Source organism: Nonomuraea sp. NPDC049028, assembly GCF_043197735.1.
Taxonomy (GTDB): domain Bacteria; phylum Actinomycetota; class Actinomycetes; order Streptosporangiales; family Streptosporangiaceae; genus Nonomuraea.
This window is the reverse complement of sequence record NZ_JBICTR010000010.1, coordinates 340,949-454,012: the sequence shown is the minus strand read 5'-3', so window position 1 is coordinate 454,012 and position 113,064 is coordinate 340,949. Positions and strand designations below refer to the sequence as shown.

At 69.3% G+C, this 113,064-nt stretch carries 104 protein-coding genes, 1 tRNA gene and 2 pseudogenes (2 of these 107 only partly in view); 51 read left to right on the top strand and 56 right to left on the bottom strand.

Annotated features, from left to right (window positions below):
- The 5 genes in view from ACGFJ2_RS38665 to ACGFJ2_RS38645 are tightly spaced (at most 47 nt apart) and all read left to right on the top strand, a layout consistent with a single transcriptional unit that may run on beyond the window.
- Positions 1 to 275, top strand: the 3' end of a protein-coding gene (locus tag ACGFJ2_RS38665) for a hypothetical protein (protein WP_357940565.1). It extends 454 nt beyond the left edge of the window; only the last 275 of its 729 coding nucleotides appear in the window; its start codon lies beyond the left edge, outside the window; it ends in the stop codon at positions 273 to 275.
- Entirely contained in the window at positions 272 to 1,462 is a 1,191-nt protein-coding gene (locus ACGFJ2_RS38660; protein ID WP_357940563.1) for an FAD-dependent oxidoreductase, read from the top strand. Before ACGFJ2_RS38665 ends, ACGFJ2_RS38660 begins: the two co-directional genes overlap by 4 nt.
- Before the next feature lies 1 nt (position 1,463).
- The gene (locus tag ACGFJ2_RS38655; protein ID WP_357940561.1) at positions 1,464 to 2,264 is read left to right on the top strand and encodes an aspartate/glutamate racemase family protein; all 801 of its coding nucleotides are present in this window, start codon (positions 1,464 to 1,466) and stop codon (positions 2,262 to 2,264) included.
- A 5-nt stretch (positions 2,265 to 2,269) separates the two neighbouring features.
- Positions 2,270 to 3,247 (top strand): porphobilinogen synthase, encoded by a 978-nt coding sequence (gene hemB, locus ACGFJ2_RS38650; RefSeq protein WP_393477020.1) that lies wholly within the window; start codon positions 2,270 to 2,272, stop codon positions 3,245 to 3,247.
- 47 nt (positions 3,248 to 3,294) lie between these two features.
- On the top strand, positions 3,295 to 6,231 hold the full coding sequence (locus ACGFJ2_RS38645; protein ID WP_393477017.1) for a hypothetical protein: 2,937 nt from the start codon (positions 3,295 to 3,297) through the stop codon (positions 6,229 to 6,231).
- Between the two features lie 43 nt (positions 6,232 to 6,274).
- On the opposite strand, the gene ACGFJ2_RS38640 is transcribed toward ACGFJ2_RS38645, so the two are convergent.
- Positions 6,275 to 8,191, bottom strand: a complete 1,917-nt coding sequence (locus tag ACGFJ2_RS38640) for a Xaa-Pro dipeptidyl-peptidase (RefSeq protein ID WP_393477014.1) — start codon at positions 8,189 to 8,191, stop codon at positions 6,275 to 6,277.
- A gap of 186 nt (positions 8,192 to 8,377) precedes the next feature.
- On the opposite strand from ACGFJ2_RS38640, the gene ACGFJ2_RS38635 reads away from it, so the two are divergent.
- Together ACGFJ2_RS38635 and ACGFJ2_RS38630 are read left to right on the top strand one after the other, a co-directional pair.
- Complete coding sequence (locus ACGFJ2_RS38635) at positions 8,378 to 9,037, top strand: thermonuclease family protein (protein WP_393477011.1); 660 nt, start codon at positions 8,378 to 8,380, stop codon at positions 9,035 to 9,037.
- An 81-nt stretch (positions 9,038 to 9,118) separates the two neighbouring features.
- Entirely contained in the window at positions 9,119 to 9,778 is a 660-nt protein-coding gene (locus tag ACGFJ2_RS38630) for a FadR/GntR family transcriptional regulator (protein WP_393477008.1), read from the top strand.
- 82 nt (positions 9,779 to 9,860) lie between these two features.
- On the opposite strand, the gene ACGFJ2_RS38625 is transcribed toward ACGFJ2_RS38630, so the two are convergent.
- Both ACGFJ2_RS38625 and ACGFJ2_RS38620 read right to left on the bottom strand, forming a co-directional pair.
- A complete protein-coding gene (locus ACGFJ2_RS38625; RefSeq protein ID WP_393477005.1) occupies positions 9,861 to 10,499 on the bottom strand; it encodes a class I SAM-dependent methyltransferase in 639 nt (212 codons plus the stop codon).
- Positions 10,500 to 10,617: 118 nt separating this feature from the next.
- Positions 10,618 to 11,196, bottom strand: coding sequence for a nuclear transport factor 2 family protein (locus ACGFJ2_RS38620; protein ID WP_357940546.1), 579 nt, complete (start codon positions 11,194 to 11,196; stop codon positions 10,618 to 10,620).
- Between the two features lie 194 nt (positions 11,197 to 11,390).
- On the opposite strand from ACGFJ2_RS38620, the gene ACGFJ2_RS38615 reads away from it, so the two are divergent.
- Positions 11,391 to 11,561 (top strand): hypothetical protein, encoded by a 171-nt coding sequence (locus ACGFJ2_RS38615; protein WP_357940544.1) that lies wholly within the window; start codon positions 11,391 to 11,393, stop codon positions 11,559 to 11,561.
- A gap of 18 nt (positions 11,562 to 11,579) precedes the next feature.
- Here the strand turns inward: ACGFJ2_RS38615 and nirD are convergent, their stop codons facing one another.
- From nirD to ACGFJ2_RS38575, 8 genes are all read right to left on the bottom strand, one after another.
- The gene (gene nirD, locus ACGFJ2_RS38610) at positions 11,580 to 11,909 is read right to left on the bottom strand and encodes a nitrite reductase small subunit NirD (RefSeq protein WP_225289070.1); all 330 of its coding nucleotides are present in this window, start codon (positions 11,907 to 11,909) and stop codon (positions 11,580 to 11,582) included.
- On the bottom strand, positions 11,906 to 14,338 hold the full coding sequence (nirB, locus tag ACGFJ2_RS38605; protein ID WP_393477000.1) for a nitrite reductase large subunit NirB: 2,433 nt from the start codon (positions 14,336 to 14,338) through the stop codon (positions 11,906 to 11,908). Before nirB ends, nirD begins: the two co-directional genes overlap by 4 nt.
- Positions 14,335 to 15,729 (bottom strand): FAD-dependent oxidoreductase, encoded by a 1,395-nt coding sequence (locus tag ACGFJ2_RS38600; RefSeq protein ID WP_357940540.1) that lies wholly within the window; start codon positions 15,727 to 15,729, stop codon positions 14,335 to 14,337. The genes nirB and ACGFJ2_RS38600 overlap by 4 nt, the downstream gene beginning before the upstream one ends.
- Positions 15,726 to 17,762 (bottom strand): molybdopterin-dependent oxidoreductase, encoded by a 2,037-nt coding sequence (locus tag ACGFJ2_RS38595; protein ID WP_358174942.1) that lies wholly within the window; start codon positions 17,760 to 17,762, stop codon positions 15,726 to 15,728. Before ACGFJ2_RS38595 ends, ACGFJ2_RS38600 begins: the two co-directional genes overlap by 4 nt.
- Positions 17,755 to 19,065 carry an MFS transporter gene (locus ACGFJ2_RS38590; RefSeq protein ID WP_357940536.1) on the bottom strand — a complete coding sequence of 437 codons (1,311 nt, stop codon included), beginning with the start codon at positions 19,063 to 19,065 and terminating at the stop codon, positions 17,755 to 17,757. The genes ACGFJ2_RS38595 and ACGFJ2_RS38590 overlap by 8 nt, the downstream gene beginning before the upstream one ends.
- A gap of 184 nt (positions 19,066 to 19,249) precedes the next feature.
- Positions 19,250 to 21,343, bottom strand: a complete 2,094-nt coding sequence (gene ligA / locus ACGFJ2_RS38585; RefSeq protein WP_393476996.1) for an NAD-dependent DNA ligase LigA — start codon at positions 21,341 to 21,343, stop codon at positions 19,250 to 19,252.
- A 188-nt stretch (positions 21,344 to 21,531) separates the two neighbouring features.
- Complete coding sequence (locus ACGFJ2_RS38580) at positions 21,532 to 22,827, bottom strand: MFS transporter (protein ID WP_393476993.1); 1,296 nt, start codon at positions 22,825 to 22,827, stop codon at positions 21,532 to 21,534.
- Complete coding sequence (locus tag ACGFJ2_RS38575) at positions 22,824 to 23,384, bottom strand: helix-turn-helix domain-containing protein (protein WP_357940530.1); 561 nt, start codon at positions 23,382 to 23,384, stop codon at positions 22,824 to 22,826. Before ACGFJ2_RS38575 ends, ACGFJ2_RS38580 begins: the two co-directional genes overlap by 4 nt.
- A gap of 231 nt (positions 23,385 to 23,615) precedes the next feature.
- Between ACGFJ2_RS38575 and ACGFJ2_RS38570 the strand changes: the two genes are divergently transcribed.
- From ACGFJ2_RS38570 to ACGFJ2_RS38560, 3 genes are read left to right on the top strand one after another with little or no spacing between them, the layout of a single operon-like run.
- Positions 23,616 to 24,203, top strand: coding sequence for a dihydrofolate reductase family protein (locus ACGFJ2_RS38570; RefSeq protein ID WP_358174937.1), 588 nt, complete (start codon positions 23,616 to 23,618; stop codon positions 24,201 to 24,203).
- The gene (locus ACGFJ2_RS38565) at positions 24,200 to 24,538 is read left to right on the top strand and encodes a YciI family protein (protein ID WP_357940526.1); all 339 of its coding nucleotides are present in this window, start codon (positions 24,200 to 24,202) and stop codon (positions 24,536 to 24,538) included. Before ACGFJ2_RS38570 ends, ACGFJ2_RS38565 begins: the two co-directional genes overlap by 4 nt.
- Positions 24,535 to 26,037, top strand: coding sequence for a sigma-70 family RNA polymerase sigma factor (locus ACGFJ2_RS38560; RefSeq protein ID WP_393476988.1), 1,503 nt, complete (start codon positions 24,535 to 24,537; stop codon positions 26,035 to 26,037). Before ACGFJ2_RS38565 ends, ACGFJ2_RS38560 begins: the two co-directional genes overlap by 4 nt.
- Before the next feature lie 465 nt (positions 26,038 to 26,502).
- Here ACGFJ2_RS38560 and ACGFJ2_RS38555 read toward each other — a convergent pair whose 3' ends face one another.
- Positions 26,503 to 26,712: a hypothetical protein gene (locus tag ACGFJ2_RS38555; RefSeq protein ID WP_357940479.1), complete on the bottom strand. Its 210-nt coding sequence runs from the start codon at positions 26,710 to 26,712 to the stop codon at positions 26,503 to 26,505.
- 138 nt (positions 26,713 to 26,850) lie between these two features.
- On the opposite strand from ACGFJ2_RS38555, the gene ACGFJ2_RS38550 reads away from it, so the two are divergent.
- Positions 26,851 to 27,147, top strand: coding sequence for a hypothetical protein (locus tag ACGFJ2_RS38550; RefSeq protein ID WP_393476985.1), 297 nt, complete (start codon positions 26,851 to 26,853; stop codon positions 27,145 to 27,147).
- A 150-nt stretch (positions 27,148 to 27,297) separates the two neighbouring features.
- On the opposite strand, the gene ACGFJ2_RS38545 is transcribed toward ACGFJ2_RS38550, so the two are convergent.
- The gene (locus tag ACGFJ2_RS38545; RefSeq protein ID WP_393476982.1) at positions 27,298 to 27,783 is read right to left on the bottom strand and encodes a GNAT family N-acetyltransferase; all 486 of its coding nucleotides are present in this window, start codon (positions 27,781 to 27,783) and stop codon (positions 27,298 to 27,300) included.
- Positions 27,784 to 27,986: 203 nt separating this feature from the next.
- Here ACGFJ2_RS38545 and ACGFJ2_RS38540 point away from each other — a divergent pair, with 203 nt between their 5' ends.
- From ACGFJ2_RS38540 to ACGFJ2_RS38530, 3 genes are all read left to right on the top strand, one after another.
- Positions 27,987 to 30,281, top strand: coding sequence for a glycosyl hydrolase family 28 protein (locus ACGFJ2_RS38540; protein ID WP_393476979.1), 2,295 nt, complete (start codon positions 27,987 to 27,989; stop codon positions 30,279 to 30,281).
- A 180-nt stretch (positions 30,282 to 30,461) separates the two neighbouring features.
- Positions 30,462 to 34,244 carry a S8 family serine peptidase gene (locus ACGFJ2_RS38535; protein WP_393476976.1) on the top strand — a complete coding sequence of 1,261 codons (3,783 nt, stop codon included), beginning with the start codon at positions 30,462 to 30,464 and terminating at the stop codon, positions 34,242 to 34,244.
- A 997-nt stretch (positions 34,245 to 35,241) separates the two neighbouring features.
- Positions 35,242 to 35,667, top strand: a complete 426-nt coding sequence (locus ACGFJ2_RS38530) for a DUF4440 domain-containing protein (RefSeq protein WP_358545121.1) — start codon at positions 35,242 to 35,244, stop codon at positions 35,665 to 35,667.
- Between the two features lie 36 nt (positions 35,668 to 35,703).
- Here ACGFJ2_RS38530 and ACGFJ2_RS38525 read toward each other — a convergent pair whose 3' ends face one another.
- From ACGFJ2_RS38525 to ACGFJ2_RS38510, 4 genes and pseudogenes are all read right to left on the bottom strand, one after another.
- Entirely contained in the window at positions 35,704 to 36,792 is a 1,089-nt protein-coding gene (locus ACGFJ2_RS38525; RefSeq protein WP_393476973.1) for a hypothetical protein, read from the bottom strand.
- On the bottom strand, positions 36,789 to 37,070 hold the full coding sequence (locus ACGFJ2_RS38520) for a sigma-70 family RNA polymerase sigma factor (protein WP_393477152.1): 282 nt from the start codon (positions 37,068 to 37,070) through the stop codon (positions 36,789 to 36,791). Before ACGFJ2_RS38520 ends, ACGFJ2_RS38525 begins: the two co-directional genes overlap by 4 nt.
- A gap of 59 nt (positions 37,071 to 37,129) precedes the next feature.
- Positions 37,130 to 37,210 (bottom strand): annotated as a pseudogene (locus ACGFJ2_RS38515) (SigE family RNA polymerase sigma factor); the annotation flags it as partial.
- A 452-nt stretch (positions 37,211 to 37,662) separates the two neighbouring features.
- Positions 37,663 to 37,836, bottom strand: a complete 174-nt coding sequence (locus ACGFJ2_RS38510) for a hypothetical protein (RefSeq protein WP_357940458.1) — start codon at positions 37,834 to 37,836, stop codon at positions 37,663 to 37,665.
- A gap of 140 nt (positions 37,837 to 37,976) precedes the next feature.
- Here ACGFJ2_RS38510 and ACGFJ2_RS38505 point away from each other — a divergent pair, with 140 nt between their 5' ends.
- On the top strand, positions 37,977 to 38,243 hold the full coding sequence (locus ACGFJ2_RS38505; protein ID WP_357941471.1) for a winged helix-turn-helix domain-containing protein: 267 nt from the start codon (positions 37,977 to 37,979) through the stop codon (positions 38,241 to 38,243).
- Positions 38,244 to 38,414: 171 nt separating this feature from the next.
- On the top strand, positions 38,415 to 38,819 hold the full coding sequence (locus tag ACGFJ2_RS38500; protein ID WP_357940456.1) for a PASTA domain-containing protein: 405 nt from the start codon (positions 38,415 to 38,417) through the stop codon (positions 38,817 to 38,819).
- A gap of 96 nt (positions 38,820 to 38,915) precedes the next feature.
- Here ACGFJ2_RS38500 and ACGFJ2_RS38495 read toward each other — a convergent pair whose 3' ends face one another.
- From ACGFJ2_RS38495 to ACGFJ2_RS38455, 9 genes are all read right to left on the bottom strand, one after another.
- Positions 38,916 to 39,929 carry a M23 family metallopeptidase gene (locus ACGFJ2_RS38495; protein WP_357940454.1) on the bottom strand — a complete coding sequence of 338 codons (1,014 nt, stop codon included), beginning with the start codon at positions 39,927 to 39,929 and terminating at the stop codon, positions 38,916 to 38,918.
- 183 nt (positions 39,930 to 40,112) lie between these two features.
- The gene (locus ACGFJ2_RS38490) at positions 40,113 to 40,700 is read right to left on the bottom strand and encodes a restriction endonuclease (RefSeq protein ID WP_393476969.1); all 588 of its coding nucleotides are present in this window, start codon (positions 40,698 to 40,700) and stop codon (positions 40,113 to 40,115) included.
- Positions 40,701 to 40,840: 140 nt separating this feature from the next.
- Positions 40,841 to 42,442, bottom strand: a complete 1,602-nt coding sequence (locus ACGFJ2_RS38485; protein ID WP_393476966.1) for an FAD-dependent oxidoreductase — start codon at positions 42,440 to 42,442, stop codon at positions 40,841 to 40,843.
- Positions 42,443 to 42,479: 37 nt separating this feature from the next.
- Positions 42,480 to 43,505, bottom strand: a complete 1,026-nt coding sequence (locus ACGFJ2_RS38480) for a LacI family DNA-binding transcriptional regulator (RefSeq protein ID WP_393476963.1) — start codon at positions 43,503 to 43,505, stop codon at positions 42,480 to 42,482.
- Between the two features lie 25 nt (positions 43,506 to 43,530).
- The gene (locus ACGFJ2_RS38475) at positions 43,531 to 44,781 is read right to left on the bottom strand and encodes an enolase C-terminal domain-like protein (protein ID WP_393476960.1); all 1,251 of its coding nucleotides are present in this window, start codon (positions 44,779 to 44,781) and stop codon (positions 43,531 to 43,533) included.
- Between the two features lie 5 nt (positions 44,782 to 44,786).
- Entirely contained in the window at positions 44,787 to 45,632 is an 846-nt protein-coding gene (locus tag ACGFJ2_RS38470; protein ID WP_358174886.1) for an NAD(P)-dependent oxidoreductase, read from the bottom strand.
- Complete coding sequence (locus ACGFJ2_RS38465) at positions 45,629 to 46,468, bottom strand: carbohydrate ABC transporter permease (protein WP_358545101.1); 840 nt, start codon at positions 46,466 to 46,468, stop codon at positions 45,629 to 45,631. The genes ACGFJ2_RS38470 and ACGFJ2_RS38465 overlap by 4 nt, the downstream gene beginning before the upstream one ends.
- 5 nt (positions 46,469 to 46,473) lie before the next feature.
- A complete protein-coding gene (locus ACGFJ2_RS38460; RefSeq protein WP_393476956.1) occupies positions 46,474 to 47,340 on the bottom strand; it encodes a carbohydrate ABC transporter permease in 867 nt (288 codons plus the stop codon).
- Positions 47,337 to 48,731, bottom strand: a complete 1,395-nt coding sequence (locus ACGFJ2_RS38455; protein WP_393476953.1) for an ABC transporter substrate-binding protein — start codon at positions 48,729 to 48,731, stop codon at positions 47,337 to 47,339. Before ACGFJ2_RS38455 ends, ACGFJ2_RS38460 begins: the two co-directional genes overlap by 4 nt.
- 171 nt (positions 48,732 to 48,902) lie before the next feature.
- Between ACGFJ2_RS38455 and ACGFJ2_RS38450 the strand changes: the two genes are divergently transcribed.
- The gene (locus ACGFJ2_RS38450; RefSeq protein ID WP_393476950.1) at positions 48,903 to 51,191 is read left to right on the top strand and encodes a hypothetical protein; all 2,289 of its coding nucleotides are present in this window, start codon (positions 48,903 to 48,905) and stop codon (positions 51,189 to 51,191) included.
- A 55-nt stretch (positions 51,192 to 51,246) separates the two neighbouring features.
- Here the strand turns inward: ACGFJ2_RS38450 and ACGFJ2_RS38445 are convergent, their stop codons facing one another.
- The 6 genes and pseudogenes from ACGFJ2_RS38445 to ACGFJ2_RS38420 all read right to left on the bottom strand — a co-directional run.
- Complete coding sequence (locus tag ACGFJ2_RS38445; RefSeq protein WP_357940434.1) at positions 51,247 to 51,372, bottom strand: hypothetical protein; 126 nt, start codon at positions 51,370 to 51,372, stop codon at positions 51,247 to 51,249.
- Between the two features lie 78 nt (positions 51,373 to 51,450).
- The gene (locus tag ACGFJ2_RS38440) at positions 51,451 to 52,341 is read right to left on the bottom strand and encodes a hypothetical protein (protein ID WP_357940432.1); all 891 of its coding nucleotides are present in this window, start codon (positions 52,339 to 52,341) and stop codon (positions 51,451 to 51,453) included.
- Positions 52,338 to 52,631, bottom strand: coding sequence for a hypothetical protein (locus tag ACGFJ2_RS38435; protein ID WP_393476947.1), 294 nt, complete (start codon positions 52,629 to 52,631; stop codon positions 52,338 to 52,340). Before ACGFJ2_RS38435 ends, ACGFJ2_RS38440 begins: the two co-directional genes overlap by 4 nt.
- Positions 52,628 to 52,909, bottom strand: a complete 282-nt coding sequence (locus ACGFJ2_RS38430; RefSeq protein ID WP_357940428.1) for a hypothetical protein — start codon at positions 52,907 to 52,909, stop codon at positions 52,628 to 52,630. The genes ACGFJ2_RS38435 and ACGFJ2_RS38430 overlap by 4 nt, the downstream gene beginning before the upstream one ends.
- Before the next feature lie 167 nt (positions 52,910 to 53,076).
- Complete coding sequence (locus ACGFJ2_RS38425) at positions 53,077 to 53,241, bottom strand: hypothetical protein (protein WP_393476944.1); 165 nt, start codon at positions 53,239 to 53,241, stop codon at positions 53,077 to 53,079.
- 172 nt (positions 53,242 to 53,413) lie between these two features.
- A pseudogene (locus ACGFJ2_RS38420) lies at positions 53,414 to 53,706 on the bottom strand (transposase); the annotation flags it as partial.
- On the opposite strand from ACGFJ2_RS38420, the gene ACGFJ2_RS38415 reads away from it, so the two are divergent.
- Positions 53,700 to 54,089 (top strand): helix-turn-helix domain-containing protein, encoded by a 390-nt coding sequence (locus tag ACGFJ2_RS38415; protein WP_393476941.1) that lies wholly within the window; start codon positions 53,700 to 53,702, stop codon positions 54,087 to 54,089. The pseudogene ACGFJ2_RS38420 and the gene ACGFJ2_RS38415 overlap by 7 nt on opposite strands.
- Before the next feature lie 186 nt (positions 54,090 to 54,275).
- Here the strand turns inward: ACGFJ2_RS38415 and ACGFJ2_RS38410 are convergent, their stop codons facing one another.
- Both ACGFJ2_RS38410 and ACGFJ2_RS38405 read right to left on the bottom strand, forming a co-directional pair.
- Positions 54,276 to 55,100, bottom strand: coding sequence for an SDR family oxidoreductase (locus tag ACGFJ2_RS38410; RefSeq protein ID WP_393476938.1), 825 nt, complete (start codon positions 55,098 to 55,100; stop codon positions 54,276 to 54,278).
- A gap of 73 nt (positions 55,101 to 55,173) precedes the next feature.
- Complete coding sequence (locus tag ACGFJ2_RS38405) at positions 55,174 to 55,545, bottom strand: DUF5997 family protein (protein WP_393476935.1); 372 nt, start codon at positions 55,543 to 55,545, stop codon at positions 55,174 to 55,176.
- A 55-nt stretch (positions 55,546 to 55,600) separates the two neighbouring features.
- Here ACGFJ2_RS38405 and ACGFJ2_RS38400 point away from each other — a divergent pair, with 55 nt between their 5' ends.
- Positions 55,601 to 56,329: a LysR family substrate-binding domain-containing protein gene (locus ACGFJ2_RS38400; RefSeq protein ID WP_393476932.1), complete on the top strand. Its 729-nt coding sequence runs from the start codon at positions 55,601 to 55,603 to the stop codon at positions 56,327 to 56,329.
- A gap of 205 nt (positions 56,330 to 56,534) precedes the next feature.
- Here ACGFJ2_RS38400 and ACGFJ2_RS38395 read toward each other — a convergent pair whose 3' ends face one another.
- On the bottom strand, positions 56,535 to 57,011 hold the full coding sequence (locus ACGFJ2_RS38395) for an NUDIX domain-containing protein (protein ID WP_393476929.1): 477 nt from the start codon (positions 57,009 to 57,011) through the stop codon (positions 56,535 to 56,537).
- Positions 57,012 to 57,041: 30 nt separating this feature from the next.
- Positions 57,042 to 58,256 (bottom strand): helix-turn-helix domain-containing protein, encoded by a 1,215-nt coding sequence (locus ACGFJ2_RS38390; RefSeq protein ID WP_393476926.1) that lies wholly within the window; start codon positions 58,254 to 58,256, stop codon positions 57,042 to 57,044.
- A gap of 124 nt (positions 58,257 to 58,380) precedes the next feature.
- Here ACGFJ2_RS38390 and ACGFJ2_RS38385 point away from each other — a divergent pair, with 124 nt between their 5' ends.
- Entirely contained in the window at positions 58,381 to 58,728 is a 348-nt protein-coding gene (locus ACGFJ2_RS38385) for a hypothetical protein (RefSeq protein WP_393476923.1), read from the top strand.
- An 831-nt stretch (positions 58,729 to 59,559) separates the two neighbouring features.
- Here the strand turns inward: ACGFJ2_RS38385 and ACGFJ2_RS38380 are convergent.
- Entirely contained in the window at positions 59,560 to 59,853 is a 294-nt protein-coding gene (locus ACGFJ2_RS38380) for a hypothetical protein (RefSeq protein ID WP_393476920.1), read from the bottom strand.
- A 713-nt stretch (positions 59,854 to 60,566) separates the two neighbouring features.
- Between ACGFJ2_RS38380 and ACGFJ2_RS38375 the strand changes: the two genes are divergently transcribed.
- Both ACGFJ2_RS38375 and ACGFJ2_RS38370 read left to right on the top strand, forming a co-directional pair.
- On the top strand, positions 60,567 to 60,947 hold the full coding sequence (locus tag ACGFJ2_RS38375) for a hypothetical protein (protein ID WP_393476917.1): 381 nt from the start codon (positions 60,567 to 60,569) through the stop codon (positions 60,945 to 60,947).
- 309 nt (positions 60,948 to 61,256) lie between these two features.
- Positions 61,257 to 62,186, top strand: coding sequence for a hypothetical protein (locus ACGFJ2_RS38370; protein WP_393476914.1), 930 nt, complete (start codon positions 61,257 to 61,259; stop codon positions 62,184 to 62,186).
- On the opposite strand, the gene ACGFJ2_RS38365 is transcribed toward ACGFJ2_RS38370, so the two are convergent.
- Positions 62,165 to 63,454, bottom strand: a complete 1,290-nt coding sequence (locus tag ACGFJ2_RS38365; RefSeq protein WP_393476911.1) for a hypothetical protein — start codon at positions 63,452 to 63,454, stop codon at positions 62,165 to 62,167. The genes ACGFJ2_RS38370 and ACGFJ2_RS38365 overlap by 22 nt on opposite strands.
- Positions 63,455 to 63,799: 345 nt before the next feature.
- Between ACGFJ2_RS38365 and ACGFJ2_RS38360 the strand changes: the two genes are divergently transcribed.
- Together ACGFJ2_RS38360 and ACGFJ2_RS38355 are read left to right on the top strand one after the other, a co-directional pair.
- Positions 63,800 to 64,084 (top strand): hypothetical protein, encoded by a 285-nt coding sequence (locus tag ACGFJ2_RS38360; RefSeq protein WP_363995439.1) that lies wholly within the window; start codon positions 63,800 to 63,802, stop codon positions 64,082 to 64,084.
- Positions 64,084 to 65,064, top strand: coding sequence for a GntR family transcriptional regulator (locus ACGFJ2_RS38355; RefSeq protein ID WP_393476908.1), 981 nt, complete (start codon positions 64,084 to 64,086; stop codon positions 65,062 to 65,064). The genes ACGFJ2_RS38360 and ACGFJ2_RS38355 overlap by 1 nt, the downstream gene beginning before the upstream one ends.
- A gap of 163 nt (positions 65,065 to 65,227) precedes the next feature.
- Here ACGFJ2_RS38355 and ACGFJ2_RS38350 read toward each other — a convergent pair whose 3' ends face one another.
- Complete coding sequence (locus ACGFJ2_RS38350) at positions 65,228 to 65,551, bottom strand: hypothetical protein (RefSeq protein WP_393476905.1); 324 nt, start codon at positions 65,549 to 65,551, stop codon at positions 65,228 to 65,230.
- 193 nt (positions 65,552 to 65,744) lie between these two features.
- On the opposite strand from ACGFJ2_RS38350, the gene ACGFJ2_RS38345 reads away from it, so the two are divergent.
- From ACGFJ2_RS38345 to ACGFJ2_RS38320, 6 genes are all read left to right on the top strand, one after another.
- Positions 65,745 to 66,164, top strand: coding sequence for a plasmid replication, integration and excision activator (locus ACGFJ2_RS38345; protein WP_393476902.1), 420 nt, complete (start codon positions 65,745 to 65,747; stop codon positions 66,162 to 66,164).
- Positions 66,164 to 66,430: a hypothetical protein gene (locus tag ACGFJ2_RS38340; RefSeq protein ID WP_393476899.1), complete on the top strand. Its 267-nt coding sequence runs from the start codon at positions 66,164 to 66,166 to the stop codon at positions 66,428 to 66,430. The genes ACGFJ2_RS38345 and ACGFJ2_RS38340 overlap by 1 nt, the downstream gene beginning before the upstream one ends.
- Positions 66,427 to 66,741, top strand: a complete 315-nt coding sequence (locus tag ACGFJ2_RS38335) for a hypothetical protein (RefSeq protein ID WP_393476896.1) — start codon at positions 66,427 to 66,429, stop codon at positions 66,739 to 66,741. The genes ACGFJ2_RS38340 and ACGFJ2_RS38335 overlap by 4 nt, the downstream gene beginning before the upstream one ends.
- An 84-nt stretch (positions 66,742 to 66,825) precedes the next feature.
- Entirely contained in the window at positions 66,826 to 68,244 is a 1,419-nt protein-coding gene (locus tag ACGFJ2_RS38330; protein WP_393476893.1) for an FtsK/SpoIIIE domain-containing protein, read from the top strand.
- A 148-nt stretch (positions 68,245 to 68,392) separates the two neighbouring features.
- Positions 68,393 to 70,003: a replication initiator gene (locus ACGFJ2_RS38325; protein WP_393476890.1), complete on the top strand. Its 1,611-nt coding sequence runs from the start codon at positions 68,393 to 68,395 to the stop codon at positions 70,001 to 70,003.
- Positions 70,003 to 71,139 (top strand): tyrosine-type recombinase/integrase, encoded by a 1,137-nt coding sequence (locus ACGFJ2_RS38320; protein ID WP_393476887.1) that lies wholly within the window; start codon positions 70,003 to 70,005, stop codon positions 71,137 to 71,139. Before ACGFJ2_RS38325 ends, ACGFJ2_RS38320 begins: the two co-directional genes overlap by 1 nt.
- Before the next feature lie 80 nt (positions 71,140 to 71,219).
- On the opposite strand, the gene ACGFJ2_RS38315 is transcribed toward ACGFJ2_RS38320, so the two are convergent.
- The 7 genes from ACGFJ2_RS38315 to ACGFJ2_RS38285 all read right to left on the bottom strand — a co-directional run bounded on the left by ACGFJ2_RS38315 (position 71,220) and on the right by ACGFJ2_RS38285 (position 74,357).
- Positions 71,220 to 71,294: transfer RNA gene (locus ACGFJ2_RS38315), tRNA-Val, on the bottom strand.
- A 17-nt stretch (positions 71,295 to 71,311) separates the two neighbouring features.
- Positions 71,312 to 72,253, bottom strand: a complete 942-nt coding sequence (locus ACGFJ2_RS38310) for an ROK family protein (RefSeq protein ID WP_357941469.1) — start codon at positions 72,251 to 72,253, stop codon at positions 71,312 to 71,314.
- A 121-nt stretch (positions 72,254 to 72,374) separates the two neighbouring features.
- Positions 72,375 to 72,701: a hypothetical protein gene (locus ACGFJ2_RS38305; RefSeq protein ID WP_357940388.1), complete on the bottom strand. Its 327-nt coding sequence runs from the start codon at positions 72,699 to 72,701 to the stop codon at positions 72,375 to 72,377.
- A gap of 11 nt (positions 72,702 to 72,712) precedes the next feature.
- Positions 72,713 to 73,174 (bottom strand): peroxiredoxin, encoded by a 462-nt coding sequence (locus ACGFJ2_RS38300; protein WP_357940386.1) that lies wholly within the window; start codon positions 73,172 to 73,174, stop codon positions 72,713 to 72,715.
- 37 nt (positions 73,175 to 73,211) lie between these two features.
- Complete coding sequence (locus ACGFJ2_RS38295; protein WP_357940384.1) at positions 73,212 to 73,640, bottom strand: DUF3052 domain-containing protein; 429 nt, start codon at positions 73,638 to 73,640, stop codon at positions 73,212 to 73,214.
- A 117-nt stretch (positions 73,641 to 73,757) separates the two neighbouring features.
- Complete coding sequence (locus ACGFJ2_RS38290; RefSeq protein WP_357940382.1) at positions 73,758 to 74,165, bottom strand: secondary thiamine-phosphate synthase enzyme YjbQ; 408 nt, start codon at positions 74,163 to 74,165, stop codon at positions 73,758 to 73,760.
- A gap of 9 nt (positions 74,166 to 74,174) precedes the next feature.
- Positions 74,175 to 74,357 carry a DUF1918 domain-containing protein gene (locus tag ACGFJ2_RS38285; protein WP_357940380.1) on the bottom strand — a complete coding sequence of 61 codons (183 nt, stop codon included), beginning with the start codon at positions 74,355 to 74,357 and terminating at the stop codon, positions 74,175 to 74,177.
- 500 nt (positions 74,358 to 74,857) lie between these two features.
- Here ACGFJ2_RS38285 and aceE point away from each other — a divergent pair, with 500 nt between their 5' ends.
- The 3 genes from aceE (at position 74,858) to ACGFJ2_RS38270 (ending at position 80,014) form a co-directional block, all read left to right on the top strand.
- Positions 74,858 to 77,605 carry a pyruvate dehydrogenase (acetyl-transferring), homodimeric type gene (aceE, locus tag ACGFJ2_RS38280; RefSeq protein ID WP_357940378.1) on the top strand — a complete coding sequence of 916 codons (2,748 nt, stop codon included), beginning with the start codon at positions 74,858 to 74,860 and terminating at the stop codon, positions 77,603 to 77,605.
- 147 nt (positions 77,606 to 77,752) lie between these two features.
- On the top strand, positions 77,753 to 79,255 hold the full coding sequence (locus ACGFJ2_RS38275) for an alpha/beta hydrolase (protein WP_393476880.1): 1,503 nt from the start codon (positions 77,753 to 77,755) through the stop codon (positions 79,253 to 79,255).
- Between the two features lie 15 nt (positions 79,256 to 79,270).
- Entirely contained in the window at positions 79,271 to 80,014 is a 744-nt protein-coding gene (locus ACGFJ2_RS38270) for a maleylpyruvate isomerase family mycothiol-dependent enzyme (protein ID WP_357940374.1), read from the top strand.
- A 197-nt stretch (positions 80,015 to 80,211) separates the two neighbouring features.
- Here ACGFJ2_RS38270 and ACGFJ2_RS38265 read toward each other — a convergent pair whose 3' ends face one another.
- The 3 genes from ACGFJ2_RS38265 to ACGFJ2_RS38255 all read right to left on the bottom strand — a co-directional run bounded on the left by ACGFJ2_RS38265 (position 80,212) and on the right by ACGFJ2_RS38255 (position 82,557).
- Positions 80,212 to 80,571, bottom strand: coding sequence for a VOC family protein (locus ACGFJ2_RS38265; protein ID WP_357940372.1), 360 nt, complete (start codon positions 80,569 to 80,571; stop codon positions 80,212 to 80,214).
- Between the two features lie 77 nt (positions 80,572 to 80,648).
- Complete coding sequence (locus tag ACGFJ2_RS38260; protein WP_357940369.1) at positions 80,649 to 81,377, bottom strand: YafY family protein; 729 nt, start codon at positions 81,375 to 81,377, stop codon at positions 80,649 to 80,651.
- Between the two features lie 160 nt (positions 81,378 to 81,537).
- Positions 81,538 to 82,557: a PHP domain-containing protein gene (locus tag ACGFJ2_RS38255; RefSeq protein ID WP_393476875.1), complete on the bottom strand. Its 1,020-nt coding sequence runs from the start codon at positions 82,555 to 82,557 to the stop codon at positions 81,538 to 81,540.
- A 92-nt stretch (positions 82,558 to 82,649) separates the two neighbouring features.
- Here ACGFJ2_RS38255 and ACGFJ2_RS38250 point away from each other — a divergent pair, with 92 nt between their 5' ends.
- From ACGFJ2_RS38250 to ACGFJ2_RS38210, 9 genes are all read left to right on the top strand, one after another.
- Entirely contained in the window at positions 82,650 to 83,063 is a 414-nt protein-coding gene (locus tag ACGFJ2_RS38250; RefSeq protein ID WP_357940365.1) for a hypothetical protein, read from the top strand.
- A 2-nt stretch (positions 83,064 to 83,065) separates the two neighbouring features.
- Positions 83,066 to 84,214, top strand: coding sequence for a glutathionylspermidine synthase family protein (locus ACGFJ2_RS38245; protein ID WP_357940363.1), 1,149 nt, complete (start codon positions 83,066 to 83,068; stop codon positions 84,212 to 84,214).
- Positions 84,211 to 84,642: a DUF350 domain-containing protein gene (locus ACGFJ2_RS38240; RefSeq protein ID WP_225289003.1), complete on the top strand. Its 432-nt coding sequence runs from the start codon at positions 84,211 to 84,213 to the stop codon at positions 84,640 to 84,642. The genes ACGFJ2_RS38245 and ACGFJ2_RS38240 overlap by 4 nt, the downstream gene beginning before the upstream one ends.
- 119 nt (positions 84,643 to 84,761) lie before the next feature.
- Entirely contained in the window at positions 84,762 to 85,886 is a 1,125-nt protein-coding gene (locus tag ACGFJ2_RS38235; RefSeq protein ID WP_357941468.1) for a helix-turn-helix domain-containing protein, read from the top strand.
- Positions 85,887 to 85,989: 103 nt separating this feature from the next.
- Positions 85,990 to 86,886: an ACP S-malonyltransferase gene (locus ACGFJ2_RS38230; protein ID WP_357940361.1), complete on the top strand. Its 897-nt coding sequence runs from the start codon at positions 85,990 to 85,992 to the stop codon at positions 86,884 to 86,886.
- The gene (locus ACGFJ2_RS38225; RefSeq protein ID WP_357940359.1) at positions 86,883 to 87,839 is read left to right on the top strand and encodes a beta-ketoacyl-ACP synthase III; all 957 of its coding nucleotides are present in this window, start codon (positions 86,883 to 86,885) and stop codon (positions 87,837 to 87,839) included. The genes ACGFJ2_RS38230 and ACGFJ2_RS38225 overlap by 4 nt, the downstream gene beginning before the upstream one ends.
- Before the next feature lie 87 nt (positions 87,840 to 87,926).
- Positions 87,927 to 88,166, top strand: coding sequence for an acyl carrier protein (locus tag ACGFJ2_RS38220; RefSeq protein WP_357648573.1), 240 nt, complete (start codon positions 87,927 to 87,929; stop codon positions 88,164 to 88,166).
- A gap of 36 nt (positions 88,167 to 88,202) precedes the next feature.
- Positions 88,203 to 89,435 carry a beta-ketoacyl-ACP synthase II gene (gene fabF / locus ACGFJ2_RS38215; protein WP_357940357.1) on the top strand — a complete coding sequence of 411 codons (1,233 nt, stop codon included), beginning with the start codon at positions 88,203 to 88,205 and terminating at the stop codon, positions 89,433 to 89,435.
- Positions 89,436 to 90,860, top strand: coding sequence for a carboxyl transferase domain-containing protein (locus ACGFJ2_RS38210; RefSeq protein WP_357940355.1), 1,425 nt, complete (start codon positions 89,436 to 89,438; stop codon positions 90,858 to 90,860).
- A gap of 199 nt (positions 90,861 to 91,059) precedes the next feature.
- Here the strand turns inward: ACGFJ2_RS38210 and ACGFJ2_RS38205 are convergent, their stop codons facing one another.
- Positions 91,060 to 91,554, bottom strand: a complete 495-nt coding sequence (locus tag ACGFJ2_RS38205; protein WP_357940353.1) for a DUF3145 domain-containing protein — start codon at positions 91,552 to 91,554, stop codon at positions 91,060 to 91,062.
- Between the two features lie 175 nt (positions 91,555 to 91,729).
- On the opposite strand from ACGFJ2_RS38205, the gene ACGFJ2_RS38200 reads away from it, so the two are divergent.
- From ACGFJ2_RS38200 to ACGFJ2_RS38185, 4 genes are all read left to right on the top strand, one after another.
- Positions 91,730 to 92,743: a S8/S53 family peptidase gene (locus ACGFJ2_RS38200; RefSeq protein ID WP_357940351.1), complete on the top strand. Its 1,014-nt coding sequence runs from the start codon at positions 91,730 to 91,732 to the stop codon at positions 92,741 to 92,743.
- A 74-nt stretch (positions 92,744 to 92,817) separates the two neighbouring features.
- A complete protein-coding gene (locus tag ACGFJ2_RS38195) occupies positions 92,818 to 93,354 on the top strand; it encodes a sigma-70 family RNA polymerase sigma factor (protein ID WP_357940349.1) in 537 nt (178 codons plus the stop codon).
- Entirely contained in the window at positions 93,351 to 93,797 is a 447-nt protein-coding gene (locus ACGFJ2_RS38190; protein WP_225288994.1) for a hypothetical protein, read from the top strand. The genes ACGFJ2_RS38195 and ACGFJ2_RS38190 overlap by 4 nt, the downstream gene beginning before the upstream one ends.
- A 70-nt stretch (positions 93,798 to 93,867) precedes the next feature.
- Positions 93,868 to 96,597 carry a CHAT domain-containing protein gene (locus ACGFJ2_RS38185; RefSeq protein ID WP_393476862.1) on the top strand — a complete coding sequence of 910 codons (2,730 nt, stop codon included), beginning with the start codon at positions 93,868 to 93,870 and terminating at the stop codon, positions 96,595 to 96,597.
- On the opposite strand, the gene ACGFJ2_RS38180 is transcribed toward ACGFJ2_RS38185, so the two are convergent.
- The 3 genes from ACGFJ2_RS38180 to ACGFJ2_RS38170 all read right to left on the bottom strand — a co-directional run bounded on the left by ACGFJ2_RS38180 (position 96,537) and on the right by ACGFJ2_RS38170 (position 99,831).
- Positions 96,537 to 97,349 carry a sulfurtransferase gene (locus ACGFJ2_RS38180; RefSeq protein ID WP_393476859.1) on the bottom strand — a complete coding sequence of 271 codons (813 nt, stop codon included), beginning with the start codon at positions 97,347 to 97,349 and terminating at the stop codon, positions 96,537 to 96,539. The two genes, ACGFJ2_RS38185 and ACGFJ2_RS38180, sit on opposite strands and share 61 nt — an antisense overlap.
- A gap of 31 nt (positions 97,350 to 97,380) precedes the next feature.
- Positions 97,381 to 98,508, bottom strand: a complete 1,128-nt coding sequence (locus ACGFJ2_RS38175; protein ID WP_357940343.1) for an alkaline phosphatase family protein — start codon at positions 98,506 to 98,508, stop codon at positions 97,381 to 97,383.
- A gap of 732 nt (positions 98,509 to 99,240) precedes the next feature.
- Positions 99,241 to 99,831, bottom strand: coding sequence for a DUF5998 family protein (locus ACGFJ2_RS38170; RefSeq protein ID WP_225288990.1), 591 nt, complete (start codon positions 99,829 to 99,831; stop codon positions 99,241 to 99,243).
- Between the two features lie 550 nt (positions 99,832 to 100,381).
- Here ACGFJ2_RS38170 and ACGFJ2_RS38165 point away from each other — a divergent pair.
- Complete coding sequence (locus tag ACGFJ2_RS38165) at positions 100,382 to 102,856, top strand: hypothetical protein (RefSeq protein WP_393476855.1); 2,475 nt, start codon at positions 100,382 to 100,384, stop codon at positions 102,854 to 102,856.
- A 43-nt stretch (positions 102,857 to 102,899) separates the two neighbouring features.
- A complete protein-coding gene (locus tag ACGFJ2_RS38160; protein ID WP_393476852.1) occupies positions 102,900 to 103,868 on the top strand; it encodes a C39 family peptidase in 969 nt (322 codons plus the stop codon).
- Between the two features lie 96 nt (positions 103,869 to 103,964).
- Here ACGFJ2_RS38160 and ACGFJ2_RS38155 read toward each other — a convergent pair whose 3' ends face one another.
- Positions 103,965 to 106,730 (bottom strand): GNAT family N-acetyltransferase, encoded by a 2,766-nt coding sequence (locus tag ACGFJ2_RS38155; RefSeq protein WP_393476849.1) that lies wholly within the window; start codon positions 106,728 to 106,730, stop codon positions 103,965 to 103,967.
- A 169-nt stretch (positions 106,731 to 106,899) separates the two neighbouring features.
- Between ACGFJ2_RS38155 and ACGFJ2_RS38150 the strand changes: the two genes are divergently transcribed.
- Entirely contained in the window at positions 106,900 to 107,790 is an 891-nt protein-coding gene (locus tag ACGFJ2_RS38150; RefSeq protein ID WP_357940335.1) for a sugar kinase, read from the top strand.
- Positions 107,791 to 107,876: 86 nt separating this feature from the next.
- On the top strand, positions 107,877 to 110,654 hold the full coding sequence (locus ACGFJ2_RS38145) for an ABC transporter substrate-binding protein (RefSeq protein WP_393476846.1): 2,778 nt from the start codon (positions 107,877 to 107,879) through the stop codon (positions 110,652 to 110,654).
- On the opposite strand, the gene ACGFJ2_RS38140 is transcribed toward ACGFJ2_RS38145, so the two are convergent.
- Positions 110,647 to 112,734, bottom strand: coding sequence for a RecQ family ATP-dependent DNA helicase (locus ACGFJ2_RS38140; protein WP_393476843.1), 2,088 nt, complete (start codon positions 112,732 to 112,734; stop codon positions 110,647 to 110,649). The two genes, ACGFJ2_RS38145 and ACGFJ2_RS38140, sit on opposite strands and share 8 nt — an antisense overlap.
- Before the next feature lie 262 nt (positions 112,735 to 112,996).
- A protein-coding gene (locus tag ACGFJ2_RS38135) for a TauD/TfdA family dioxygenase (RefSeq protein ID WP_357940329.1) crosses the window boundary here: on the bottom strand, positions 112,997 to 113,064 show its 3' end. The gene runs 748 nt beyond the window's last position; the window shows 68 of its 816 coding nt (coding positions 749–816); its start codon lies off the right edge, out of view; it ends in the stop codon at positions 112,997 to 112,999.

The following is a 113,064-nucleotide window of genomic DNA, read 5'->3' as shown; positions in this document are numbered from 1 at the left end:
GGGCGCAGGGCGGCTTCTCACCGTACGACGTCACGCCGAACGAGCTGGTCGAGCAGGTGGAGCAGGCAGGACTGCCGTCCGACGCGGTGGTGCTGTTCAGCGGCACCGGGATGTCCACGCTGCCCGCGCTGGGCCCCCTGGGCGCCGGAAACGACCGGGTCCTGCTCACCTCGAACCTGTGCAGCGCCTGGTGGGCGCTGGCGCACGCGACCGGGCAGCCGGTCACGCTCAGCCGGGTGCCGCACCGCCCGGTGGCACAGGGCCGGCCGTCATGAACGGCGTCACCGTGGTCGGCGCCGGCCCGGTCGGGCTGACCGCGGCGCTCACCCTGGCCCGCGCCGGAGTGCCGGTGATGGTGCTGGAGCGAGAGCCGGGCCTCAGCCGCCAGTCGCGCGCCTCGACCTTCCACCCGGCCACGCTCGACCTGCTGCAGGAGCTCGGGATCGCCACCGCGCTGATCTCCCGCGGCCGGGTGGTGGAGCGGGTGCAATGGCGTGACCGGGCGGGCCGGGTGCTGGCCGAGATGCTGATGGGCAGCCTCGACGGCCTGACCGAGCACCCGTTCCGGCTGCACGCCGAGCAGTCCACACTCACCGCGCTGCTGCTGGAGGCGCTGTCGGCCTACCCGGAGGCGGACGTGCGCTTCGGCACCCCGGTCGACGGAGTGGCCGAGGGCGGCACGGGCGTCCGGCTGCGCATCGGCCGTACGTGGGCGCGGGCCCGCTACGTGGTCGCGGCGGACGGCGCGCACAGCACCGTGCGCAGCTCGCTCGGCCTGCCGTTCCCCCGCTCGGAGTATCCGACGCAGGCGCTGCGGATCTTCACCGACTCACCGCTCGACGCGCTGCTGCCCGGCCTGGCGCCGCTGACCTACATCCGCGACTCCCGGCAGTCGTGCAGCCTGCTGGCGCTGCCCGATCACTGGCGGATCATCATCAGGATCCCGCACGACACCCGCGACCCGCTCAATCCCCAGAACGTGGCCAAACTGCTGTTCCGTGCCCTGCCCACCGAGCAGGCGCCGATCCGGGTGATCGGGGCCGACCGCTACAGCCTGGCCCGCGGCGTGCTGGGCGACTACCGGTGCGGGCGGGTGCTGTTCGCCGGGGACGCCGCCCACCTGACCTCCACCGCCGGCGGCCTGAACATGAACGCCGGCATCCACGACGCCGTCGAGATCGGCCAGGTGCTCGCGGCCGTGCTCGGCGGATTCACCGCACCCGCCGCGCTGGACGCGTGGGCCTGGCGGCGGCGCACCGTACTGGTCAACCGGGTGATCCCGCGCAGTGAGGCGCGGGTGGCCGGCGTACAGGACCGGGACAACACCAAGCTGGCGGCGGCCATGGCGGGACTGCGCGCCATCGCCGGCGATCCGGAGTCCACCCGCGCCTACCTGGCGCAAGCCTCGATGCTCGACACCGTTCCATCTGGCCCGACCCCCCATCACGTGAGGCACGGCTGACATGCGCATCTGGTTCCAGAAACACACCGTCGAGGGTCGTTCCGCGCTGCTGGACAAGCTCTACGCCGAGCACTTATCCAAGATCACCGAACCCGGCACCGAGGTGGAGATCCACACGCTGCCGGCCGACACGTACGGCACCGACCTGCCCGAGCACCTGGTCGGATACGGGCAGCTGGGACTGCTGTTCGGCAACTACTTCGCGCAGACGGCCGTGGCGGCCGAACGCGACGGGTGCGCGGCCTGGATCAGCGGCGCGGGGCAGGACCCCGGGCTGGCCGCCGCCCGCTCGCGCGTGTCGATCCCCGTGGTCGGCTACGGCGACGCGGTCTGGCAGGCGGCGCGCATGGAACGCCACCGGCTGGGCCTGATCGGCTTCATCCCGCATCTGGCCGAGCCCATCACCGACAACATCCGGGCGGCGGGCGCCGACCTGGCCTCCTATCAGGTGGTGGAGGACGGCACCACCCTCGTCCAGCGGGCCCTGGCCGAGGACTTCGGGCCGCTGCTGGCCGCCTACACGAAGGCCGCCAAACGGGCGGCGGACGCGGGGGCGCAGTGGCTGGTCCCCGCCGAAGGCATCCCGAACGAGATCCTCGTCCACCTCGGCGTGCACGAACTGCACGGCCTGCCGGTGATCGACCCGGACGGGCTGGCGGTCAAGACGGCCGAACACCTGTGCCACCTGCGCCGGCTCAACATCACCGCGCGCAGCACCTCCGGCTACTGGTTCCGGCTCCCGCCCGCGGACGCCGTCAGGCACGCGGAACGTGTTTTTCTCGGCAAGGTAATCGGAGGCTAGAACCCATGAGCTTCCCCGCGGACCGTCCCCGCCGCCTGCGGCGCACGTCAGCCCTGCGTGGCCTGGTCGCCGAAACGCGGCTGCACCCGGCCGACCTGATCCAGCCGTTGTTCGTCCGCGAAGGACTGGAGGAACCCCGAGAGATCCCCAGCATGCCCGGCCAGGTCCAGCACAGCCGCGACAGCCTGCGCAAGGCCGCCTCGGCCGCGGCCACCGCCGGCGTCGGCGGCCTGCTGATCTTCGGCATCCCGGCCGCCAAGGACCCCGACGGGTACGGCGCCTGGGACCCCTACGGCATCGCGCAGCTGGCCCTCGCCGACGTCGCCGCCGAGGTCGGCGACGCCACCGTGGTGATCAGCGACATCAACCTGGACGAATACACCGAACACGGCCAGGTCGGCATCCTCGACGCGACCGGCGACGTCGACAACGACGCCACCCTGCGCGCCTACGCCCAGGTCGCCATCGCCCAGGCCAACGCCGGCGCCCAGGTGGTGGCCCCGAGCGGCATGATGGACGGCCAGGTCGCCGCCGTCCGCCAGGCGCTCGACCAGGCCGGTCACCATCAGGTGGCGATCCTGGCCTACGCCGCCAAATACGACTCCGCCTTCTACGGCCCGTTCCGCGACGCCGTCGAATCGCGGCTGACCGGCACCCGCTCGACCGCCCAGCAGGACCCCGCCAACAGCCGCGAGGCGCTGCGCGAGGTGCTCCTGGACATCGAGGAGGGGGCCGACATGGTGATGGTCAAACCGGCGGGCCACTACCTGGACATCGTACGCATGGTGGCCGACACGGTCCGCGTGCCGGTCGCCGCCTACCAGACCTCCGGCGAGTACGCGGCGATCGAGGCCGCCGCCGCCCAGGGCTGGCTCATGCGCGATCGGGCCATCCGGGAGAGCCTCATGGCGATCCGCCGGGCCGGCGCCGGGAGCGTGATCACCTACTGGGCTACGGAGATCGCGGAGCAGTTACCCGGCTGAGGCTTCTGGAGGCTTTCTGGACGCTTTTCGGTGACGGTACGCAGGAGGTGGCACGGGTGATGTGGCGGACGCTGACCGACGACGTACGCGAGGAAATCCGCGAGCTGTGCGACGAGTACGGCTCCCACCTCTATGACTATTGCCGCACGGAACTCGCCCAGAGCGAGGCCGAGCTGGCGGTCGCCGGGGCGCTGCTGTCGGCGTACGGCCACACGCACCGGGTCGTCGACTCCTCCCTGGTGCGGCCGTGGCTCTATGGGCTGGCCCGGGCGCATCGCGCGGCCGTGGCCGGCCCGGCGAGCATCGGCTCGTGGTCGCGTTCCGGCCGGATGCCGGACCTGCTGCCCGAGGCCCTGCGCGCGCTGGACGGCCCGCAGCGGGAGCTGCTGGACCTGTCCGTACGGCACGGCCTCGCGCATCAGGAGATCGCCGTGATCTTCGATGTGACGCCTCCGGACGTGGATGTCATCGTGAGCGAGGCGGCCCGCGGGGTCGAGCGCTGGTTCTCCGCCGTCATCGCCGCCCGGTCCGCCAACGGATGTAGCCAGCTCGCGGCCAAGGTGTCGGCCTGGGCGACGACGCCCACGCGGCGCAACCGGGCGCGCATCAGCCGCCACATCCCCACCTGCCCCACGTGCCGGGCGGCGCCCCGGGCCGTGGTGGCGGCCACACTGCTGCGCGAGCTGCCCATCGCCACCGCTCCCCCCACGCTGCGCGACCGCCTGACGTGGGCTCAGCCGCTTCCGGACGCGGGCGAGCTGTGGCGGGTGGACGGGTTCCCCGTGCAGGTTCGGGGGCTGGTCGAGGCCGCCCCGATGTTGATCTCCCCGATCGCCGACCCCACGGCGGCGATCAGGGGTAGCGCCTGGCCGGCGGCGGGCGCGGCTGCCGCCGGCCAGGAACGCAAACCCCACAGGAGCCACCGCGCCCCTGCCCCACCTGGCTTCGGCACCCCGGCATCTGCCCCGTCCCGTTCCGGCTCCCCCGCCGCTGCCCCATCCCGAAGCGACGCCCCGGCCGCCATCCCGCACCAGCGGTCCGATCCGGATGCGATTGCGGCGGCTCTCGAGCACGAGACCACCATTCCGCTCGCCCGGAAGCCCGCTGCCGGGGTCCTCCCGCGACGCACTCCGGCCACCGGCCCGTCCGCGCCCGGCCTCCTGGCCGCCCCCGTCTACGAGGCGCCTGCCGCTCCCCCGCGAGACGTCCCGCCCAGCCGTCCGGCAGCCGGGGATGCGCGTCTGGGTGGGTCCGCGCTGGCTGAGCGGGTCTCACCACCGCCCGACAGGGTCTCGCCATCGGCCGACCGCGTCTCGCCATCGGCTGGGCCGGTCTCGTCGCCGCCGGAGCCGGTCCTGCGGCTGCCCGGGCTGGTCATCGGCGGGCCGCCCGTGCTGAGCGCCCCCGTCAGCGACCCGCCCGTGCGCGACGCGTCGAACGGCCAAGCGCCGCACGGCACGTCGAACGGGCAGGCGCCGCCCGACACCTCGAACGGCCAGGCACCGCCCGACGCGGCCGATCGTGGCCCGGCCGGTGCCGGTCCGCGTGGTCGTCACCCCTTCGGGGATCGCCAGCGGGACGTCCTGGTGGCCACCGCCCGCGACCGGCAGGGTGTCTTCGTCGCGGCCAGCGGCACCCGCCGGGACACCCCCGCCACCAGGAGCCGCCCGGCCCCGTCAGCCCCGGGCAGCCGCCGGGACGCCACGACCACGAGCCCGCACCGGGACGCGACCGCCCCCGGCAACCGCCGGGGTGCCCCCGACACCCACCGGGACGCCCAGACCACCACCGGTGAAGCCCACCGAAACGGACAGCTCGCCACCGCAGACACCAGCCGAAACGGACAGTTCGCCACGACGGGCACCCGGCCCGGCGCCCAGAGCGCGACCCCGACTACGGACGCCCTGATCGCGGGCGCCCAACGGGACGCCCTGATCACTGCTCCCGGCACCCGCTGGGACGCGCCGTTCCCCACGACGGACACCCACGCGGGCAGCTACGGGGGCACCCAGGCCGACGCCCGCGCGGAGGCCCTGTTCACGACCGCGGCCACGCTCCGAGACGCCCTGATCATGGCCACCGGCGAGCACCGAGACCTGCTGGTCGCGACCCAGAGCACCGACGGCGACGCAGAGGACGACGGCCCGGACGGCCCGGGGTCGGAGTTCTGGCGTAACCGTCCGGACGACCAGCAGACCGAGTTCTGGCGCAACCGCCCGGGCGAGTACGAGTCCGACGGCCGGCTCTCCATCCGGTCCATAGCCACAGTGGGGCTGCTCGTCGGCGCCGGGATGCTGGTGGCGAGCCTCGCCTGGTCCGGCATCCAGAGCCGCCACCAGCCCGAGGTGCCCGAGCCGCAGACCAAGCTGTCGGGCCCCGGCAGCGCCCCGGCCGTACCGCCGGGGAGCGGGAGCACCCCCAACCTCATGCTCAACCCCACAGTGGTCCCACCGCCCACGGACGTGCCGGCGCCCCCGACGGCCAACCCGGACTCCAAGATCAGCGACACCGCCACCGGCGAGATCCGGCCGCAGAAGGTGAGTCTGCCCGGCCCCAGGCCACCGGTCGCGAGGCTGTCGCCGTCGTCGATCAACCTGGGCACCCGCCGTACCGGATCATTCGGGCTGGTCTGTCCGGGAAGCTGCAAGATCACCACGGTGTCCGGGACGAAGGGGATCGCGGTCTCCGCGCACGCGTTCCGCGTCCAGGCGCCCGCGTCGCGGCCCGGCTGCCCGGGGCCGCCCGCCACCGAGTTCGGCAAGGTCACCGTACGGTGGACCGGCACGTCCAGCGGTAACGGCCAGAGCACCACGGGCCTCGTTCGCGGCAGCGGGACACTCACCCTGCGCCTGTCCTGGACCGTGGCCAACGCCAAGGGATCGTACGTGTCCGACGGCAAGGGCAGCGGCTACTGGACGAACTGCGGCTGGCCCGCCACCGGCGGCGAGGGAGCCCAGCACCAGCCGCTGCCCGGCTCCGGATGAACCTCCATGTGGTGGCGGGAGGGCCCGCCACCACAGAGCGAATCTAGAAGAACGAGTTCTCCGGCTCCGGCAGGTCGATCCGCGCCGGCCCGCGGAACTGGGTCGTGTCCTTGGGCACGTCGACCAGCGGCGCCCCCTGCGTGAACGGCACGATCACACTGCTCCTGGCCAGGTCGAGCGTGACGTTCGCGCCTGTGCCGGCCTCAGAGGTGTACGTCGTGTCGGTGCCCGCGACCACCAGGGCGATCCGGTGTCCCTTCCGGAAGGTGTAGTCGTGCGGCAGCGTCTGCCACTTGACCCTGCCCCACGTCCCGACCGGCAGCGGCGACGACGCGCTGAGCGAGTCGCGGTTCTGCACGTCGATCCAGCCGCGGGCGACGATCTCGGCGGGCCGCGTCACGGTGTTCGTGATCACCTTGCGGTAGCAGGCGTCGTCGGCGGCGGTGCTGTCGCCGTGGCAGTCCTCCTCGGCGAGCGTGGTGATGCCCTGGCCGCGCCCCCAGTCGACGCGGTTCGCCTCGCCGAAGTCGACGAGCAGGGCGGTCAGGTTGGCGGCCGGCTTGTCGAGCTTGACCCGCAGGTCGGCCGTGGGCGTGCCGGACAGGCGCAGGTCGAGCGGGAGCGCGCCGCTGGTGAACGCCACCCGGCCCGGCTTGGCCGTACCGACGTCGGCGATCATCTCCTCCTCGTCCAGCGGCACGTCCGTGAAGGACGCGCTGGCATCGCGCCTGGCGGCGGCGAGGCCGAGCGAGCCGTCGGCGGCCGGGCGGAGCGGGACGTTCGTCGCGAACGGCGCCGGCCAGTCGCGCTGGGTGATCCACTGCGTCGGGCCGGTCTGCACGTCGGCGCGCGGGGCGTTCATGATCCCATTGCGTACGCCCTGCAGCCAGTAGTCGAACCAGCCGTGCAGCGTGTCCACCCACACGTCCCTGCGACCCTCGAAGTCGAACGGGTCCACGTGCTGGTACTGGCCCACCCAGATCTTGCGCGGTACGTTCCGCTTCGCCAGGGCCTGCCACCAGGTGGAGAAATTGTCCGGCTTGACGTTCAGGTCGTTGGCGGTGTGGACCACGAAGACGCTGGCCCTGACCTTGGAGGCGTCACCGAGGAGGCCGTTGACGTAGTCGCGCTCGGCCCAGAAGGCGTTGTAGTCGCCCGTGGCGTCGCCGTCCTCGGCGTCCATGCGATCCCGTACGGCCTGGCACTTGGCCTCGGGGTCGGTGTCGACGTAGTTGGCCAGCCAGGAGGCGTAGTCGTAGTTGTAGACCACGCCGTTCGAGCGCTGGTACCTGTACCAGGAGCTGATCGCCGAGATCGGCACGATCGTCTCCAGGCCGCGCACACCGGTGGCGGCGACGGCGTTGGCCAGCGTGCCGTCGTAGGACTTGCCGATCATCCCGGCCTTGCCGGTGGTCCAGTCGGCCACGGCCTGGGTGCCGTCCGCGCGGTAGGCCTTGGCCCGGCCGTTCAGCCAGTCCACGACGGCCTTGCCGCCCAGGACGTCCGCCTTGCCGCCGATGTCCGGGCAGCCTTCGGACTTGGTGGTGCCGAGCATGTCGACGTTCAGGACGGCGTAGCCGCGCGGCACGAAGTAGTTGTCATAGAAGAGCGGAAATTTCGTGACATTCCCGGCGGCGTCGTACACCTTCCGCTCGGCCTCGTTGCCGCGTCCGGAATTGTCGTAGTACGGACTCTCGTCGATGATCACCGGCACCTTGAGCCGGGGACCGGACTCCTTCGGCCTGATGATGTCGACACGTACCCTGTCCAGCCGGCCGTCGGAATCGCTGTCGACGCTCGACTCGACGTAGACGTATTCGCGGACGGCGTCCGCGTAGGAGAAGACCGGCTGCGTACGGCCGTTCTCAACGGTGATCCTGGGTCCGGCGGCCGCTTGCGCGGGACTCGCGATCGCCATGGTCAGGGCGACGGCGATGAGGGCCGGGCGTAATTGAGGCACGCGTGTCCTCCGAGACGATGGGCGCCAAAGTACCCGCAATCTCTCACCCGGCAGGGGGCCTGACAAGATCCGGTGCACCTACGTGCAGGGGCGTGTCGGGCGGATTTGGCCGCATCCGGCCAGTGACGTGAGTGCACCTGCGTGAGCGATGAGGCGTCCTCTCCTTCCCGACCACATGGAGGGCCCATGCGCATCATCAGCCTCACCGCTGTCGTCCTGCTCGCCGTTCCCGCTCCCGCGTACGCCGCCGGACCTCCCGCCGGAGTGCCGAAGGGCGCGATGAGCGTACGCGTGGCCAAGATCGTGAACGGCGACACGATCGACGTCACGACCAGCGATGGCAAGAAGACGCGCGTCATGTTCCTGGAGTCGGACGCTCCCGAGCGCGGCCAGTGCTGGGGCAAGGCCGCGACCCAGCGGACGGCGGGGCTGCTGCCGGTCGGCCGGCTCGCGTACGTCCTCGCCGACAAGAAGCCCGTGGACGGCTTCGGCCGCCGGCTGTTCTACGTGTGGAACGCCAAGGGCGTGCACGTCAACCGCAACCTCGTCCGGTACGGCTACGCGAAGGCGGTCCTGGTCAAACCGAACGACCGCTACATCAAGGTGATGCGGAGCGAGGAGGCCGTGGCCAAGCGGCAGAAGCTGCGCATCTGGTCCGGCAAGTGCGACACCGGCACCACGACCCCCACCCCGACTCCCACTCCGACCTCTGGCGCCAACGACCCGCGCTACCGGACCTGCGGTGACGCCAACGCCGCCGGGTACGGCCCGTACCGGAAGGGTGTGGACCCCGAGTACGCCTGGTACCAGGACCGCGACGGCGACGGCCTCGTCTGCGAGCGCTGACCCCGGCCGATGACCGATCACCTGGCGGCCGCTTAGGATACGGTTTCCTTTAGGCAATCACTGAGAAGCGGCGAACGGCTCATGCGAAACGTGGCGCGGACCTCCCTCGTGGACGCCGCGATCGAGGAGCTCCGGGGGGAGATCACCAGCGGCGCGTGGCCGGTGGGGACGAAGATCCCGTCCGAGCTCCGGCTCGCGGAGACCCTCGGCATGAGCCGGCTCTCGGTGCGGGAGGCCGTACGCGTGCTGGCCCACTCCGGGCTGCTGACCACCCGGCAGGGCGACGGCACCTACGTCACGGCGGTCGACGAGTCGCAGGTCGCGCTGGGCAGGCGGCTGGCCAAGGCGGCCGCGATGGACATCATCGACGTGCGGCGCGGCCTCGACATGGTGGCCGCCCGGCTGGCCGCCGGGAAGCGGACCGAAGAGGACCTCACCGGCCTGCGGGAGGCGCTCGTGCGGCGGGACGCGGCCGGGCGGGCGGGCAACGTGGACGCGTTCGCCGACGCGGACGTCGACTTCCACCTGCGGGTGGCGGACGCGGCGCACAACCCGCTGCTCGGCGACCTCTACCGGAGCATGAGCGAGGCGTTGCGCGACAGTGTCCGCCACATGGAGCAGGCGGCGCTGGTGCTCGACGGGTCGCACGAGGAGTTGCTGCGGGCGATCGAGGACGGCGATCCCGGCGCCGCCGTGGCGATCTCCGTCGCCATCCTCGACCAGCAGGAACGCGACCTCTGACAGCCTGGCGAACACTGACGGCCCGGCGGCCGCTGACGGCCCGGCGAAGATCGGCCCGATCCACATCACCGGCGGGCGGTGGCTAAGGTCTGCGGGCCAGTCCGAGAATGTGGGTCAGGGCAGGCGCCCCCGGCGTAGCCCGGTGGACGAACCGGTCGGAGTCCTCGATCACGAACCCCGCCTCCCTGATCGCCGCCCCGGTGTCCCGGTTGGGGCGGCAGTCTCCGGCCATCAGCCGCCACAGCGGAGTGATGAGATCCTGCAGCACGCCCCGTACCGGGTTCGCCGAGCGTACATGCTCGAAGAAGCGCAACTCGCCACCCGGCCTGAGCACCCTGCGCAGCTCGGCCAGCAGCACGCCCGAGTCGGGGACGGAGCACAGCACCAGCGACACCACGGCCGCGTCGAACGACCCGGCCTCGTACGGCAACGAACCGCCATGCCCCCGCACCACCGTGACGGGTACCGGCGCCAGGGCCGCGGCCCGCTCTCCCAGCGCGCGCAGCCGGTCCTCCGGCTCGATGGCGACGACCTCGGAGACCTGCGGGGGATAGTGCGGGAAGTTCAGCCCGTTTCCGGCGCCCACCTCCACCACCCGGCCGCTGAGCCCGGACAGCAACCGGCGCCGCAGCCCGGTCATGCCGTGCCGCTCGGCCTCGGCGCTGAGCCGCTCGTACATGCGGGCGAAGCGCGGATGCTGAAACGCCGAAAGGTCCTGCATGCCCCCACGCTAATTCGCCCCAAGGTCCACCGCGCATGGCCATGGCCGCCACTGTGGCGGCCATGGTCTCGCTGGGGGCTGGTTCCGTCAGGGGCTTACGAGCGCTGACCCGGCCCGCTCACTCCGACACGGTGTTGTTGATGTAGCGCTCGATCTTCCACTCACCGCCGGACTTCTTGAGCAGGAAGAACTCCCGGTACTTCTCGCTGCCCTCGGTGCTGGTGGTCCGGACGAAGGCCACATCGCCCATCATGCGGGTCTCGTCGATGGTGTGCGTGGCGATCATCTTCGCCTTGAACAGCTCCTTGAACAGTGTGGTCAGCGCGTCGGTGCCCTGTGCGGTCGGCTTGCCCTCCACGGCCGCCATTCCGTCGGTGGCGAACGCCTCGACGGCCTTGTCCGGCTCTCCGGCCTTGGCGGCGTCGAAGAACGCCATCACGGCCGCGCGCGGCGTGGTCATCGGCGCCATGGACGCGCTCTCGGATGGTTCGGGGCTCATGTTGCCCGACTCGGACGGCATCGGGCTCATGTTGCCCGACTCCGATTCGTACGGTGTCGGGCCTGATTCGGAGGGCATCGGCGATGCCACCGCGCCCATGAGTCGCATATCGTTACCGCCTGCGGCACAGCCCGTGACGAGCAACGCCGGGACGACTGCCGCCAGCAGGAGTGCTCTGGCCTGGGATTTTGTGCTCATAGCGGGGTGATTCCCCGCAAAAGCCGTCACGAATGCGCCATTTGTCCACTTCGGACGACCCCTTTACCAGCTGCCGCCTCAGCCCCTGGGATTGCTCACAGTAACCTTCACAGGAGTTGATGAGATCGTTCAGAGGTTGGATCGTTGCCGGGCCGCGACCAAACGGCCGCCGCCTCGCCGATAGCGTCCAACGAGTGCCGCACCTGGAGACCATCCTGAGCACTACCCCCGAACCCGAGCCCCTGCCGCAACGCGACGACGCGGAGCGCTGCGACAGCGTCGACTCCGATCGGCGCTGTGTCCTGCCGGTGGGACATCAGGCCGCCCACGTGTACCCACCGGCGGACGTATTGGCCGAACCATAGAAGCGACCCGGGCGTTCGCTAGGCGCCCGTACCCACCTGCACCAGCCCGGCCTCCACCCGTATCGGATAAACCGGGACAGAGAACTCCGGCTCATCCAGACACACCCCGCTCACCAGCGAGAACACCTGCTTGTGCAGGGGCGATGCCACAGTCGGCTCCCCCTGCCGGGTGCCGACGATACCCCGCGACAGCACCTGCGCCCCGCTGAACGGGTCCAGGTTGCCGATCGCGTGGACGGTACCGTCGAAGGTACGGAAGACGGCCACCTGCCGACCGTCCACCAGAGCGCACACCCCGCGCTCCGGCAGCAGTCCCTGATAGCCACAGACTGGGATCCAACCACTCATCGCGCAGCCACCTCCACGGGCTTGATCTGGTCGCGTTCGGTCTCGAAGACGATGGACGGGTCAGGGACCCCGGGCGCGTTGACGAAGCTCACGAACCTGCCGAGCTTGTCCGGGTCATCGATGGTCGTCTGCCATTCGTCCACGTACGTGGCGACATGGTGCTCCATCTGGGCATCCAGCTCGGCGCAGATCCCCAGGGAGTCGTCGATGATCACCTGCCGCAGGTAGTCGAGTCCGCCGTCGAGCGACTCCAGCCAGGCGGCGGTGCGCTGCAGCCGGTCGGCCGTCCGTATGTAGAACATGACGAACCGGTCGATCGTCCTGATCAGCTCCTCGGTGGTCAGATCCGCCGCCAGCAGGTCGGCGTGGCGCGGCTTGAAGCCGCCGTTGCCGCCGACGTACAGGTTCCAGCCCTGCTCGGTGGCGATGACCCCGAAGTCCTTCGAGCGGGCCTCCGCGCACTCACGGGCGCAGCCGGACACGGCCGACTTGAGCTTGTGCGGCGCGCGCAGGCCGCGGTAACGCAGCTCCAGGTCGATGGCCAGGCCGACGGAGTCCTGGACGCCGTAGCGGCACCAGGCCGAGCCGACGCACGACTTCACCGTACGCAGCGCCTTGCCGTACGCGTGGCCCGATTCGAACCCGGCGTCCACCAGCCGCCGCCAGATCTGCGGCAGCTGCTCGACGCGGGCCCCGAACAGGTCGATCCGCTGCCCTCCGGTGATCTTGGTGTAGAGGCCGAAGTCGCGGGCCACCTCGCCGATCACGATGAGCTTGTCGGGGGTGATCTCGCCGCCTGGGATGCGCGGGACGACCGAGTAGGTGCCGTTCTTCTGGATGTTGGCCAGGAAGGCGTCGTTGGTGTCCTGCAGGGCCGCCCGCTCGCCGTCCAGAACGTGCCCGTTGTGCAGCGAGGCCAGGATCGAGGCCACGGCCGGCTTGCAGATGTCGCAGCCCCTGCCCTGCCCGTGCGCGGAGACCAGCTCCGAGAAGGTGGTGATGCCGCGCACCCTGACGATGTCGTACAGCTCGGCCCTGGAGTAGGCGAAGTGCTCGCACAGCGCCTTGCTCAGCTCGACCCCGGACTTCTCCAGGAGCTGCTTGAGCATCGGCACGCAGCTCCCGCAGGTGGTGCCCGCCCGCGTGCACGCCTTGACCCCGGGCACGTCGGTGAGCGCCTTGTCGGCGATGGCGGTGCGGACCGTCCCCGCGCTGACGTTGTTGCACGAGCACACCTGCGCGTCGTCGGGCAGCTCCAGCTCCGCCCCCGACCCGGTGAACAGCAGGTCGGACGGCGCCGCGGGCAGCGGCTTGCCGACGAAGGGCCGCAGCGACCCGTACGGCGAGGCGTCGCCGACGCAGATGCCGCCGAGCAGCGTCTTGGCGTCGTCGCTGATGAACAGCCTCTTGTAGACGCCGGCCACCGGGTCCATGTAGGTGACGTCGAGCGCCCCGTCCATCGCGCCGAACTGCGCCACCTCGACGCCGAGCAGCTTCAGCTTGGTGGACATGTCGGCCCCGTCGAAGGTGGCGGCCCCGCCCAGGATGCGGTCCGCGGCCACCTCCGCCATGGTGAAGCACGGCCCGACCAGCCCGTACACCATGCCGCCCGCCAGCGCGCACTCGCCGATCGCGTAGATCGCCGGGTCCGAGGTGCGCATCCCGGTGTCCACCGCGATGCCGCCGCGCTCGCCGACCTCCAGCCCACTGGCGCGGGCGAGCTCGTCGCGCGGCCTGATCCCGGCGGAGAAGACGACGATCTGGGCGTCGAGCAGCGTTCCGTCGGGCTTGCGCAGCCCGGTGACGCCGCGCTCGCCCGCGACGATCTCCTGGACGCCCGCGCCCGCGTGCACGCTGAGCCCGAGCCCCTCGATGTGGCTCTTGAGCACCGAGCCGCCGCCCTCGTCGACCTGCCGGGGCATCAGCCAGGGGCTCATCTCCACGATGTGCGTCTTGAGCCCGAGCCCGCGCAGCGCGTCGGCGGCCTCCAGACCGAGCAGCCCGCCGCCGACCACCACGCCGTCGGTCGCGTCCTTGGCGGCCATCCTGATCGCGTCGAGGTCGTCGATCGTCCGGTAGACGTAGGCGTGCTCCGCGCCCGGCACCGGCGGCACGAACGGCGCCGACCCGGTCGCCAGCACGAGCACGTCATACGACTCGGCCGACCCGTCGGCCAGCGTGACCGTGCGGGCCGCGCGGTCGATCCCGGTGACGCGCCCGCCGAGCCTGGTCACCGTGCCCGGCGGCACCGGGTAGATGAGGTCCTCGACGCTGGTCCCCGACAGGTAGGAGGTCAGCGCCACCCGGTCGTACGCGGGGCGGGGCTCCTCGCCGATCACCGTGACCTGGCCGCCGAAGCCCCGCTCGTGCAGCGTTTCGACGAGCCGGTGGGCGGTGGGTCCGTAACCGACGACAACGATCTTGCTCATGCCGAGATCCCTTCCTGCTCACACAGCCAGCCGACGATGCCCTCCACGGCATCCCGGCACGTCCCACACCCGGTCGTGGCCCTGGTCGCGGCCGCCACTCCGGCCACGTCCCGCGCGCCGGCCTCCCAGCACGCTCTGATCTGACCCTTGGTCACGTTGTTGCACTGGCAGACCTTGGCCGCGTCGGGCATCAGCACCGGGCTGTCGGCCACGGTGACCGCCCCCAGGCCGGGGAACAGCAGCCCGGCCCGATCGCCCGGCAGCGGCCCGCCGCGGTCGAACAGCTGGGTGAGCGTGCCGACGGCGTCGGTGTCACCCAGCAGGATCGCGCCGACCAGCCGGCCGTCGCGGATGACGAGTTTGCGGTACGTACCGCGGGCCCGGTGGGTGAAGCGGACCACCTCGGCGTGCTCCTCGGTGAGGTGGGTCTCGCCCATCGCGGCCAGCTCCACGCTCCTGGCCTTGAGCCTGGTCACCAGCCGCGAGCCCCGGTAGAGCGCCTTGCCGCCGGTGATGACCTCCGCGGCGACCGCCGCCTGCTCCCAGGCGGGGGCGACCAGGCCGTAGACGGTGCCGTCGTGCTCGGCGCACTCGCCGATCGCGAACACCGCCGGGTCCTCGGTACGCATCTCGTCGTCCACGACGATGCCCCGCCGTACGTTCAGGCCCGACTCCTTGGCCAGGGCCGTCATGGGCCGCACGCCGCAGGCCAGCACGACGAGGTCGCCCTCGACCAGCTCGCCGTCGGCCAGCCGTACGCCCTCCTCCAGGATGGCCTCGGCCGTCACGCCGGTGCGGATGTCCACGCCCAGCCCGGTGAGCGTCTCGCCGAGCACCAGCCCGGCCTCGGCGTCCAGCTGCCGCTCCATCAGATGGCCGGCCAGGTGCAGCAGCGTCACGGGCAGGCCGCGCCCGGCGAGCCCGCGCGCCGCCTCGATGCCGAGCAGGCCGCCGCCGACCACCACCGCCCTGCGTCCGTGTTCGGCCGCCGCCAGGATGCGGTGGCAGTCGTCGAGCGTGCGGAACGGGATCGCCAGCTCGGCTCCCGGCACCGGCGGGACGACCGCCTCGCTGCCGGTGGCCAGGACCAGCACGTCGTACGGCGTGCTCCGACCGTCGGCGGTGATCACCGTCTGGGCGTTCCTGTCGACGCGCACCACCTCGGTGCCGAAGACGGCCTCGACGCCGTGCGTGGCGTACCAGCTCGGGTCGAGCAGCCGCACCTGGTCGGGCCCCGAGCTCCCGGCCAGGACGTTGGACAGCAGCACCCGGTTGTAGGGCTGCCAGGTCTCGGCGCCGAACACGGTGACCGGCATGTGCGGATCACGTGCCCGCACCTCACCGACCAGCCGCGACCCGGCCATTCCGTTCCCCACTACGACGAGCCTCATGCGACCTTCTCCACCCTGACGGCGCAGACCTTGAACTCCGGCATCCGCGATGACGGATCGAGCGCGGGATTGGTCAGACGGTTGGCTCCCTCCCAGTGGAACGGCATGAAGACGGTGTCGCGCCTGATCGAGTCGCTGACCCTGGCGACCCCTGTGCTCTCGCCCCGCCGACTGAGCACCCGGACGACGTCTCCGGCGGTGATGGCCAGTTGTTCGGCGAGGTCGGGATGGAGCTCGACGAACGGCTCCGGCGCGGCCTTGGACAGGGCGGCGATCCTGCGGGTCTGCGCGCCGCTCTGGTACTGGGCGAGCACGCGGCCCGTGGTCAGGTAGACCGGGTAGTCGTCGTCGGGCTCCTCGGCCGCGGGCCGGTGCTCGACGGGCACGAACCTGGCGCGCCCGTCAGGGGTGGCGAAGGAGTCGAGGAACGGGCGCGGCCGTCCGGGGTCGTCCGGCGACGGACACGGCCAGAACACGCCGGTCTCCTCGGTGATCCGCTCGTAGGTGATGCCCGCGTAGTCGGCCACCCCGCCCGCGCTGGCGCGGCCCAGCTCCTCGAACACCTCTCGCGGCTCGGCCGAGAACCGGTGGCCGAGCCGGGCGGCCAGCTCCCGGACGATCTCCAGGTCGCTTCTGACCCCTTCGGGAGCGGGTACGGCCTGGCGGCGCAGCAGGACCCGGCCCTCGAGGTTCGTCATCGTGCCGGTCTCCTCGGCCCACTGCGTCACGGGGAAGACCACGTCGGCCCGCGCGGCCGTCTCCGACAGCACGATGTCGCAGACCACCAGCAGGTCCAGCGCGTCAAGCCGTTCGGTCACGTGCGCGGAGCGCGGCGCGGAGACCACCGGGTTGGAGCCGAAGACCAGCAGGGCGCGCGGCCCCTGGGGCGTCCCGAGCGCGTCGAGCAGCTCGTAGGCCGAGCGTCCCGGGCCGGGCAGCTCCTCGGGTCGTACGCCCCAGATCGCGGCGACGTGCTCGCGGGCGGCCGGGTCGTCGATCTTGCGGTAGCCGGGCAGCTGGTCGGCCTTCTGACCGTGCTCCCTGCCGCCCTGGCCGTTGCCCTGGCCGGTCAGGCATCCGTACCCGGAGCCGGGGCGGCCGGGCAGTCCCAGCGCCAGGGCCAGGTTGATGAACGCGGTGACGGTGTCGGTGCCCTTGGCGTGCTGCTCGGCCCCCCGTCCGGTCAGCACGGCGGCCCGTCCGGCCGAGGCGAGCGCGCGTACGGCCTCGCGCATCCTGGCCACCGGCACGCCGGTGACGCGCTCGACCCGCTCGGGCCACCAGGACGCGAGCGACGTACGGACCTGCTCGAAGCCCGAGGTCCTGGCGGCGACGTAGTCCTCGTCGACGAGCCCTTCGGCGATGACCAGGTGCAGCAGCCCGAGGGCGAGCGCCAGGTCGGTGCCCGGCGTGGGCTGCAGGTGCAGCCAGGCCAGCTTGGCCGTCGCGGTGCGGCGGGGGTCGATGACGATGAGGCGCGGCCCGGTCAGGTGGCGGACGAAGGGCGGCATGGTCTCGGCGACGTTCCCGCCGGCCAGCAGGACGACGTCGGTCTCGGCCAGGTCGGTGATGGGGAACGGCAGGCCGCGGTCCAGCCCGAACGCCCTGAGCGAGGCGGCCGCGGCCGACGACATGCAGAAGCGGCCGTTGTAGTCGATCTGGCTGGTGCCGAGCGCGACCCTGGCGAACTTGCCGAGCTGGTACGCCTTCTCGTTGGTCAGCCCGCCGCCGCCGAACACGGCCACTCCGTCGGGGCCGTGCACGGCGCGTATGGCGGTCAGCCGGTCGGCGACGTAGTCGAGGGCGGTTTCCCAGGCCACGGGCCGGCCGTGGAGCAGCGGCGTGGTCAGGCGCTCGCCGTTGGTCAGCAGGTCGGCCGCGGTCCAGCCCTTCTGGCACAGGGCGCCGCCGGAGTTGGCCGGTACGTCGGTGCGCGGGGTGATCGTGATGTCGGTCCCCGTGGCAGTGATCGTCATGCCGCACTGGAGGGCGCAGTACGGGCAGTGGGTCTCTGTCGTGCGGTCCTCAGACACGAGCGTGGGCCAGACTGCCGACCAGCGAGACGCCGACCTTGCGCGTGTAGCACCACCAGGTGAGCGCGAAGCAGGCCACGTAGAAGGCGCCGAACCCGACGAACGCGGTGGCCGGGCTGCCCGTCTCGGCGAACGACATCCCGAACGCGCGGTTGATGAGGAAGCCGCCGAGCGCCCCGACCGCGGAGATGATCCCGATGGCGGCGGACGCCTGCCGCTTGCCGTGCATCAGGGCCTCCTCGCCGGTGCCGCGCTCGGCCACCGCCTTGGCCTGGAAGATCGCGGGGATCATCCGGTAGGTGGAGCCGTTGCCGACGCCCGCCGTGAGGAACAGCATCTGGAAGGCCAGGAAGAACAGCCAGAAGTCGCCCGAGGTGCTGCCGAGCCAGACCAGGACCACACCGACGCCCATGGCGGCGAAGTTCCACAGGGTCACCGGCGCGCCGCCCTTCTTGTCGGCCAGCCAGCCGCCCACCGGCCTGATCAGCGAGCCGAGCAGCGGGCCGACGAACGCCACCGCCGCCCACGGCGAGCTGGGGAACAGGCTCTTGGCCAGCAGCGGGAAGGCCGTGGAGTAACCGATGAACGAGCCGAACGTGCCGATGTACAGGAACGACATGATCCACGTCTGCGCCCGCCCGGCCACCGCCAGCTGCTCGCGCGGCTTGGCCCTGGCGCTCGACAGGTTGTCCATGAAGAACCACGCGCAGGCGGCGGCCACGACGGCCAGCGGCACCCAGAACCACCCGGCGGCGGCCAGCCCGAACCCGCCGATCACCAGCGGCATGACCAGCTGCACGGAGCTGACCCCGATGTTGCCGCCGGCCGCGTTCAGCCCGAGGGCCACGCCTTGCCGCGAGCGCGGGTAGAAGTAGGTGATGTTCGCCATGCTTGAGGCGAAGTTGCCGCCGCCGACCCCGGCCAGCGCCGCGATCACCAGGAACATCCAGTACGGCGTGCCCGGATCGCTGACCGCCAGCCCGAGCAGCACCGCGGGGATGACCAGCAGCAACGCGCTGACCGTGGTGAATGTGGCTCCGCCGAACCTGGCCGGCCCGAAGGTGTAGGGGACACGCAGCACGGAGCCGATGAGGTTGGGCAGCGCCACCAGCCAGAAGAGCTGGTCGGTGGAGAAGTCGTAGGCGCCCATCTTGGCGGCCACGATGCTCCACAGCGTCCACACCGTGAACCCGAGGTGCTCGGCCAGGATCGAGAAGGCGAGATTGCGCCGGGCGATCCGCTTGCCGGTGCTCTCCCAGAAAGCCTTGTCGTCGGGGTGCCACTCGGCGATCCAGCGCGCCATCGTTCCTCCTACACTCGGCTCACTCGGCCGCTCGGCTCACTTGGCCCACTTGGCCACTCGGCGGCTCGAACTCGAATGTAGGAATCGCGCGTTACGCACTTTGACGATCCGTGGCTGTGCGTTCGTTACATGTAACTCACTGGCGTAACGGGCAATACACATGTGTCACTGAGGAAACCTGCTGTTAATCCAGGCTTTCACTGGTGTAGGCGGCGACCAGCTCGGCGAACTCCTCAGGGGTGACGATCCGCACCCCGAGCTGCTCGGCTTTGGCCCGCTTCGACCCCGCCTTCTCCCCGGCTACCAGGAGTGACGTCCGGGCTGAGACGCTCGACGACGACTTGCCCCCGGCACGCTCGACCAGCTCGTTGACCTCGTTGCGGGTCAGCTCCGCCAGCGTCCCGCTCATGGCACCGGTCACCACCACCGACATCCCGTCCAGCGGCCGTGCCTCCTTCGGCTCGCCATTCGGCTCCTCGCCCGCCGGCAGACGCGTGGCGGCCCCGGGCTCGGTCATGTTGACCCCCGCGGCCACCAGCTTGTCGATCAGGTCGGTGAGCTCGGCCAGCTCGGCGACCAGCAGCGCGGCCTTCTCCGGCCCGACGCCCTCCACCTCCTGCACCCCGTCGGCCCCGGCGGCGCGGATGGCGTCCATCGTGCCGAAGTGACGAGCGATGCGGCGGGACATGGACCGCCCGGTGCCACGCACGCCCAGCGCGCAGAAGACCCTGCTCAGCGGTTGGCCCTTGGCCCGCTCGATGGCGGCCAGCAGGTTGTCGGTGCTGGTCTCACCCATCCGCTCCAGGCCCAGCAACTGCTCGCGGGTCAGGAAGAACAGGTCGGCGAAGTCGACGATCAGCCCGGCGTCGAGCATCTGCTGGATCCGGTTTTCCGCGAGGCCCTCGATGTCGAGGGTGTCACGGCCGACGGCGTACGCGATGGAGGCGATCGCCCGGCACTGGCGCCCGCGCACGCATCGCCAGCGCTCCTGCGAGGAGTCGATGGCGTCACCGCACGACGGGCAGACCTGCGGGATCTCGATCGGCCGCTCGTCACCCGTGCGCAGGTGCACCACCGGGGCCTCCACGCGCGGGATGACGTCGCCCGCCTTGTAGACGGTCACGCTGTCGCCGAGCATCAGGCCGCGGCGGGTGATGTCGGCGACGTTGTGCAGGGTGGCGTAGGTGACGGTGCTGCCGTCGAGCTCCACCGGCTCCAGCACGGCCCGGGGGGCGATGATGCCGGTGCGGCCGGTGTTCCACTCCACGCCGATCAGCTTGGTGATCTTCTCGGTGGCGGGCAGCTTGTAGGCGATCGCCCAGCGCGGCGCCCGTGAGCTGAACCCGGCCGCCACCTGGTCGACCGCCAGATCACACTTGATCACGATGCCGTCGATGCCGAACGGCAGCTCCGGCCGGGCCGCGGCGATCTCCCCGACGCGCTCCTGCACCCGCTCCAGCGACTCGGTCGTGATGCCCGCGACCGGCGTGGCCGCCGTGGTCTGCACTCCCTGCCCGGCCACCCACTCCATGATCTCGCTGTGCGGCAGCTCGCGCAGGCGCAGGGCCAGCTCGGAGCTGTCGTCGGGGTGGGGCAGCGCGCCGTAGCCGAAGAACGTCAGCTCGCACGCGTATGGCCGGTCCTGTGCCCGCAGCGTGCCCGCCGCCGCGCTGCGCGGATTGGCGAACGTGGTGCCGTCGTGCGCCTGCCGCTTGGCGCAGGCGTCCTCGAACTGCGAGGCGGTCATCATCACCTCACCGCGCAGCTCCACCGTGACCGCCTCGGCCAGCCGGTCGGGCAGGCCGACGATGGTGCCGATGGCGTGGGAGACATCCTCGCCGGCGACGCCGTCTCCCCGGGTCACCAGCTGCGTCAGGCGACCGTGCCGGTAACGTGCCGAGATCGCCAGGCCGTCGAGCTTGGGCTCCACGCTCCAGGCGGCCACCGCCCGCCCCAGCCTCCGCTCCAGCCCGGCGGCCCATTCAGCCAGCTGCTCGGCACCGAACACGTTGTCCAGACTCAGCATGGGCACGGTATGCGGCACATCCCCGACCACCGCCCCGCCGGCCACCTTCCCGGTCGGCGAGTTGGGCAGCACTTGGTCGGGATGCTCGGCCTCATATGCCTCGATGCCACGGACCAGCCGGTCGTAGGTGTCGTCGTCGCGGGTGGAGGTGCCGTCGGTGTAGTAGGCGGCGGCGGAGTCGACAGCAAGCTGCACGGCTTCGGCGTAGGCCGTTTCGTCGGCCAGGTGTGTGATCGGGGGCTCCTCGTTCATGGTCCAATCATGCCCGCCGGCACCGACAGTTCTGGGCCGGAGATCTGGGGCCTGAGCTGCGCTTGAACTGGCCTGCCCGCATCCGCCTCACCGGCGCCGTGCCGCGCCCGGCCAGGCCGGTGGCCCTCGCGGACGCCGCGACGCCGATCAGCGCGGGACACCCAGTTCGCGGCAGCCGAGCCCGCCGCTCAGTCCGAGACAGCCGAGCCGACCGCCGAGCCGGTCCGCGCGTGCATCCGGCCGGCGGGCAGATCGCGCAGGCGGCGCAGCGGGCTCGCCAGCAGGATGAGGCCGCTCAGCGCGAAGACACCCAGCATCACCCAGAGGGCCGCGCGCACGGATAACGCCTCGGCCAGCGTGCCCGCCAGCAGGGCGCCGAGCGGGATGGCGCCGAAGTTGACCACCTGGATGCTGGTGCTCACCCTGCCCATCAGCTCGCCGGGCACGTACGACTGCGTGAACCCGCTGAAGATCACATTCCCGGCGACGATCCCCCCGATGATCGTGATGCTGGCCGCCACGAACAGCACCAACCCGACGCCGCGATCCGCGCACGCGATCAGCAGGCCCAGCGGCGCCAGGCCGGCCTTGCCGAGCAGGACGGCCCGCGCGCTGCCCAGCCGGGCCGCCAGCGGCCGGGCGGCGAAGGCGCCGGCGACGCCGCCCGCGCTGGTGGCCGCGAGCAGCGCACCGGTCGTGCCCGCGGACAGGCCGATGTCGCCGACCAGGAAGACCACGAGCAGCGACTGGTAGCCGGTCAGCGCCAGGTTGGCCACGCAGCCGTAGAACATGTTGCCGCGCAGCAACGGGTCGCCCATCACCGTGCGCAGCCCGTCCCTGATCTCGCTGCGCAGCCGCCGCCGGGGCCGCGGCTGCACGATCTCGACGTGCCTGACGCGCATCAGGCAGAGCGCCGAGACGGCGAAGCTCACCGCGTCCACCACCAGACCGCCGAGCGCGGAGGCGAACTGGGCGAGGAGCCCGGCCACACCAGGCCCGGCCAGATTGGCCACCTGCTCGCTGCCCTGCAGCTTCGCGTTGGCCTCCAGCAGCTCGCGGTCCTCGACCAGCGACGGCAGGTACGCCCGATAGGCGGTCGCGAAGAACACCTTCGCCGTTCCCGCGGCCAGCGCGACCGCGACGAGCTGGCCGGTGGTCAGAACGCCGAGCAGGGCCGCGGCCGGAACGCTGAGGAAGGCCGCCATCGACACCCAGTCGGCGGCGAGCATCACCCTGCGCCGGGAGAGCCGATCGACCCAGGCCCCCGCGGGCAGGCCGACCAGCAGCCACGGCAGCCAGACGGCCGCCGCCAGCACGCTGACGGCGAACGCGGAGGCGTGCAGCACGGTCACCGCGACCAGGGGCAGCGCGACTCCAGTGACCGCGCTGCCCAGGCTGCTGGCGCTCTCGCCGATCCACAGCAGCCGGAAGTCGCGCTGCCGGAGCAGGCCGAACCTGGGCTTGGCAAGCGTCTCGGCCGTCATGGCCGCCCCGGGACGCCACGGGCGAAGGTGAAGACGGTGGCGCGTTCCTGGCCGTCGTCGGGGATATCGCGCTCGGCCCATTTGTCCATGACGGCGATGATCTCGGCGGCGAACTGCGCCAACTCGTCGTCGGTCGCCTGGATCCAGGTCTCGGTGGAGAACGGGCCACGCTGCCAGCGTTCCTGCTCGGACTGGGGCTGGTCGGCCCAGCGCCGTACGTGGCCGACCTGTCGTTCCAGATTGAGCGACTCCAGGGCGCGGGCGATGGCCTCGCCCGCCGCGTCCTCGGCGAAGTCCGTGGAGGACCAGCACAGCTTCTCCGAAGTACGCCGCCACCAGCGCTCGCGCCGGTCGCGGGCCAGCTCGGGCGCCTCCTCGATCAGCCCGGCGCCGGCCAGGGCGCGCAGGTGGTGGCTGACATTGCCCACCGCCTCGCCCGTGCGCTGGGCCAGTGCGCTCGCGGTGCCGGGGCCGTGGATCTTCAACAGGTCCAGCAGGCGCCGGCGCACCGGGTGCGCCATGGCTGCGAGCACCCTGGAGTCGGTGATCTGGGACATGACCCCACCTTAATACACAAGAGTCATTGTGCAATATCTCTTGTGCTTTAGGCGCAAGTAGGTGGTAGGTGTAGGGCGCCCGCACAACATCGGCTGGACCTTCCCCGAAGAGGTCGGCGACTTCATCTGAGAAATTTTGCGCTCACGTGTCGATCCGGGCCATCGCGATTCGTGTGAAGGGTGAGACGCCGGCCCGAGAACAGCGCCAAAATCCGACAGGAGAAGTTCGCCATGAAGATTGTCGTGACCACCAACGTGACGCTCGACGGGGTGGCGCAGGCGCCGGGCCGGCCGGACGAGGACCCGCGCGGCGGCTTCAGCCATGGCGGTTGGGCCCTGCCCTACAGCGACCACATCATGGGCGCGGTCATGGGGCGGCGGATGGCCGAGGAGGGCAGCCTGCTGCTGGGCCGCCGCACGTACGAGGACTTGTTCGGCTACTGGCCCGAACAGAACGACGGCAACCCGTTCACCGAGGTGCTCAACCGGACACACAAGTACGTGGCATCGCGGACGTCGTCCCAGCCGCTGCCGTGGGTCAACTCGACCCTGCTGGACGGCGACGCGGTCGAGGCCGTGGCCGGGCTGCGGGCGCAGCCAGGCCCGACCCTGGGCGTCATCGGCAGCCTGGACCTGGTCAGACAGCTGGCGCGCCGTGATCTGATCGACGAGTACGTCCTGCTGACGCATCCGCTGGTGCTGGGCACCGGCAGCCGGCTCTTCGCCGACGACAGCGCCTCCCGTCCACTGCGACTGACGGACAGCGTAACGACCACCACCGGCGTAGTGATCGCCACCTACCAGAGGGAGACCCGATGACCGAGTACCTGCTCAGTGTGTACCAGCCGGACGGGCCACCACCGGCCCCGCCGATCCTCAACAAGATCATGGACGACCTCGAGGCACTGAACCAGGAGCTGCGGGCCGCCGGTGCGTGGGTCTTCAGCGTGGGCCTGTACCCACCGACCACGGCCACGGTGCTCCGCGCCCAGAACGGCGACGTACTGATGACCGATGGCCCCTTCACCGAAGGCAAGGAACACGTCGGCGGCTTCACCGTTGTCGAGGCCCCGGACCTGGACGCGGCCCTCATCTGGGCCGGCAAAATGGCCCAGGCCACCACCCTGCCCGTAGAGGTCCGCCCAATCCGATGAGACCGGACCCGACCACACCCGACCGGACCCTGCCCCGCCCAACGCCGCCGGACCCGATCATGCAGAACCCGACACCGCCCGATCCGACCACGCCAGGTCCGGCACCACCCGACCGGACACTGCCCGACCCGATGACGCCGAACCCGACCATGCGGAACCCGACGCCACCCGAACTGACCGCGCGGGGCCCGGCACCGCCCGACCAGACCACGCCCGACCCGACGCCGACGGACCCGACCACGCGGGACTCGACCACGCGGGACCCGATGACGCCGGATATCGAGAGTGTGTTCCGGGAGGAGTATGGGCGGGCCGTGGCAGTCCTGGTGCGTGTCTTCGGTGACATCGATCTCGCCGAGGAAGCGGTCCAAGAGGCCTTCGCCGAGGCGGTCAAGCGGTGGCCGTCCACCGGCCTGCCGCCCAGCCCCGATGGCTGGATCATCACCACCGCCCGGAACCGGGCCATCGACCGGGTGCGCCGCGAGGCGAGCCGCAACCGGCGGTACGCCGAGGCCGCCCGGCTGCACAGCCCCGATGAACCGGCCGAGGAGGGTCCCGTGCGCGACGACCGGCTGCGTCTGATCTTCACCTGCTGCCACCCCGCGCTGGCCACCGCCGCCCAGGTCGCCCTCACCCTGCGGCTGCTGGGCGGCCTGTCCACCGCGGAGATCGCCCGTGCCTTCCTGGTCCCCGAGCCGACCATGGCCCAGCGCCTGGTCCGAGCCAAAGGCAAGATCCGCGACGCCCGCATCCCCTATCGCGTACCCGCCGACGCCGACCTTCCGGCCCGGCTGCGATCCGTGCTGGCCGTGGTGTATCTGATCTTCAACGAAGGCTACACCGCGAGCTCCGGCGAGCGGCTGACCCGCGAGGACCTCGCCGCCGAGGCGATCCGGCTCGGCCGCCTGCTGGCCGCGCTGATGCCCGACGAGCCCGAGGTCCTCGGACTGCTCGCGCTGATGCTGCTGATCGAGTCGCGGCGAGCCACCCGGACCACCCCGGCCGGCGACCTGGTGCTCCTGGCCGACCAGGACCGGGCTCGCTGGGATCACTCCCTGATCGCGGAAGGCCAGGCCATCGTCCGAGCCTGCCTGCGACGCGGCCGACCCGGGCCGTACCAGATCCAGGCCGCGATCAACGCGGTGCACAGCGACGCGCCGTCGGCTGAGGCCACCGATTGGGGGCAGATCCTCCAGTTGTACGACCAGCTCGCCGCCGTGGCCCCGAGCCCGGTGGTCGCGTTGAACCGGGCGGTGGCGGTGGCCGAGGCCAACGGGCCGTCGTCGGCACTCGCCCTGGTCGACGACCTCGATCTGGACGGCTTCTACCTCTATCACGCGATCCGCGCTGATCTGCTCCGCCGCCTGGGCCGTGGTGCGGAGGCGGCACAGGCATACGAGGCAGCCATCGCCCGCAGCGGCAACGCGACCGAACGCGCATTCCTGCGCCGTGCGGCTGCGGCTCTGGCGGTGGATCCAGCCTCGGACCGATCGGACTGAGCCGAGCGCGTTCTCCCACACCGATGCCGCTCTGGTAACGGATCCGACCTCGGACTGAGCCGAACGCACTCTCCCGCACTGTGCCGCTCTGGCGGCGGATCCGGCCTCGGGCTGACGTGTGCGGTCAGCGGCCGGCAGCCGCTGTCCGATCCGTGACAGCGAGTGTTTTCTGGGAGGCCACGGCCCGCGATGCGCCGTAACGGCGCCGGGCCCCGTGCGGGTCAGAGGGCGTCTCCCTGGAGGCCACCGATCCCGTACGGCGGGTGGCGCCAGCCCGGCGGTGCCGTACAAAAAAGACAAAAGCATCGGGACGGCGGTCACCTGGACACGTGGATCAAGTGGCCGCGGCGCGTGGCGCCGGCTCGGCGCTGCCGTAGAAGGAAGTCAGAAGCGTCTGGAACGGAGATCACGCGGCCGCGGCGGGTGGGCGCCGTAAGAGAAGAGACGAAAGCCTCTGGGAGGAGATCATGTGGCCACGTGGACGAAGTGGCCGCGGCGGGTGGGGAGGACGGCGGGACACGCGTCGGGCTCGTCGAGCCCGGCCAGGAGGATTTCGGCGAGTTGGCGGCGCTGAGAGCTGGTCAAGGTCATGGGCAGCACGATGGGCATCAGCTCGATGGCGTCGCCGGGTAGCTCGCGGACATGGCAGGGCAGGAGGAGAGAGGAGTGAAGCACGACCCCACTATCGCAGCCGCCACCGACAGATCGCGGCGACTTGGTCTCACCGAGACCTGAGTGACGCCTGGCCGACGCCGAAGGCGCGTGATTACCCCTCCTGACCTTGGGTAACAGGACCAGAACAAAGGGGGAATCATGATCAAAATGCTCCACAAAATGGGCATCCGGTCCAGTTACATGTACGCGGCCGGGGTCGCGTCGATCGGTGCGTCCATCGCGTCCTGGATGATGTCGAGGAACCTGGAGAAGGCCAGCCTCGCCCGGGCGGATCGCTGGGGGATCTTCGTCGGCCAGTGGGCGCCCACGTTCCTCGCCCTGGGTGTCGCGCTCCGCATCGAGGAGACGCACATGGAGATCGACGAGGAAGCGAAGGTGGAGATGTTCGACCGCTCGTCCGGCGGTGTGCGCCAACGGACGCACGCGGGCACGTAACGCGCGCTGGACACACGGAGCGAACCGACCGCAGGCCGCCTCTCACCGAAGCGGCCTGCGGTCCGATGTCGAGAGAAAGGCCGGCGCACGTGAGAAGGCCGGCGCACGTGAGAAGGCCGGCCCTCGAGAGAAGCCCAGCGACAGAGAGATCTAGCGCGGTTCGTCTGCGTACGCGGCCAGCTGCTTGAGCGGTTCGTCGGTCAGTCTGAACATCGTCCACTCGTCGAGCGGTACGGCGCCCAGCTTCCTGTAGAACCCGATGGCCGGTTCGTTCCAGTCGAGTACCGACCATTCGAGCCGGTGGTAGCCGCGTTCGGCGCAGATCCGGGCCAGCTCGGCCAGCAGTGCCTTGCCGTAGCCGGCCCCGCGCATCCCGGGACGGACGTACAGATCCTCCAGATAGATCCCGTGCGTCCCCCGCCAGGTCGAGAAGCTGAGGAACCACACCGCGAACCCGGCCACCTCACCGTCGTGTTCGACGACATGCGCGAACACGGCGGGCTCAGCGCCGAAGAGCACCTCGCGCAGCTGCTCCTCTGTCGCCCGCACCTCATGCGCGGCCTTCTCGTACGTGGCCAGTTCGTGCACGAGCTGGAGCATCGCGGGGACGTCGTCAACAGTGGCGCGGCGAATCATGGGCCTCAGAGTAGTAGGGGGAGGCAAACGCCAGAACACCGGAACCGGTTGCAGTGATTTCGGCGCTTATAGACCCGATGTTTTATGTCCGATAACCCCTCGATCTGGATGTTTCCAAATCCTATCCCTTGTCACATCCGACCTTTGAGCCTAGCTTGAGCGTCAGGTCTGCAACCGACTGTCAGGCAGGAGCACACACCCCCATGAGCGAATCCGCCTTACCAAGAGCAGCCGCATGGGTTGCCGCCGTCGTTCTGGCGATGTTCTCGATCGTCATCCCCGCTCAGCCCGCGGGGGCGCTGGCGGTGTTCAACGTCAAGGACTACGGAGCCACCGGCAACGGCTCCACGAACGACACCTCCGCCATCAACTCGGCCATTACGGCGGCCAACAGCGCCGGCGGCGGGACCGTACAGTTCCCGTCGGGCACCTACAAGTCCGCCAACACCATCCACATGAAGAGCAACGTCACCCTCCAGCTCGACGCCGGCTCCACCATCATGGGCGCCTCCAATGACGACTATGACGCACCGGAGTCGAACCCGAACGACAACTACCAGGACTACGGGCACAGCCACTTCCACAACGCGATGATCTATGGCGACCGCCTCACCAACATCGGGTTCGTCGGGACGGGCACCATCGACGGCGGCGGCAACCTCATCACCGGCAACCCCAACTCCGGCGAGGCGGACAAGATCATCTCGCTCACCCGGTGCGACGGGCTGACGGTCAGCGGCATCCGCCTGCGGCGCGGCGGCCACTTCGCGATGCTCACCAACGCCTGCAACAACATCACCTCGGACGACCTGCGGATCGACACCGCCAGCGACCGTGACGGCTGGAACGTCATCAGCGCCCAGAACGTCACGATCCGCCGCCCGAACATCGCGGCCAACGACGACGCCCTCGTCTTCAAGAGCGACTGGGCACTCGGCCAGACCTACGCCAACGGCAACGTCACCGTCACCGACGCCCAGCTCTCGGCCGTGTGCTGCAACGCGCTGATGTTCGGCTCGGAGACCTGCGGCAACTTCACCGGCTACCACTTCGAGCGCATCTCCATCAACGGCTCGAACAAGTCAGGGCTCGGCATGGTGTCGATGGACGGCACGGTCATCTCCGACGTCCACTACAAGGACATCACGATGACCAACGTACGGGCGGCGATCACCGAGAAGATCGGCACCCGCAGACGATGCGGCGGCAGCCCCGGCGTCGGCCGCATCGAGAACATCACCTACGAGAACGTCACCTCCTCCGGCCAGAGTGGCAACAACTTCACCGCCACCCTGTGGGGCGAGTCGAACACCAGCAACCGGATCCGCAACGTCACGTTCACCAACGTCGACCTGACCGTCCCCGGCGGCAACGGCTGCATGGGCACCGGCGTGCCGAGCAACGACGCGACCAACTACAACCCGAACAGCATCGGCACCCGGCCGGCGTACGGGTGGTACATCCACAACGCGCACGACATCAAGTTCGTCGACAGCTCGGTCCAGTTCAACTCCAACGACTGCCGGCCCGCGGTGATCGCCAACACGGGCAGCACGGTGACCTTCGACCGGTTCACGGCCGAGCGGGGCAGCAACAGCCCGAATGACATGGTCTTCCAGACGATCACCGGCTATTGCGTCCAGAACAGCCAGAACACCGCCGGCGGGGCCCTGCGGGTCAGCGCCACCGGCTCTTCCGACAACTGTACGCCGGGCAACCCCGGCACCGAGTTCCTGGAGGCGGAGGACGCCACGATCTCCCAGGGCGTCGTGGAGTCCAACCACGCGGGCTTCAGCGGCACCGGCTTCGTCAACGGTGACAACCTGGTCGGCAGCTACGTGGAGTGGAGCGCGCCGGCGACGCAGGCGGGCAGCACCACGCTGACGTTCCGCTACGCCAACGGCACCACGACCAACCGGCCGATGGACATCACGGTCAACGGTGTGCTGGTCGCCGACGAGTTCCCGTTCCCGCCGACCGGGGACTGGACCACCTGGCAGTCTGTGACGGTGACCGCGCCGTTCAACGCGGGGGCGAACGCCGTACGCGCCACCTCCACCACGGCCGGCGGCGGCCCGAACCTCGACTACCTCGACACCGAGGTGGCCGGGCCCGCGCCCACGGAGTACCAGGCGGAGAACGCGACGATCTCCCAGGGCGTGGTCGAGTCCAACCACGCGGGCTTCACCGGCACCGGGTTCGTGAACTATGACAACCTGGTCGGCAGCTACGTCGAGTTCGCGGTGACGGCCGCCCAGGCGGGCAACGCCACGGTGGTGCTGCGCTTCGCGAACGGCACCACGTCCAACCGGCCGATGGACATCACGGTCAACGGCGTCCTGGCCTCCGACGAGCTGGCCTTCCCCGCCACCGGAGCCTGGACGACCTGGAGCACCGCCACGGTGACCGTCCCGCTCAACGCGGGTGCCAACGTGATCCGGGCGACCTCGACCACGGCCGGCGGCGGCCCGAACCTGGACAAGATCTCGGTCGCCTGAGCGAACCTTCCCCCTTCCGCCTTCCTGCGGGCGGAACGGACCGCCGCCCCGCCTCCACCGGCGGGGCGGCGGCTTCGTGAAGAGACCCGGAAGCTCTGCGGAAGCGGCGCACGATATAAAGATCACCAAGCAAGGCGCGCCGCTTGGGAGCGCTCCCAAAAGACCAAAAGGACCTCTCTTTTGTTCCACAACCGCATCGCCGCGGTGTTCACCGGTATGGCACTCGTGCTCTGCACCACCGCCACACCCAGCTCGGCGACCCCGCCCACCACGACCAACCCCGCAAAACCCACCAAGCCCAGCACCGTCACCCTGATCACCGGCGACGTCGTCGACTTCACGCCGGGCGAGAACGGCGAGCCGCCGAAATTAGCCACCCTGGCCGCGCCCCGGCCCGACGGCTCGACGGTGACGTTCGCCACGCTGCCCCACCGCGACGGAGGCACCCTGGTCATGCCGTCCGACGCCGCCGACCTGGTGGCCGCGGGCACGCTCGACGAGGAGCTGTTCGACGTCGAGACACTCGTACGGGAGAACCGCGCCAAGGCGATCCCCCTGATCATCACGTACAGCGGCAACCCCGGCGCGAAGGCCGCCGAAGCCCTGCCCGGCACCGAGAGCACCCGGACGCTCGACATCATCCACGGCGCGGCCGTGACGGTGCGGACCGCCGAGTCCGGCAAGCTGTGGTCAGCGCTCCAGCCGGGTACAGCGCTCAAGAGCGGCATCTCCAAGATCTGGCTGGACCGCCGCGTCAAGGCGTCCCTCGACCAGAGCGTCCCGCTCATCGGCGCCCCCACCGCGTGGCAGAAGGGCTTCGACGGCGCCGGCACCAAGGTGGCGGTCCTCGACACCGGCATCGACGCCGGGCACCCCGACTTCGCCGGCCGCATCCTCGCCACCGAGAACTTCTCCACCACCCCGGACACCACCGACGTGGTCGGCCACGGCACCCACGTCGCCTCCACCATCGCCGGCTCCGGCGCGGCCTCCGACGGCAAGTACCGGGGAGTCGCGCCCGCCGCGTCGCTGCTCGTCGGCAAGGTGCTCGACGACGACGGCTACGGCGAGCTGTCCTGGCTGATCGCGGGCATGGAGTGGGCCTCGGCCCAGGGCGCCGACGTGGTGAACATGAGTCTCGGCGTGTGCTGCGGAGACGGCACGGACCCGACGAGCCAGGCGGTCAACGAGCTGACGAAGAAGTACGGCACGCTGTTCGTCGCCGCCGCGGGCAACGAGGGCGAGCCCCAGACGGTGAGCGTCCCCGCCGCCGCCGACAAGGCGCTCGCGGTCGGCGCGGTGGACAAGGTCACCGGTACGACCCTGGCCCCCTTCTCCAGCATCGGGCCCCGCCTCGATGACGCCGCGGTCAAGCCGAACATCGTGGCTCCCGGCGTCAACATCGTCGCCGCCCGCTCCGGCACCTCCGGCCAGCCGTCCATTCCGGGCAACGACCGCTACACCTCCTTCAGCGGTACCTCGATGGCCACGCCGCACGTCGCGGGCGCCGCGGCGGTGCTGGCCCAGCAGCATCCCGACTGGGACGCCGACGAGCTGAGCGCCGCCCTCGTCTCCACCTCGGCGCGCAACGCGGAGCACAACTGGTTCGAGGAGGGCGGCGGACGGCTGGACCTCGGGCGCGCGGTCACCCAGAGCGTCTTCGCCGACCCGGTCGTCGACTTCCTCCGCCTCGAACGGGACAAGGGCAGCGTCACCAAGAAGGTCACGTACCGTAACACCGGCGCCGCGCCCGTCACGCTCGCGCTGAAGGCCGACACCCGCGCCTGGAGCGGCGGCCCCACCCCGGCGGGCGCGATCCGCCTGGGCGCGGAGACCGTCACCGTCCCCGCGAACGGCACCGCCACCGTCGACCTCACCGTGAACCCGGCCCTCGGCCCCGAGGGCGCCTACGGCGGCTGGGTCACCGCGACCGCGGGCGACGCCCGGCTGGCCACGCCCTTCAGCTACTACACCGGCCCGGACACGCACCTGCTGAAGATCTCCCTGACCAACTCGTACGGCGCCAAGGAGTTCTCCTCCCGTCCCGGCCAGGGCGGGCGGCTCGGGCCGCTGGTCTACATCGTCCCGCTGCGGCGGAGCAACAGCCCGGATGACCCCTTCCATCCGTACGCGTACTACTACGGCCGCCTCGACCTGACCGGGAACGGCGAGCAGTACCTCCCGGACGGCGACTACGAGGTGATCGCCGTCGCGAACGAGACCTACATGAGGACCCGCACCTCCCTGGTCATCCGCGACGTGACTCTGAAGGACGACCAGACCCTCGAGCTGGACGCCCGCGACACCGTCCCGCTCAAGCCGACCTCGCGCACCCCCATGGACGCCGAGGGTAAGGTCCAGTACGTCCGGACCTTCACCGACCGCCCCTCCCCCGTCACGATCACGGCGAGCACGGAGAACGGCAGGCACGTGGACCTGTACGCCACGCCGGTGTCGTCGGTCAAGGCGGGCACGATGAGCCTGTCGCACATGTGGCAGATGGAGCCCGGCGTGCTGGCCGACGCCACGGCGGGCCAGCTCACCCTCGACCCGTCCTACGAGGTCGACACGGTCCGCTCGCTCATCACCAAGCCCACCGCCTATCCCCTGGTCTACGCCGGTCAGGGCAGGCCGGCGGACTTCGAGGGCCTGGACCTCACCGGCAAGCTGGCCCTGGTGGGAGTGCCGCTGGGCGCCGGCCCGACACCGTACAGCGACGCGACCCCGCGGATGGACGAGGCGTCCGCGCTGGCCAAACAGGGCGGCGCCGCCGGTTTCATCGGCTTCTACGACGCCGACGGGGCCGGGACGCGGCTGCCGGGCTTCGCCGACACCAGGTTCCTGCGGTTCGGGCTGGACGCGGCGCAGGGTCGCTCGCTGCGGGCCGTCGTCCAGCGTGGGGCGACCTCCCTGCGGCTCACGCCGTACTCCGGGGAGCCCTCTTTCTACCGGTTGCGGTACGACTCGAAGGGGAAGATCCCCCGCAAGCCGGAGAAGCTGGACCAGGACCGCCTGGCCCGCGTCGAGACCCGCTACCACGCCGACCAGCCGAACGCCCAGGGACATCTGCTGGTGACGTCGTCCGCCGGTGCCGCCGAGCTGTCGTTCGGCCAGTGGGTGACGATGCCATTCGAACGTACCGAGTACTACGGCCCGGTCCGCGATGACGTGCGCTGGTCACGCTCGGTCGGCAACCAGGGCCTGGAGCTCCGGTCGCAGGACACGTTCGGACGGGCGGGCCGCACGGACGAGAACTGGTTCAAGGCCCCGCTGGTGCCCGGCGCCGCGCAGTCGGAGGTGCCGGTGCCGTGCGCGCTGTGCCGGGACGGAGACCGGTTCGTACCCGCCGAGCAGTGGCTGGACTCGGACCCGCGCCACTACAGCGACCTGAGCACGGTCTCCTCCGCGCCCCGTCTCATGGTGGGCGGCACCGAGATCCCGGTGCAGGGCTGGGGTCCCCGCTCCTTCACCGTGCCCGCGGGCTCCGCCGCCTACCGGCTGGACACGGTGGACACCACCTACCGGCCGCTGTCCCCCAAGGTGACCTCCGGCTGGCGATTCACCTCGCCGGGAGAGCCGTCCGGCAAGCCGCGCGGCTCCTCCTGCTCCTTCGGTCCGGCCTGCGCGTTCCAGCCCGCTTTGGTGCTCAGGTACGACCTGCCGGTGGACCTGCTCAACCGGGCCGCTTCCGGTCGGCCTTTCACCTTCGAGCTGACCGCCCGCCCGGCGGCGCGTTCGGCTTCGGAGGCACGCTCGGCCCGGGTGGAGTACTCCGTCGACGACGGCACCACCTGGCGCCAGGCCGAGAACGTGCGCAAGCTCGGCGACGGCCGTTTCCGAGTGCGCATCCTCCACCCAGCACTGGCCGCCACCAGCGGCTTCGTATCACTGCGGGTGAACGCTGAAGACAAGACTGGCGGCACGGTCACCCAGACCGTCGACCGCGCGTACGGCCTGAAGTAACCTCTTCGGCTTCGGCGGCCACGGGATGCTCGCGTTCCGTGGCCGCCTACCCGCATGTCCAGTGCCAGCCGTTCCGGCACAATGGCAGCGAATTTGAGCCCGAGAACGGCGCGACGGTCGACGTTCGCGAGCATGACGACCTTGTCATGTCCCGCGCTGCACGTCGCGACACGCATGCTGGACTTCAGCAGCCCAAGGACACCCTGACCTCGCCGGCTCCGGGACGTCAGCTCTTTCTTCACCCTGGAGGAGCTCCACTGGCCGGCACCAGTCGTGGTGTCACTGGTAGAGCCACGACTGAAGTACCCGCACTACATGCTCAAGAAGAAGGACCGTCGATCACGGTGAGCTTCGGGAGTACTCGACGGCGCTCAGCAGCCGCGATGACGGCCACGTCGAGCAGACGGAGCGAAAGGCCCTCAAGGGGTGCTTTCTATGGCCTATCACGCCGATGTGAAGCGGGGGTGGCGTCCTTGATCTACAGTGACAGTTCGGCAGAACGCCCAATTGGGTGGAACTACTCCGCCCTCGCAACCAGTTCTTCAGGAAGGCCCCGGCGGATGACCTGGAATGCATGGATGGGCGTACTTCACTCTGATTGCCAAGGCCGCCTGCTTGCTAGCGGTGTTTCTGATGGCCATGGCTAGCATTGCCCTCTTCGACTTTCCTCGCTGGCTGGTGCTGGCTCTGATCCCGCTTCAACTGGTATGCCTCGGCGGCTATATATGGTTGTGGTTGGTGGCACAGAGGATTAGATCGGAGAATGCGCCTCAATGAGGCACACCCCATCATGCTGGCGGAAACGGCCTGCACATTGGCCGCCGCCTCCGCCTCGGTCACCCAGACCACCGTCGCCTCGTCCTCATGAGCCACGGACAGACTCTAGAACCCCAAACCCATCCCGATCAGGTGATTTCGGGAAGTTTCCGCCGCACCGAGGCCAGGATCTCGCGAACCCCTGGTGACTAGCTGCTGATCCAGTGAAAGGGTCTCGTTCATGGACGAGCTTAGAGAATTGATCGAATCCTTCTTCAAGGCGGTCTCGTTCGACAAGGGTGGCCGGCCGTCCTACGCCGCGATCCACGATCTCTTCATCATGGACGGCAGGCTGATCAGGAGCGGTCCCGGTGACCCGGAAATCCTCACCGTCGCCCAATTCGCGACTTCTCGCGGCAAGCTGTTCGAGGCGGGCGAGCTCACGTCCTTCCGCGAAACCGAGTCGGCGGCGACAACGGAGACATTCGGCAACGTGGCTCATCGTTTCAGCACCTACCGGAAAGAGGGCGTCTTGAACGGGGCGCGGTTCACCGTAGAAGGCCTCATCTCAACTCAGTTCGTCCGGTTGGCGGGCGAGTGGAAGATGAGTTCCATGGCCTGGGACGATGAACGCCCCGGCCTGGTCATCCCCCAGCGATACAGATGACCAGGCAATACCGGCGACTGATCCGCAGCCGCCGGATCAACCCACCACGCCGGGAACGGCGTACTTACCTTCCGCGTGGAGCGGGAAGAGCTCACGGGCCTTCCCCGTCCGCACATTCACCGCGTAGGCCACCTCTGACGCACCGCTCGTGGACGACTGCTCGACGGCGATCAGCGTGATCTCGTCGGCCGTCAACCAACCGCCCAGCTTGTCCGGCAGCATGTCCTCCGGAAGGCCGGACACCGCCACCCGCTTCTGGGTGGCCCCGGTGAGGGCGTCGAAGATGACGATCGTTCCGTCTCTCCGCACCATGGGCGCCGTACGGCGCAGGACCTGCCCCACTCGAACGAGCGTGCGGCCATCGGGGTTCAAGGCGCTGAAAGCGTAGGTGAAGTCGGGGATGGTGACCGGCTTATGGCCACGCACCCAGACCTGGGTGGTGTTGTCGTACGGCTTGGCCAGCACCACCGGGCCGTCACCATCTGCCACGCTCACCGGCCACCAGCCCTTGTCCAGTTCCTCCACTGTCCCCTGCTCGACGTCCACGAGCATTTTCGGCTGACGCCGGCCACCCCAACCGGAGACGATGAAACGCAACCCGTTGGGTGACATCCGAAGGGCGTACTCGTCGGCGAAGTCCTCCTTCGGCTGCTTCAGCGGTGACTTCCAGATCCGGCCACTGGCCAGGTCGCGCACCACGATGCCGCGGCTCTGCACGCTGTAGTAGGCGATCCGGCGACCGTCAGCCGTGGCCGTCACCGGCCCCGGTCCGGCGGGTAGCTGGTAGATTTCGCCGCTTTGGGTGACGATGCGCCACCCGTCCTGCTTGCACCCTTCTGCGCAGGACGGCCGATAAGCCTGCTGTACCGGCGCGACCCCCTTCTCGGGCAGCGGGAGCGCCTTGGTCTCCGGTGGTGTGAGTACGACCGGCGGCACCCGCCGTACCTCTTGCTGGAGCAGTATGACGGAGCCGCCGGCGATCCCGACGACCACCGCGGCTGCGGCGGCCAGCGACAGGCGGACCACACGGCTGCGGCGGCGCGCTCCCCTGATCGCCAGGTCGGCCAGGTCGACGTCGGGAACGTGGGCGGCCAGCTCGTGCAGATCATCACGGAGCGTGTTCATCTGTCCACCTCCTGCGGGGTGAGCGCGCGCAGCTTCGACAGCGCGTAATGCGTCTGACTCTTGACCGTGCCCAGCGAGACGCCCATGAGCTGGGCGGTCTCGTGTTCGGTGCGATCTTCGTAGTAACGCAGCACGATCACCGTCCGCTGTTTCGGGGTGAGCTGGGCGAGCGCCTGAAGCAAGGCGAGCCGCCGCACGGTCGCCTCGTCGTGCGACTGGCCGACCTCCGGCAACTCGCTTCCCGGCAGCTCGACCCGCTTGCGTCTGCGCCAGGAGATGTTCTGGTTGACCAGGGCCTTACGGGCGTACGCCTGCCCTTGGTGAGCTTGGGCCAGTGTGAGGCGACACGGGTGAGGACCGTCTGCAACAGATCCTCGGCGAGATGGGTGTCTCCAGTGAGCAGGTACGCCGTCCGCATCAGCGATTGCTGACGGGCACGCACGAACTCCTGGAACCCCTCAAAACGGTCCATGCTCTTAAGAACTCCGGGGAAGACTCCGAAGTTGGAATGCTCGCTTACATAGGGCCACCAGCACTACTGGGCGTGCCCCTGAAGGAGCCGTTCCCACAGCCGCTTCGCGTCGGCGACCCGAAGCCAAGGACTCTCACTGAGACGGATGCCCTCCGACGACCTCTCCGTACGGCGGATGTGGCCGAGTCCGCCCGCCACGCAGAACTCGTACACCGTGATCAAGCATTCGCACGTGTGGCTTCGGACCCTGACGGAGTTGCTTCTGGCCACCGAGTCGGACCAGTCGATCGCGGTGTACCCCTTTCGTAGGGGCTTCAGGTGCGGGCCATGGAATTCCTCCATGATCATGCTGATCTCCAAGGAGGATCGCGTTATCAAGTTCCGGACACGGGATGGACTTACTCAGGCGCTCCCGTACTGGCCGAGGCCTTCGAGCCATGCAGAGCTCCGGCGTCCTCTATGTCAGGAATCGAGACGATCAGAACACAACTCTCGCCCTCCTCCTCGCCCTGATCGCCACCGCGCATCCCGCCGAACGACACCTCCCCGAGATAACCGCCATACAGCTCCATCGCCTGAACTCCTTTCGCCTGCCTCCGTTGTGGCACAACCTTGGGCTCACCTATACCCACCTGTCTAGGACTAGCCTGGACGCGACCTGTACTGTTTGGTCTATGTATGTAAGTAGGTGACGGTCTAGAGTCCGCCTGTGATGTTGCCTGACACGCCCTGGACTTCCGACGACTGGAACCCCGAGTTCTACCGATACGAGCAGATAGCCGACTGGGTTGGAGAGCGCATCCAAGCCGGCGACTACCCGCCGCGTACTGTGCTGTCCGAGGTACAACTCCAGGGCTACTTCGCCGTCGGCCGTGACACCATCCGCAAAGCGTTCGCCATCCTTCGCGAACGTCAGCTGATCATCACCAAGCCCGGCAGGGGATCCGTCGTCGTACGCCGCGATGACAACGAATCCTGAGACAGCCAGCTTCTTGGAGTTCGAATAGACCACCACTTAGTTTTGTGGTCGAAAGCCCTTAGCGGCTAGGCGCCTTATGGCCTGCACGTAGCGGGCCGATTGCCGAAACCATCTCTCACGCTTGATCGTCTAACGGTGCGTTCCGTTTCTTCGCGATCTGAGGACACACCGATGCGGCAACTTCGCCCAGCACTCCCCGCCCTCTTCGTCATCATTTGCCTCACCGCGTGTGGGCCCATCAACTTGCCCGCACCGGGCAAGACGGTCGCCGGGTCAGATCAAGCACCCACCGCCACCGCAACCAAGGCCACCAAAGCGAAAAAGCCCAGCCCGACCACAGAGGCGAAGGCGTCGAAGAAGAAGCTGCCGAATGTCGTCGGCATGAACCTCCAAGCAGGCCAAGACAGGTTGCAAGCAGCGGGCTTCTACATCCTCAACGACAAGGACGCCACCGGCCAGAACCGTTTCCAGGTGTACGACCGCAACTGGGTCGTCACCCGGCAATCCCCTGCCGGCGGCAGCCGGGTCAGCACCTCCACGCTGATAACCCTCTATGCGAAGAAGTACGGCGAATAACGCACCATAGTTGCATCAGCCCAGGCGCCAGAAAAAGCGCCGCCACCCATGAAAGGGCGGCGGCGCTCATGGCTCAAACGTCAGGCGCGGTGCACGTCAGGTGCAGTGTTCGAAGGGGCTGTTGTAGGTGGACGCACCGGCCTTGCCGCCCCACTTGACGCACTTGTCCGCCGCGCTGGCGACTACCGGGCCCGCGTAGTAGGTGAAATTGCCCGTGTCGGTGGCCCGCGTCTTGCCCTTCACCTCCAGGTAGGCGCTGGTGGCGGTGGCCTTGCCGAGGGAGGTCGACTTGATGGTGGCCACGCAGTTCTTGCCGTTGGCCGAGTTGAACAGCAGGTAGACCTTGCCGGCCGTGCCCAGGGCGGCCGAGTCGATCACCTTGTAGCCGCTGCCGCACACCGACTCGGCGGTGTTCGGGTTGCCGCCGCTGCCGCCTCCGCAGTTCTTGGAGGTGAGGGTCTGGTTCGGGTAGCCGAACGTGGCCCCGTTGAAGACGGCCTTCTGGATGTTCGAGGGGTAGCTGCTGCCCTTGCGCACCTCGAAGTGCAGGTGCGGCGAGATGCCGTTGCCCGGCTTGCTGGTGTTGCCGACCGCGCCGATCTTCTGGCCCTGGGTGACCTTGGCGCCCGCGGCGACGGCGCGCGAGTTCAGGTGCGCGTAGAAGGTCGTGTAGCCGCCGCCGTGGTCGATCTTGACCAGGTTCCCGTAGCCGTTGGTCGAGCCCTGGTGGGCCGAGATGACCACGGTGCCCGCCGCGGCGGCGACCACGGTGTCGCCGAGGTCGGCGTTCGCCGTGCTGCCCCGGTTGAAGTCGATCTCATACGACCGGTGCGCGCTGCTGCCGCTGGAGTTGCCGGTCCACTTCTGGCCGCAGGGGAAGGGGAGCTGGAAACGCGGGGCGGCCAGGGTCGACACCTGCGGCCCCTCCACCTGGTTCGGCGGGTCGTTGTTGTCCGTCCCAGAGGTCGGCGTAGGGGTGGGGGTGGCGGTGGGCGTGGCGGACGGCGTCGGAGTGGCCTCGGCCCCCGTCGTGCTCGCTAACGCGCCCTGGCCGGACGCAAGACAGATGAACAGGGCGAACCCCGCCGTGAGCACAGCTTTGGGTCTCATACCAATCCTTTCAACGCGTGCCGGAGCCGCGCATGGGTCTATGGGGTCGTTCCAAGCGCTCTTGCTGGAGATCAAGAGTGCGGATGAGCCATACAGAGAACATCCAGAAGCCGCATAGAGCGCCATCCGCGCCGAGCACACGCCGGCCGGGAAGCGTAGTTTGACCTGCGACAGTGCAGCACTTCAGCCCGCGGGTTCCTCTCCTTCGATCAGGACCCCCTTCGGCCGTTCGGGCAGGAGCGAGACCGTGCCCAGCAGCCAGTCCGCCAGGCGATCGCGTTCGACCAGGATCAGCGGCTCCCGGGCGCCGAGCGCCTCCAGCCGGGCCTGACGGGTCAGCTGCCCCGAGGTGACCAGGACGCCGATGTGCCCGGCGAAGGTGTTGGCGAGCGCGCCCAGGAAGTTGCGGACGTCGGGCGCGCCGACGGTCTTGCTGTAGCGCTTGCACTGGATGGCGTACTTCCCGTGTCCGGGAGCGACGGCGGTGATGTCCACCCCACCGTCGCCGCTACGGCCGCGTTCGCGGACCTGCCGGAAGCCATCGGCGATCATCCGCTGGGCGACCAGGTGCTCGAACTGCGATCCGGACATCCGGTCGATCTTCTCCAACTCGACGTTGGCCGCCAGGAACTGCCGTCTGCGTGCCTCAATGGCCTGGTAGCGCAGGAGCAGCCCGCCGCCGAGCACCGCCAGGACCAGGCAGACGATCGCCGCCGCCCAGACCGGATGGTCGCGGACGAACGAGACCACGACCGCCCCGGCGATGGCCACACCCGCGACTCCCAGGACCCATATGTCCTGTCTGCTCCGCGACTTTCTCCGACCCCGTCTGGATCCCCTCGCCATGGGTTCCCCTCCTCGATGGGTGGTGTCCATGGCGAGTGTGAGCCACCGCTCCGACAAAAACAGGGTCAGTAGCCCGCCGGTGCCGGCCAGTGGCGCTCGACCCCGATCCTGTCCAGCTCCCCGGTGAACTCCTCCAGCAAGGTCTCCTTCTCCCTGACCTCCTGCGGCTCCACCCCCCGGCGCAGGCAGTACGCGGCCAGCCGGCCCGCCGCCTCGCCCACGTTCCACTCCACCGGATGCAGGCGGAAACACCCGTTGGAGATGTGCGTGGTGCCGATGTTCTTGCCCGCAGGCAGCAGGTTGCGCATCCTGACCGGCAGCAACGCGCCGAGCGGGATCTCGAAGGGCACGCTGGCGATGTCGATGTAGTTGTCCCCACCGGTCGACGGATGCAGGTCGATGCGGTACGCGCCGACTCCGACGGAGTCATGGTGCCGCAGCGTGCCCCGGCCGCCGAGGATGGCCCTGGAGACGTGGTGCTCGGTGACGGTGGTGACCGCACGGATCCGCCTCGATTCCCTGACATATGCGGACTTCGCCAGCCCGTCGGCGGTGCCGACCACGTCGTGGCGGAGCCGGAGCCCGGGAAAACCGGTGCCGCCGTCAGGGCGGGGCGCTTCGGTCTGGAGCCAGTACAGCACCGACAACGACAGCTGCTTGGCCTCCTTATGCGCCAGCGCCGCAGTGCCGGCGTCCACCTCGATGATCGGGCGCAGCCAGTAGTCGTTCAGCGGCCAGTTGACCAACGTGATGTCGGAAGCGGCGAAGCCGGGCTCGAACAGGTCCCGGGCGAGGATCCTGCGGAACATCCACAGGTCCTTGTCCCCTGATTGGGCGCTCTGGTCGGCCAGCACCGCGCGGGGGTCACCGGTCGGGTTGGGGTCGAACCAGCGAGCCTCGGGCTCCAGGGTGCGGGGGTCCGGCGCGCTGAAGCCGAGCAATGGGCCAGGCCAGAAGTCGGGCCGGTAATCGCGCCAGAATCCATAGTCCGCGGGCCGGTCGATGACGTGGTTCTCGCCCTCGTGGTGGGAGACGGCGAAGCAGTAGGTGATGCCCTGCATGTTCAGCGGCTGGTATTCGTCCGGCGCGTGCGGCTCGTCGTGCTCGCCGCGGGCCTCCGCGCCCGTGACGTACTCCGTCTTCGCCAGCGGCAGCAACTCACCGGTCTCCGTCGCGTCGAGGACGTAGGCGGCGGCGATGGTGCGCGAGTCGCCGGAGCGGAGGTCCAGCAGCGTGACCGCGCTGACGCGGTCACGGTCCACCTCGACCTCGACGGGGCGGTGTTCGAGGAGGACGCGCAGGCGCCCGGCGGCCACGTGGGGAGCCAGCATGGCCTGCAGAACCGCCAGGGAGACGCGTGGTTCGTGGCACAACTTGCTGACATATCCGGCACCAGGGTTCAGCTCGCGCCAGCGCTGCGCGCCGCCGGTCATGGGATACCAGCGGCGGTAGTAGTCGCGGATGGAGCCGCGCACCTCACGATAGGTGGCGGTGGCGCCGTAGCTCTCGATCCACGGGTGCTCGTCAGGAGGTACGGCCTGCGCGGTGAGCTGGCCGCCGATCCAGTCCGTCTCCTCGGTGAGGACGACGTCGTGGCCCGCGCGGCAGGCGGCCAGGGCCGCGGCGACGCCGCCGAGCCCACCGCCGACGATGAGGATGTCGGTCATGGGTGCTGCCTTTCGAGAGGGCTAGCTTTTGCGAAAACTAACGGGGAGGTGCCGCGGTCTCGCCCGGCTCCAGCTCGCAGGTCATGAGCTGGTGCCTGGGGACCGTACGGTCTCCCGCGATGAGTTTCGTGAGCAGCCGGACGGCCGCGGCCCCCATCTCGCGACGGGGCACGGCGAAGCCGGTCAGACCCGCCGGGCGGTCGGCGGGGTCGCCGAGCGTGGCCAGGGAGAGGTCGTCGGGGAAGCGAAGCCCCGCGCCCTCGGCGGCCGCCAGGAGGGCGCGGTGGGCGGCGTCGGTGTCGGTGGCCTCGGTGACCAGCGCGGTGACGCCCTGATCGCGCCAGGCGCGCAGCCGGTCGGGGGTCAGGTCGGCGCCGTCGGTGCGCACCACCTCGGCGGCCAGCCCGCATTCGTCCATGCCGCGTCGGAAGCCCGCCTCCCTGTCAACAGAGGTGATCGCCTCGTCGGCTTCGCGTACGTACAGGATGCGCCCATGCCCCAGCCCGGCCAGGTGCCGCACCACGGCGGCGCCGGCGGAGACGTAGTCGGCGCCGACGTAGGGCAGGCGGTCGCCGAACTCGTCGTGCCGCCCTATATAGACGACGGGCAGATCGGTGGCCAGCAGGCGGTCCATCTCCGGCACGGGCAGGTGCCTGCCCAGGAACAGGCAGCCGTCGGCCAGGCGTACCCGGTTGAGCACCTGAGCGTGCGGGCGCTCCCCCGTGACGCTGGAGGCGATGAACATCAGCAGGTCGTAGCCCTGCGCCGCCGACTCCTCCTCGATGCCCACCAGGAACGGGTAGTAGGCGTGCGACATCTCCGTGGGGAAGGTCGAGGTGAAGGTGTAGAGGCCGAGCAGGTTGTTCTGACCGGCCGCCAGGCGGGTGGCGATCGGGTCGGGCACGTAGCCGAGCTGCTCGGCGGCCGCCATGACCTTGCGCTGGGTCTCCTCGGCGATGCCCATGGCGGCGGCGCCGCCGCCGAGGATCAGCGACACGGTCGGCTGTGAGACGCCGGCCAGGCGAGCGATGTCCGCCTGACGAGGACGACCGCTGGGTCTCATGGCATATCCCCCAAGAAGTAGTAGATCACGGAGCTTCGAGCCCGCCGTCGGGCCTGCGCACCCGCGCGGCCCACCGCTCGTGCAGGTGCGTCTCCGGCGGGTACCGCCTGGCGGCGCTCTCATCGAGGTCGATGCCCCAGCCGGGCCGGTCGGAGGGCGTGATGTAGCCGTTCACCGTACGCAACGTGCCCGGGAACACCTCGTGCACGGTCTCCGGGTAGACGTGCGCCTCCTGGATCCCGAACGCGGGGCTGGTGACGTCGAGCGTAACGTTGGCCGCCGCGCCCACCGGCGACACGTCCGGCGGCCCGTGCCAGGCCGTCCGCACGCCGGTCAGCTCGCACAGCGCGGCGAGCTTGCGCACGGGCGTCAGCCCGCCGACGGCCGAGACGTGCAGGCGCAGGTAGTCGACGCCACCGGAGGTGATGAGCCGCGCCGCGTCGGTCACCGAGGAGACCAGCTCGCCGGAGGCGATCGGCATCGGCGCCGCCGCCCGCACCTCGGGCAATCGGTCGAAGTGCTCGGGCGCGAGCGGGTCTTCCAGGAAGAACAGCCGGTACGGCTCCAGCGACCGCGCGAGCACCACGGCCTCCTTCGGCGTGAGCCGGTTGTGCGCGTCGTGCAGCAGGCCGAGTTCGTCACCGAGGACCTCGCGGGCGCGCTCGAACAGCTTCGACGTGCTCCGCAGGTAGTGGCCGACGTCCCAGCCGTCGGGGTGGGGGCTGTCCGGATATCCGCCGGGCGTGCCGACGCCGCCGTACGTGCCGAGCCCCGGCCCGCCCGCCTGCAGCCGTACGTAGCGGTAGCCCTGCTCGGCGAGCGCGGCGGCCCGCTCGATCGACTCCTCGACCTCGCCACCGCGGGCCCCGGTGTAGACGGCGGCGGCCGCTCTGACCCGCCCGCCCAGCAGCTCGTACACCGGCACGCCGAAACGTTTGCCGGCGATGTCCCACAATGCCTGGTCGATGCCGGACAGCGCGTTGTTGTGCACCGGCCCGCCTCGCCAGTACGAGGAGTAGTGCAGCATCCGGCCGATGTCCTCGATGTCGGCGGGATGCCGGCCGATGACCATGGGCGCGATGTGGTGCTCAATCGCGGCGACCACGGCGTGGAAGCGCTGGGTGAAGGTGGCGCAGCCCAGGCCGTACAGGCCGGGTTCTGAGGTGTCGATCCGCACGACGACGAGCGGGACGCCGCCCGGCGCGGTGACGATCGTGCGTACACCGGTGATGCGCAGCCCGTCCCTGGCCTGCCACGGCGCCTGCGTCTCCGGCATGATCATTATTGTCGCTCCTCTGGAAACGGATGCACAGCGGTGAACCCGAGCAGCCGCCTGGCCGGTTCGAGATCGATGGCCACCGCCCTGCCGGGCAACGCCGTACGGCACGGCACGCCGGGGTGGTGCGCCGCGAGCAGTTCCTCGGTGGGCGTCGTCATGAGCGTGTCGGACGCGGCGACGAAGATGACCGGCGCGCCGGACAGCGGGGCCGTCAGCCCGAGCAGGCAGGCCCGCGCGGCGTCGCGCAGGTCGAGGTAGCTCCACATCTCCGTGGCCCCGGCCGCGGGATCGCCGGCCAGCCGCTCCGCGCGCGCGGCGAGCCTGGCCTGGTCGCCGAGGAAGGGGAAGCGCAACGCGGCGACGGTCATGCCGTGCCGCCGGTGCATCATCGCCGCCGTGGCCTCGTCCACCTGCTTGGACAGCGCGTACGGGTCCTCGATCAGCAACGGCACGTGCTCGTCCAGCGGCAGATACGGCGGGCTGGGGCGCGACCTGGCGAAGGGCAGGCCGGTGATCGACAGGCTGCTGGCGATCACCGCCCGCCGTACCCCTTGCTCTCCCGCCTCGTTCAGCACCACGAACGTCGCCTGCGTGTTGGCCGCGAACACCACCTCGGGCGCCGCCACCTCGGGCGAGGCCAGCGCCGCCGTGTGCACGACGGCGTCGGCCCCGTCGAGGGCCGCGTGGACGGCGGCCGGGTCGCGGGCGTCGCCCACGACGACCCGCTCCGCCGCCGGCGGGCCGGGATCCCGCTCGACGAGCGCGGTCACGGCGATGTCGCGTGAGGCGAGTTCTGCCAGTACGGCGGAGCCGAGGCGGCCGGCCGCGCCGGTGACCAGGACTCTCATCCCTTCAGCCCCGTGAAGGCGATGCCCCGGATGATCTGCCGCTGGAACAGCAGGAACACCAGGACCGGCGGGATGATCGCGATCAGCATCCCGGCGATGAGCAGGGCCTGGTCCGAGGTGTCGGCCAGCCGGGGCAGGGCCACCGCCAGGGGCTGGCTCTCGGTGTCGGTGATGGCGATCATGGGCCAGAGGAAGTCCTTCCACGCGTTCATGACAGCCAGCAGTGATACCACGGCCAAGATCGGCCGCGACATGGGCAGCACCACCCGGGTGAAGATCCGCCACGGCCCGGCGCCGTCGAGGCGCGCCGCCTCGAACAGCTCCTTGGGTATGCCGTCGAAGAACTGCTTGACCAGCAGGACGTTGAAGGCGTGCGCACCGGCGGGCAGCCACACCGCCAGCGGGGTGTTGGCGATGGACAGGTCCAGGACGGTCAGGTACAGCGAGACCATCGAGACCGTGCCGGGCAGGAACAGCGTCGCCAGGACCGCGCCGTAGACATACTTGCCGTAGGAGGGCCGCAGGACCGACAGCGCGTAGGCGCCGGTCGTCGCGACGAACAGCTGGGTGAACCAGGAACCGGCGACGAGAACGACGGTGTTCGTCAGGTAGTGGCCGACCTCCAGGGTCGTCCACGCCTCCGCCAGGTTCGACCAGCGAACGTCCGCCGGCCACAGGGCCAGCGGGCTGCGCAGCGACTCCTGGGTGGAGGAGATCGCGCCCTTGAAGATCCAGTAGATCGGCCCGGCACCCTCCAGGAGCAGGGCCACGATGAGCAGCACCTGGGTGGTGCCCAGTCCGAGGCGCATCCCGCGCCGTTCGGTCTCGGAGATCACTCCCCTCACTTCGTCCCCCAAGTTCTGGTGAGCCGCAGGTACACGGCCGACAGCGCCGCCAGCACCACGGCCAGGCTCACGCTCAACGCCGCGGCCGTGCCGTAGTCGCCGTTGACGAACGCGTACCTATAGATCAGCAGCAGCACCGTGACCGTCGAGTCCTCCGGCCCGCCGTCGGTCAGCACGAACGGCTCGGTGAACACCTGGAAGGTGTTGATCACCTGGAGCAGCAGCATGATCAACAGGATGGGCCGCAGCTGCGGCAGTGTCACGTGCCACAGCCTGCGCGAGATGGACGCGCCGTCCAGCTCGGCCGCCTCGTACAACTCGGTGGGCACGCTGGACAGCGCGGCCAGGTAGATGAGCACGGCGCCACCGGCGCCCGCCCAGGTCGCCTCCAGGACCAGGCTCGGCATCGCCATGCCCGTGGACTGCAACCAGGGGTACGGTCCCAGCCCGACCAATCCGAGCAGCTGGTTGAACAGGCCGGAGTCGGGGTCGTAGAACCACTTCCACATCAGCACGGCCACCACCGGCGGCACCACCACCGGCAGGTAGACCAGCACCCGCATCAGGCCGGAGCCGCGCCGCAGCTCCGACATCAGCACCGCCAGGAAGATCGGCAGCGGGAAGCCGATCACCAGGGCCAGGCCGGTGAACAGCAGCGTGTTGCGCACCGCCAGGCCCAGCAGGGGGTCGGCGAGCAGGGTGCGGAAGTTGTCCAGGCCCGCGAACGTCGCCGCCTCGACCAGGTTGGTCTGCTGGAAGCCGAGCACCACGCTGCGGATGATCGGCCACCACGAGAACAGGCCGAAGACCAGCACCGTCGGGATGAGGAACAGCGCGGCCGCGACGCCTTTGCCCCGGGTCACTGTGCTTTCTCAAGCAGCGGGGCGACTCGGGCCGCCGCCTTGGTCAGCTCGTCGCGCGGGTCGGCGTCCTTGCGGGTCAGCACGGCCTGTACGGCGGTGTCGAGCGCGCCGTACAGGTCCTGGGCGGCGACCGGGGGCTCGACGACGTACTCCAGCTTGTCGGTGTCCTTCACGTAGGGCGCGAAGTTCGCCACCGGGATGTTGGCGTGCTTGGCGATCGCGGTGTTCACCGGGCCAGCCACCGAGGTGCCGTAGAACGGCAGCGTGGGCAGGCCGACGGCCAGTTTGTCCGCCGCGTTGGCCACGGCCAGCTGCTCGGCGGCGGCCGGGTCGTAGTTGGGCTTGAGGTAGTAGAAGTCGATCCACTTCACCGCGGCGGCCCGCTGCGCGGCCGTGGCCTTGGCGTTGACGGCCGCCACCAGCCCGCCCAGCAGCGTCGCCTTGCCCGCGCCCTGCTGCGGCAGCGCCGCGATGCCGAAGTCGTCCGGTTTGCCGGAGTAGAGGGTGATGTAGCGGTTGTAGCTGTTGACGGTGCCGATCAGCATGCCGATCTTGCCGGCCGCGAAGTCGCGCTCCGCGTCCTGCTGGGTACGCAGCTGGTTGGCGCCCATGGAGTCGTCCTGCCAGCGCATCGCGGACAGGTGCCGCAGCGCCTGCTCCGCCGGGCCATCCAGGAGCGCGGACACGTACTTGTCACCCTCTTGCTTGACGCCCTCTTGCTTGACGCCCTCCTGCTTCTCCATCCGCCCGCCGAAGGAGTAGGTCATCGCGGTCAGGATCCAGCCGCCGGTGTTCTTGACCGTCATCTGCGTGTAGCCGGCCACGCCCGTGCCGGCGATCTTCTTGGCGGCCGCCCTGACCTCGTCCCACGTGGCCGGCGGCTGGTCGGGGTCGAGCCCTGCCTTGGTGAACAGGGCGCGGTTGTAGACCAGGCCCAGCGCGTACTCGGTGACGGGCAGGCCGTAGACCTTGCCGTCCGCGCCGGTCGCGGGGGCCAGCGCGCGGGGGTCGAAGTCTCCGGCGTGCGGCAGGCTCTTGATCTCGGCGCTGAGGTCGGCGACCTGGCGCCGGGCGATGAGCCCCGGCGGCTCGGTGAGCGGCACGGTCAGCACCGTCTCCGCGTTTCCGCCGGCCAGCCTGGTCGCGAACGTCCTGGCGTCCCACTGCGTGTCGGTCGGTTTGATCTTGATGGTGGGGTTGGCCTTCTCGAACGCGGCCACCGCGTCGAGGAACTGCTTGCGGGTCTTGGCGGCGGTGGTGGGAGGCATGCCCGCCACGGTGATGGTGGTCGTGCCCGAGTCCTCACCCGACGAGCCGGACGCGCAGCCCGCCGTCGCGGCGGCGAGCACGAGCGCTCCCGCCATCCACTTCCTGGAGGCTGATACATCCATGGCCACTCCTCTACCTAATGCGGATTAGGTGGCATCTAATCCGCATTAGGAGGGGGTGTCAAGGCGTTACCGCCAGATTACGTGAAGCGCACAGATCATCCTTGACACTCTCGTTCGGGCCGTACTACACATCTCCCTAATCCGCATTAGGTCGACAGGGAAGAGATCTTCATGTCTGACATCCCCCGACGCCGCTTCCTCGGCGGAGCCGTGGCCGCCGGGCTCGCGGGAGCGTTGCTCCCCACGACACCGGCCCAGGCCGACACCCCTTCGATCTCCGCCGACGGCATCACACTGACCGCCGGCACCGACGGCGGCATCACCGTCCGCGACGGCGGCGGCGTCGAGCGGATCAGGCTCACCGGGTTCATGACCAAGGACTCCGTCACCGGCATCCAACGCACCACCGGCGGAACGCCGTCGCTCGTCACGCTCCCGGACGGCACGCAGGCCATCCAGGTCGACTACACACTCCCCGCCGCGGCCGGAGGAATCACCGTCCGCGGCGTCTTCCGCGTCGCGGCGCACCGGGCGAAGCTCCGCTGGGAGGTCGGCGGCTCGACCACGCTGATCCCGGCCGGTTTCATGCTCGGCCGCGCCGTCGTCTCCCCCTCGGCCCCCGAGTCCTTCGCCGCGCTGACGACGTGGAACCGCGACGCCGGGGGCGGAGTGCCGTACGAAACCAATGCCGGGGTCGTCTACCAGGAGACCTGGGCCGACACCCGCGCCTACTTCCGGCTGGCCACCACCACCCCGGCCTGGACCAACGCCACCTGGATCCACGCCCCGGGCACCGGAACCACGAGCGCGGCCGTGACGGAGGCCGACCTCGTGCTCGGCTCGATGCGGCCGGCCGCGGGCGGCACCATGGGCGCGGGCCTGCCCCTCGGCGTGGAGGTCTGGACCGACCAGCCCTTCTCCCTCTGGGACGCCGGCGGCCAGGCCATGGCCCTGCACGCGGAGGTGGCCAACGGCGGAAGCGCCGCCCGCAGCGTGAAGCTGACGTGGTGGGCGCGCGACTTCGACGGCAAGACGCTGGCCGGCGGCAGCGTGACCGGCACGGTCGCGGCGGGAGCCGCCTGGAGGCAGACCTTCACCGTCACCTCGCCACCTCGCGGGATCGTGTTCACCGAGGTACGCGCCACCGCGGGCACCGACAGCGCGTTCGCCCGCACCAACCTCGCCGTCCTGCCGCCGCACACCTATCAGGCCGGCGCCGACAGCATGTTCGGCATCGCCAACTACCCCTGGCTGCTCAAGCCCGACACCGCCGCCGTCGTGACACTGATGCGGCGCATAGGCATCCAGCGCGTCCGCATCTCCTACGACGGCGGGCCGGGCCTGCCGCCCGCCGCCCTCGACGCGGCGGGGATCAGCCACAACATCGAACTCGCCGGAATTCCCCTGGGCGGAACGGCCGCCGAGGTCGCCGCCTGGGCCGACACGAACACGCAGAAGGCGATCGGGTCGGGTGCCGACTACTTCGAGGTCGCCAACGAGGTGAACAAGCCATGGATGAGCGGCGAGACCGCCGCCGCGTACGTACGGGACGGCTTACGCCCGGTACGCGACCGGCTGACCGCCGCGGGAGCGCCCACCAAGGTGCTCAACGCCGGCCTGGCCGGCATGGATCACGTCTGGACCAAGAACTTCCACGACGCCGGCGGCTGGGACCTCATCGACGGGTTCGCCTTCCACCCGGGCCGGGGCAACTTCACACCGGACTACGCGCCGCCTCCCGAGGAGTGGACGCAGGGCACCAACGGCTCCTACTGGAACTTCCTCGGCGGCCTGCGCAAGGCCCGCGAGACGATCGCGGAGTACGGGCACAAAGAGTTGTGGCTGACCGAGGCCTACGCCTGCACGAAGCCGAACAGCTGGTGGCACGACACCTATCGGCAGGCCGCGGAGAACGTCCTGCTCACCCTGGCACTGGCCAAGGCCGAGGGGGTGAACTGCGTGAACTGGTACCAGCTGCACGACAGTGTCCTGGGCAAGCCGCAGATGGCCGACCCGGCCAACCCCGAGTACCACTACGGGCTCATGAACCGCGACCTCAGCGCCAAGCCGTCCATGCTCGCCTACGCCACGGCCGCGCAGGTGCTGGACCGGGCAACGTTCGTCCGCTGGCTGAAGCCGGCCGACCCCGACCTGAAGGGACTGTTGTTCGACACACCGGAAGGACCCGTCTCGATCCTGTGGAGCAGGAAGGACGGGTACCTGCTCAACACCGATCACGCGCCGGGCGCCACGTGGTTCGCCGCGCCGGAACCGTGGGTGGACGACTGGCCGACCAAGACGGAGCTGAAGGTGGCCGCCACCGGGCGCTCGGTGCGGGAGCTCGACTGCCTCGGCAGGGAACGGCTGCTCACCGCCCGCGACGGCAAGGTCAAGGTCCGGCTGGACGGCGCCCCACGCATCTATTACGGCCTGACGGCGGCCCCTGACCAACTGCCCTGAGGCCTTCAGCGGCGGTCCCGGCTCCCGCCAAGGAACCGGGACCGCCTCTGACCACCTAGGCGAGATGCGGGAAGATCAGCTTCAGGTCGTGCTCGAGCTTGCTCATCAGGGTGGCGTCGTTGATCTGATCGCCGGCGTAGTGGGCCTTGGCGCTCTTCTGCTTGCCGTCACCGTCGAGCACCGTCTGGGTCGCGGTGCGCGATCCGAGCAGGGAAATGCACCAGAAATCGGCGTAACGGCCGCCATGGCGGCCGGCCCGCTAGATCCCGAGGACCATACGGATGACGTCGCGATCCTTCTCCTTTTCGGCTTCGGAGAGCAGTTCGTAGGGGCGGCGCTGCTCTTCGGGGGCCCAGTCCCGGTTGCGGACGAGCCACTTGTCGTGCACCACCGAGCTCGCCTCCTCCATGAACCGCTCGCTTCTGACGTCCACGCCGCTCGTCCGCGCCTCATCGACGAGCTGTACCCCGATGCGCGCGGACTCCTGGTTCTCGCGCTTCCAGTCGGCTGGCAGGTCGCGATAGCGCGTGTTAGCTATGTCGACCTGGTCGGTGTCGTGCTTCTTGATCCAGGCCGGGTCGCTGGTGGTCTTCACCCTCGGCTCATACGTGCCGTCGGGCAGCTTGCGCGGAGCGCGCCACGCGTCGTGGAAGCGGCCGGCGACTTTGTCGACCCTGCGGTTGGTCAGGGTCGTGGACATGCCGCGCATCAACGCCCCGAGGCGGGCGGTGATCTCGCGCAGCCTGCCAGAGACTCTGGCGGCGATGGCTCTCAGCCGGGGCAGCAGGTGGGGCGCGTACGCGACGGCCGCCACAGCGAGGGCGGCCAGCCCGGCCAGCAGACCGCCCACCCAGACCAGCGTTTCCCTGGTGACTCGCAACATGCCGGCCACGTTGGAGAGGCGGTCGGCGAGGTCGCCCGCAGTGAGGGCGATGCCGTCGCGGCCGTTCACATGGTCATCCACCGCGTCGGCGGCCGGCCCGCTGTTCGCCCCGGCCAGCCGGTGGGCGCGTCCGCTCTCCGCGGCGAGTTCCCGGTGATGGGCGGCCGCCGCGTCCAGATCGGCGATGTGCCTGTCGACGCCGTCCAGGTCGGGCAGTGGCGGGACGCCGAGCAGCGCCAGCCCGGCCGCCAATGCCTGTTCCGTCACACGTCCCGCCCACGCGAGTTGGCGAGTTCTGTGCTCGTATTGATGGCGGCCATGGCGACCTGTCCCGTTCCGGCCTGGTCGAGCAAGCCGGACAGCCCTTCACAAGCGGCGCGGAGGCCGGCCGTGAGCTCGTGGTAGCCGACCGAGAACTCCTCGTACGGCAGCGGCGTCTCGCCTCGGCCCCACCCGCCGGCGAGCCCGGAGTACTCGTCGGCCAGCGCGCCGAACGCCCGGCCCGAGGAGGCCCGCCCGCTGGCGTCGATTGTGATCCCGGTCGAGATCTCGGTCATTCCGTGATCCTCCTGAGAGTGTCGTCAAGCCTGCTGTTCACGTAATCGAAGTCCCTGTCCGCCTGAGCCTCCAACTCGTCCAGCCGCTGGAGGAGTGCGTCGAGGCCGGAGGAGTCCCGGGGCGGCTGCTCGTGCCCACGCTGCGCGGCGCGCACGACCTCCACAACCCGTCTGGCCAGCTCCGTCGAGCCGAGCCGCATGGCCCGCGGGTCGATGTGGAGGGCGGCCAGCAGCCCGTCCTCGCCCACCTCCGCCGTCACCGGCTCGTCCACCTGCACCTCCGCAAATTATGATCTTCAAGAGTCTATCCACCCGCACCACCGCCGAAGCCGACCCCGTCCAGCGTCGCCGTACCCGCTGATCCCCACGCCACCAGGGAGACCACCGGGTCACGAGCTATTCCACACCAGCAGCACCTGATCATCGTTGGGTCGGGCTCGACTCGTTATTTGGCCTTCACCAGATCGACCCGATACCGCGTGAGCTCCGGCGCGGAACCTTCGGCCTCCTCGGTGCAGGCGATCAGGAACGGCGCCGCATCGTCCCCGCCCTCGACGACGAACCCGTCATGGCGTTCGCTGAACTCCCGCCGTCCCGCTTTGCGCAGCACCGTCCAGATAACCTCAGCGCCCCGATCTCGCACGTCCACAGGGGCCGACGGCCCGCACGCCGTACCTGACCTCCGGTTTGTCGTCGCTCACGGACCGGACGTCAGCGAACCGAGACCTCGATCACAGAGTCTCTCTATCACCACAGGCCGGCGCTATATCAGTGGGGAATTTCTTCATTGCTACCGGGACCCCTTGGCTGGGGAGAGGCACGTTGGTGGAGGTCTGCACACTCTGGGTGTCCATCACGTACGCGGTTGGTTCGGCTTTGTTTGACACGGGCCAGGCCGGTCAGCTCGTAGTTGAGCTGGGCGAAGATTTGCTCGTCCAGCCAGGCTGCGTAGTAGGCGTAGACGGTGCTGTACGACGGACAGGTATTTCCAGGCGATTCCCGTTTGGTTGATATACAGGATCGCGTTGAAGACGTCCCACAATTCACCCGAGGCGGGCCGGCCAGTCGATGCTCGCCACCGATAGCCCCAGCCGATCCTGGCGCCAAGCCCCCACCGCCCTCCGCTTCACCACCCCACGCCAGCCGGTCGTCCACCACGACGACCTGGGCGCGCTGGCGCTCCTGGCCGAGATACCTCAGAACGCCTCGCGCGACAACACCGACGTGACCGCGATCGCCGCACTGGCCTCCGGTCATCCGGAAGATCTGGAGACGCTGGACGCCTACTGCGCCACCGGCTCCCTACGCCGGGCCGCCGACCTTCTCCACCTGCACCACAGCAGCGTCGCCCGCCGACTCGAACAGCTCGGCAAGACCCTGGACATCGAACTCACCGAGCCCACCGGCCTGATCCGGGCCAGACTCGCCCTCACCGCATGGCGGCTGCTCGACGACTGAAGCCCTGGAAACATTGGGGACGCCAGGCGACCTGCGTACTGGCCGCAACCCTCGCCTTCCAGACCTCGCCTTTCAGGCTGACGTCGCGATCACCGCTGCCCGCCACCCAGAATCCAGCCGTCACCGGAGGGTTGACCGTCACCCGGGCGATTGACCATCGTCCGGCGGTTGACCATCGCCGAAAAACTAGCCGCCACCCAGAAATTGCCGGGCGCCGCGCAGCTTGGTGTGCAGCCGCTGCTGAGTCATGGCACAGTCCAAGCGCACGTCTAGAGGACCGGGCAACTTGGTGTCCGCCCGCCGACCCGAAGGCAACTGGTCCGCGTTCAGGCCATCGCGGCGAGCGATGAGCACCCCAAGCTCGTACCGGCTCACCGCATCGGCTCCAGCGACATGATGGACACCGCGATACTCAGCTGCGGCAAGTTCCAGGAGCGCCGCGGCAAGGTCACGTACATGCACGGGACACCGCACGTCATCGGTGAACAGCACTCCTCCCGCCCTCCCGGTGGCCAATGCATGCACCAGGGCCTCGTGCGGAGAGCCGCCGTCGCCGATGATCAAGGATGTCCGGGCTATCACCGCGGTCGGCACGATCGCGTTCACCGCCGTCTCCGCGGCGGCTTTGGCCGCGCCGTACGGACTGATCGGGTCTGGGAGGCACGTCTCGTCATAACGAATCGCCGCGCCGGAGAAGACCGCGTCGCTGGACACATGGACGAGGCGCCCACCCACCGTGGAGACGGCCAGAGCCACATTCACGGCACCGATCGCCGTGGTGGTCCAATCCGCCTGCCGGTACGCGGCGTTGATGACCACCTCGGGCCGGAAGGCGCCGATCAGCACCTCGACGTCCTCCCGTCGGCGCACATCGAGCGGCACCCACTCAACGCCGAGGACCTCCCCGGACCGGGTCAGATACGTCGCGGCAACCTCGTGCCCCGCCAACGAACACTGCCGAGCCAGCTCACGGCCGAGAAAGCCACTACCACCGACGATAAGGACCCTCACGGCCGGTCACCCTAGTCGATCAGCCACTCCGAGAGCGCAGTTCCCACAATCGGACATGAGCAATGAGAGACGTCTAGCGTTGCTTGAGGCGGAGTGCTTCTTTGCGAGCCTCGGCCTGGACGGACCGCTCGCGCTCCAGCCATGCGGGGTTCTCCGCCTTCAGCGCATCGATCTCAGCGGTGGTGAGCGGTTCGGTGATCCCGGCTCTGGCCAGGCCGGAAATGGAGACCCCGAGCTTCGCGGCGACGACCTGCTTGGGATGCGGACCGTTGCGGCGCAGGTCAGCGAGCCAGGCGGGCGGCGTCGACTGCAACTCGTTCAGCTCGTCCCTGGAGACGACACCCGCCTGGAATTCGGCGGGAGTGGCCGAAAGGAGGACACCCAGCTTCTTGGCCGCGGTCTCGGGCTTCATCGTCTGGATGGTCTTCGACTTGGACGAGGTCATGACGCCAAGCGTAGTCAGTCGGAACGGGTTCCCCTGACATCGGTAGTCTGTGGAAGTGACTGATGGGGAGACCGGCAGGGTGTTCCGGCTGGCGTACGTGCCCGGGGTGACACCCGCGAAGTGGGTCAACGTCTGGACCGAGAGGATGCCCGACGTCCCGATCACCCTCGTCGCGGTGCCCGCCGCCGAGGTGGTGGCACTCCTACGGGACGGCGGCGCCGACGCCGGATTCGTCAGGCTGCCGGTCGACCGGGACGGGCTCAGCGTGATCCCTCTCTACGTGGAGACCACGGTGGTCGTGGTACCCAAGGACCACGCGGTGACCGCCGCCGACGAGGTGGCCCTCGCCGACCTGACCGACGACGAGGTGTTGCACCCTCTGGACGACGCCATCGAGTGGGCGGTCCGGCCCGGGCAACCCGCGTTCACCCGCCCACCCACAACGGCGACCGCGGTCGAGCTGGTAGCGGCCGGCACCGGGCTGCTCCTGGTTCCGCAGTCACTGGCACGCCTCCACCACCGCAGGGACGTCACGTACCGGCCGGTGCCGGACGCGCCGCAGTCTCAGGTCGCGCTGGCCTGGCCCAAGGACGCGACCACAGACCTGGTGGAAGATTTCATCGGCATCGTCCGCGGCCGCACAGTGAACAGCTCACGAGGCCGTACGCCCGCCTCCCCCGCGGAGAAACCGGCACAGCGGCAGGCACAGAAATCCGCCAAGAGCGGCTCTGGCCGGCGAGCCGTACCGGCAGGCCGCAAAAGGAAGGGCAACCGACCTCGGTAACCTGCAACCCGAACCTCCGGTTCGAGCATGGCGCGCAGGTCCCACACTGGGTGCGGCATCGGGGAAGTAAGCCAGGACGGCCCCGCAGCAAGATCGCTGCGAGGCTTCTTTATACAGATTGGCGATCCAGGGTCTCACCTGGGCAGGCGTCCCGCTGAGATCCTCGGTCGTCCGCGCACCTCTCGGGCCATTGTCATTCACATAGTCACTCGGTGGGCACGGCCCGACCATGCTCCAGATAGACCGTTTCTCCCAGTTCACGCGCGGTGGCGGCGGCCTTGAGACGGCGGGCTAGGCGCTCAATCAGAAGACCGTCCAGCTCGTCGACGGGACGGAATTCGTATGCGCTCAGTTCGTTGTCGGCGAACGTGATCTGCTTGATCGCCTCGCTGTCGAGAGTGCCGCCGTCGAACACGAACAGGACCTTGTCGCCCTCCTGCGGGAGAGGCGCCCAATCGACGACGAGGAGACGACCGATGGCCGGCTGGATACCCAGCTCTTCGCGCACTTCGCGTACGCATGCCTCATGCGGGGTCTCCCCAGGCTCGACGTACCCGCCGGGGATGTCCATGTAAGGCTTGTACGTAGGCCGGACGAGTAGCAGACGGCCACTGTCATTGGAGAACAGCGCTCCGGCAGCGGCGCGAGCCTGGGCGAACGGTACGGTCTCCTGATCGTTCACGGCCTCGACCATACGCGACCGGGGCCGCTCTCACACGATGTGCAGCCGTCGGGCAAGATCAGCGAGTTGGAAGCCGGGTTTGCCTTTCTGCCTCCTGATCCACGACATCGTGAGCTGGCGGCTGAGGTAATGATGGCGTACCTGCTCAGGAGCGATGGTCTCAGCCTTCAGCAGCGCCGCCATGGCATCGTCGGTACGGCTCCACAGGCTCAAGGCATGTGCCACAGCGAGACCATGGCGAGCGCGACGCTCAATCGGCAGCCCGCTGGTGTCCAGTCTCGGCCCCACGTCCACGGCGACCTGGATGTCTCCCAACTCGATCGCCGTCGCCACCTCATGGATGCGGACGTTCGTCGGCCCAAACGCGGTCCAAACGTAGTTGGCGTCCCTGCCGAGCCGCGTCGCCGACTCCCACGCCTCCGCGATGAACGCCCGTGTCGTGCTCCGGTCATCGTCGCGCGCCGCCGCCATCGACCCGGCGAGGTGCAACGTTCCGTAAACGGACAGCAGCTCTGGCGTGGCGCGCGAAAGATCAGGAGACAAGAGCGTGGCCGCGTCCATGGTGAGCTGCTTGGCGGCCTCGTAACGGCCGTTAGACAGCAAGGCATGAGTCACAGAACGAAGCAACGAGGCGGTGATGAGCTGATCACCGGACTCTCGTGCGAAGGTCAGACCCCGCTCGGCGGCGATCCACGCGAGATCGGCCTCGCCAACCTTGGTCAAGATGCTGGCGGCAGCGTGATAAATCTGTCCGAGTATGCCAAGCGCCGCCAGGCGCGCATCACCGGCACCCGCCCGTACAGCGTGATGTGCTCTTTTCAGGAGCCCTGGGAGAGTCCTTATCACGTAGCTGTACCTGGCTCCCTGGTACGCCTGCCACACCTCGCCAAGCGCGCGCTCCAGCTCGGCCCGACATGGCGGCTCCGCGTTCTCCATCAGCTCGGTCATCGGCGAAAGCTGCCGATAATCGGTGATCGCGGCCCGCAGCGCGGGAATGGTCCGATCTCCGCTCTCATCGGTCCACTCGAACAGGTGCGGCTCGGCCAGTAGATCACCGAGAGACACATCAAGCGCGTTGGCCAGGGACTTGATGACGGACAGCCGATCCAAGGTGATGCGGTCGTTCTCGACCTTGCTCAGCCAATCGGTGGTCCGCCCGACCAGCCCGGCCAGTACGTCCTGAGACATCCCTCGCCGTCGCCGGTACCAGGCCACACGCTGACCGATGGACAGGTTGCTGGTCATTCCCCGCATGCCCTCATCCTCATCGGATGCCTACCGCGGACCCCGGAATTTTCTTCCGGGGTCACAGCTCAGGCGACACATACCGTCACGCTACGTCACCGCCGAAAGTGATGGAAGGCCGCCCGTGAAGCCACCGAGCAGATACCCCACGCCGGAGAAGCATTCCGCAGACGAACTGGCCAAGGCCCTCGCAGTACTGGGCGTCTCCACGGACGTACACCACGGCTACGACCTGGCCCTGGTGTCCGTGTGGGTCGGGTTGGTCATCTGGTGCGACGGCGAATGGTTCTGGTGGCGATCAGGCTGGGACGACCGACGCAAGCGCGTCATCTACGCCCGCCATCCCGCCCTCGACCCAACACGAGCGGCGCAACGAGTCGCATTCCGCTACGCCGACCTCCGCAGGAACCCGCCAGAACCTGAGGCGCTCAAGGACCTGCTGCCCGCAAGCCAAGATGGCATCCGGCCGTGAGCGACCCGCGACGGATAACTGGTGACCGAGCCAAGATCCTAGGGCTCTCTCACAGCCCGCTCAGCACAAGGAGTGCCGGCAGTTGGCTCATCGGCAAGCGCGGAACTGTCGTGGCGGTGCTCCGCAACGGCACCGTGGGTTTGCTCGCCCTCGACAGCGAGCCCGGCAGCCCACCAGGAGGAGTCCGGCGGCGGCCCTTTCATTGGGATGACCTACACGTATATCCGAAGGAGCCCACGGCGCACGAAAGCAACACACACCTTCGCCTCGGACTCTCAGGCACAGGCCGGAACGCCATTCAACACGCTGTCCCCTTGGACGCCTCGACGGGCCTGTGCGGACAGGCGGCGGATCCCCTTCCCGTCTGCGGTTGGTCATTGCTGTTCCGGCGAACGAGCACTCGGGCTTGCCCTACCTGCGTTGAGCTGACCGAATAGCCTGAAACCGCACTCATGACCTTCCGCTTTCAGACGGAGCAATCAGCCTGCTCAGCTGATCGAGACCGCGATGAAGCGTGTGGACGGGCGCGGATGCGTCAGCGTGTGGGGGACGTTGCTGTCAGTGCAGTACCACTTTCAGCTCTTCCTATCTCCTGCCGCATCACGAGTGGTGGCTTGCCTCGGCGTCGGCAACGCAACAGGAGCGCTCAGCATGCACCACTCTGACTGATCATCCCGTCCCACCCGAACGGGAAGCGGGCCGGGGCCACGGGGTCAAGGTGAAGCGCCCCCTGGACGAACGACCTTGACCCAGGCAATCGTCAAGACCTGTGGATCACGAGTTGACTACGAGATTCCCGACGATCTGATCACTGCCCAGCGCGCCTGTCGATCAGGGGATGTACACCTCGTAGTAGAAGCCCGCCGGATAAGGGCCACCTCCGCGGAACCAGTGACAGTAGGCGAGCCCGGTGTATTGACCGTTCTGCGCAGCGTCCTGGAAGGCAAGGTCGCAGTCAGCCATGGTCTGGTAGGGGCCCTGTAGGTACCAGTCTGGTGTCGGCCAGCCTGCGGCGCCCACGGCCGCGCTGATCTGGGTGGCGGCGGAGACGGGTGCGGCACTAGCCAGGACGCTGGCGCCCAGCGCCACGGCAAGTACAGCGGAATGTAATCGGCGGATCTTCATTGTGGGTGACTCCTCACATGCGGGAAGGAGAACACCTTCAGGTGATCACCAGCTACGAGCAATCGTCAAGAGCAATAGTCAATACCTGTGGATCGGTTTGGGTGCTGCTGAGTCAGTGGAGTTGTCCGGTCCGGAGCAACTTTCGGCGCGCGGCCAGGTGGGGCAACGCCACCAGGAAGGTCGGCTTTCCTGGTCTGCACTTCCATGATCTACGGCACACCGGAAACACCCTCGCTGCCAGCTCCGGCGCCAGCCTCAAAGATCTCATGCAGCGCATGGGACATGACTCGGTCCGGGCCGCACTGATCTAACAGCACAGCGTGACGGAGGCCGACCGGAAGATTGCCGACGCGATAAATTCCAAGATCGCCCGGGACGCCGATGGACCCTCCGGCGCTGGCTAATGGCACGAAGCCCCGTTTCCATGATCGAAGACAGGGTGTTCACACAGGTGGGCGGTACTGGGTTCGAACCAGTGACCCCTCGCTTGTAAGGAGCCATGATCCCTTGGCTGTACGTCTGGACCTGCATCCCTGTACCTGCTGGGGCGCTTGATGCGCCATGATCGATTCGGCCTAATGGCACGCTAATGGCACGGCGATCATGCCTCTGACGTGGGGCTCGTTTCCGAGATCTGGCACGGTATGGCACGGGCTTGCGGCACGCAGATGGCACGGAAGCGAAGCCGGCGGCATGGTTGTACGGTGACCGCCATGGATGCGTCATATGCCGCTGATGCTCGCAGGATCTGGCAGACCCATGTACCACGCCGAGGCCAGGCGGACACCGTCCAAGGCGAGCTGCTGCGAGCAGTCGAGAAGCTACGAGACGAGGCGCAGCGCAACGGCAACATCAACTGGGACGAGCACCATGAACGTCTCCTGGCCTACCTGCGCGAGACACTCACCAGCTCAGGGCTATTCACCGAGGAGACCTTGGCGGAATTGGCCATGGACCTGGATCGCCTGGCCGACTTCGAACACCCCCTCACCAATGACGCCCCCTTCGACCGCATCACGTACCGCGTCGTGGACTGGTGCCGCGCCCAGCCCGAGCCGGTTCGGCATGAGCACGACCCGGATCTGAAGCGATAAGCGTCGTCTTGCCAGATCGACAGAGATCAGCCACGTTCTCCGGTGAGCCAGGGTGAGGAACGAACCTGGCTCGTCGATCGCCCCCAAGCACGTACGGCGGCCAGCCATGCAGTGGCGATCGTAGGGCTGCATCTGTAAGGCGGCGCGGCAACCCCCGGTCGGAGCGTTCGGGCCGTACGGCGGGGCGGCGTGCGCTGCCCGGCCCGGTGTCCCGACGCCGTCCGGGACCGGCCCCCAGGCCGCACGCCCGGACGGCGGGCGGGCGGAGGGCCGGGGTACGGCGGCGCGCCGCGCCGCCGCTTGATACCCATGAGAACAATTCAGCAACGCAAGAAGCATGCTGTTGCGGCACCTGCAAGCATAGCCGCACTGCACCCACGCGTTCCAGGAGAGTTGTCTATGAATACCGTGCTAGCAAATGCTGGAGGCATCATTCAAGGATGCTTCTGGATACTTACCGGCACTCTTGCCCTTCTAACATATCGGCATGCCCGAACAACAATTTTTCAACCCATGAGGACAGAGGTTTTCAAGCGTCAAATAGATGAGATGACACAAGTTCTAGCATTGTTCGTCGGCAAAGGCGAGGTTGAATTGAGCCAAGACTTCGACATCGATGGAGTTTTTCACGCCAACGCATTGGCCATGTATCATCGATATGCGAAGACCGCATTCGACGCCGAGCCGTCCGAAGACGCGGACTTGCCATATTCTCCTAGCAATTGTCCGCGGTCCATCGTTAAGCCCGAATTCCTGAAGCTAGCCGATGAGCACATTATATCCACCACCAAAGGCGCGACCCCGAAGCCCGCGAAATCTCGACAATGGGACTACAAGCACGCACAAATACACCTGACAAAGAAGCATATCGACTATATTGACAGCGTCCGGATCCGTCTTGCGAATCCACTACTCCCTTCGCGGCTCTGCACATCCATGCAGTCAATTCTGAAAATAGTGGATGAGTCGATTTCCACAATCTTTGACGCTATGGATTGGGCCGCACCACAAATGCCAAAGAAGTATCCGGATTTTGAGACATTCAATGAAGCATCTTATGGATGGGTCCGCGCAGAATATATACGACGCCTTCGAGATATCGGTTCCCTTGAACAGGAGGCTAACGCGATCTCAACCTTTGTTCGCGACTATTTTGCAACCGATCGACTTCTAGGTAAAAACGATCGACAGGCTGTAGACAGAAGCGAAAGCACACCTCAGTCGAGTAGTTCTGGCTGACGACTGGTGAGGGCTCTGCGAGCGGCGATGAATCGCTCGTGAAATCCTTCAGCAAGGACTTCTCGGCGGTAGCGCTGTCGTAGAACGCGATCGAGGTCTCCGGCGCGATTGACAAGGTCGGTGAGGGATCGGCGGTCGATGTCGAAAGCGGCCATGCCTTCGTACACTGCAGCGTCCAGATCGCCGCGTCGGGCGTGAATGATGCCGAGGTCGATATGCGCGTCGGCAATGCGCATGGGGGCGTTGGAGGTGCCATCGGGGCGGGTGTGCATCTGGATGGTTTCGCGGGCGTGTTCTTCGGCGCGGTCGTCGTCAGCGAGCCAGGTGTAGCAGGTGGCGGCGTAGAAGATCCACTTGGCGTGGTCGAACACGAAATGATGGTCAGGGCGATCGGGGATGGGCAAGCGGGCAAGGACTTCGGCTCCGCGAGTCAGGGCACGGTCGGCTTCTCGGCGGTCACCGATACGGGCCAGGCCGCGAGCTTCTTGCAGAGTGAGCTGAACCATCGCGCTGCTTGTGCCGGCTATGGCCTGGCCCATGCGTGCCGCAGTGACGACATCTTCGTAGCGGCCTTCCACCAGGGCGAACCAGGCCGACATCTCATGTGCCCAGCCCATGAGTTCACCGTGCCCGACTTGGCGGCCCATTTCGAAGGCGGCACGTCGGGCCGTTTCGGCCTCTTCCCTCTCACCCAGGTCATAGTGAACGCACCCCAGCAGGGCGGTGAGCCATCCAGTGATCACCAGCAACTCGCGGTGCTGGTCAAGGGTGAGCCGTCCGGCGAGGAGATGGTTAATCTGCGCCAGACGCTTTTGCGTACGATCTCGCAGCGTGCCAGCGGGCACCACCGGGTAGGCGCGACACAGAAGATCGACGGCCTCGGCGAGAGCCTCCAAGGTTCCGGTTCCGACATCGGACGCCTGAAGTTGCTGAGCGAGCTGCATCGTCCCGTACAGGTCGGCTTCGGCTCGTAGTGCGTCGATGGGCATTACCTGGGCTTCGATGATCCGGCTCTCGTTCTGCCTTCCCTGTGAGAACCCGAGCTCTTCCGGCGCCTTCCCGGTCAATTGGGTCAGCGCCAGCCGGTATTCGGTGCGCGGCCACCTGACTTCGCCTGCTTCCCAGCGCCGGATCCGCTCCTCGTCGCAGGCCAACCCTTGCGCGACACCAGTGGGCGTGGCATTGAGCCTTTCGGCCATCTGGGCGCGGCTGAGCTGCTCCTGGTTGCGCCAGGCGCGAAGGCGAACGTTCGGGATGTAGTCGGGCATCTGCGGGTCTTCCTCCCGGCTGGGGGCTCGAAAGGGGAAACAAGGGGGCCGTTCAGGGGTCCTGCTCAGACGCGGTTGCCGGTGGACTTGTCATCAATCAACCACGGTACGTCACGCGGCCTCCCGCCACAGGGAACGCCGGATGAACGAGGAGATGGCGACGGTGATCCGGCCAGACGAGACAAGCAAGACGTCGCCCTGCCCCGGCTGCCGGGGACGCGGGATCAAACTGCGCGACTCGCGCCGTGCGCTCCTCATCGGCGACACCGACGGAGATCAGATCTCGAGTGAGGAGCGGGAGTGTCTCGACTGCCTCGGAGACGGCCGGGCCGAAGGGAGCGAAAGATGAACTCGATCATTCAAGCAGCGGTGACGGGCTTCTTGCAGGGCCAGGAAGAGGGCGACATGCTCGTCCGGCTGCGTGACCAGCTCACGAACCTCGGCGTCAACGCCGAACTGCGGGACAACAACAGTGCACTCATGGTGCACAAACGTGAGCCGGGGATGCCGGTGTGGGTGTTCGTCGGGTACGGCGGCGCCTACTACTCGTGGCAGAACGCCGAAAGGCGGCACCCGACCAGTGATGTGGAGGGTGCGGCAAACGTCCTGGCTGAGTACATCGCCAGGTGATGACGGGCGCGGCGAGGCGGGCGTGGTCCCTTCCGGAGGGGGTGGGGCCGTGGCCTTGTCTCGTCGCGCCTCCCCCGGCAGGCAGATGCAGTGGCAGCCCCCGTGGCAACCTTCCCAGCCCGGTCACTGCACTGCCTGCCGGACTTCTCGCGTTCGGCTCCCGCTATCGGCAACTACGTGGACAGCCGGCGACGAGCCGGATACGCTCAAACTTAGTAAAACAACCTGTCGGCTGTTGGACGGTCAAGATGTCGCTAGAGTCCGTGCCGCCTAAGTATGCGCAGCTTGTGCACACTCTTCAGAGGCGCATCGAGGCGGGAGACTACCCACCGGGCACGATGCTCCCCAGCGAGAACCAGCTCATCCAAGAGTTCAGCGTCTCCCGTCCCACCGTGGTCGCCGCCCTTCGCGTGCTGCGTGAGCAGGGCTGGATCGAGTCTCAGCAGGGCAAGGGCCGCTTCGTGCGCGGCCGTCCGGCGATGGCTTCTGTTGAGCAGAAGCGTCCAGGACAGGCGTACCTGACCAAGCCGGAGACCGAATCCCCGGGCGAGGTCGTCGAAGTCGGCGCGGTCGCCGTACCGAATCGGGTCGGCGTGCTGCTCGACGTTCAGCCCAAGAGCAAGGCGTTCGTTCGGCGACGATTGATCACGCGAGAGGGCGAGCCGACTGAGCTGGTGTCGCTCTGGCTGCCTTTGGAACTGTCCGAGGGAACGAATCTGACCAGCGGCGAGCCGTTGCAGCAGGGCTTCCGCGAGCATCTCCAGGCGCGCAAGGGCGTGCGTTTCGATCACATCGTGGAGCAGATCACCGCTCGTATGCCCTCTGCTGACGAGATCGAGCAACTTGCCATGCCGAAGAACCAGCCACTTCTGGCCGTCTTCGGCGCGGTACGGGACGCCGCTGGCCGGCCTTTGGCCGTCGTGGAGGTTCTGCTGCCTGCTGACCGGCACGAACTGGAGGACGCCTACCCGATTGGGTGATCGCGCTGCCGTTTATGTGCAGCGAATGTCCCAGTCGATGGGGCTGATGTCGCCGAACTCCACGATGACGGTTCTGATGTCTCCGGCGTCTTCGCCCACGTGGAAGGACACCTGCGCCTTGTCGGCGGTTACTCCGGCGACCGCGGCCTTGCTGCAGTGCTCATCATGGACCGTGGAGTTCGGTCTCCCATCCCTGAAACGGTGGCTCGACCTGGTAGCTGGGGTCGCAATGGGCGCGAATCCACTGTGCGGCACGGTATTGCGCCTCCGCTTCGTTCAGCACCTGCCCGCTTGCGTCGACCTGCAGCACATTGCCGTAGATTGCGAAGACCTGTTCAAGAGACGAACCGAACTGGAAGAGAGCTGGACGGTAGTCGATACCGTCGAGCAGGTCGACATCGATGGTGCCATTCGCTAGATAAAAGGCGAAGAACCGGAGCGATGCACGCACGTCGACAGGAAGATGTTCCACCGGCACATCCTGCATGCTCTCTACGCCGCCTTGTCTAGATCCTCTTGAAGACACCGCCCAGATGCCGGGCTTTTGGCCTGGGCGACTGTCTATCGCGTAGGTGACATCCCCGTCACCTTCACCTAGTAACTTGACCTAGCAAGCTACGGAGAGTTATCGTCGAGCTACTTGATAGGTCGAGTGCCTGTCATCCAAGTGAGGAGCAGTTATGGCTCTGCAAGGCCCCATCCCCGTCACCTTCGCCATGGTCTTCCCGCACGGCTGCTACATCGTCGGCGAAGTCGAGCCCGTCAAGGACTTCGACGCCTCCGCCAACGGCCGGTTCGTGCAGGCCCGCGACAAGCAGACCGCAGAGCTGGTCTGGCAGGTCGCGGTCATGGACGGTGACCCGACCCTCAAGCCCGCCCAGAAGACGGTGGCGGTCAAGATCCTCGCGCCGGTCCAGCCGGTGCCGCCGTCCCCGATGCCGGGGCTGCCGTTCACGCCCGTCGAGTTCGACGCCATCTCGGTCACGCCGTACGTCAACGGCAACGGTCGCCTCGCCTACTCCATCAAGGTCCGCGACATGCACGCTCCCCGCCAGAGTGCACAGCCCACCCAGGCCAAGGCCGGAAAGGACGCTGCCTGATGACCCGCCGCCGTACCCCGCGCAACAGTGTGATCCGGCTGACCACCGGAAACGCCGCCCGCACCCTCAACCACCCATTCACCCGCCGTGAGCCCGTCCTGGCGCTCGACTTCGGCGCCACCTTCGTCCTGGTCACCACGAGCGGACCCGTGACGGCGGAGGACCTGGAGTTTGCTCGCCAGCTCGCCCGCGAGGCCCACCGCTTCGCCCGTTCCATGGAGCGCAGCTTCTACGGCCTGCCCGACGGTCAGGGAGTGGCGGCGTGAGCGAGCACCGGCCCTACACCTACGTCACCTTGTCCATGCGACCCGATTCCGACCCGCACGTCGGTGTCTCTTTCCACACGCCTCGCCTCCAGATCCGCGCCGGAGTGCTGGTCAGCAATCCGCGGCCGTACCTGGAGTTCGCCTCCCACGAGGCCAACATCCACATCTCTACCACCGGGTCCGGGCCGGTCACCGACGCCGACCTGAGCATCGCTCGCGAGATCTTCTACGCCGCCGCTCGCTATCTGGCCGACTGCGAGCTGCTGCACGCCGAAGAGCCGGCCGAGGACGCCACCGACACGGCGGCCTGACACGAAGCGGGGCCGCTGGAAGCGGCAACTTCCGGCGGCCCCTCGGTTCTCCCCTGACTGCACATCACGAGAGGTTTCCAGCTTATGTTCAAGCGGCTGCCTGGCGACGAGGCGCGCAACCTCGTCTCCACCACGCCCGATACGGCCGTCGTCTTCCGACCGGCCGTGCTCAAGACTCCCGCCATCGTCACCTTCCTCGTCTACCGCTGGCGCTTCCTCGCCGCCCTCATCCGAACGATCTGGCGGCATCCGGTCGCCGTTGCCGTGCCAGTCACCCTCGGCGTCGTATGGACCCGGTACGGCTGGCCTGCTGCGGCGTCCATGTTCGGCTTCGTCGTCCTGTCCCTGCTCGCCTGGGCTTTCGCCGAGCCCGACTCCTTCTCTCGCCTCGTCGGTTTCCGGCTGCTGGCCTGGTGGCGGCTGATGTCGGTGTACCGGCGACACTGGCAGTCGGTCATGGACGTCTCCGGCCTGGCCAAACGCGTCAACGGCCGCGTCTATATGCCGCGTCTGATGCGCATCACCTGCGATGGCTGGGCCGACCGCATTACGGTCCGGATGCTCGGCGGCCAAGCGGTCAAGGACTGGTCCGACCGCATCGACAATCTTGCCCACGGCTTCGGCACGACGTCATGCCGGGTCGCGCTCGTCAAGGGTGGCCGGCTGCTGCTGACCTTCCCGCGCCGCGATCCATTGGCCGCGCCGATGTCCGCTCTCCCCATCCCGGACGAACCATCGGTCGGACCGGTCGAGATCGGCAAGCAGGAGGACGGCAAGCCCCTCCGCTTGAAGGTCCACGGCACACACGTACTGATCGCGGGCGCGACCGGAGCGGGCAAAGGCTCCTTCCTGTGGGACACGATCCGCGGGCTGCTCCCAGCGATGCGGGCGGGCCTGGCCCAAGTCTGGGCCCTGGATCCGAAACTGATGGAGCTGTCCTTCGGGCGGGAGCTGTTCCAAGGCCGGTACGCCGCTGACCCGGCCGACTGCGCCGACCTGCTCGACGAGGCCGTCAGCGTCATGCAGAAGCGGGCGACTCGCTTCGCCGGGCTCCAGCGATCCCACACTCCTACCGTCGAGGACCCGTTCGTCCTGGTGCTCGTCGACGAAGTGGCATTCCTGACCGCCTACCAGCCCGACAGGCAGCTCCGGCAGCGCATCTCCGCTGCCCTGGCCACGCTCGCCACCCAAGGCCGCTCGGTCGGCGTCGGCGTCATGGCCGCACTCCAGGACCCGCGCAAGGAGGTCATGAACATCCGCAACCTGTTCCCCGACAAGATCGCCCTGAGGCTCGACGAGTCCGAACAGGTGGACATGGTCCTCGGCGACGGCGCACGCGATCGAGGCGCACTTGCCGACCACATCTCACCCGTCGCGGAGCTGGGCGCAGGCGTCGCGTACATGCGTCTGGAGACCTCACCCGAACCCATCCGAGTCCGCGCCGCGTACGTCTCCGATGCCGACATCCGCGCCATGGTCGCCTACTACGGGCAGGCCGCATGACACTAGCTCACTTCCTGGACGGCCTTCGCTGCGCCACCTGCCTCGCCCTGAACGCTCTGTGGCTCGACCCAATCCGCGCCCTGGTCGAATGCCGCGAGTGCGGCCAGACCGCACTCACCGTCACCGATCCCGACGAAGGGAGGACCGCATGACCCATGCGCACGACCGCGCACTCCCCCGGGCCGTCCGACAGGCCATGCCGATGGCCCGCGACGTGCTCGAAGAGGTCGCCAAGCTCCACGGCGTCTGCATCCGGCCCATCCCGCTCAAGCGGCTCGACGTCGTCACCAGCCAATCCGAGATCATCGACGTTCCGTGCGGGGCCACCCTCGACAGCAAGTGCCCGCCGTGCGCCAAGCGCAACAAGCAACTGCGTAAGGCCCAGTGCCGCGAAGGCTGGCACCTCGACGCCGAACCCGCCATCACACCCGACGAGGCCAACGAGGAACAGCGCTGGCTGGTGAAGTTCCGCGCCGACTACCAAGCCCAGCGGGATGCCGCCGAAAAGGCCGGCGACGACACCACCGAGCTGGATGCGATCATCACCGGCCTGGACGAGGAGATCAACGCCGCGGGCATGCGGGGCAGCGTCCTCGGCCGGACGACCGCCAAGCGCTCCCGCTCGACCAAGCGACGGCAGGATGCGCCCGACCTGCCCAAGCGCAAGATGACCAACACCACCCTGGGACGCACCTTCCAAGGCACCGACGGCAAGACCTACCGGCCGTCCCTGTTCGTCACGCTCACCTTGCCCTCGTACGGCAAGGTTCGCGACGGCGCACCCATCGATCCGGACACCTACGACTACCGGCGCGCTGCTCGGGACGCGCTGCACTTCTCCAAGCTCGTTGATCGCTTTGTGCAGAACCTGCGCCGCGTCGCGGGCTATGACGTGCAGTACTTCGCTTCCGTGGAGCCTCAGAAGCGCCTCGCCCCGCACCTGCACATGGCCATCCGTGGAACGCTCCCACGCGCGGAGATCAAGCAGATTGCCGCCGCCACGTACCACCAGGTCTGGTGGCCGCAGGCTGACGAAGTAGTCTTCGAGGGCGATCACCTGCCGGTCTGGCAGGACGGCACCGGCTACCTCGACCCGGCGACCGGCGAGGTCCTGCCCACCTGGGACGAAGCTCTCGACGCTCTCGACGAGGACGCCGACCCCCTCCACGTCATCCGTTTTGGCGAACAGGTCGATGTCCAAGGTGTGCTCGCCGGTACCCCGGACGCCGACCAGTGCATCCGCTACCTGTCCAAGTACCTCACCAAGTCCATCGGCGACACCCTCGACGGCGGCCAGGCCCAGCAACAGCACGCCACCCGCATGCTCGACGCCCTCCGCTTCGAGCCCTGTTCACCCACCTGCCCGAACTGGCTGCGCTACGGCATCCAGCCCAAGAGCGCCAAGCCCGGCATGCACCCCGGCCGGTGCCGTGGCAAGGCCCACAAGCCCGAACACCTCGGCTACGCCGGACGCCGCGTCCTCGTCTCCCGCAAGTGGTCCAACAAGACCCTCGCCGAGCACAAGCAGGACCGCCGCACCTGGGTCCTGGAAGCCCTCGGCCGAACCGACGAACCCACCGACCCACACCGCTACATCTGGCGGCCCGTCCCGGCCGGAGACGCCAACGTGCCGCCACTGGCCGTCCGGCTCCTCAGATCTGTCCACGAACGCCAACGCTGGCGAGCCCACCTCCGCGAACTGGAAGCCAGAGCGAACAGCCAAGACCTTTCGGCAACTGATCTCGGGAGGGCGGCCTGATGCCGAACAAGCCAGGTAAGCGGCGCTTCGGAAGCATCCGCCAACTCCCGTCCGGCAGATTCCAGATCCGCTATCCGGGCCCCGACGGCCAGATCCGCATGGGCGAGACCACCTATGCCCGCGAGCGCGACGCAGAGAAGGCACTCTCGCTGATCGAGGCCAAGCTGGTCACGGGCGACTGGACTGACCCACAGCGCGCCAAGGTCAAACTTGGCGACTACGCGGACAAGTGGATCACGGAGCGAACGAACCTCCGACCTCGAACCGTCGAGATCTACAAGGGATTGCTCAAGCGCTGCATCCGCCCCCACCTCGGCGGCGTGCCCATCGGCAAGGTGGACACGGCTGCGATCCGTGAGTGGCGGGTCCTGCTACTCGGCAGTGGCGTCGGCCCATCCGAGGTGGCCAAGGCGTACCGCTTCCTGCGGGCCGTTCTCATGACGGCGGCAGACGATCAGATCATCCCGCGCAACCCGTGCCGCATTCGAGGCGCGGGCGAGGAGAAGCCGGAAGAGCGGCCGGTGCTCACCGTGACGAAGGTGTTCGAGCTGGCCGGCCAGATGCCTGAACGGCTGCGCGCCCTGGTCCTCCTCGCCACCTTCGCCAGCCTGCGCTGGGGGGAAGTGGCGGCCCTCCGGCGGATGGATCTGGACCTCGCCGCCCGGACCATCAGCGTTCGGCAACAACACGTCGAACTCGACACGGGCGAACTTCTGGTCGGCCCTCCGAAGTCCCGCGCAGGAGTCCGCACGGTTGCTATCCCGGAAGCGATCATCCCGGCACTCGGCGAACACCTCGACCGGTTCACCGAGCCAGAGCTCGACGCGCTGATCTTCACTGGCGCACGAGGCGGCATCCTTCGCCGCAGCAATTTCCGGCGCGCGGCCAAGTGGGACGTTAGCACCAAGAAAATCGGCTTTCCGGGCCTCCACTTTCACGATCTCCGACACACCGGCAACACGATCGCCGCCAGCTCCGGCGCGAGCCTCAAGGACCTCATGCAGCGCATGGGACATGACTCCGTAAGGGCCGCGTTGATCTACCAGCACAGCACGGCGGAGGCAGACTCCAAGATCGCGGATGCCATGAACAGCAAGATCACAGAAGCTCTGCCCGTCAAGGCGAGAGGGGACTGACCAAGATCACCGGTGTCGGCTAATGGCACGTTAATGGCACGAGCCCCGTTTCCGCAGGTCGGGAAACGGGGCTTTTCTGCTGGTGGGCGGTACTGGTATCGAACCAGTGACCCCTCGCTTGTAAGGCGAGTGCTCTACCGCTGAGCTAACCGCCCCTGATCGGCACTACACCTTACGACACCAACGGCTCCGATCGCACATCCACCACCCACCCGGCCCCCAGCTCTTCTCTGCCGGCCGCGCGCCAGCCCAGCAAGGCCGCTCCCAGCATGCCGGCGTCGACGCCCAAAGCGGCGGGCAGCAGGGGTGGGGCGTCTCGGAAGGCGAGGCGTTTGACGAGGCGGGTGCGGACGGGGTCGAAGAGGGCCGGGCCCGCCTCGGCCAGGCCGCCACCCAGGACGATCATCGAGGGGTCCAGGAGCAGCGTGTACGTGGCCAGGGCCAGCGAGAGGGCCTCTACCGCCTCGTCCCACACCTCTACGGCCAAGGGGTCGTCCGAGGAGACCACCTGTTCGGCGCGGATGTCCTCCAGGCCGGAGCGGAGGCTGTAGCGCCGGCCGACCGAGGCCGCCGACGCGTACGTCTCCAGGCAGCCGAACTGGCCGCACGCGCACTGCTCGCCGTCGGGGAAGACCGGGATGTGGCCGATCTCGCCGCCCCAGCCGGAGGAGCCGCCGTACGGCTCGCCGTGGACGATCATGGCGCCGGCGATGCCCGTGCCGATGGGCAGGAAGAGGAAGTCGGATACGCCGCGCCCCGCGCCGAGGACGCTTTCCGCCAGGCCCCCGGTTCGTACGTCGTGACCGAGCATGACCGGCACGTCGAGTGCGGTGAAGTCGGAGGCCTGGACGTCACGCCAGCCGAGGTTCGCCGCGTAGACGGCCACGTCCTCGGACACCAGCCCAGGCACGGCCAGGCCGACGCCTGCCGGAATGCCGTCACCGGAGGCGGCCAGGTGGCCGATGAACTCGCGGATGGCGGCCACGACGGCCTCCGGGCCCTCCGAGCGGGGGGTCGGGCAACGCTCGCTCAGCAGCACCGCGCCGGACTCGCTGACCAGGCCGCCCTTCATGGACGTGCCACCGACGTCGAGCGCCACCACGAACGAACTCATTGCAGACACGCAGGAGACGATAGCGCAGCTCAGCAAATGTCTGGATAAAGGCGGCCTGCGTCCCGGCCCACCCAGCACTGCACCCCCGACCCACCCAGCACGGCGCCCCCGCCGCCCGAGGTCAGGCCCGGCCGAGTACCCGGTTCAGCGCCGCCTCGACCTCGGCCGACAGGCCCGGCGGGGCGCCCGAGCCCGCCATCGCGTCCGACCCCACGAACGCGTCCGCCCGCGCCTGTCGCACGGCCCCGCAGCCCCTGCACTCCACCTCGCCCAGCCGGCAGATCAGCGCCGTGGACCCGCATGTGCCGCACGCGTCGAGATCGAGGTCGTGCAGCAGTTGACAGTCCGGGCAGATGAGCACCTGCGTCTCGCGGCGTACCCCCCGCTTCCACGGGCTGGCGCCACGGACGGGGTCCGTCTGCCGGGCCCCGCAGCGATAGCAGGGCATCGTTTCCTCCGTTAAGAAATGTCGGCGAGTGCCTTGACGTAATCGGCGACGTCACGTGCCTGGCTGGTCGGATTGACCACCGACCACCGGATCACGCCCTCGCCGTCGATGATGAAGGTCCCCCGCAGAGAAACCCCCTTCTCGTCGTCGAACACACCGTACGCCCGCGCGACCTGTCCATGTGGCCAGAAATCGGAGAGCAACGGGAACGCGTAACCCTCCACGTCCGCCCAGGCGCGATGGGTGAACATGGAGTCGACCGAGACGGTGAGGAGCTCCGCGTCAGCCAGGGAATCCTGGGCATCGCGCAGCGCCGACAGCTCCCGATGGCACACGCCGCTGAAGGCAAGCGGATAGAAGACCAGCACGACCTTCCTCCCCCGGAAGCCCGACAGCTTCACCGGAGTGCCGTGCTGGTCCCGCAGTTCGAAGTCTGGAGCAAGCGCGCCGACCTCGGCAGGACGTTCGTTCACACACGCCATCCTGCCGTATGGCAGGCGCTCAGACCCCCTAGCGTCGGCCCTTCGGTGAGGCCAGTCTGGTCCCTGACCAGTCAGGCGCGGCGGAGATGCTGCTGGTCTGCGAGAGACCCGCCGTAGTGGCATCCTCCCCGATGTCGCTCGGCTCCACGTGGCCGTCGCGCCCGGCCTTGGGAGTCAGCAGCCAGATCTGGCCGGCGTCGGCGAGTGATCGCATGGCGTTGGTGAGGACGTCGAAGAGATCGCCGTCGCCGTCGCGCCACCACAGCAGCACCACGTCGACTACGTCGTCGGTCTCCTCGTCCAGCAACTCGTTACCGGTCAGGTCCTCGATGGAGTCGCGAAGCTCGTCGTCGACGTCCTCGTCCCAACCGATCTCCTGCACCACCTGACCCGGCTTGAGGCCGAGCCGTTCGGCCAGGCCGCGCTCACTTTGCGCCTGACCCGCGGTCGCGCTCACGTTTATCCCTCCTGCTTGAGTGGCCCCGCATATGCGGTTTATCGCTTCGGGACAGTCCACACGCTGTGACCCTTAGTCGTCAACGGTCGCCACGGGTACGGCCGTAGACGGGCCGCATCAATCCGACAAAAACGACAGGCGTACCTGGCGTTGCGGGTTGTCGACGTTGAGGTCGACGATTGCGATGGACTGCCAGGTGCCCAGCGCCAGACGCCCGCCAAGTACGGGGATGGTCGCGTACGGCGGAATGAGCGCGGGCATGACGTGTGACCTGCCATGGCCGTGCGACCCGTGGGCGTGACGCCACCTGTCGTCGGCCGGAAGCAGATCGCGCAAGGCGGCGACGAGATCGTCATCACTGCCCGACCCCAGCTCGATCAGTGCCACCCCGGCCGTGGCGTGCGGCACGAAGACGTGCAGCAGCCCGTCCTCCCCCAGCGTCCGCACGAAGTCCGCGCAGTCCGAGGTGATGTCGTGCACCGTCTCCCGTGAACCCGTGGCCACGGAGATGATCTGAGATCTCACACACGAATTCTACTTAGGTACGACGACCGCATCAGGGCCGGGAAACACCAGCCCGGTGTGCCCGTCGTCGAACTGCACGATGTACGGGGGCCCACCGTCGGTGCCGTGGATCTCGATGATGATGCCACCGTGATCCCGCTCGCCGACCGTGTTGCCGTGCACCAGCAGCCGGTCGCCTATCGTCGCGTTCATATCTCCAGACTCGTACGGTGAGCTCCGTTCGGAAAGAGGGACACACTCCCCCCTCCGCAGGGAGAGGGAGAATCCTGACCGAAACGTTACGCTGCCCGGATGTGACACATCGCGCCAATCGGGCGGCCGACTCTGTCACACCGACACCGCATCCACGCTGGTCAAGGCCATGATCGGCGGCCTTTGCCCACCGCCGACCAGAGTGGTCAGAGGCTTGCGGCTAGACTCGCGCGGCGCATCGCGCCCTTGGTGGCCCCTTTGGGAGACCCCTACGCCACGCCCGGCGAAATTTCGTAGCTTTTCCGGTCTTGTTAAATTGACGGGCCAAGGTAACCTTGGCCGGGATTCGTCCTACCATCGGTGGTCTAGGCCACCGATCGTGACCCTGCCAGCAGGGACACACTGGTTACCGGCCAGTAGAGATGCACTTTCTACGGTAAGCGACCAGGATGGAAGGCGACCCAGACCAGACATCAGTCATCCTCGGAAGGCGAGACCCAGTGGCTTCCGGACGCCAGCGATTCTCGATCATCAGCGACGGCCTACCCAGCCAACTGCCTGATGTCGACCCCAGTGAGACCAACGAGTGGCTCGAGTCCCTCGACAACGTCGTCAAGACGGAGGGCCGCAGCAGAGCTCGCTACTTGATGCTCCGCATGCTGGAGCGCGCCCGCGAGCACCAGGTCGGCGTGCCGGGCCTGCGCAGCACCGACTACATCAACACGATCCCGCCGGAGCGCGAGCCCTGGTTCCCCGGCGACGAGCACGTCGAGCGGCGGATCCGCGCCTACATCCGCTGGAACGCCGCGATCATGGTGTCCCGCGCCAACGCGCGCACCAACGTGGGCGGCCACATCGCCACCTACGCCTCGGCCGCCTCGCTCTATGAGGTGGGCTTCAACCACTTCTTCCGCGGCAAGGACCACGGCGAGTCGGGCGACCAGGTCTTCTTCCAGGGCCACGCCGCGCCGGGCATCTACGCCCGCGCCTACCTGGAGGGCCGCCTCAACGAGGCGCAGCTGGACGCGTTCCGGCAGGAGCTCTCGCACGGCTTCCACGGCCTGCCCTCTTATCCGCACCCGCGGCTCATGCCCGACTTCTGGGAGTTCCCCACCGTCTCCATGGGCCTGGGACCGATCGGGGCGATCTATCAGGCGCGGTTCAACCGCTACCTGCTCAACCGTCAGATCAAGGACACCAGCCGCAGTCACGTATGGGCCTTCCTGGGCGACGGCGAGATGGACGAGCCCGAGTCGCTCGGCGCGATCGGCCTGGCGGCCCGTGAGGAGCTCGACAACCTCACCTTCGTCATCAACTGCAACCTGCAGCGGCTCGACGGCCCGGTACGCGGCAACGGCAAGATCATCCAGGAGCTGGAGTCCTACTTCCGCGGCGCCGGCTGGAACGTCATCAAGGTCGTCTGGGGCCGCGACTGGGACCCGCTGCTCGCGGCCGACGTCGACGGTGTGCTGGTCAACCAGATGAACACCACGCCCGACGGCCAGTTCCAGACCTACTCCGTAGAGTCCGGCGGCTACATCCGCGACAACTTCTTCGGCGGCGACCCGCGCCTGCGCAAGATGGTCGAGCACATGTCCGACGACGACATCCGCAAGCTGTCGCGCGGCGGCCACGACTACCGCAAGGTCTACGCGGCGTTCAAGGCGGCCCGTGAGCACGTCGGCCAGCCGACGGTCATCCTGGCCCAGACCATCAAGGGCTGGACGCTCGGCAAGGACTTCGAGGCGCGCAACGCCACGCACCAGATGAAGAAGCTCACCAAGGCCGAGCTCAAGGAGTTCCGCGACCGGCTCTACCTGCCGATCCCCGACTCCGCGCTCGAGGGCGAGCTGCCCCCCTACTTCCATCCGGGCGAGAACGACCCCGAGATCGAGTACATGCGCGAGCGCCGCGCGGCCATGGGCGGCGTGCTGCCCAAGCGCGTCATGCGCGCCAAGCCGGTCAAGCTGCCCGCCGACAACGTCTACGAGCAGTTCGGCAAGGGTTCGGGCAAGCAGCAGGTGGCCACCACGATGGCCTTCGTGCGGCTGCTGAAGGATCTGATGCGCGACAAGGAGATCGGCCACCGGTTCGTGCCGATCATCCCCGACGAGGCTCGCACGTTCGGCCTCGACGCGATGTTCCCGACGGCGAAGATCTACTCCCCGCACGGCCAGACGTACGAGGCCGTCGACAGGGAGCTGCTGCTGTCGTACAAGGAGGCCGTCCAGGGCCAGATCCTGCACGAGGGCATCAGCGAGTCGGGTTCGATGGCGTCGGCGATCGCGGCGGGCACGGCCTACGCCACGCACGGCGAGCACATGATCCCGATCTACATCTTCTACTCGATGTTCGGCTGGCAGCGCACCGGCGACCAGATGTGGCAGATGGCCGACCAGATGGGCCGCGGCTTCCTGCTCGGCGCCACGGCCGGCCGCACCACGCTCAACGGCGAGGGCCTGCAGCACGAGGACGGCCACACGCCGCTGATCGCCTCGACGAACCCGGGCGCCCTCTCCTACGACCCCTCGTGGGCGTTCGAGGTCGCGCACATCGTCAAGGACGGCCTGCGCCGGATGTACGGCGAGCAGCCCGAGAACGTCTTCTACTACCTGACCGTCTACAACGAGCCCTACACGCAGCCTCCGCAGCCCGCGGACCTCGACGTGCAGGGCCTGCTCAAGGGCCTCTACCGGTTCGCCGCGGGGCCACAGACGCAGGGACCGAAGGCCAACATCCTGTCGTCGGGCGTAGCGGGGCCGTGGGCCGTCGAGGCCCAGCGGCTGCTGGCCGAGGATTGGGGCGTGTCGGCCGATCTGTGGTCGGCGACCTCCTGGACCGAGCTGCGCCGCGACGCGCTGGCCTGCGAGGAGCACAACCTGCTCAACCCCGAGGCCGAGCCGCGCGTGCCGTACGTCACCCAGGCCCTCTCCCAGGCCACGGGCCCGTTCGTGGGCGTCAGCGACTACATGAAGGCCGTGCAGGACCAGATCGCGCAGTGGGTGCCGGGTGACTGGTCCTCGCTGGGCACCGACGGGTTCGGCCTGTCCGACACCCGCTCGGCGCTGCGCCGCCACTTCCACGTCGACGCCGCCTCGATCACGCTGGCCGTGCTGACCAGCCTGGTCAAGCGTGGCGAGCTCGACGGCGAGGTGCTGCGCGAGGCGATCGCCCGCTATCACCTCAAGAACGGCGTCACCGAGGCCGGTGGCGCGGAGAGCAACGACACCCAGTCGATGGGCGTCTGAGCGCACAATCTGATGGCGCCCCCGCGGAAGGTCTTCCGCGGGGGCGCCATCGACTTTCAGGAGTGGTACGTGCCGCCTCGCTCCCTTGATACGCACTCGCGTATTGTGGGGAAAACTTCCCCCTGAGATATCGAGGGGGAGATGGACATGCGACGCGTCCTTGCCGTTGTCACACTGGCCGTATCGGCCGCATCCTGCATGAGTGCGCCGACGAAACCGGCCGTGGATGGGGGCACCGGCGCCGCTCAGCAGATCGCCTGGGGTCCGTGCACGGACCTCAAGCGGCCCGACGGGCAGCGGCCGGCCAGGCAGGACACCTCGGTGCGGTGCGCCAAGCTGGCGGTGCCCCTCGACTACGCCGATCCCAGCGGCGACAAGATCGACATAGCGCTCATCAAGGTCCCCGCCACCGACCAGAGCAAGCGGCTGGGCTCACTGGTGTTCAACTTCGGCGGCCCGGGAGGCTCCGGCGTCGACACTCTTGACCAGGCCGCCAAGTCGCTCACCGGCCTGCGCTCCCGCTACGACCTGGTCAGCTTCGACCCGCGCGGCGTGGAGCGGAGCTCGGGGGTGCGCTGCGGCGACAGCGCCGCGCTGGACAAGTACATGGCCCTCGACACGCTGCCCGACAACGAGCAGACCCGCGCGGAGGGCGACGCGGCCAACAAGAAGCTGGCCCAGCACTGCGAGAAGGACTCCGGCAAGATCCTGCCGTACGTCGGCACGGTCAACGCCGCCCGCGACATGGACCGGCTGCGCGCCGCGCTGGGCGACGAGAAGCTCAACTTCGTCGGCATGTCGTACGGCACGCAGCTCGGCGCCGTCTATGCCACCAAGTTCCCCCAGAACGTGGGCCGGATGGTGCTCGACGCCCCGCTCGACCCCACGGTCACCTTCGAGCAGCGCACCGTGGCCCAGACCCGCGGCTTCCAGCACGCGTACCAGAGCTTCCTGAAGTCCTGTGTCAAGGACCGCTGCGAGGTCGGCAAGGACGTGCCGACCGCCGCCGCGAACGTCGACCGGCTGATGAACCAGCTCGCCGCCAAGCCGCTCAAGGTCGGCCGGCGCGACCTGACCCAGGGGCTGGCCTCCACCGGCGTCGCCGCCGCGCTCTACTCCGAGTTCGCCTGGCCGTTCCTGGGCAACGCGCTCGGCGCGGCGCTCAAGGGACAGGGGCAGGCGCTGATGTACCTGGCCGACTCCTACACCGGCAGGGCGCAGGACGGCACGTACTCCACGCAGATGACCAGCTTCCCGGCCATCACCTGCGCCGACACCTCCGAACGGCCCGACCTGGCCACGCTGCGGCACACCGAGGACGCGGCCGTGAAGATCTCGCCGCTGTTCGGCAGTGAGGGCGCCGGCGGGCTGTGCTCCGTCTGGCCGGTCAAGGGCAACGACGAGGCCAAGCACGTCAACGCGACCGGCTCGGCGCCGATCGTGGTGGTGGGCGGCACGGGCGACCCCGCCACGCCGTACGAGTGGGCGCCCAAGCTGACCGCGCAGCTCAAGACGGCCACGCTGGTCACGTTCGAGGGCGAGGGGCACGGCGCGTACCTGTCGGGCAACAAGTGCGTCAAGCGGTTCGTCGACTCCTACCTGCTGGCCGGGAAGATGCCCGAGCGGGGTGCCACCTGCAAGTCGGTCTGATCTAGTCTCGGTCATGTGACGGACTATCCCCGGCTGGTGGAGAGCGAGAGCGCGCGGCTGGCCGAGCTGGCCATCGGCGCCGATCCCGGCATCCCGGTGCCACATTGTCCCGGCTGGACCCTGGCGGACCTGATCACGCATGTCGGCACGCTGCACCGGTGGGTGGTGCACATCGTGGAGACGGGCCGGCAGGAGCCGATCTGGTCGCGCCAGGTGCCCAACGGCCTGGCCGAGGGGCAGCGCGGCGATGCGGCCTGGCTGGGCGCGGGCGCTCGGGAGCTGGTCGCCACGCTGCGCGCGACCGACCCGGACACGCCCGTCTGGACCTGGGGCGGCGACCAGCGTGTGAGCTGGTGGGCCCGCCGGATGCTGTTCGAGCTGGTCGTCCACCGCTGCGACGCCGAGCTCGCGGTGGGCGTGGCGCCCGTCGTGGAGGCACCCGTCGCGATCGACGGGATCGAGGAGTTCCTGGAGGCCCTGCCGCACGCGTTCTGGGTGGCCAAGCGCCTGGCGGCGCTCGACGCGGAGGGGGCCACGATCCACCTCCACGCGAGCGACGCCGACGGCGAATGGACCCTCACCCAGGGCCCGGCGGGCCGGATCAGCTGGGCGCGCGGCCACGCCAAGGGCGACGCCGCCGTCCAGGGCCCGGTGAGCGACCTGCTGCTGATGTTGTACGGCAGGCGCTCCCCCGACGCGCTGACCGTCCACGGCGACCGCGCCTTCCTGGACCGCTGGCTCGCGACCGCCGCGCTGTGATCAACCCGCCGCATCAAGCCGCGGTGATCAGTCCACTGTTTCAAGCCGCGTTCGCGGTGATCAACGGTGAGGCCCTGGACGCGCCGCCACTCGGCGGTCGGCGGCGTGTCCAGGGCGGGTGACCGCTCGCCGGAGCGGCTCGCGCGCGTGCCCCGATCGGCGGGGAAGGTGCCTTCCCGGGTGCACGCCCGCCCAGGTCACCTGCGGTGGAAGACCCCGAAGAGGTTGCCCGAACCATCCTGGAGATAGGCGAAGTCGGTGCCCACGCCATCGTCGATGACCTTCGTGACGACCTTGCCGCCGAGCGACTCGGTCTCGCGGCACTTCTGCTCCACGTCGGCCACCTCTACATGGAAGATCGCGTGGGCGGGGAACTCGCCCTTGGTGTTGTAGAGGCCACCTCCGGGCTGCTCACGACCCGGATAGCCGATCGTCCGGTAGTCGATCGGGCCGCCGTCGGAAGCCCCGAACGTCCAGCCGAACAGCCCGCCATAGAACCGCTGGGCACCTTCGGGGTCGTCGGTCGCGACCTCGAACCAGGTAACCGTGTTGTCCATCGTTGTCTCCCTAATTTCTCGAACAAGTCAACGATCTAACGGGTGGGCGACAACCTTATGTCGGTGTTTTCGAATGATTAATCGAGCACCGTGCCGTGTACGAACATGTCCGGGATATCAGTGGAGAACCTCTCCAGCGGCCGGTCGGGGCAGCGCTCGGCGATCACCGAGGCCGAGGCGATCCGGTCGAGGCGGAAGACCCGTACGTCATCGCGCAGGCGGCACCACGCCACGAGATACCAGAAACCACCACGACCGCCCAGGAACACACCGGGCTCGACGTCGCGCGAGGTCAGCGCCCCCTTGGCGTCGGCGTAGTCGATCCTGAGCACGCGCCGGCGCTGCAGGGCCTCCTCGATCGCCCGGGAGATGCCCTCGCCGCCCAGCGGCTGGATCTCGGCGCCCGGCTCGGAGGCCGGGGTGACCATCCGCACCCGGCGCGCCAGCTCCCTGGCCAGCTCGCCCTCCCGTCCCGGCATGGCCGCGACCACCTTGCGCAGCGCGCTGCGCGCCTGCCTGCCGAACGGCTGGTCGCCCGCCCGGCTCAGCGCCACGGCGATGGCGACCGCCTCGGCGGGGGTGAAGTTGAGCGGGGGTAACGACATCTTCTTGTCGATCGCGTAGCCGCCCTTGCGCCCCGGATGGGCGTAGATCGGCACCCCTGACTCCTGCAGCGCGATGATGTCGCGCTCGATCGTGCGGGCACTGACCTCGAACCGCTTGGCCAGCTCGCGGGCGGAACGACAGCGTGGCGAGATCGCGCGCAGGTCCTCGACGAGCGCGTAGAGCCGGTCGGTACGGTTCACACTCGTGACGTTACGCCGCGCCACCGACAATCGCGGGTCGCAAACCCCTTACCAGGCAGGCGATCCCGGTTCAAGCGTGACACGCCAGCACATGACACGCCGGCAGAGGCCCAAGCGTGACGCGCCGCCCTGGGTTCAAGCGTGACGCGACGGCCTGGGTTCAAGCGTGACGCGCCAGCAGATCGGCGAGCGGCCAGGTGTTGACGATCCGCGCCGCCTCGATGCCGCACTGGGCCGCGCGCTCGCAGCCATGGCGCTGCCAGTCGAGCTGGCCGGGCGCGTGCGCGTCGGAGTCGATCGCGAAGTCGCAGCCCATCTCATAGGCCAGCCGCAGCAGCCGTTTCGGCGGATCGAGCCGGTCGGGCCGCGAGTTGATCTCGACCGCGACCCCGAACCGGCGGCACGCCTCGAAGACCAGCTCGGCGTCGAAGTCCGACTCCGGCCGCACCCGGCCCCGCCGGCCGCCCGCCTGCACGACCCGCCCGGTGCAGTGGCCGAGCACGTCCACGTGCGGGTTCGAGATCGCCGTCACCATCCTGCGCGTCATCTCGTGGCCGCTCATCCGCAGCTTGGAGTGCACGCTGGCCACCACCACGTCGAGCCGTTCCAGCAGCTCGGGGTCCTGGTCCAGGGTGCCGTCCAGGTTGATGTCGACCTCGACACCGGTCAGGATCCTGAACGGCGCCAACCGCTCGTTGAGCCGTTCGACCTGGTCGAGCTGCCTCTTGAGCCGGTCGGCCGACAGTCCGTTGGCCACGGTCAGGCGGGGCGAGTGGTCGGTCAGCGCCCAGTACGCGTGGCCGAGCGCCTCGGCCGCCTCGGCCATCTCCTCGATCGGCGAGCCGCCGTCGGACCAGTCCGAGTGGCTGTGCAGGTCGCCCTTGAGCGCCGCCCTGAGCGCCGCGGTCTCGTCGTCGAGGTCGGCGCCCTCGGTGGCGCGCATCCTGCGCAGGTACGTGGGCACGTCGCCGTCCAGCGCCTCGGTGATCGCCAGCGCGGTGACCTTGCCGATGCCCGGCAGATCGGTCAGGCCGCCGACCCGTGCCAGCCGTACCAGCTCGTCGGGGGGCAGGTCGGCGACCACGGCGGCGGCGTTGCGGAAGGCCCGCACGCGGTAGGTGGGCTCGCCGGCCCGTTCGAGCAGGTAGGCGATCTCGCGCAGCGCCTCGACGGGTGTCATGTGCTGATACGTACCCAAGCCGATGCCAAGGGGCCATTGAAGCCTTACGACGTGCGCCGATAGGCTGTTCGGCCAACGAAAGCAGGAGCTTGATGGGTTACTCGCCGCCCGCGCCGCCTCCGATGCCGGAGGCCCCCAAGCGGTCGAAGGCGTCGAAGGTGGTCACGCTGTCCGTCCTCGGCATCGTGTCCGTTCTCTTGGTGGGCTACTGCTCGGCCCAGAACGACGACGACGTGACGGCCGACTGCGTCGACATGAACAACCAGCTGAGCGACGGCTCGTACGAGGTCGTCGACGAGTCCCTCTGCGACGATGACGACGACGGCACCTCCCACTTCTACGGCGGCTCACGCGGCGCCTACCACTGGTACTACGGCGGCACCAGGATCGGCACGCGCGTCCGCGCCGGCACCAGCTACCGCCCCTCCGACGTGAACATCTCCAGCCGCAAAGGCCGCGACATCCAGCGCGGCGGCTTCGGCAGCCACTGGAGCGGCGGCGGCTGACGGTGCGGCGCGAACACGGCACTCCCCGGGACGGCTGGGAGAAGACGATCGAGAGCCATGGGCTGGCCTATCACCGGGCCGCCCATCCGGAAGGGCTCACCCGGCCCTACTGGGATGAGTCCATCCACTATGTCTTCTCCATGGAGGAAGTGGAGGGGCTGGAGGAGCAGGTCGAGGAGCTCCACGAGATGTGCCTGCACGCCGTCGAGCACGTCGTCTCGACCGCCCGCTACGCCGACTTCGCCATCCCCGACTGGGCGCACGAGGACGTGGCGCGCTCCTGGGAGCGGCGTGACCCGCACCTGTACGCCCGCTTCGACCTGCGCTACGACGGCACAGGGCCGGCCAAGCTGCTGGAGTACAACGCCGACACGCCCACCTCGCTGGTCGAGTCGTCGGTGGCGCAGTGGTTCTGGCTCAAGGACGTCCACCCCGCGGACGACCAGTGGAACTCCATCCACGAGCGGCTCGTGGACCGCTGGCGGGAGCTGACCCTGCCCGCTGGGCCCGTCCACTTCGCCTGGACGAACATGGACGAGACCGGCGAGGAGGCGATGACCCTGGCCTACCTCCAGGAGACCGCCGAGCAGGCCGGGCTGGGCACGGTCGCCGTCGCCATGGAGGACATCGGCTGGGACGCGCTCAACCGCCGCTTCGTCGACGTCGAGGAGCGGATGATCCGCTCGGCGTTCAAGCTCTACCCGTGGGAGTGGATGCTGGCCGACCCGTTCGGGCGGCACGCCGTCCGGCACGCGACCTGGATCGAGCCGCTGTGGAAGACGCTGCTGTCGAACAAGGCGCTGCTGGCCGTCCTCTGGGAGCTCTATCCGGACCATCCCAACCTGCTGCCCGCCTACCTCGACGGCCCCCGTGACCTGGACTCCTACATCGCCAAGCCGCTCCTGGGCAGGGAGGGCGCGTCGATGCGCGTCGTCACGCCGGACGGCACCCAGGAGACGCCCGGCTCCTACGGCCAGGAGGGCTACGTCTACCAGGGGTTCGACGCCCTGCCCGACTTCGAAGGCGAGCGGCCGGTGCTCGGCGCCTGGGTGATCGCCGACGAGGCCGCCGGAATGGGTATCAGGGAGACTACTGGCCTGATCACCGACGACACCTCTTCCTTCGTCCCTCACCGAATCGAGCACCCATGACCCTGCTGGAAACCCTCGCCCGCGGCGCGGGCGCCATCGCCGCCTACGCCGCCGTGGGCGTCGTGCTGCTCATCGTCGGCTTCTACGTGATCGACCTCGCCACGCCGGGCAAGCTGAGCTCGGTCATCCGTACCGAGCGCAACCCCAACGCCACGCTGCTGGCCACCTCGGCGCTGGCCGCGGTGGGCCTGATCGTCGCGGCCTCCATCTGGTCCTCGGGCGGCCGGCTCACCGAGGGCCTGGCGGGCACGGTGGTCTTCGGGCTGGTCGGCATCGTGGTGCAGACCGTCGCCATGCTCGTCTTCGACAAGCTGGTCGGCATCTCGGTACGCGATCTGGTCAAGGAGCCCGAGCTGCAGCCCGGCGCCCGCCTGCTCGCCGTCACCCACGTCGCCATCGGGCTCATCACCGCCGTCGCGGTCATCTGACCCAGACCCTGCCATGACCTCGGCCGTGCTCGCGTCGCGGTCATCTGACTCCACCTGGCACTCTAGGAGGCGTGACAGATCGGACCCGGGAGGACACCACGCGCAGGCTGGAGCGGGCCATGGGCTCGCTCGGCACTGCGGCCATGGCACGCATGGACGATCAGCTGCCGTGGTTCCGCGCCCTCAGCGCAGAGGACCGCTCCTGGGTGGGACTCGTGGCGCAGGCCGGCATCGCCGCGTTCGTGGAGTGGTTCCAGCACGCGGGCGAGAACCGGCCCACGCCCAGCATCGAGTTCTTCGGCACCGCGCCACGTGAGCTGAAGCGGTCGATCTCCCTGCAGCAGACCGTCGACATCGTCAGGGTCGTCGTGGAGGTGGTCGAGGCGCAGACCGACGAGCTGGCCGCGCCGGGCGGCGAGGACCAGCTGGAGCAGGCCATGCTCCGCTACACCCGCGACGTGGCCTTCGCCGCCGCCCACGTCTACGCCCGCGAAGCGGAGGCCAGGGGCTCGTGGGACGCCCGGCTGGAGGCGCTGATCGTCGACGCGCTGGTGCGCGGCGAGGTGGACGACGGGCTGCACTCCTGGGCCGCCGCGCTGGGCTGGACCTCCTCCCCCGTCGTCGTGATCGCGGGCCGCGCCCCTGAGGGCGACCCGCGCGCGGTGATCGACGGGCTGCGCGAGAAGGGCCGCCGCATCGGCATGGACCTGCTCGCCGGTGTGCAGGCCGACCGGCTGATCGTGATCGTGGGCGGCGCCGACAGCGTGGACGCCGCCGCCAAGCAGGTCGTGGCCCGTTTCGGGGAGGGGTCGATCGTCATCGGGCCTGAGGTGCCCGACCTGCACGCCGCCGCCAGATCGGCCAAGGCGGCGCTGGCCGGGCTGAAGGCGTCCTCCGGCTGGCCCGACGCGCCCCGCCCGGTGCACGCCGACGACCTGCTCGCCGAGCGGGCGCTCGACGGCGACGACGACGCCAGGGAGCAGCTCATCGAGAGCGTCTACCTCCCGCTGGCCGGCACCCCGCTGCTCGATACGCTGGCCACGTACCTGGAGCAGGGCACCTCGCTGGAGGCCACCGCCCGGCTGCTGTTCGTCCACCCCAACACCGTGCGCTACCGGCTCAAGAAGATCACCGAGCTGACCGGCTACCAGCCGACCGAAGGCAGGTCGGCCTTCACCTTGCAGGTGGGGCTGATTCTCGGCAGGCTTTCGGAGAGCGCTGTCACCTGGCGCGCCCTAACGTAATAACCCCGAAACCCCCACTGTAGGGTTCCTACAAAACCCCTGGGACGAAGTTCGTACGGATCCTTATCCGCGTGTCGAACCTCTACAGGGCAGTGTGGATTTCGTGCTTGTACTCGTCGCCCCGGGCCAAGGTGCCCAGACTCCAGGCTTCCTGACACCCTGGCTCGAACTCCCCGGCTTCGCGGATCGGCTGTCCGCGTGGTCCGAGGTCGTGGGCCTCGATCTGATCACCTATGGGACCAAGGCCGACGCCGACGAGATCCGCGACACCGCGGTCGCCCAGCCGCTGCTCGTAGCCGCCGCGATGGCCTCCGCCGAGGCGCTCGGCGTGGCGCCCGACCTGCTGGCCGGCCACAGCGTCGGCGAGTTCGCCACGGCGGCGCTGGCCGGCGTGCTGACCCCCGAGCAGGCGCTGTCGCTGGTGCGCGAGCGCGCCCAGGCCATGGCCAAGGCCGCCGCCGTCACCGAGACCGGCATGACCGCGGTGCTCGGCGGCGTGGAGGAAGAGGTGCTGGCCGCCATCGACAAGCACGGCCTGACCCCCGCCAACGTCAACGGCGCCGGCCAGATCGTCGCGGGCGGCACGCTGGAGCAGCTGGCCGCCTTCAAGGAGGACGGCCCGGCCCGTGCCAGGCAGATCGCGCTCTCCGTCGCGGGCGCCTTCCACACCGTGCACATGGCCCCGGCCGTCGACCACCTGCGCGTCGCCGCCGAGGGCATCGCCCCCGCCGACCCGCGGGTCAAGCTGCTGTCCAACGCCGACGGCGCGGTCGTCACCGACGGCACCGTGCTGATGCGGCGCCTGATCGACCAGGTCAGCAGCCCCGTCCGCTGGGACCGCTGCATGGCCACGATGGCCGACCTGGGCGTCACCGGGATGATCGAGCTGCTGCCGGGCGGCACGCTGACCGGCCTGGCCAAGCGCGCGCTGCGGGGCGTACGAACCGTGGCGCTGAAGACCCCCGACGATCTCGACGCGGCCAGGGAGCTGACCAAGTGAGGATTCCCGACATCGCCCCGGGCGCCAAGGTGCTGGCCCTCGGCCACTACCAGCCGTCCAACGTCGTCACCAACGACGACCTGGCCAAGACCATGGACACCAACGACGAGTGGATCCAGTCCCGCGTCGGCATCAAGGAACGCCGGGTGGCCGGCGCCGAAGAGTCCGTCGAGGACATGGCCGTGCAGGCCGGCGGCAAGGCACTGGCCGCCAGCGGCCTGTCGGCCGGTGACATCGACCTGGTCATCGTCGCCACCTGCACGCTGGAGAGCCAGATCCCCAACGCCGCGGCCGTCGTGGCCCACCGCCTGGGCATCAAGTCGCCCGGCGCGTTCGACGTGAACGCCGCCTGCGCCGGCTTCTGCTTCGCGCTCGGCGTGGCCAGCTCCGCGATCCGCGCCGGCTCGGCCCGGCACGTGCTGGTCATCGGCGCCGAGAAGCTGTCCCAGTGGATCGACTGGACCGACAGGTCCACCGCCGTGATCTTCGCCGACGGCGCGGGCGCCGCGGTGGTGGGCCCCTCCGACGCGCCCGGCATCGGGCCGGTCGTCTGGGGCAGCTCGGGCGACAAGTCCGACGCGATCATCATCAACGACCGTCATGACTCCCTCCACCAGGAGGGTCAGACCGTGTTCCGCTGGGCCACCACCGCGCTGCACCCGGTGGCCAAGGAGGCCTGCGAGCGCGCCGGGGTCGACCCCTCGGAGCTGGCGGCCTTCGTACCTCACCAAGCCAACCTGCGCATCATCGAGGCCATCGCCCGTAAGATCGGCGCCGACCAGGCCGTCATCGGGCGCGACATCGTGACCGCCGGCAACACCTCCGCCGCGTCCATCCCGCTCGCGCTCTCGCGCATGCTGGAGCGCGGCGAGGTGCGCTCGGGTCAGCTCGCGCTCATCCTCGGCTTCGGCGCCGGCCTGACCTATGCGGGTCAGGTCATCGAGATTCCGTAGGATCCGGTACGGCTCATGCCGTACCCATCAGTGCTTGTACGGCCTGAGCCGTACAGAACCAGAAAACACCAAAGGAGAAATAGCGACATGGCTGCCACCGAGCAGGAGATCCTCGAGGGCCTCGGCAAGATCATCAACGAGATCACCGGCATTCCGGTGAGCGACGTCACCCCCGAGAAGAACTTCGTGGACGACCTCGACATCGACTCCCTGTCCATGGTCGAGATCGCCGTGGCCGCCCAGGACGAGTTCGGCGTCGAGATTCCCGACGACCAGCTCAAGAACCTGAAGACGGTCAAGGACGTCCTTACCTTCATCCAGAACTGATCTCACACCCAACCTGATCGACAAGGAGCGCGAAACGTGAGTGCAAACCGGGTACGTGTCGTGGTCACCGGGCTCGGCGCGACGACGCCCGTCGGTGGAGACGTCACCTCGACCTGGTCGGCGCTCCTCGCCGGTCAGTCGGGCGTCGAGACCATCAACGCGGACTGGATCGACACCGTCCCCGTGAAGTTCGCGGGGACGGCCGCCGTCGATCCGACCGAGGTGCTGCCCAGGCCCGAGGCCCGTCGCCTCGACCGCAGCGAGCAGCTGGCCATGGTCGCCGCTCGTGAGGCCTGGCAGGACGCGGGCGCCCCCGAGGTGGCGCCCGAGCGGCTCGGCGTCGTGGTGTCCTCCGGCATCGGCGGCATCACCACCACACTGTCCGCCTACGACACCTACAAGGAGCGGGGCTGGAACCGGCTCTCGCCCTTCACCGTGCCGATGCTGATGCCCAATGGCCCGGCCGCCTGGATCGGTCTCGATCGCGGCGCCCAGGCCGGCGTGCACGCGACCGTGTCGGCGTGCGCGTCCGGCGCGGAGGCCATCGGCTACGCGATGGACATGATCAGGTCCGGCCGCGCCGACGTGGTGATCGCGGGCGGCACCGAGGCGGCGATCCACGGTCTCAACGTGGCCGCCTTCGCCGCCGCGCGCGCCATGTCCACCCGCAACGACGACCCCGCGGGCGCCTCGCGGCCGTGGGACCGCGATCGTGACGGGTTCGTGCTCGGCGAGGGCGCGGGCATCATCGTGCTCGAGTCCGAGGAGTACGCCCGTGCGCGCGGCGCGCGGATCTACGCCTACGCCTCGGGCGTCGGCTACTCCGCCGACTCCCACCACATCACCCAGCCCGAGCCGGAGGGCCGGGGCATCAGCATGGCGATGACCCAGGCGCTCACCGACGCGGGCATCACCGGCCAGGACGTCAAGCACGTCAACGCGCACGCCACCTCCACCCCGGCGGGCGACGTCATCGAGGTGCAGGCGGTGGCCAAGGCCATCGGCACGCACCCGCTGGTCACCTCGACCAAGTCCATGACCGGCCATCTGCTGGGCGGCGCGGGCGGCATCGAGTCGGTCTTCACGATCAAGGCGCTCCAGGAGCGCATCGTGCCGGCCACCATCAACCTGGACAACCTCGACGACGGCATCGAGGTGGACCTCGTCTACGGCGAGAACCGCCCGCTGCCGCAAGGCGACATCGCCGCGGTCAACAACTCGTTCGGATTCGGTGGTCACAACGTGGCAGTCGTGTTCAAGGGGGCTTAGATGACTGTGCTCGACAATCGAGTGGCGCCGCAGGAGTCCGATCAGGAGCCCGCCGATCCCCGCGATCCGGTCGTCAGGCTGACCGCGCTGCTCGACGAGGGCACGCTGCGGTTAATCACTCCTGAAGACAAGAGCGGCGTACTCGCCGCCATGGGCCGCGTCGAAGGTGTGCCCGTCGTCGCTTTCTGCAGTGACGCCCGCTTCCAGGGCGGCGCGATGGGCGGCGAGGGCTGCGAGCACATCGTGCACGCCTACGACGTGGCCGTCCGCGAACGGGTGCCGGTCATCGGGATCTGGCACTCCGGCGGTGCGCGACTCGCCGAAGGCGTCGAGTCGCTGCACGCCGTCGGCCGGGTCTTCGCCGCGATGACCAAGGCCTCGGGCGTGGTGCCGCAGATCTCCGTGGTCGTCGGGCCCGCCGCCGGTGGCGCCGCCTACGGGCCGGCGCTGACCGACCTGGTGATCCTGGCCGACTCCGGCCGCATCTTCGTCACCGGCCCCGACGTGGTCCGCAGCGTCACCGGTGAGGACGTCACCAGCGCCGCGCTGGGCGGCCCCGAGCCGCACAGCAAGCGCAGCGGCGTCGTGCACGTCGTCACCAAGTCCGAGACCGACGCGCTGCTGCGCGCCCGGCAGCTGGCCGTGCTCCTCGGCCACCAGGGACGGGTACGCACGACGGGCATCGACGAGGTCGACTTCTCCACGCTGCTGCCGGAGTCGGCGCGGCGGGCATACGACGTCAAGCCGCTGGTCAACGGCCTGCTCGACGAGCCGGGCATCGAGCTGCACCCCAAGTGGGCACCGAACATCGTCACGTCGCTGGGCCGCCTCGGTGGCCGGACGGTCGGCGTGATCGCCAACAACCCGATGCGGCTGGGTGGCTGCCTCGACGCCACGTCCGCCGAGAAAGCTGCCCGCTTCGTTCGTATGTGTGACGCTTTCGGCGTCCCATTGGTTGTCCTCGTCGACGTGCCCGGTTATCTCCCTGGTGTCGGGCAGGAGCACGACGGCGTGGTCCGCCGCGGCGCCAAGCTGCTGCACGCCTTCGCCGAGGCGTCGGTGCCGCGCGTCACGCTGGTCACGCGCAAGGCGTACGGCGGCGCGTACATCGCCATGAACTCCCGCGCGCTGGGCGCCACCAAGGTGTTCGCCTGGCCGACGACCGAGGTCGCGGTCATGGGCGCGGTCGCGGCGGTGCGCATCCTGAAGCGGCGCGAGCTGGCCGCGGCTCCCGAAGAGGAGCGGGCCGAGCTGGAGCAGCGGCTGGCCGAGGAGCACGAGAAGCTGGCCGGCGGGCTCGAGCGGGCGCGACAGCTGGGCGTGATCGACGAGGTCATCAAGCCGGAGGAGACCCGGGGGGCGATCGCCAAGGTCCTCGCCCAGGCCACCCCGGCCAGGGGCGCCCACGGGAACATCCCGCTGTAGCCGCCCCCGCGGTCACCTGAGTAGGGCCCCGCACCTCCTGGGTGCGGGGCCCTTTCACGTTCAGGCGGATGTTCCTCGGACGTTCTGGCGGGGTGTCCCTCAGACGGGCGCTGGCGTGTGTGCCTCAGACGGGCGCTGGCGTGTGTGTGCCACAGGCGTTGTGGCGGTTGTGTGTGCTTCAGGCGGCCTCGTGCGGGTCTCAGACGGCGGCGTGCAGCCAGCGGACGGGCGCGCCGTCGCCGGCGTACCTGAACGGCTCCAGCTCCTCGTCCCACGGCCGGCCGAGCAGCTTGTCCAGCTCGTCCTCCAGCACCGCGCGCCCCTGGGCGGCCATCATCATCGCGGTGCGGAGCCGGTCCTCGGGGATCATGATGTCGCCCGCGGCCCCGACGACCGCGCTGAAGGCGCCGAGCGTCGGCGTATAGGCATGCCGGGACCCGTCGACACCCGGTGAGGCGTCCTCGGTGATCTCGAAGCGGATCCGCTGCCAGCCCATGAGGGAGGAGGTGATGGCCGCCGCGATGCCCGGACGACCCTCCCACTCCGCCTGCGCCCGCACGACATTGGGCGCAGCGGGTTGCGGCGTCCACGTCAGGTCCACGGGTACGCCAAGAACACCCGCGACCGCCCATTCGATATGAGGGCACAGCGCGGGCTGAGCTGAGTGGACGTAGAGCACGCCACAAGCAGACACCGGACCTCCCGATTCGGTACGAGGTGCGCCTTCCCCAACGGCCTCGCCCCGGGATGATCACAAGTGACTAGGGAGAGACTACCGTCGGTCGCTACTGCGCACCAGAGGGGGGCCATACCAACTTGGTGCCGCAGTGGCGTGTGACACGCGGGTGAGCGCGGAAAGATACCCGCTCATGGACATCCAATCTGTCGGCGAGTCGCTCATCCGGCCAGGTCAGATACTGACCGACCGGGGAGCGCTGTCCGCCGCGGCTCGCTGGACTCAGGCCGTCGCCGACGCCGACGGCGTCTGCGTGATCCACCTGTCACCCGGCGTCGACCCCATCGAGATCACCATGGATCTGCGGGAGCGCGGCTTCAGAGCCTCCCCCAACCATCTGCTCACGGGGCAGCCGCTGTTCTGGGGCGGGCCGGCGTCCCGGCCGTTCCCTACCTCGGCCGTGTCGTACAGACCGGGCAGAGCGCGCTCGGACGTCGTCGTGGGCCTGCTCGACACCGGGATCGCCCCGCACCCGTGGTGGGCCGACAGCGATTGGTACAAGGAGCAGCCCGGAGACGACGCCGAGATGCTCGAAGGCCCCCAGGCGGGCCACGGGACCTTCCTCGCCGGGCTGCTGCTGCGGCAGGCGCCGGGCGTGTCGCTGCGGGCGTGGCGGGTGCTCGACGGGCAGGGCGTCGGCGACGAGGCGGGCGTGGTCCGCGCCCTCAACCGGCTGCGCGAGCGCCCGCCGCAGGTCCTGAACCTGTCCTTCGGCTGCCACACCTTCGACGACCGGCCGCCGCCCCTCCTGGCCGACGCGCTGCGGAGCCTGACCGACACCGTCGCGGTGGCCTGCGCGGGCAACACCGCGAGCGAACGGCCGTTCTGGCCGGCCGCGCTGTCGGAGGTCGTCGGCGTGGGCGCGGTCGACGCGGCACAGGAGCACCGGGCGCCGTTCTCGGCCTACGGCTCCTGGGTCGACGCGTGCGCCCGTGGCGAGTGGCTGGCCAGCAGTTTCCTGGAGCGCGACGACTTCTCCGGCTACGCCGTCTGGAGCGGCACCTCCTTCGCCACGGCCCTGGTCGCGGGCGCCATCGCGAGCGCCGCCAAGGATCTGCCCGTCAAGGAGGCGGCCGGGCGAGTCCTTGACCCTGAGACGACCCGGCAAATTCCCGATCTGGGAGTTCTCATCAGGTCGAGTCTGTAGAGTTTACGCTCAGTCCTCGGCCAATCACGAGGAGGCAGGGTGGCCTCCTCGTCCGTCACGGCGAAGGAGGCCGCATGCACGAGCCACGCGATCCTGCGGAGCTGCTCAAGGCTGCGGCCGAAGACGACCACACGGCCTGGGACCAGCTTGAGTCCAGGTTCGGCTCGCGCATGTGGGCTGTCGCCCGCGCGTGCGGGCTGAACGAAGCCGACGCGGCGGACGCGGTCCAGGGTGCCTGGCTGCGGCTGCTCGAAAACCTCCACACCATCAGGGAACCATCAGGCGTCGGCGCGTGGCTGGCGACGACCACGCGTCGCGAGGCGCTTCTGATCATCAGGAAGGAACCACCCGGATTTCCCTCCTTCGACGTCGTACACGACCCTGATCCGGCGTCTGCCGTCCTGGAGGCCGACGGCAGGCACCTGCTTTGGAAGTCGGTCTCCGCCATGCACGAGCCTTGCCGTACCCTCCTCCAGCTGGTGGCGACGGATATGGGGAGCCAGCAGGTGGCGATGCGGCTCGGCATGCCCGTGGGCACCGTGGGTCCAACCAGGATCCGGTGCCTGGAAAAACTGCGCACCCTGCTCTCACTACAGGAGACGGTGCAATGATCAACGATGAGTATTTCCTGGCGGCTCTCCGGCTCGCCGCCGGGAGCGATCCGATCCCTGGGCATGTTTCCGCCGCCGCACGCGATGCCTTCGGACTCCGGGTCTCTCAAGCCGTTACCGCTCCGCCCGCCGACTGCGCCGCACCCCGTGGCGTACGAGGCGGCGACGGTCCCGGCATGATCCGTTTCGTCGCGGCCGGCCTCACCTTCGATCTGGAGGTGACGGTGGGCGACGGACTCATCGACGTCGCGGGACAAGTGTTCCCGCATCCCGGCGAGGGCAGCCACGTCGATGTGAGGACCCCGCATCTGACGCTCACCAGGCGTCTTGCGCGTTCGGGCCAGTTCGCGGTCACCGGCCTGCCTCCGGGCTGGCTCAGCGTGGTCTGCCACCGGCCCGGCTTCGCACCCGTCCAAACCAGGTGGGTGCGGATCCGCCCATGACCAGCCGGGAGCCAGGCACCGCGTCCCACCCCCTGGCTCCCAACCCCTCCTCTACGAAGCTCAAGGCGCCATGATCGCAACGTCGGACGACCGTTCCGCCCCCGACACCATCGGGCCGCTGGTGGTGGCGGCCGAGACGGCGGTGCTGCGTTCGGTGGTCGATCCCCAGCAGGCGCTGCACGCCGGGCGCACCGTCCTGGCCGCCGCCCGGGCGGCGGACTGCGCCGAAGCCGCGGTGGTCGCCCACAGAGCGATGGCCCTGGCCGCCCGCGAGCTCGGCGATCTCGAAGCCGCGGAAGACCACCTCCGGCTGGCCATCGGCACTCCCGGCGCCACGCGACAGCGTCTGGCCCAGGCCCGACTGTCCTTGGTGACGGTACGCACCGAACGCGGCCACCCCCTGCAGGCGCTCCGGGTCGCCGCCCTGGCCTGGGCCTACCTCTCCCCGCTCGACCGGGCCAAGCTCGACACCCAGCGCGCCGTCGCGCTCGCCCACCTGGGCCGCTACCAGGAGGCCATCGCCTCGTGCGACCGCGCGCTCCAGGCGCTCGTGGCCGCGCCGGGCACCATCGACGACCGCCGCTTCCTGGCCGGCGGTTTGCTCAACCGCGGCCTCGTCCACGCCTACCGGAGCGACTGGGACGCCGCGACCCGCGACATCACCGCCTGCCTGGAGATCTCCCGTCACGCCAGGCTCGACCACCTGGCCCGCCTGGCCGCCGCCAACCTGCCCTTCCTCGCGGTCCGTCAGGGCGACATCACCGGAGCCTTCGCCCACTACCGGGCGGCCGAGAACACCCTGTTCGGCTTCCCCGAGCGGCTGGCCACGATGCGGGCCGACTTCGCCGGGGCCCTGCTCGCCGCGCACCTCCCCGGCGAGGCCAGAGCGCTGCTCAGCCTGGCCGTACCCGATCTGGAATCGTCGGCCGCGCTGGTGGCGCTGGCCGAGGCGCGGCTGAAGCTGGCCCAGGTCGAGCTGCTCACCGGCGACGCACGCCGCGCGCTGGCCGTGGCCGAGCAGGCGGCGGTCGAGCTGGCCGAGCAGGACCGCCTCTCCTGGCTGCCGCTGGCCACGGAGGTGGTGCTGCGGGCCCGCCTCACGCTGGAGGGGTCCTCCCCGGACCTGCTCGACCAGCTGATCGCGTGCGCCGACGACCTCGAGAACGGTCCCGCCTTCCTGGCCGGCGCCGCCGCGCTGCGCCTGGTGGCCGCGGAGGCGGCGCTGGCGCTCGACGACCACCCGACGGCGTCGGCGCAGCTGGCCCGCCTCACGGTGCACGCCCAGCGCGTCGAACGCTGGGTTCCCGCCGGGACCCGCCTCACGTCGCTGGCCTCGGAGTTGCAGGCCAAGCACCTCGAGCAGGTGTCACAGATCCCGGTGCTGGTGCGTCAGCACGCCCTCGCGCTGGAGGCGGCGCTGCGGGAGGACGTCGCCCAGGCGTTCCGCGCGGTCCACGACGGGCTGGCCGACATGGGCGGCAGCATGGACTCCTTCGAGGATCCTTCGCTGCGGGCTCACGCGGCGCGGGCGGGTGAGCGGCTGGCGGCGTTCGGGCTGACGATGGCGGTGCGTGACGGGTGCCCCCGGGAGGTGTTCGACTGGGCCGAACGCTGGCGGGCGGTGGCCGCTCCCGCGCACGCCTGCGGGCTGGCCGATCCCGACGCCGTGCGGGCCGGGCTGGGCGGCGCGGCGCTGGTCGAGTTCGTCGTCGAAGGCTCCTCGCTGCTGGCCGTGCTGATCACCGGCGAACGGCTCACGCTGCGGCGGCTGGGCGATGTGCGGTCGATTCGCGAGGCGCTCGTCCGCCTGCGCTACGCACTGCGCCGGGCCGCGCTCGGCGACGGCGGCGCCGCCGCCGCGGCCCGGGTCGAGCCGGCCGCGGCGGAGCTCGAACGCCTGCTGCTCCGGCCCCTGCACACCGAGCTCGCCGACCGGCCACTGGTCCTGGTGCCCGCCGGCCCGCTGCACACGGTGCCGTGGGGGGCGCTGCCGAGCCTGCGTGATCGGCCGGTGTCCGTGGCCGCGAGCGCGTCCGCCTGGCTGGCGGCCGGGCGGCGCGCCACCGTACCCGCCGAACGGCCCGTGATGATCGCCGCGGCCGGGCCGGGGCTGGCGCACGCGCGCGCTGAGGTCGCACAGGTGCTCGCCTGTCATCCCGGGGGACGCGAGGTGCCCGCCCGATCCGGGGCCGTGCTGGCGGCGCTGACCAGCGCCGACGTGCTGCATCTGGCGGCGCACGGGGTGTTCCACGCGCGTAGCCCGCTGCTGTCGGGCATCACGCTCTCCGACGGGCAGCTCATGGCGTACGACCTGCTCGGGCTCTCCCGGACGGCCGGGCTCGTGGTGCTGTCGGCGTGCGACTCGGGGATGGCGCACACGCCCACGGACGGAGCACCGCTCGGGCTGGCCGGAACGTTCCTGGCCAGGGGCACGTCCTGCGTCGTCGCGGGAATGGTGCCGGTGCGCGACGAGGAGGCGTTGGCGGTGATGTCCGCCTTCCACGGGCTCCTCGCCGAGGGCCAGGCTCCCGCCTCGGCCCTGGCATCGGCCTCGGCCAAGACGGGAGTGCTCGGCTTCGTGTGCTTCGGCGCGGGAAACCGGCGGTTCACCAGAGGCCGGGCAGGGGCTCAGCGCGCCGGGGACCGGGCGGGAGCACAGCCGGTGACGACCGACGCCGACGCTCAGCCGATGGCGATCGGCGCTCAGCCGGCGGCGGAGGCTCAGCCGATGGCGGAGGCTCAGCCGATGGCGATCGGCCGGGTGGGGTCGGCGACCCACTCCGACCACGAGCCCACGTAGAGCGCCGCGGGCAGGCCCGCCACCTCCATGGCCAGCAGCTCGTGCGCGGCCGTGACGCCGGAGCCGCAGTAGGCTCCGGCCGGCACCCCCTCACCCACCCCGAGGGCGGCGAACCGCTCGCGCAGGTCGGCCGCGGGACGGAACCGGCCATCGGGGCCGATATTCTCCGTGGTCGGCGCGCTGACGGCACCGGGCACGTGCCCGGCGACGGGGTCGATCGGCTCCACCTCACCTCGATAACGCTCACCCGCCCGCGCGTCCAGCAGCACTCCCGATGTCGCGAGCGCCCCGGCCTCGGCGGCGCTCAGCAGTGGCATCCCGCCCGGCCTGGCGACGAAGTCACCGGGCGCCACCTCGGGCGTCTCCTTGACGACCGGCAAACCCGCGTCGGCCCAGGCGGACAGGCCGCCGTCCAGCACCCGGACGTCCGGGTGACCGAAGTAACGCAGCGTCCACCAGGCCCGCGCGGCGGCCATCGAGCCCGTGTCGTCGTAGACGACCACCGGCCGTTCGCCGGACACCCCCAGCCGCCGCATCGCGCTCTCGAAGTCGTCCGGCTCCGGCAGCGGATGCCGCCCGGCCGTTCCGGCCGGCGCGGCGAGGTCGGCGTCGAGGGCGCAGAAGACGGCGCCCGGCAGGTGCCCCTCGGCATACATCTCGATCCCCGGCGGGCCGCCGAGCCGCCACCGCACGTCGAGCAGGGTCACGCCGTCCAGCGCGGCGAGCTCCTCGGGCGTGATCAACGGGCTCATCGGGTGCTCACCTCAGTTGCCATGAATGACCTCATCGGCTGCTTACCTCCAAGAGTGGTACGTGCTGTTCGGCCGTCGTCATCGAACCGTGGTAGCCGGTGAACAGCGCCTCGATCGGATGCGCGGTCGGCGCGGTGAGCGCCAGGTCAGCGTACGGGACGGCCACGACGTCGCCGATGCGCTCCAGCCATTCGGACCGCACGCGCGGCCCGAACCAGCCGGACTCGACCGCCTCCTGCCTCGACACCACCCATGCCCTGCCCGCCAGGGTCTCACGCCACGCGTCGAGCACCTCGGAGGCGGCGCCTGGCTCGGCGTACACGTGCCTGGCCCGCGCCTCCCCGCCGAGCATCGCCACGCCCCGGCTCAGCGCCGGGTCGGCCTCGGCGTCGACCTTGTCGGTCACGTTGACCATGCCGTGGTCGGCGGTGATGTAGAGGGCGGAGCCGGCAGGCAGGTCCGCGGCCATGCGCTCGGCCATCCGGTCGACGATTTCCAGCTGGTCGAGCCACTCCTCGCTGCCCCAGCCGGTCATGTGGCCCATCGCGTCGAGGTCGCCGTAGTAGACGGTGACGTGGGCTCTCGGCTCGGCCATCGCCGCGCGTACCCTGGCCACGCGCTCGTCGACGCTGTCGGCGGCCAGGTAGCGCACACCGCGGTAGACGGCCTCGGTCAGGCCGCTCCCCTCGAACTGGGCCGGAGCCACATAACTCGGCACGATCCCCGCGGCGGCGGCGCGCTGGAAGACGGTCTCGGCGGGCTGCCATCGGCTCGGCTCCATGAAGGCGCCGCCGGGCAGCGTCCACCGCAGGCAGTTGAACAGGTGCCCGGCGCCCGGCACGGCCAGCATCAGACCCAGCATGCCGTGCTCACCGGGCGACACACCGGTGCCCAGCGAGCACAGGCTGGTGACGGTGGTGGCGGGGAACCCGGCGGTGAGCGTGGTCCGGGTGGCGGCGGCGAGGAAGGGCGCCCGGTCGGCGTGCGCTTGGAGCAGCTCGTCACCGAGCCCGTCCACGAGGAACAGGCAGACGCGGTCGGCGGGGGCGAGCTGGAGGGTGTTCGGCTCGGCCATGCCCAGCGCCGCGAGCAGCGCCCCGGGCAGCTCGGCCAGCGACGCGGTGCCGTAGCTGGGAATCAGTGGCGCGTATCCGCCCATGACGCTCCATTCCGTTCGTCCGACAACTCGATCACATGATCGCCGCCAAACCCGCTTGATCGCCGCAAACCCAAAAGCGGATCTTGTTGTACGGCACCGCCAAGTAGGCGCAACCCGCCACACGTGGCTGAGGGCCTCCAGGAAAACGGCCGCTGAGCCCGGCGGGCGGTCTCTCCGACAGACCCCCTCCATCCGTTACGGCAAGCCGCACCCACCGCCACCCACCACACATGGCTAGGGGCCTCCAGGGAAACGGCCGCTGAGCCCGCACATGGCTGGGCGACGTTACGTGCGTATTCTTGGCCGTCTTCTTCGCTTGATCGGCTGGGCGCCGTACATATGGTGCGGGACTGTTCGTGAGGAATGTCCGGCTGGAGCGGCGCGCTCAAGCGCGGCCGCATGGGCACCGCGGATCCGGTAGATCCGGTGGTCGCGGCAGATTTGGTGAACGCGGCAGATCCGGTGGATCCGGTGGACGCGGTGGACGCGGTGGATCCCGTAGATGGTGTGGGCCAGTTGGGGCAGCCACCATCGCAGGCGCACGGCCGCCGTGGGCCGGACGGCGCCGCCGGGACGCTAGTAGCTGGGCGTGGCTCATCGACCCCGCCCGAGAGCGCCGTGCGCTGTCGCCGAGGTTCCCTCCTGGGCGTGGTCCCATGGACCGGAGTGCGCGTTGTCTGCATGCCTCTTGCCCTGGTGGCGCCGAGAGGGTGGGCGCCTGGGAGTGGTTTGTCAGGTCGTGGCGCGGGCGGTGGCCTCGGAGAGGGACTTGGAGAAGGCGAGGACGTGGTTCACCGCGTCGGGGCCGTCGGCCGCCTCGCTCACCCGGAGCGAGAGGTCGTCCGCGGTGATGGCGCCCGTGTAGCCGTGGTCGGCCTCGCAGTTCTCGTCGCCGCAGGTGGCCGGCTCAAGATCGACGTGGGAGATGGCGCCCCAGCCGATCGTGAGCGTGACCTCCGTGGGAGGGACGCCGGGCACGTAGGAGGCGGGGTCGGGGACGACACGGGTGACCGCCACCGACTGGACGCGGCTCAGGCGCACCGCCTCCGTCGTCGTGGAGGCGTGTGAGGTCGAGACGCCTTCCACCGCCGGGTGTTCGTCGGTGTGGCAGACCAGCAGCCTCGTCGTCGACAGCACCAGGACGGTGACGTGCCTGCGCACTTCCATCGCGGGATCGAAGGTGGCCTCATGATGGACCACGAATGCGGTCACAGCCTCCTTGCCCAGCGCGGATTCGACCGCATCGGTGACGAGGTCGGGGTAGTAGCCGCTGCGCTCGATCGCTTCACGCAGGCCCGCGGCTGAGACTCGGGTTTCCCTCATGGGTCCATCCTGCCAGGACCGCGCAGTGCACTCACCCACCAGACATAACGCTCTATAACGTCTTTTATCCGTTATCTACGCGTACGGCCATGCGCAATTACCGGACGTGCCATTGCGCCTCATCACTGTCGCCGTGCCGACCACTCGAGTGACAAATGGTGAAATTTCATAGAAATGAGGTTTGGCGGCCCTCCGAGAACCACCGTCCAGCCGAACGCCTGGGAGTCCCAAGTTCGCGAACAGTGAAACGATCACAAGCTCTCAGAAGAGGTCAGTTACGGTCAAGACCCAAATTTTCCGGCAACGAGTCATCTCCATAGCAGCGCACGCTGGGTCCTATTGACGAGGGGTGCGCCAAAAGTTACGGTCGGGGCCGAAACCGAGCAGAATCGAACACGCTCGCTGGAGGTACGGACATGACGCGATCCCCTCTGGTAACCCTGGCCGGGTTCATCCCACGCTTGTCATCACCGCCACTGCCTGAGGTCGACGGCCGGAACCCGGCCGGACTCAGACCCGATGAGCGCCGTCTCGCCGCGAAGGGGACGTTATGAGGCGCCTGTTGGCAGGGGCGCTGTCGGCGGCTCTGCTGGCGGCGCTGCTCACCGTCCCGCTCGCGCCGGCGCAGGCCGCCGATCTGCGGATCGTCAACGGCGGTTTCGACGACGGACTGACCGGGTGGAGTGGATCGCACAGCCCGGGCGGTGTCACGGCCGTGACCTGGGACGGCCGCGGCACGGCGCGCGTCGCCGACGCCGAGCCGGGCAACGCGTACGGCAGGGAGAGCCTGCCGGGCCTGCCCGCCACCGCGGGTACGCGCTACACCGCCTACGCCCAGGTCTGGGCCGACAGCGGTAGCGCCGAGCTGTACCTGCGCTTCAGGGGAACCTCGGGCCAGCTCCTCGGCAGCGCGAACGCCTCGGTCACGGGCAAGCGGTGGAACGACGTCACGGCCTCCGGCGTCGCGCCCGCCGGCACGGCCACGGTCTCGGCGCTCATCTACTCGGGCGTCGCCAATGTGGGCACCGCCTACTGGGACGAGGTGCTGATCACCAAGGACACGACCGATCTCGGCGTGCAGCTCGAGAGCAGCGTGCCCAACGCCACCACGTTCGCGGGCGGCGACGCGTACGCGATCTACACCGGCACCGCGGACGCCAACCCGCAGCTCGCGGAGATCGACCTGGCCACCGAGAAGGTGACCAAGAAGATCACGATCCCGGACAGCGCCGCCACGCCCACGGTCGGCGGCTGGGCGGCGACCACGGCCACCGACGGCAGCGTCTACCTCGGCACCTACCCCAACTCCAAGCTCTACCGGCACATCCCCGGCCAGACGACGGTGACCGACCTCGGCAGGGCGGAGGGCGGCTACTCCTTCATCTGGGACCTGGAGGCGGGAGCGGGCGGGAAGGTCTACGGCGGCACCTACAACGACGGCCGCTACTTCAAGTACGACAACGGCGCCTTCACCACGATCGGCAGCGTGCCCATCGTGGCCGGTGCGCAGTACGTGCGCAGCCTCGCCCACGACCCGGTCGCCAACGCCACCTACCTGGGCACAGGGACGAACGCCGCGCTGGTCAGGTTCGACAACGTCACAGGGCGGACCGACAGCCTCCTGCCCGCCGCCTACGCGCACAACTCCATGGTGGGCGGCCTCACCTGGACCGGAGACAGGCTGTTCGCCTGGATCGACCGTACGCTGCTCGTCCTGCAGATCATCAAGAACGCCGACGGCTCCTACCGGGCCGTCACCGACGCCACGATCACCGATGTGGACCTGCACCACTCACCGGCCGCCGACGGCAAGGTCTGGCTGGTCAAGGACGGCCTGCTGCAGTCCTACGATCTGGCTGCCAAAACCGTGCGGGCGACGACCGTACAGCCCGGCTTGGACGTCACCGGCTACACCTGGGCGGACGGCACGCTCATCGGTCTCGGCGCGGCCGGCGACGGCACCAGGATCTTCAAGTACACGCCCGCGACCGGTCAGTGGAGCAGCCGGGTCGTCGGCGGCACCCCGGTCCTGCCCGCCGCGATCAACGCGCTCGGCGCCGGACCCGACGGGAAGATCTACACCGGCGGCTACCTGACGGGTGGCACCGGCGTGTACGACCCGCTGCGCGGCGACGCCGACGACGGCAGCCCGGACACGCCCACCCGTACCGGACTCAGCCAGACCGACAGCCTGCTGGCCCACGACGGGCGGCTCTACATCGGCGCCTATCCCTCGGCCAAGCTCTACAGCTACGACCCGGCGGGGCCGTGGCCGCCCACGCTCAGGTACACCGGCGGCGCGGTGGGCGACAAGGCCGACGACTGCGAGCCCGGTAACGGGCCGCCGCCGCAGGACCGCCCGTACGCGCTGGCCGGCGGCCCCGACGGCACGGTGTACATGGGCACGGTGCCCAAGTACGGCAAACGCAGCGGCGCGCTCACCATCTGGAAGGAGGGCACGGCGGGCCGGACCGTGTGCGTGGTGCGGGACCAGGCCGTCGTCTCGCTGGCCTACGCGGGCGGCAAGGTGTTCGGCGGCACCTCCACGCGCGGGGCGCTGGGCGTCGACCCCGTCTACGCCCCGGGAGCCTCGGCCACCCTGTTCTCCTACGATCCCGCGACCGGCGCCGTACGCACCCACCCGCTGCCGCTGACCGCGCCCAAGGCCGTGACAGCCCTCACCGAGGTGGACGGCGGGCTCTGGGGCCTGGCCGGTGGGTCGCTGTTCACGCTCGACCCGGCCAGCCCCGACGCGATCACCGTGAAGAGGCTGTTCGCCGACCCCGACTACACCGCCAAACCCAGCCTGGCCTGGCGCGATGGGGTTTTGCTGACCGTGGACAAGGATCCGGGCGGTGTGTACGGCACCTCAGGCGACCAGCTCTTCCGGATCGACAAGTCGACCAAGGCCATGACAGTGCTGCTGACCGACCCGGGGATGGAGGGACTGACGGCTGACAGGTTCGGCAACCTCTATTACAAGATCAACGAACGGCTGCACAGGCTCACGGTGACGGCGCCATAACCGATCTCCCCCAGCACCACGTCCCAGAGAAGGACTTGAGCCCGTGAAAAGACTGCTTTCGGCGTTACTCTCGCTGCTGGCAGGCGTGGCACTCGCGGTGGTCGCCGTGCCCGCCCTCCCCGCCCAGGCCGGAATCTGGCATGAGTATCCGTCCGCGGCCAACAGAACCTGCAATGACACCCAGACGTACAACGGGACCGCCTACCAGGTGTGCCTGGAGTTCAACGCCCCCCGTACGCAGGTACGCGCGGTGGCCTTCATCAACCCCGGCGCGTACACCAACTTCCAGGTCAACTTGACGCTGAAATTCGGCGGGGGCGGCCCGACCATCTCCGATTCGTGCCCGACGATGACCACGAACGCCAGCCGGGCCTGCTACACGGCGTTCACCGATCTCAGACGTCCCTACGCCGTCGCCGATGCCACCTTCGGCATCGGCGGAACCTGGCGGCCGACCGTCCGGGCCCTGGATATGAGGCTTTCGCTCAAGCAACAGGAGAAGTCGAACTGGTGCGGGCCCGCCGCCGTGCAGATGACGCTCGCCACGATGGGCTACTCGGCTCCGCCGCAGTCCGAACTGGCCGACAAGCTGGGCACCGACGAGGCGATCTACGGCATCACCTGGCCGGGACGGATCCCGGGCGTCATCAACCAATACCTGTCGGCCTCTGACTGGCAGTACTCGTTCGAAGGGCTGGACGTCAGCATCGACCAGACCCGCAAGATCGTCTTCAACCGGATCATCACCTCCCTGTCCCGCGGCAATCCAGTGATGATCATCGTGAAACCCGGCGCGTTGCCGTGGAACAACCAGGCCTCTCTGTTGCGGCACTACCTCGTCATTCACGGATACGGCGGCTTTTACACCGACGGGTCCTTCTATCCCACGACGTTCAAGGTCGCCGACCCGGCGGACGCGAGCGAACACTCCATCGACGCGCTGAACCTCGTCCTGGACAACGCGGGCACGGCGTGGAACTGGATCGACAACGTCGCGATCGTGCACGGCTGACCGAGCCCTTGGCCGCCCTCGGGCTCTCCGAGGGCGGCGGACGGTTTCGGGGAGGTGGACGGCCCGTCCGCCTCCCCGAAGGCCGAGCAGGGACGATCAGGCCAGCCTGCGGGGCCCGCCGTCCGGGCGGGGGCCCGGTGGGGTGCGGATCGTGGCGCGGGCGCCCAGGATGATGACGCCCTCCCGGCCCACCAGCACCTGGTCGAGCTCGAGACGGGCCACCTCCGGCAGGTCGTTGGCCAGGCGGCCCACCCTGACCAGGAGGTCCTCCAGGGCATTGACCGCGACAGGCGGGTAGCCGTACTCGCCGAACAGCAGCGGGGCCCCGCGGACCGAACGCACCAGCCCGGCGGCGTCCTCCCCCGTGAGCGGCGCGAGCCGGAAGCCCTGGTCGAGGAGGAGTCGCGCCGTCACCTCGCCCAGCCCGAACGACACGACGGGGCCGAACGCCGGGTTCTCGGTGACACTCACCACGGTCGGTACGGCGGGCTGCGGCGCCATCCGCTGGACCGCCAGCTCCACGTCCTCGCCGAACTGGGCGACGAACTCGGCGTGGGCATGCCGCACGCTGTCAGGCCCCGCGAGCCCGAGGCGTACGGTCCCGGCCCGGCGGGCGGCCTCGGCGCCGGCCACCTTGAGCACCACCGGCCAGCCCAGCCGTTCGGCGGCCACCACCGCCTCGTCCGGGGATCGCACCACCTCGGCCGGCCAGACGCTCAGCCCGTAGCAGGCGAGCAGCTCGGCGACGTCGGCGGCGTCGGCCTCGACCGGCGGGCCGGGCTCGGCGAAGAAGCTCCGCGCGGCCGCGGAAGACGCGGAAGCAGAAGCAACGGAGGCGGAAGACGCGGAGGCGGACGCCGCAGAAGCGGGTGCCGTGGATACGGAAGCCGCGTCATCGGCCGGGGCAGTGGTGGTGGTGGCCTGGTGGAGGGCGTGGTGGATCAAAGTGCGGGCGCGCTGAGAGTCGATGTCCGGGAGTTCGGGGGGTGGTAGTGACGGCTGGGCGCGCCATCTCGCGTAGCGGACCACGTACTCCAGTGCCCTGACCGCCTCCTCCGGCGCCGCGTACGACGGGATGGACCCCCGCGAGGGCACCGAGCCCACCAGCAGGTCGGGGTGCATGCCGAGATGCCCCTGGAAGGTGGCGAGCACCGGCTTGGCCGAGTCCTGAGACACCCGCAGCAGTTCGGCCGCGACCGCCGAGTCCTCGCCGGGGATCGGCGGCATGTAGATCACCACCACCGCGTCCACCGACGGCGAGTCGAGCCGGTCCGCGAGGGCCGTACCGAAGGCGGCGGCCCCGGCGCCCGCCCCCAGGTTGACCGGCGGCAGGGGCTCCAGGCCCGCGGCGACGCAGGCGTCGGCGGCGAGCAGGCCCAGGGCGTCGGAGTTGGTGACCAGCCCGACCCGAGGACCGGCGGGCAGCGGCTGATAGGCCAGGAGCTGGCCCACGTCGAACAGCTGGATGAGGTCGTCCACCCGGATCAGCCCCGCCTGCGAGAACAGCGAGCTGACCGCCGAGTCGGGCAGCCCGAGCGCCTCGGCGGAGTGACCGGCGGGCGTGCCGCCGCTCTTGACGACCACGATCGGCTTGCTGCGGGCCAGGCGCCTGGCCAGGCGGGTGAACTTGCGTGGATTGCCCAGTGACTCCAGGTAGAGCAGGATCACCTCGGTCGAGGCGTCCTCCTCCCAGTATTGGAGCAGGTCGTTGCCCGACACGTCAGCCCGGTTACCCGCCGAGACGAACGACGAGATGCCCATCCCCCGCTGCGCCACCCGCTGGAGCAGGGCGGTGCCGAGCGCGCCCGACTGGCTGAAGAAGCCGACCCGGCCCCGGCCCGGCACGGTCGCGGCGAGCGTGGCGTTGAGCTTGACGGCCGGGTCGGTGTTGGCGATGCCGAGGCAGTTGGGCCCGACCACGCGCAGGCCGTACGCGCGCGCGATGCGGGCCAGCTCGTCCTGCCGCTCACGGCCCTCGGCGCCCGTCTCGCCGAACCCGGAGGAGACCACGACCAGCCCGTGCACGCCCTTCTCCGCGCATTCCTTGACCACCTCGATGACGCCGGAGGCGGGCACTGCCACCACGGCCAGGTCCACCTGGTCGTCGATGGCGCCCACGCTCGGATAGGCGCGTACGCCCGCCATGGCGCGTACCTCACGGTGAACCGGATAGACGGGACCGCTGAAGTCGGCGGCGAGCAGGTTGCGCAGCACGGTGTGACCGACTCCCCCCGGCTCGCGCGAGGCGCCGATGACCGCCACCGAGCCGGGCGCGAGCAGGCGGGCGATGGACCTGGCCTCGGCGCGGTGTTCGCGGGCGGTCGTCACCTCGGTCGAGGTCTCCGTGGGGGTGAGGTCGAGCGTCATGCGGACGACACCGTCGGCGAAGGAGCTCTCGGCCGTGTATCCGGCCTGGCGCAGGACGCCCATCATCTTCATGTTGGCCGGGAGCACGTCGGCGACGAAGCGCTCGATGCCGCGTTCGCGGGCCGTGGCGGCCAGGTGCTCCAGGAGCACCGAGGCCACTCCCCTGCCCTGGTGGGCGTCCTCGACGAGGAAGGCCACCTCGCCCTCGCCGGGCCCCGTCTTGTCGTAGCGGATCACGGCCACCATCTCGGTGCCGATGGTGGCGATCAGCGCGACCCTGTCGACGTAGTCGACGGTGGTGAACCACGAGACCTCCTTGTCGGAGAGCCGTGGCCTGGGGCCGAAGAACCGGAAATAGATGGATTCGTCGGAGAGGCGGGAGTAGAAGGCGCGCAGTCTGTCGGCGTCGGCGGGCTTGATGGGACGCACATGGGCGGTGCCGCCGTCCGCCAGGACGACGTCGGCCTCCCAATGAGCCGGGTACGGAGCCTCCACAGTCCCGAGCGTAGACCCGTGTCCCGAATGCCACGCCCGGCAGGGCCTATTGGGCAACGCTTGTGCATCGACTGCCCCCCTGTGTCCGGGGTCCGCCCCACGGGTAGGCCGGAAGCTGTTAGTTTTGCCGTGGCCAGGCTCGTTCTGAAGGCAGCAAGGTGGTGGCATCATGACGCGGGTCGTCGTGGTGGGCGATCTCATGACCGACGCGGTCGCTCGCGCCCGTTATGCGCTCGCCAGGGCGAGCGACACTCCGGCGATCGTGACGATGCACGGCGGTGGATCAGGGGCGAACATCGCTTCCTGGCTGGCCGTCGAGGGTGCCGAGGTGGCCTTCATCGGCCGCCGGGGCGCCGACATCACCGGTCGCAACCGTGACATGGAGCTGATGGGTTACGGGGTCGACGCCCGGCTTGTCATGGATCCTGAGCGGCCGACCGGCACCTGCGTGGTGCTCGTCACGCACAAGGGTGAGCGGACCATGCTCTCCGACCCGGGCGCCAACGCGGCGCTCTCGCCGGAGGATCTGCCGCGCGACCTGTTCGGCGGCGGTCATCTGCATCTGTCCGGCTACACCCTGATCAACGAGGGGTCCCGCGACGCGGGGCTGGCCGCGCTCGACATGGCTCGCCGGTCCGGGATGTCCATCTCGGTCGACTGCTCGTCGTCCGCGCCGTTGGAGCGTACGGGGGCGGAGCCGTTCCTGGAGTGGACCAACGGGGTCAAGCTGCTGTTCGCCAACGTCGATCAGGCGAAGGTGCTGACCGGCCGCGACGATCCCGAGGCCGCGGCCAAGGTGCTCACCGCCTGGTTCCCGCAGGTCGTGATCAAAATGAACGACGAGGGAGCGCTCTGGTTCGGCAACAGCCGATCCGAGCCGGTCCGGGTCGACGCCGAGCCGGTCGAGCGGATCGTCGACGGCACGGGAGCGGGCGACGCGTTCTGCGCCGGGTTCCTGCCGCCGTGGCTGGAGGGCAAGCCGCCGTCCGAGGCGCTGACGGCCGGCTGCCACCTGGCGGCACAGGCGATTGTTCATCTGGGAGCGCGCCCGCGCCTCTAGTGCGATCTTTCCGGCGCCCTTTATCGTAAGAATCCTTATCGTAAGTTTTATCGCAAGAGCCCTCGATAAGGACGATAAGGAGCCGGATGCTGGGCGTGCGTCCGTTACGGCCAGGCGACCCCGTGTCGGTTGGCTCCTATCAGGTCACCGGGTTCCTCGGCGAGGGCGGCCAGGGCAGCGTCTATCTGGGGACCTCCCCGAGCGGCGAGCGGGTGGCGATCAAGCTGCTGCACGCCAGGTTCGCCGATGATGAGCAGGCCGTACGACGCTTCCGGCGCGAGGCTGAGGCCGCCCGGCGGGTGGCGGAGTTCTGTACGGCTCGGGTGCTCGAGGTGGGTGCCGTCAACGACCAGCCGTACATCGTCGGCGAGTACGTGGACGGCCCGTCGCTGCAGCGCCAGGTGTCCGGGGACGGCCCGCTGCGGGGCCAGGCGCTGGTACGGCTGGCCATCGCGACCGCCACCGCGCTGGCCGCGATCCACCGGGCCGGGGTGATGCACCGCGACTTCAAGCCGAGCAACGTGCTGCTGGCTCCCGACGGGCCCCGGGTGATCGACTTCGGCATCGCGCGAGCGCTGGACGTGAGCCAGAGCCTGACGACCAGCGTGGTGGGCACGCCCGCGTACATGGCGCCGGAGCAGTTCCACGGCGAGCCGTCACCGGCCAGCGACGTGTTCGCGTGGGCCGGGACGATGGTGTACGCGGCCACGGGGCACAGCGCGTTCGGGTTCGGGGCGCTGCCGGTGGTGATGCACCGGATCCTGAGCATGGATCCGGACCTTTCGGGAGTGCCAGAGCCGCTCGGAGCGCTGCTGTGGACGGCGCTGGGCAAGGATCCCCGGCGGCGGCCGACGGCGGAGCAGGTGCTGGGAGAACTCATCCGGACGAGCGCCCCTCCTCCTCCGCCACCGGCCACCGCCTACCCACAGGCCGCACCACCTGCGGCGGCGTACCCAGGGGCCGCACCCCCGGCCGGGCCGCACGGGAGTTCCGGGCCACAGGCGCCTGGTGGGCTTCGCTGGGAATCCGGGCCTCAGGTGCCTGGGCCGTACCCGCGACCCACGGATCCCGGTGGTGTCACGCCCGTGACCGCGCCCGGCGTCCGGCGGCGCGGTGTGCTGGTGTCGGTGGGGGCGGTGGCCACGGCGCTCGTGGTGGGCCTCGCGGCGTGGATCTTCATCCGCAACCTCCCCGGGACGGGACCGAATGGCGGACCGACGACCCCGGCAACGACAGGGCCCACCGGCTTCGACGCGGCGGTCGCGGCAGTCGCCAACCCGTCCACCAAGACCGGCGGCACACTCCACCTGGCCTCGGCCTACAGCCTGGACTCCTCCGACCCGGGCAACACCTACTACCCCGACGCCATGAACGCCATCCGCCTCTACGGCCGGTCGCTGACGATGTTCAAGCCCGTCCCCGGTCAGGCCGGCACCCAGCTCGTTCCCGACCTGGCCGAGTCCCTGGGGCAGGCGAGCGACGGCGGGAAGACGTGGACCTACCGGCTGCGCGACGGCGTGAAGTTCCAGGACGGCACGCCGATCACCGCGGCGGACGTGAAGTACGCGGTGCTGCGGAGCATGGACAAGGTCACCTTGAGCAATGGCCCCACCTACTTCGACACCATGCTCGACCTGCCCGCCGGTTACCAGGGACCGTACAAGTCGCCCGACGCGAACACGGACTCGGCCATCCAGACGCCGGACGACCGCACGATCGTGTTCCATCTCAAGCAGCCGTACGGGGCCTTCGACAACCTCGCCCAGCTGCCCGAGACCGTCCCCGTGCCCAAGGCCAAGGACACCGCCGCCAAGTATCGGTACGCGGTGATCTCGTCGGGACCGTACAAGTTCGAGAGCGCGACGGACAACAAGATCGTCCTGGTCCGCAACCCGAACTGGGACCCCGCGACCGACCCGAACCGCAAGGCCCTCCCGGACCGGTACGAGCTCCAATTCGAGCTGGCCGCAGCCGACGCGAGCGCCAAACTGCTGATCGGCCAGGCGGAGGTCAGCTCGCCGATCGCGACCTTGGACTCGACCAAGATCTACGACAATCCCGCGTACAAGAGCCGCGCCGACGCCCCCGTCGGCTCCCGGATCCGCTATCTGGCGATCGATCCGCAGGTACCGCCGTTCGACAAGGTCGACTGCCGCCGCGCGGTGATCCGCGCCCTGGACCTGTCGACGATCAACCGGGCCGTCGTCGGCGGGCTGAACCAGGGCGGCCAGATACCGACCTCGCTCGTGCCGCCGCTGATCCCCGGCACGCACGCGCCCCTGCCGGGCCTCACCGCCTCGGGCGACACGACCGCCGCCAAGGAGTCACTCGCCGCCTGCGGCAAGCCCACCGGGTTCAGCACCACCTACATCTACCGTGACACCTTCGGGGAGTCCGCCGCCGCGCAGGCCGTGCAGGCGTCACTGGCCAAGATCGGCATCAAGGTGCAGCTGCGGGGCTACCCGATCGCGGACTTCCACGCGAAGTACGGGGGTAATCCCGAATATCTCAAGAAGGCGGGTGTCGGCCTGATCGCCAGGGCGTGGGCGCCTGACTGGCCGGACGTGGAGACGTTCGTCTCCCCGCTGGCCGACAGCAGGGAGATCCTGGAGAAGGGTAACTCGATCAACGTGAACGTCCGCCTGCCCGCGCTCGACGCCCTCATCGACACGGCCAAGCGCGAACTCGACGCCACCACGCGCGCCCGGCGCTGGAACGAGGTCGAGCAGAAGATCGCCGACGAGGCCGTGCTGGTGCCGCTCTCCTGGGAGCGGTCACTACTCGTACGCGGCCTGAAGGCGACCAACGTGCACGTCAGCCCGGTCTACGGCGGCTATGACCTGGTGACAATGGGCGTCAGCTGACCGTCGCCAGGGCCAGCGGCAGCACGGCCGGGGCGCCCGCGTGGCGGACGAGCGCGGCGGCGAGCGTCATCGTCCAGCCGGTGTCGATGCGGTCGTCGATCAGCAGGACCGGACCGCCGCACGCCGCCACGGCGGCGCCGACCTCCTTCGGCATGGCCAGCGTCGCCCTCACCGCCTGAACCCGCTTGGCGCTGTTGAACTGCTTGCCCGGCGAGCCGTCGCGATAGCCGAGCTCGCCCAGGTAGGTCAGCCGCCCGACCTGCGCCAGCCGCTCGGCGAAGCCGCGCACGAGCAGGGGCCGCGACGTGGACGGCACGTTGACCACGGCGACGGGCCGCTCCCGCCAGTCCCAGGCGGACAGTACCTGGATCACGGCCTTGAACATGTCGTCGGCCATCGGCCCGTCGGCGCCGTTGAACAGCTCGCGCAGCCGGTTGCCCCAGCCGATGTCGGTGAGCCGCCCGAGCGCCCGGCCCGGCTCGGCGCCGAGCTCAGGCTTGATGCGGCCGGACAGGTCGGCCAGGCCGGTCGGCCACTGCCTGCGCGCGTCGATCTCGACGCCGGGCCTGGTCAGCCGCTCGCGGGCGCCCGCCACGGCCTGCTCGGCGATCTGCGGCGAGCGGTGCTCCCCGGTGCAGTTGTCGCATCTGCCGCACGGGCCGGCCGTCTCGTCGTCGAGGTGGCCGCGCAGGTAGCGTTCGCGGCATTCGGTCGTGGTCAGGTAGCCGAGCATGGCCTCCTGCTCGGCCTTGCGCTCGCCGGCGATGCGGGCGTAGCGCTCGGCGTCGTAGTCCCACGACTCACCGGTCGCCTCCCAGCCACCCTTGACCCTGCGGACGGCACCGTCGACGTCGAGAACCTTGAGCATCATCTCCAGCCGACTCCGGCTGAGATCGACGGCCGACTCCAGCGCGGGGGTGGAGAGCACGCCTCGCTCTTCGAGCGCCTGGAGCGTGGCTCGCACCACCGGCTCGGGCGGGAACGCCAGCGAGGTGAAATAGGCCCAGATGTCGCGGTCTTCGGTGCCGGGCAGCAGGATCACCTCGGCGCGTTCGACACCGCGTCCGGCCCGGCCGACCTGCTGGTAGTAGGCGACGGGCGACTGCGGCGCGCCCACGTGGACGACGAACCCGAGATCGGGCTTGTCGAAGCCCATCCCGAGCGCGCTCGTCGCCACCAGCGCCTTGATCTTGTTGTTGAGCAGCGCCTCCTCGGCGGCCAGCCGCTCGGCGGGATCGGTCTGCCCGGAGTAGGAGGCCACCTCATATCCCTGGTCACGCAGGTATCCGGCGATCTCGTGGGCCGCAGCAACGGTCAGCGTGTAGACGATCCCGGAGCCGGGCAGCTCGCGCAGCGCCTGGGACAGCCACGCCAGCCGCTGCTCGGCGGTCGGCAGCCGCACCACGCTCAGGTGCAGGCTCTCCCGCTCCAGCGGCCCCCGCAGGACCAGCGTGCCCTCACCCATCTGCTCGGCCACGTCCCGCGTGACCCGCGCGTTGGCGGTGGCGGTGGTGGCGAGCACCGGGATGCCCGGCGGCAGCTCGTTGAAGAGCGTGGCCAGTCTGCGGTAGTCGGGCCGGAAGTCGTGGCCCCAGTCGGAGATGCAGTGCGCCTCGTCGACCACGACCAGGCCGGCGCTCTCGGCCAGCTCGGGCAGCACGTTGTCGCGGAAGTCGGGGTTGTTGAGCCGCTCGGGGCTGACGAGCAGCACGTCGATCTCCCCGTCGGCCACCTGCCCGTAGATCTCCTCCCACGCCTCGGGGTTGGCCGAGTTGATGGTGACGGCCCGGATCCCGGCCCGCTCGGCGGCGGCGATCTGGTTGCGCATCAGGGCGAGCAGCGGCGAGACGATGACGGTGGGCCCGTCGCCGAGCTCGCGCAGCAGGGCGGTGGCCACGAAGTAGACGGCCGACTTGCCCCAGCCGGTGCGCTGGACGACGAGGCACCGCCGCCGGTCGATGACCAGCGCCTCGATGGCGGCCCACTGGTCATCGCGCAGCCGAGCGTGCTCACCGGCGAGCGCTCGCAACCGGGTCTCGGCCTCTTCACGCAGCATCTCGGCGTCTGGGGCGTCAATCATGAAGTCCTTGTTACCAGCTCCCACCGACCATTGGCGCCCATTGGTACGGTCCGGACAACCCCTTTCCATCCGTTACGGCAAGCCACACCCACCGCCACCCGCCGCACATGGCTGAGGGCCTCCAGGAAAACGCCCTCTGACCCCGCACAGGGCCGGGCGCCGTTACGTGCGCATTCTTGGCCGGTGGCGGCCAGTGGTTCAGCCGGTGGTTCCCCCAGCGGCTCGGCCGGTGGGGCGGCTTGCCGTAACGAAAGGCGACGGTTTATTGGTGTTCTGGGAAGGCGTTGATGGTCACGCGGTGCATGCGGCGGCGCTCCGTGTAGTCGGCGA

Excerpts from the sequence above, each read along its gene's own strand:
- ACGFJ2_RS38660 (WP_357940563.1), top strand. The coding sequence starts at position 272 with ATGAACGGCGTCACCGTGGTCGGCGCCGGCCCGGTCGGGCTGACCGCG.
- ACGFJ2_RS38655 (WP_357940561.1), top strand. The coding sequence starts at position 1,464 with ATGCGCATCTGGTTCCAGAAACACACCGTCGAGGGTCGTTCCGCGCTG.
- hemB (WP_393477020.1), top strand. The coding sequence starts at position 2,270 with ATGAGCTTCCCCGCGGACCGTCCCCGCCGCCTGCGGCGCACGTCAGCC.
- ACGFJ2_RS38635 (WP_393477011.1), top strand. The coding sequence starts at position 8,378 with ATGCGCATCATCAGCCTCACCGCTGTCGTCCTGCTCGCCGTTCCCGCT.
- ACGFJ2_RS38630 (WP_393477008.1), top strand. The coding sequence starts at position 9,119 with ATGCGAAACGTGGCGCGGACCTCCCTCGTGGACGCCGCGATCGAGGAG.
- ACGFJ2_RS38625 (WP_393477005.1), bottom strand. The coding sequence starts at position 10,499 with ATGCAGGACCTTTCGGCGTTTCAGCATCCGCGCTTCGCCCGCATGTAC.
- ACGFJ2_RS38620 (WP_357940546.1), bottom strand. The coding sequence starts at position 11,196 with ATGAGCACAAAATCCCAGGCCAGAGCACTCCTGCTGGCGGCAGTCGTC.
- nirD (WP_225289070.1), bottom strand. The coding sequence starts at position 11,909 with ATGAGTGGTTGGATCCCAGTCTGTGGCTATCAGGGACTGCTGCCGGAG.
- nirB (WP_393477000.1), bottom strand. The coding sequence starts at position 14,338 with ATGAGCAAGATCGTTGTCGTCGGTTACGGACCCACCGCCCACCGGCTC.
- ACGFJ2_RS38600 (WP_357940540.1), bottom strand. The coding sequence starts at position 15,729 with ATGAGGCTCGTCGTAGTGGGGAACGGAATGGCCGGGTCGCGGCTGGTC.
- ACGFJ2_RS38590 (WP_357940536.1), bottom strand. The coding sequence starts at position 19,065 with ATGGCGCGCTGGATCGCCGAGTGGCACCCCGACGACAAGGCTTTCTGG.
- ligA (WP_393476996.1), bottom strand. The coding sequence starts at position 21,343 with ATGAACGAGGAGCCCCCGATCACACACCTGGCCGACGAAACGGCCTAC.
- ACGFJ2_RS38580 (WP_393476993.1), bottom strand. The coding sequence starts at position 22,827 with ATGACGGCCGAGACGCTTGCCAAGCCCAGGTTCGGCCTGCTCCGGCAG.
- ACGFJ2_RS38575 (WP_357940530.1), bottom strand. The coding sequence starts at position 23,384 with ATGTCCCAGATCACCGACTCCAGGGTGCTCGCAGCCATGGCGCACCCG.
- ACGFJ2_RS38570 (WP_358174937.1), top strand. The coding sequence starts at position 23,616 with ATGAAGATTGTCGTGACCACCAACGTGACGCTCGACGGGGTGGCGCAG.
- ACGFJ2_RS38565 (WP_357940526.1), top strand. The coding sequence starts at position 24,200 with ATGACCGAGTACCTGCTCAGTGTGTACCAGCCGGACGGGCCACCACCG.
- ACGFJ2_RS38560 (WP_393476988.1), top strand. The coding sequence starts at position 24,535 with ATGAGACCGGACCCGACCACACCCGACCGGACCCTGCCCCGCCCAACG.
- ACGFJ2_RS38550 (WP_393476985.1), top strand. The coding sequence starts at position 26,851 with ATGATCAAAATGCTCCACAAAATGGGCATCCGGTCCAGTTACATGTAC.
- ACGFJ2_RS38545 (WP_393476982.1), bottom strand. The coding sequence starts at position 27,783 with ATGATTCGCCGCGCCACTGTTGACGACGTCCCCGCGATGCTCCAGCTC.
- ACGFJ2_RS38540 (WP_393476979.1), top strand. The coding sequence starts at position 27,987 with ATGAGCGAATCCGCCTTACCAAGAGCAGCCGCATGGGTTGCCGCCGTC.
- ACGFJ2_RS38530 (WP_358545121.1), top strand. The coding sequence starts at position 35,242 with ATGGACGAGCTTAGAGAATTGATCGAATCCTTCTTCAAGGCGGTCTCG.
- ACGFJ2_RS38525 (WP_393476973.1), bottom strand. The coding sequence starts at position 36,792 with ATGAACACGCTCCGTGATGATCTGCACGAGCTGGCCGCCCACGTTCCC.
- ACGFJ2_RS38510 (WP_357940458.1), bottom strand. The coding sequence starts at position 37,836 with ATGGAGCTGTATGGCGGTTATCTCGGGGAGGTGTCGTTCGGCGGGATG.
- ACGFJ2_RS38505 (WP_357941471.1), top strand. The coding sequence starts at position 37,977 with ATGTTGCCTGACACGCCCTGGACTTCCGACGACTGGAACCCCGAGTTC.
- ACGFJ2_RS38500 (WP_357940456.1), top strand. The coding sequence starts at position 38,415 with ATGCGGCAACTTCGCCCAGCACTCCCCGCCCTCTTCGTCATCATTTGC.
- ACGFJ2_RS38495 (WP_357940454.1), bottom strand. The coding sequence starts at position 39,929 with ATGAGACCCAAAGCTGTGCTCACGGCGGGGTTCGCCCTGTTCATCTGT.
- ACGFJ2_RS38485 (WP_393476966.1), bottom strand. The coding sequence starts at position 42,442 with ATGACCGACATCCTCATCGTCGGCGGTGGGCTCGGCGGCGTCGCCGCG.
- ACGFJ2_RS38480 (WP_393476963.1), bottom strand. The coding sequence starts at position 43,505 with ATGAGACCCAGCGGTCGTCCTCGTCAGGCGGACATCGCTCGCCTGGCC.
- ACGFJ2_RS38475 (WP_393476960.1), bottom strand. The coding sequence starts at position 44,781 with ATGCCGGAGACGCAGGCGCCGTGGCAGGCCAGGGACGGGCTGCGCATC.
- ACGFJ2_RS38470 (WP_358174886.1), bottom strand. The coding sequence starts at position 45,632 with ATGAGAGTCCTGGTCACCGGCGCGGCCGGCCGCCTCGGCTCCGCCGTA.
- ACGFJ2_RS38455 (WP_393476953.1), bottom strand. The coding sequence starts at position 48,731 with ATGGATGTATCAGCCTCCAGGAAGTGGATGGCGGGAGCGCTCGTGCTC.
- ACGFJ2_RS38450 (WP_393476950.1), top strand. The coding sequence starts at position 48,903 with ATGTCTGACATCCCCCGACGCCGCTTCCTCGGCGGAGCCGTGGCCGCC.
- ACGFJ2_RS38435 (WP_393476947.1), bottom strand. The coding sequence starts at position 52,631 with ATGACCGAGATCTCGACCGGGATCACAATCGACGCCAGCGGGCGGGCC.
- ACGFJ2_RS38415 (WP_393476941.1), top strand. The coding sequence starts at position 53,700 with ATGCTCGCCACCGATAGCCCCAGCCGATCCTGGCGCCAAGCCCCCACC.
- ACGFJ2_RS38405 (WP_393476935.1), bottom strand. The coding sequence starts at position 55,545 with ATGACCTCGTCCAAGTCGAAGACCATCCAGACGATGAAGCCCGAGACC.
- ACGFJ2_RS38390 (WP_393476926.1), bottom strand. The coding sequence starts at position 58,256 with ATGACCAGCAACCTGTCCATCGGTCAGCGTGTGGCCTGGTACCGGCGA.
- ACGFJ2_RS38380 (WP_393476920.1), bottom strand. The coding sequence starts at position 59,853 with ATGAAGATCCGCCGATTACATTCCGCTGTACTTGCCGTGGCGCTGGGC.
- ACGFJ2_RS38375 (WP_393476917.1), top strand. The coding sequence starts at position 60,567 with ATGGATGCGTCATATGCCGCTGATGCTCGCAGGATCTGGCAGACCCAT.
- ACGFJ2_RS38370 (WP_393476914.1), top strand. The coding sequence starts at position 61,257 with ATGAGAACAATTCAGCAACGCAAGAAGCATGCTGTTGCGGCACCTGCA.
- ACGFJ2_RS38365 (WP_393476911.1), bottom strand. The coding sequence starts at position 63,454 with ATGCCCGACTACATCCCGAACGTTCGCCTTCGCGCCTGGCGCAACCAG.
- ACGFJ2_RS38360 (WP_363995439.1), top strand. The coding sequence starts at position 63,800 with ATGAACTCGATCATTCAAGCAGCGGTGACGGGCTTCTTGCAGGGCCAG.
- ACGFJ2_RS38355 (WP_393476908.1), top strand. The coding sequence starts at position 64,084 with ATGACGGGCGCGGCGAGGCGGGCGTGGTCCCTTCCGGAGGGGGTGGGG.
- ACGFJ2_RS38350 (WP_393476905.1), bottom strand. The coding sequence starts at position 65,551 with ATGCAGGATGTGCCGGTGGAACATCTTCCTGTCGACGTGCGTGCATCG.
- ACGFJ2_RS38345 (WP_393476902.1), top strand. The coding sequence starts at position 65,745 with ATGGCTCTGCAAGGCCCCATCCCCGTCACCTTCGCCATGGTCTTCCCG.
- ACGFJ2_RS38340 (WP_393476899.1), top strand. The coding sequence starts at position 66,164 with ATGACCCGCCGCCGTACCCCGCGCAACAGTGTGATCCGGCTGACCACC.
- ACGFJ2_RS38330 (WP_393476893.1), top strand. The coding sequence starts at position 66,826 with ATGTTCAAGCGGCTGCCTGGCGACGAGGCGCGCAACCTCGTCTCCACC.
- ACGFJ2_RS38325 (WP_393476890.1), top strand. The coding sequence starts at position 68,393 with ATGACCCATGCGCACGACCGCGCACTCCCCCGGGCCGTCCGACAGGCC.
- ACGFJ2_RS38320 (WP_393476887.1), top strand. The coding sequence starts at position 70,003 with ATGCCGAACAAGCCAGGTAAGCGGCGCTTCGGAAGCATCCGCCAACTC.
- ACGFJ2_RS38310 (WP_357941469.1), bottom strand. The coding sequence starts at position 72,253 with ATGAGTTCGTTCGTGGTGGCGCTCGACGTCGGTGGCACGTCCATGAAG.
- ACGFJ2_RS38305 (WP_357940388.1), bottom strand. The coding sequence starts at position 72,701 with ATGCCCTGCTATCGCTGCGGGGCCCGGCAGACGGACCCCGTCCGTGGC.
- ACGFJ2_RS38285 (WP_357940380.1), bottom strand. The coding sequence starts at position 74,357 with ATGAACGCGACGATAGGCGACCGGCTGCTGGTGCACGGCAACACGGTC.
- ACGFJ2_RS38275 (WP_393476880.1), top strand. The coding sequence starts at position 77,753 with ATGCGACGCGTCCTTGCCGTTGTCACACTGGCCGTATCGGCCGCATCC.
- ACGFJ2_RS38265 (WP_357940372.1), bottom strand. The coding sequence starts at position 80,571 with ATGGACAACACGGTTACCTGGTTCGAGGTCGCGACCGACGACCCCGAA.
- ACGFJ2_RS38255 (WP_393476875.1), bottom strand. The coding sequence starts at position 82,557 with ATGACACCCGTCGAGGCGCTGCGCGAGATCGCCTACCTGCTCGAACGG.
- ACGFJ2_RS38250 (WP_357940365.1), top strand. The coding sequence starts at position 82,650 with ATGGGTTACTCGCCGCCCGCGCCGCCTCCGATGCCGGAGGCCCCCAAG.
- ACGFJ2_RS38240 (WP_225289003.1), top strand. The coding sequence starts at position 84,211 with ATGACCCTGCTGGAAACCCTCGCCCGCGGCGCGGGCGCCATCGCCGCC.
- ACGFJ2_RS38235 (WP_357941468.1), top strand. The coding sequence starts at position 84,762 with ATGGGCTCGCTCGGCACTGCGGCCATGGCACGCATGGACGATCAGCTG.
- ACGFJ2_RS38220 (WP_357648573.1), top strand. The coding sequence starts at position 87,927 with ATGGCTGCCACCGAGCAGGAGATCCTCGAGGGCCTCGGCAAGATCATC.
- ACGFJ2_RS38210 (WP_357940355.1), top strand. The coding sequence starts at position 89,436 with ATGACTGTGCTCGACAATCGAGTGGCGCCGCAGGAGTCCGATCAGGAG.
- ACGFJ2_RS38200 (WP_357940351.1), top strand. The coding sequence starts at position 91,730 with ATGGACATCCAATCTGTCGGCGAGTCGCTCATCCGGCCAGGTCAGATA.
- ACGFJ2_RS38195 (WP_357940349.1), top strand. The coding sequence starts at position 92,818 with ATGCACGAGCCACGCGATCCTGCGGAGCTGCTCAAGGCTGCGGCCGAA.
- ACGFJ2_RS38190 (WP_225288994.1), top strand. The coding sequence starts at position 93,351 with ATGATCAACGATGAGTATTTCCTGGCGGCTCTCCGGCTCGCCGCCGGG.
- ACGFJ2_RS38185 (WP_393476862.1), top strand. The coding sequence starts at position 93,868 with ATGATCGCAACGTCGGACGACCGTTCCGCCCCCGACACCATCGGGCCG.
- ACGFJ2_RS38180 (WP_393476859.1), bottom strand. The coding sequence starts at position 97,349 with ATGAGCCCGTTGATCACGCCCGAGGAGCTCGCCGCGCTGGACGGCGTG.
- ACGFJ2_RS38175 (WP_357940343.1), bottom strand. The coding sequence starts at position 98,508 with ATGGGCGGATACGCGCCACTGATTCCCAGCTACGGCACCGCGTCGCTG.
- ACGFJ2_RS38170 (WP_225288990.1), bottom strand. The coding sequence starts at position 99,831 with ATGAGGGAAACCCGAGTCTCAGCCGCGGGCCTGCGTGAAGCGATCGAG.
- ACGFJ2_RS38165 (WP_393476855.1), top strand. The coding sequence starts at position 100,382 with ATGAGGCGCCTGTTGGCAGGGGCGCTGTCGGCGGCTCTGCTGGCGGCG.
- ACGFJ2_RS38150 (WP_357940335.1), top strand. The coding sequence starts at position 106,900 with ATGACGCGGGTCGTCGTGGTGGGCGATCTCATGACCGACGCGGTCGCT.
- ACGFJ2_RS38145 (WP_393476846.1), top strand. The coding sequence starts at position 107,877 with ATGCTGGGCGTGCGTCCGTTACGGCCAGGCGACCCCGTGTCGGTTGGC.
- ACGFJ2_RS38140 (WP_393476843.1), bottom strand. The coding sequence starts at position 112,734 with ATGATTGACGCCCCAGACGCCGAGATGCTGCGTGAAGAGGCCGAGACC.